The 92,388-nt window shown below is 72.1% G+C and carries 82 protein-coding genes, 3 tRNA genes and 2 pseudogenes; 15 read left to right on the top strand and 72 right to left on the bottom strand.

The genetic code is table 11. The features are described 5' to 3' along the window. Positions 1-518 precede the first annotated feature (518 nt). From AB0P06_RS19905 to AB0P06_RS19865, 9 genes are all read right to left on the bottom strand, one after another. Positions 519-2,042, bottom strand: a complete 1,524-nt coding sequence (locus tag AB0P06_RS19905; RefSeq protein WP_363608993.1) for a CoA-acylating methylmalonate-semialdehyde dehydrogenase — start codon at positions 2,040-2,042, stop codon at positions 519-521. Positions 2,043-2,267: 225 nt separating this feature from the next. Beyond that, positions 2,268-3,065: a hypothetical protein gene (locus tag AB0P06_RS19900; RefSeq protein WP_363608991.1), complete on the bottom strand. Its 798-nt coding sequence runs from the start codon at positions 3,063-3,065 to the stop codon at positions 2,268-2,270. Between the two features lie 109 nt (positions 3,066-3,174). After that, positions 3,175-3,606: a hypothetical protein gene (locus AB0P06_RS19895; RefSeq protein WP_363608989.1), complete on the bottom strand. Its 432-nt coding sequence runs from the start codon at positions 3,604-3,606 to the stop codon at positions 3,175-3,177. Between the two features lie 186 nt (positions 3,607-3,792). Beyond that, positions 3,793-5,187, bottom strand: a complete 1,395-nt coding sequence (locus tag AB0P06_RS19890) for an FAD-dependent oxidoreductase (RefSeq protein ID WP_363608987.1) — start codon at positions 5,185-5,187, stop codon at positions 3,793-3,795. Between the two features lie 58 nt (positions 5,188-5,245). Beyond that, entirely contained in the window at positions 5,246-6,049 is an 804-nt protein-coding gene (locus AB0P06_RS19885; RefSeq protein ID WP_363608985.1) for an ABC transporter permease, read from the bottom strand. Further along, positions 6,049-6,978: an ABC transporter permease gene (locus tag AB0P06_RS19880; protein WP_363608983.1), complete on the bottom strand. Its 930-nt coding sequence runs from the start codon at positions 6,976-6,978 to the stop codon at positions 6,049-6,051. The genes AB0P06_RS19885 and AB0P06_RS19880 overlap by 1 nt, the downstream gene beginning before the upstream one ends. Further along, positions 6,975-8,120, bottom strand: coding sequence for an ABC transporter ATP-binding protein (locus AB0P06_RS19875; RefSeq protein ID WP_363608981.1), 1,146 nt, complete (start codon positions 8,118-8,120; stop codon positions 6,975-6,977). The genes AB0P06_RS19880 and AB0P06_RS19875 overlap by 4 nt, the downstream gene beginning before the upstream one ends. Before the next feature lie 44 nt (positions 8,121-8,164). Continuing rightward, entirely contained in the window at positions 8,165-9,418 is a 1,254-nt protein-coding gene (locus tag AB0P06_RS19870) for a spermidine/putrescine ABC transporter substrate-binding protein (RefSeq protein WP_363608979.1), read from the bottom strand. A 59-nt stretch (positions 9,419-9,477) separates the two neighbouring features. Continuing rightward, positions 9,478-10,992: a gamma-aminobutyraldehyde dehydrogenase gene (locus AB0P06_RS19865; protein WP_363608977.1), complete on the bottom strand. Its 1,515-nt coding sequence runs from the start codon at positions 10,990-10,992 to the stop codon at positions 9,478-9,480. Positions 10,993-11,430: 438 nt separating this feature from the next. Here AB0P06_RS19865 and AB0P06_RS19860 point away from each other — a divergent pair, with 438 nt between their 5' ends. Beyond that, positions 11,431-13,083 carry a PucR family transcriptional regulator gene (locus tag AB0P06_RS19860; protein ID WP_363608975.1) on the top strand — a complete coding sequence of 551 codons (1,653 nt, stop codon included), beginning with the start codon at positions 11,431-11,433 and terminating at the stop codon, positions 13,081-13,083. A gap of 35 nt (positions 13,084-13,118) precedes the next feature. On the opposite strand, the gene AB0P06_RS19855 is transcribed toward AB0P06_RS19860, so the two are convergent. The 3 genes from AB0P06_RS19855 to AB0P06_RS19845 form a co-directional block, all read right to left on the bottom strand. Next, positions 13,119-14,333, bottom strand: a complete 1,215-nt coding sequence (locus tag AB0P06_RS19855; RefSeq protein ID WP_363608973.1) for a spermidine/putrescine ABC transporter substrate-binding protein — start codon at positions 14,331-14,333, stop codon at positions 13,119-13,121. 70 nt (positions 14,334-14,403) lie between these two features. Then, the gene (locus AB0P06_RS19850; protein ID WP_363608971.1) at positions 14,404-15,762 is read right to left on the bottom strand and encodes an aspartate aminotransferase family protein; all 1,359 of its coding nucleotides are present in this window, start codon (positions 15,760-15,762) and stop codon (positions 14,404-14,406) included. 137 nt (positions 15,763-15,899) lie between these two features. Then, positions 15,900-17,393 carry a gamma-aminobutyraldehyde dehydrogenase gene (locus AB0P06_RS19845; protein ID WP_363608969.1) on the bottom strand — a complete coding sequence of 498 codons (1,494 nt, stop codon included), beginning with the start codon at positions 17,391-17,393 and terminating at the stop codon, positions 15,900-15,902. 257 nt (positions 17,394-17,650) lie between these two features. On the opposite strand from AB0P06_RS19845, the gene AB0P06_RS19840 reads away from it, so the two are divergent. The 4 genes from AB0P06_RS19840 (at position 17,651) to AB0P06_RS19825 (ending at position 21,724) form a co-directional block, all read left to right on the top strand. Next, a complete protein-coding gene (locus AB0P06_RS19840) occupies positions 17,651-18,124 on the top strand; it encodes an Lrp/AsnC family transcriptional regulator (RefSeq protein WP_030243538.1) in 474 nt (157 codons plus the stop codon). Next, complete coding sequence (locus AB0P06_RS19835; RefSeq protein ID WP_363608967.1) at positions 18,121-19,515, top strand: aspartate aminotransferase family protein; 1,395 nt, start codon at positions 18,121-18,123, stop codon at positions 19,513-19,515. Before AB0P06_RS19840 ends, AB0P06_RS19835 begins: the two co-directional genes overlap by 4 nt. A gap of 244 nt (positions 19,516-19,759) precedes the next feature. Then, positions 19,760-20,545, top strand: coding sequence for an ABC transporter ATP-binding protein (locus AB0P06_RS19830; protein ID WP_363608965.1), 786 nt, complete (start codon positions 19,760-19,762; stop codon positions 20,543-20,545). A gap of 27 nt (positions 20,546-20,572) precedes the next feature. Continuing rightward, positions 20,573-21,724: a hypothetical protein gene (locus AB0P06_RS19825; RefSeq protein WP_363608964.1), complete on the top strand. Its 1,152-nt coding sequence runs from the start codon at positions 20,573-20,575 to the stop codon at positions 21,722-21,724. 48 nt (positions 21,725-21,772) lie between these two features. On the opposite strand, the gene rlmN is transcribed toward AB0P06_RS19825, so the two are convergent. From rlmN to rpsB, 6 genes are all read right to left on the bottom strand, one after another. Then, a complete protein-coding gene (rlmN, locus tag AB0P06_RS19820; protein WP_363608962.1) occupies positions 21,773-22,873 on the bottom strand; it encodes a 23S rRNA (adenine(2503)-C(2))-methyltransferase RlmN in 1,101 nt (366 codons plus the stop codon). Between the two features lie 94 nt (positions 22,874-22,967). Further along, positions 22,968-24,098 carry a phosphatidate cytidylyltransferase gene (locus tag AB0P06_RS19815; protein WP_363609006.1) on the bottom strand — a complete coding sequence of 377 codons (1,131 nt, stop codon included), beginning with the start codon at positions 24,096-24,098 and terminating at the stop codon, positions 22,968-22,970. Between the two features lie 275 nt (positions 24,099-24,373). Next, positions 24,374-24,931: a ribosome recycling factor gene (frr, locus tag AB0P06_RS19810; RefSeq protein WP_363608960.1), complete on the bottom strand. Its 558-nt coding sequence runs from the start codon at positions 24,929-24,931 to the stop codon at positions 24,374-24,376. A gap of 98 nt (positions 24,932-25,029) precedes the next feature. Then, the gene (gene pyrH, locus AB0P06_RS19805) at positions 25,030-25,794 is read right to left on the bottom strand and encodes a UMP kinase (protein WP_148642763.1); all 765 of its coding nucleotides are present in this window, start codon (positions 25,792-25,794) and stop codon (positions 25,030-25,032) included. Between the two features lie 262 nt (positions 25,795-26,056). Beyond that, positions 26,057-26,896, bottom strand: a complete 840-nt coding sequence (gene tsf / locus AB0P06_RS19800; RefSeq protein WP_363608958.1) for a translation elongation factor Ts — start codon at positions 26,894-26,896, stop codon at positions 26,057-26,059. A 129-nt stretch (positions 26,897-27,025) separates the two neighbouring features. Beyond that, positions 27,026-27,922 carry a 30S ribosomal protein S2 gene (gene rpsB, locus AB0P06_RS19795; RefSeq protein ID WP_363608956.1) on the bottom strand — a complete coding sequence of 299 codons (897 nt, stop codon included), beginning with the start codon at positions 27,920-27,922 and terminating at the stop codon, positions 27,026-27,028. A gap of 433 nt (positions 27,923-28,355) precedes the next feature. On the opposite strand from rpsB, the gene AB0P06_RS19790 reads away from it, so the two are divergent. Then, positions 28,356-29,219 (top strand): M23 family metallopeptidase, encoded by an 864-nt coding sequence (locus AB0P06_RS19790; RefSeq protein WP_363608954.1) that lies wholly within the window; start codon positions 28,356-28,358, stop codon positions 29,217-29,219. A 136-nt stretch (positions 29,220-29,355) separates the two neighbouring features. On the opposite strand, the gene AB0P06_RS19785 is transcribed toward AB0P06_RS19790, so the two are convergent. The 18 genes from AB0P06_RS19785 to proS all read right to left on the bottom strand — a co-directional run bounded on the left by AB0P06_RS19785 (position 29,356) and on the right by proS (position 45,889). Beyond that, positions 29,356-29,928: a helix-turn-helix domain-containing protein gene (locus tag AB0P06_RS19785; RefSeq protein ID WP_363609004.1), complete on the bottom strand. Its 573-nt coding sequence runs from the start codon at positions 29,926-29,928 to the stop codon at positions 29,356-29,358. A gap of 162 nt (positions 29,929-30,090) precedes the next feature. Next, a complete protein-coding gene (whiG, locus tag AB0P06_RS19780) occupies positions 30,091-31,095 on the bottom strand; it encodes an RNA polymerase sigma factor WhiG (protein ID WP_363608952.1) in 1,005 nt (334 codons plus the stop codon). A gap of 411 nt (positions 31,096-31,506) precedes the next feature. Next, positions 31,507-32,667: a DNA-processing protein DprA gene (dprA, locus tag AB0P06_RS19775; RefSeq protein WP_363609002.1), complete on the bottom strand. Its 1,161-nt coding sequence runs from the start codon at positions 32,665-32,667 to the stop codon at positions 31,507-31,509. Between the two features lie 41 nt (positions 32,668-32,708). Continuing rightward, positions 32,709-34,400, bottom strand: a complete 1,692-nt coding sequence (locus AB0P06_RS19770; protein WP_363608950.1) for a YifB family Mg chelatase-like AAA ATPase — start codon at positions 34,398-34,400, stop codon at positions 32,709-32,711. Between the two features lies 1 nt (position 34,401). Continuing rightward, positions 34,402-34,989, bottom strand: coding sequence for a YraN family protein (locus AB0P06_RS19765; protein ID WP_363608948.1), 588 nt, complete (start codon positions 34,987-34,989; stop codon positions 34,402-34,404). Positions 34,990-35,157: 168 nt separating this feature from the next. Continuing rightward, positions 35,158-35,484 (bottom strand): DUF2469 domain-containing protein, encoded by a 327-nt coding sequence (locus AB0P06_RS19760; protein ID WP_329929696.1) that lies wholly within the window; start codon positions 35,482-35,484, stop codon positions 35,158-35,160. Between the two features lie 55 nt (positions 35,485-35,539). Then, on the bottom strand, positions 35,540-36,013 hold the full coding sequence (locus AB0P06_RS19755) for an NUDIX domain-containing protein (RefSeq protein WP_363608946.1): 474 nt from the start codon (positions 36,011-36,013) through the stop codon (positions 35,540-35,542). Between the two features lie 118 nt (positions 36,014-36,131). Then, positions 36,132-36,887 carry a signal peptidase I gene (gene lepB / locus AB0P06_RS19750; RefSeq protein ID WP_363608944.1) on the bottom strand — a complete coding sequence of 252 codons (756 nt, stop codon included), beginning with the start codon at positions 36,885-36,887 and terminating at the stop codon, positions 36,132-36,134. A gap of 145 nt (positions 36,888-37,032) precedes the next feature. Next, the gene (gene lepB / locus AB0P06_RS19745; protein WP_363608942.1) at positions 37,033-38,040 is read right to left on the bottom strand and encodes a signal peptidase I; all 1,008 of its coding nucleotides are present in this window, start codon (positions 38,038-38,040) and stop codon (positions 37,033-37,035) included. Positions 38,041-38,285: 245 nt separating this feature from the next. After that, the gene (lepB, locus tag AB0P06_RS19740; RefSeq protein ID WP_363609000.1) at positions 38,286-39,227 is read right to left on the bottom strand and encodes a signal peptidase I; all 942 of its coding nucleotides are present in this window, start codon (positions 39,225-39,227) and stop codon (positions 38,286-38,288) included. Beyond that, positions 39,211-40,134 (bottom strand): signal peptidase I, encoded by a 924-nt coding sequence (gene lepB, locus AB0P06_RS19735; RefSeq protein ID WP_363608940.1) that lies wholly within the window; start codon positions 40,132-40,134, stop codon positions 39,211-39,213. Before lepB (AB0P06_RS19735) ends, lepB (AB0P06_RS19740) begins: the two co-directional genes overlap by 17 nt. Positions 40,135-40,211: 77 nt before the next feature. Then, entirely contained in the window at positions 40,212-40,562 is a 351-nt protein-coding gene (gene rplS / locus AB0P06_RS19730; protein WP_363608938.1) for a 50S ribosomal protein L19, read from the bottom strand. Positions 40,563-40,716: 154 nt separating this feature from the next. Further along, positions 40,717-41,535 (bottom strand): tRNA (guanosine(37)-N1)-methyltransferase TrmD, encoded by an 819-nt coding sequence (trmD, locus tag AB0P06_RS19725; protein ID WP_363608998.1) that lies wholly within the window; start codon positions 41,533-41,535, stop codon positions 40,717-40,719. A gap of 89 nt (positions 41,536-41,624) precedes the next feature. Further along, the gene (gene rimM / locus AB0P06_RS19720; RefSeq protein WP_363608936.1) at positions 41,625-42,245 is read right to left on the bottom strand and encodes a ribosome maturation factor RimM; all 621 of its coding nucleotides are present in this window, start codon (positions 42,243-42,245) and stop codon (positions 41,625-41,627) included. A gap of 161 nt (positions 42,246-42,406) precedes the next feature. Further along, positions 42,407-42,646, bottom strand: coding sequence for an RNA-binding protein (locus AB0P06_RS19715; RefSeq protein ID WP_030056773.1), 240 nt, complete (start codon positions 42,644-42,646; stop codon positions 42,407-42,409). A gap of 2 nt (positions 42,647-42,648) precedes the next feature. Beyond that, positions 42,649-43,077, bottom strand: coding sequence for a 30S ribosomal protein S16 (gene rpsP, locus AB0P06_RS19710; RefSeq protein WP_363608934.1), 429 nt, complete (start codon positions 43,075-43,077; stop codon positions 42,649-42,651). 394 nt (positions 43,078-43,471) lie between these two features. Next, on the bottom strand, positions 43,472-44,050 hold the full coding sequence (locus AB0P06_RS19705) for a hypothetical protein (RefSeq protein ID WP_363608933.1): 579 nt from the start codon (positions 44,048-44,050) through the stop codon (positions 43,472-43,474). 426 nt (positions 44,051-44,476) lie between these two features. After that, the gene (proS, locus tag AB0P06_RS19700) at positions 44,477-45,889 is read right to left on the bottom strand and encodes a proline--tRNA ligase (RefSeq protein WP_363608931.1); all 1,413 of its coding nucleotides are present in this window, start codon (positions 45,887-45,889) and stop codon (positions 44,477-44,479) included. Positions 45,890-46,109: 220 nt separating this feature from the next. On the opposite strand from proS, the gene AB0P06_RS19695 reads away from it, so the two are divergent. Continuing rightward, entirely contained in the window at positions 46,110-46,943 is an 834-nt protein-coding gene (locus tag AB0P06_RS19695) for a methyltransferase domain-containing protein (RefSeq protein WP_363608930.1), read from the top strand. 75 nt (positions 46,944-47,018) lie between these two features. Here the strand turns inward: AB0P06_RS19695 and ftsH are convergent, their stop codons facing one another. The 7 genes and pseudogenes from ftsH to AB0P06_RS19660 all read right to left on the bottom strand — a co-directional run bounded on the left by ftsH (position 47,019) and on the right by AB0P06_RS19660 (position 57,637). Then, positions 47,019-48,938: an ATP-dependent zinc metalloprotease FtsH gene (ftsH, locus tag AB0P06_RS19690; protein ID WP_363608928.1), complete on the bottom strand. Its 1,920-nt coding sequence runs from the start codon at positions 48,936-48,938 to the stop codon at positions 47,019-47,021. Positions 48,939-49,010: 72 nt separating this feature from the next. Then, positions 49,011-49,553, bottom strand: coding sequence for a GNAT family protein (locus AB0P06_RS19685; RefSeq protein ID WP_363608926.1), 543 nt, complete (start codon positions 49,551-49,553; stop codon positions 49,011-49,013). A 108-nt stretch (positions 49,554-49,661) separates the two neighbouring features. Continuing rightward, on the bottom strand, positions 49,662-51,230 hold the full coding sequence (gene ffh / locus AB0P06_RS19680) for a signal recognition particle protein (RefSeq protein WP_363608996.1): 1,569 nt from the start codon (positions 51,228-51,230) through the stop codon (positions 49,662-49,664). A gap of 178 nt (positions 51,231-51,408) precedes the next feature. Beyond that, a pseudogene (locus tag AB0P06_RS19675) lies at positions 51,409-53,892 on the bottom strand ([protein-PII] uridylyltransferase); the annotation flags it as partial. A 97-nt stretch (positions 53,893-53,989) separates the two neighbouring features. Next, positions 53,990-54,328 (bottom strand): P-II family nitrogen regulator, encoded by a 339-nt coding sequence (locus AB0P06_RS19670; protein ID WP_363608924.1) that lies wholly within the window; start codon positions 54,326-54,328, stop codon positions 53,990-53,992. A 212-nt stretch (positions 54,329-54,540) separates the two neighbouring features. Continuing rightward, positions 54,541-55,809 (bottom strand): annotated as a pseudogene (locus AB0P06_RS19665) (ammonium transporter); the annotation flags it as partial. Positions 55,810-56,182: 373 nt separating this feature from the next. Further along, positions 56,183-57,637 carry a hypothetical protein gene (locus AB0P06_RS19660; RefSeq protein ID WP_363608922.1) on the bottom strand — a complete coding sequence of 485 codons (1,455 nt, stop codon included), beginning with the start codon at positions 57,635-57,637 and terminating at the stop codon, positions 56,183-56,185. Positions 57,638-58,248: 611 nt separating this feature from the next. Between AB0P06_RS19660 and AB0P06_RS19655 the strand changes: the two genes are divergently transcribed. Beyond that, entirely contained in the window at positions 58,249-58,923 is a 675-nt protein-coding gene (locus tag AB0P06_RS19655; protein ID WP_363608920.1) for a bifunctional DNA primase/polymerase, read from the top strand. A gap of 132 nt (positions 58,924-59,055) precedes the next feature. Here AB0P06_RS19655 and ftsY read toward each other — a convergent pair whose 3' ends face one another. The 6 genes from ftsY to AB0P06_RS19625 form a co-directional block, all read right to left on the bottom strand. Beyond that, positions 59,056-60,255, bottom strand: coding sequence for a signal recognition particle-docking protein FtsY (gene ftsY / locus AB0P06_RS19650; RefSeq protein WP_363608918.1), 1,200 nt, complete (start codon positions 60,253-60,255; stop codon positions 59,056-59,058). 71 nt (positions 60,256-60,326) lie between these two features. Next, a complete protein-coding gene (gene smc, locus AB0P06_RS19645) occupies positions 60,327-63,968 on the bottom strand; it encodes a chromosome segregation protein SMC (protein WP_363608916.1) in 3,642 nt (1,213 codons plus the stop codon). A gap of 188 nt (positions 63,969-64,156) precedes the next feature. Next, on the bottom strand, positions 64,157-64,360 hold the full coding sequence (locus AB0P06_RS19640) for a hypothetical protein (protein ID WP_030243474.1): 204 nt from the start codon (positions 64,358-64,360) through the stop codon (positions 64,157-64,159). A 438-nt stretch (positions 64,361-64,798) separates the two neighbouring features. Continuing rightward, complete coding sequence (locus AB0P06_RS19635) at positions 64,799-65,098, bottom strand: acylphosphatase (protein ID WP_363608914.1); 300 nt, start codon at positions 65,096-65,098, stop codon at positions 64,799-64,801. A gap of 38 nt (positions 65,099-65,136) precedes the next feature. After that, entirely contained in the window at positions 65,137-65,625 is a 489-nt protein-coding gene (locus AB0P06_RS19630) for a helix-turn-helix domain-containing protein (protein WP_363608912.1), read from the bottom strand. Positions 65,626-65,750: 125 nt separating this feature from the next. Then, a complete protein-coding gene (locus AB0P06_RS19625) occupies positions 65,751-67,133 on the bottom strand; it encodes a transmembrane domain-containing protein (protein ID WP_363608910.1) in 1,383 nt (460 codons plus the stop codon). Between the two features lie 291 nt (positions 67,134-67,424). Here AB0P06_RS19625 and AB0P06_RS19620 point away from each other — a divergent pair, with 291 nt between their 5' ends. After that, positions 67,425-68,342: a hypothetical protein gene (locus tag AB0P06_RS19620; RefSeq protein WP_363608908.1), complete on the top strand. Its 918-nt coding sequence runs from the start codon at positions 67,425-67,427 to the stop codon at positions 68,340-68,342. A 16-nt stretch (positions 68,343-68,358) separates the two neighbouring features. Here AB0P06_RS19620 and mutM read toward each other — a convergent pair whose 3' ends face one another. From mutM to AB0P06_RS19570, 10 genes are all read right to left on the bottom strand, one after another. Beyond that, complete coding sequence (gene mutM / locus AB0P06_RS19615) at positions 68,359-69,237, bottom strand: bifunctional DNA-formamidopyrimidine glycosylase/DNA-(apurinic or apyrimidinic site) lyase (protein ID WP_363608906.1); 879 nt, start codon at positions 69,235-69,237, stop codon at positions 68,359-68,361. Positions 69,238-69,288: 51 nt separating this feature from the next. Next, complete coding sequence (gene rnc / locus AB0P06_RS19610; RefSeq protein WP_363608904.1) at positions 69,289-70,077, bottom strand: ribonuclease III; 789 nt, start codon at positions 70,075-70,077, stop codon at positions 69,289-69,291. Positions 70,078-70,097: 20 nt separating this feature from the next. After that, a complete protein-coding gene (rpmF, locus tag AB0P06_RS19605) occupies positions 70,098-70,271 on the bottom strand; it encodes a 50S ribosomal protein L32 (RefSeq protein ID WP_030056747.1) in 174 nt (57 codons plus the stop codon). 2 nt (positions 70,272-70,273) lie between these two features. Continuing rightward, complete coding sequence (locus AB0P06_RS19600) at positions 70,274-70,918, bottom strand: DUF177 domain-containing protein (RefSeq protein WP_363608902.1); 645 nt, start codon at positions 70,916-70,918, stop codon at positions 70,274-70,276. A gap of 199 nt (positions 70,919-71,117) precedes the next feature. Further along, the gene (locus AB0P06_RS19595) at positions 71,118-72,335 is read right to left on the bottom strand and encodes a cell division initiation protein (RefSeq protein WP_363608900.1); all 1,218 of its coding nucleotides are present in this window, start codon (positions 72,333-72,335) and stop codon (positions 71,118-71,120) included. Positions 72,336-72,561: 226 nt separating this feature from the next. Further along, a complete protein-coding gene (gene coaD, locus AB0P06_RS19590) occupies positions 72,562-73,053 on the bottom strand; it encodes a pantetheine-phosphate adenylyltransferase (protein WP_363608898.1) in 492 nt (163 codons plus the stop codon). Between the two features lie 49 nt (positions 73,054-73,102). Continuing rightward, positions 73,103-73,687, bottom strand: a complete 585-nt coding sequence (gene rsmD, locus AB0P06_RS19585) for a 16S rRNA (guanine(966)-N(2))-methyltransferase RsmD (RefSeq protein WP_363608896.1) — start codon at positions 73,685-73,687, stop codon at positions 73,103-73,105. A gap of 171 nt (positions 73,688-73,858) precedes the next feature. Continuing rightward, positions 73,859-74,392, bottom strand: coding sequence for a hypothetical protein (locus tag AB0P06_RS19580; protein WP_363608894.1), 534 nt, complete (start codon positions 74,390-74,392; stop codon positions 73,859-73,861). Positions 74,393-74,495: 103 nt separating this feature from the next. Beyond that, entirely contained in the window at positions 74,496-76,709 is a 2,214-nt protein-coding gene (gene recG, locus AB0P06_RS19575) for an ATP-dependent DNA helicase RecG (RefSeq protein ID WP_363608892.1), read from the bottom strand. 88 nt (positions 76,710-76,797) lie between these two features. Beyond that, positions 76,798-78,432, bottom strand: coding sequence for a DAK2 domain-containing protein (locus AB0P06_RS19570; protein WP_363608890.1), 1,635 nt, complete (start codon positions 78,430-78,432; stop codon positions 76,798-76,800). Positions 78,433-78,715: 283 nt separating this feature from the next. On the opposite strand from AB0P06_RS19570, the gene rpmB reads away from it, so the two are divergent. Next, the gene (gene rpmB, locus AB0P06_RS19565; protein ID WP_014138233.1) at positions 78,716-78,901 is read left to right on the top strand and encodes a 50S ribosomal protein L28; all 186 of its coding nucleotides are present in this window, start codon (positions 78,716-78,718) and stop codon (positions 78,899-78,901) included. Between the two features lie 111 nt (positions 78,902-79,012). Here the strand turns inward: rpmB and thiD are convergent, their stop codons facing one another. The 3 genes from thiD to AB0P06_RS19550 all read right to left on the bottom strand — a co-directional run bounded on the left by thiD (position 79,013) and on the right by AB0P06_RS19550 (position 82,044). Beyond that, positions 79,013-79,828 (bottom strand): bifunctional hydroxymethylpyrimidine kinase/phosphomethylpyrimidine kinase, encoded by an 816-nt coding sequence (thiD, locus tag AB0P06_RS19560; protein WP_363608888.1) that lies wholly within the window; start codon positions 79,826-79,828, stop codon positions 79,013-79,015. 23 nt (positions 79,829-79,851) lie between these two features. Next, entirely contained in the window at positions 79,852-80,877 is a 1,026-nt protein-coding gene (locus AB0P06_RS19555) for a 6-phosphofructokinase (protein WP_363608886.1), read from the bottom strand. A gap of 201 nt (positions 80,878-81,078) precedes the next feature. After that, the gene (locus AB0P06_RS19550; RefSeq protein ID WP_363608884.1) at positions 81,079-82,044 is read right to left on the bottom strand and encodes a thiamine-phosphate kinase; all 966 of its coding nucleotides are present in this window, start codon (positions 82,042-82,044) and stop codon (positions 81,079-81,081) included. Positions 82,045-82,259: 215 nt separating this feature from the next. On the opposite strand from AB0P06_RS19550, the gene AB0P06_RS19545 reads away from it, so the two are divergent. Together AB0P06_RS19545 and AB0P06_RS19540 are read left to right on the top strand one after the other, a co-directional pair. Next, positions 82,260-82,493 carry an Lrp/AsnC ligand binding domain-containing protein gene (locus AB0P06_RS19545; protein WP_363608882.1) on the top strand — a complete coding sequence of 78 codons (234 nt, stop codon included), beginning with the start codon at positions 82,260-82,262 and terminating at the stop codon, positions 82,491-82,493. 19 nt (positions 82,494-82,512) lie between these two features. Further along, positions 82,513-83,025, top strand: coding sequence for a DUF3515 family protein (locus AB0P06_RS19540; RefSeq protein ID WP_363608880.1), 513 nt, complete (start codon positions 82,513-82,515; stop codon positions 83,023-83,025). 70 nt (positions 83,026-83,095) lie between these two features. On the opposite strand, the gene AB0P06_RS19535 is transcribed toward AB0P06_RS19540, so the two are convergent. The 3 genes from AB0P06_RS19535 to AB0P06_RS19525 all read right to left on the bottom strand — a co-directional run bounded on the left by AB0P06_RS19535 (position 83,096) and on the right by AB0P06_RS19525 (position 86,190). After that, the gene (locus AB0P06_RS19535) at positions 83,096-84,238 is read right to left on the bottom strand and encodes a D-alanine--D-alanine ligase family protein (RefSeq protein ID WP_363608878.1); all 1,143 of its coding nucleotides are present in this window, start codon (positions 84,236-84,238) and stop codon (positions 83,096-83,098) included. A gap of 123 nt (positions 84,239-84,361) precedes the next feature. Continuing rightward, the gene (locus AB0P06_RS19530; RefSeq protein ID WP_363608876.1) at positions 84,362-85,363 is read right to left on the bottom strand and encodes an NAD(P)H-dependent glycerol-3-phosphate dehydrogenase; all 1,002 of its coding nucleotides are present in this window, start codon (positions 85,361-85,363) and stop codon (positions 84,362-84,364) included. Further along, positions 85,360-86,190 (bottom strand): lysophospholipid acyltransferase family protein, encoded by an 831-nt coding sequence (locus tag AB0P06_RS19525; protein WP_363608874.1) that lies wholly within the window; start codon positions 86,188-86,190, stop codon positions 85,360-85,362. Before AB0P06_RS19525 ends, AB0P06_RS19530 begins: the two co-directional genes overlap by 4 nt. A gap of 229 nt (positions 86,191-86,419) precedes the next feature. On the opposite strand from AB0P06_RS19525, the gene cofC reads away from it, so the two are divergent. Together cofC and AB0P06_RS19515 are read left to right on the top strand one after the other, a co-directional pair. Further along, complete coding sequence (cofC, locus tag AB0P06_RS19520) at positions 86,420-87,103, top strand: 2-phospho-L-lactate guanylyltransferase (RefSeq protein ID WP_363608872.1); 684 nt, start codon at positions 86,420-86,422, stop codon at positions 87,101-87,103. 42 nt (positions 87,104-87,145) lie between these two features. Continuing rightward, the gene (locus tag AB0P06_RS19515; protein ID WP_363608870.1) at positions 87,146-87,367 is read left to right on the top strand and encodes a hypothetical protein; all 222 of its coding nucleotides are present in this window, start codon (positions 87,146-87,148) and stop codon (positions 87,365-87,367) included. A gap of 169 nt (positions 87,368-87,536) precedes the next feature. On the opposite strand, the gene AB0P06_RS19510 is transcribed toward AB0P06_RS19515, so the two are convergent. The 4 genes from AB0P06_RS19510 to leuC form a co-directional block, all read right to left on the bottom strand. Further along, complete coding sequence (locus tag AB0P06_RS19510; protein WP_363608868.1) at positions 87,537-88,274, bottom strand: HU family DNA-binding protein; 738 nt, start codon at positions 88,272-88,274, stop codon at positions 87,537-87,539. Between the two features lie 133 nt (positions 88,275-88,407). Continuing rightward, the gene (locus AB0P06_RS19505) at positions 88,408-88,596 is read right to left on the bottom strand and encodes a hypothetical protein (protein ID WP_363608995.1); all 189 of its coding nucleotides are present in this window, start codon (positions 88,594-88,596) and stop codon (positions 88,408-88,410) included. A 341-nt stretch (positions 88,597-88,937) separates the two neighbouring features. Continuing rightward, positions 88,938-89,534 carry a 3-isopropylmalate dehydratase small subunit gene (leuD, locus tag AB0P06_RS19500; RefSeq protein ID WP_363608866.1) on the bottom strand — a complete coding sequence of 199 codons (597 nt, stop codon included), beginning with the start codon at positions 89,532-89,534 and terminating at the stop codon, positions 88,938-88,940. A 5-nt stretch (positions 89,535-89,539) separates the two neighbouring features. Continuing rightward, positions 89,540-90,961: a 3-isopropylmalate dehydratase large subunit gene (gene leuC / locus AB0P06_RS19495; RefSeq protein ID WP_363608864.1), complete on the bottom strand. Its 1,422-nt coding sequence runs from the start codon at positions 90,959-90,961 to the stop codon at positions 89,540-89,542. 231 nt (positions 90,962-91,192) lie between these two features. Here leuC and ndgR point away from each other — a divergent pair, with 231 nt between their 5' ends. Further along, positions 91,193-91,906, top strand: coding sequence for an IclR family transcriptional regulator NdgR (ndgR, locus tag AB0P06_RS19490; protein ID WP_148642806.1), 714 nt, complete (start codon positions 91,193-91,195; stop codon positions 91,904-91,906). A 165-nt stretch (positions 91,907-92,071) separates the two neighbouring features. On the opposite strand, the gene AB0P06_RS19485 is transcribed toward ndgR, so the two are convergent. From AB0P06_RS19485 to AB0P06_RS19475, 3 genes are all read right to left on the bottom strand, one after another. Then, positions 92,072-92,146: transfer RNA gene (locus tag AB0P06_RS19485), tRNA-Gln, on the bottom strand. A 44-nt stretch (positions 92,147-92,190) separates the two neighbouring features. Beyond that, positions 92,191-92,266 (bottom strand) — tRNA-Glu (locus tag AB0P06_RS19480). Positions 92,267-92,293: 27 nt separating this feature from the next. Then, a tRNA-Glu gene (locus AB0P06_RS19475) sits at positions 92,294-92,366 on the bottom strand. Positions 92,367-92,388 lie beyond the last annotated feature (22 nt).

Raw genomic sequence — 92,388 nt, 5'->3', positions numbered from 1 at the left:
CCGAGGCCGGGGATGTCAACATATCTGGCGTTGACTTTTGGCACGCTGTTGAGTTCTCAAGGAACGGACACTTCCTTCAGGCCGCCTTCCAGCGGACCCTCCGGGCGCTTCGTTCTTTCGTGTTCTCAGCTTATCAGATGTTTTCCGCTCCGTTTTCCGGAGTTTCACTCACCCAACTCGCTGCTGTCTTCCGCGACCTGACGGCCCGTCCGACGTTCCAAACTCTAGCCGATCCCCGCTCCGAAAAGCGAATCCAGCCACAATCCATATAAACGCGCACGCCAAATTCACCCCGAGCCGCGACCCGAAAAGCAGACGCGACCCGGCAGAACCGGGAAGTGGTGTTTCGTGGATTGGCCGCCCCGGGACCGTCCGCGCCGATGCGTGTCCGGTGCTCCCTGTCGAGCGACTAGAGAACACTACGCCCATCGGCGGAAGGAAGCAAACATCGCGCAAAGAAGCCGGCCGGACCCCCGGGGGGAAGGGTCCGGCCGGCTGCTCGGGGCGCCGGTCGAGGCTCAGCTGTTGGTCGGGAAGCCGAGGTTGATGCCGCCGTGCGAGGGGTCGAGCCAGCGCTGGGTGACGGCCTTGCCACGGGTGAAGAACTGCACGCCGTCCGGACCGTACGCGTGCGCGTCACCGAACAGGGAGGCCTTCCAGCCGCCGAAGGAGTAGTAGGCGACCGGCACCGGGATCGGCACGTTGATGCCGACCATGCCGACCTCCACCTCGAACTGGAAGCGCCGGGCCGCGCCACCGTCGTTGGTGAAGATGGCGGTGCCGTTGCCGTACGGGTTGGCGTTGATCAGGGCCACGCCCTCCTCGTAGGAGGCGACGCGGACCACCGACAGCACCGGGCCGAAGATCTCGTCGTTGTAGACGGACATGCCGGGCTTCACGTGGTCGAACAGCGTGGGGCCGAGCCAGAAACCGTCCGCCGTCGGCGCACCGTTCCTGTCCTCGGCGGTGATCGGGTGCTTCCGGCCGTCGACGGCCAGCTCGGCGCCGTCGGCGACACCGGACTCGACATAGGAGGTGACCTTGTCCCGGTGCTGGCCGGTGACCAGCGGGCCCATCTCCGATTCACCGTTGCAGCCGGGGCCGACCTTCAGGGTGGCCATCCGCTGCTTGATCTTCTCGACCAGCTCGTCACCGATCGGGTCGACCGCGACCAGCACCGAGACGGCCATGCAGCGCTCGCCGGCCGCGCCGAACCCGGCGTTGATGGCGGCGTCGGCGCTGAGGTCCAGGTCGGCGTCGGGCAGGACCAGCATGTGGTTCTTGGCGCCGCCGAGGGCCTGCACGCGCTTGCCGTAGCGGGTGCCGGTCTCGTACACGTAGCGAGCGATCGGGGTGGAGCCGACAAAACTGACCGACTTGATGTCGGGGTGCTCCAGCAGCCGGTCCACGGCGGCCTTGTCACCGTGGACGACGTTGAAGACACCGTCGGGGAGACCGGCCTCCTTCCACAGCCCGGCCAGGAAGTTGGCGGCGGACGGGTCCTTCTCCGAGGGCTTCAGGACGACCGTGTTGCCGGCCGCGATGGCGATCGGGAAGAACCACATCGGCACCATCGCCGGGAAGTTGAACGGTGAGATGATCGCGACCGGGCCGAGCGGCTGGCGGATCGAGTAGACGTCGACGCCGGTGGACGCCTGCTCGGTGAAGCCGCCCTTGATGAGCTGCGGGATGCCGCAGGCGTACTCGACGACCTCCAGACCGCGGGCGATCTCGCCCAGCGCGTCGGAGTGCACCTTGCCGTGCTCGGAGACGATGATCGCGGCCAGCTCGTCCCGGCGGGCGTTGAGCAGTTCGCGGAAGCTGAAGAGCACCGTGGCGCGCTTGGCGACCGAGGCGTTGCGCCACTCGGTGAAGGCCGAGGCGGCGGCCGCGACGGCCTGGTCGACCTCGGCGATCTCCGCGAAGTCGACGTGTCCCGAGACCTGGCCGGTGGCCGGGTCGAAGATGTCGCCGCGCCGGGGCGCGGCGCCGGCGGTGGCGACGGGCGCGCCGCCGATCCAGTGCGTGATGTGCTTGCTCAAGGTCGTCTGCCTCCGAAGTCCCGGGCGGCGTCCTGCCGCCGGTCCCTTGTCTGGCGCCGCCCGTGTGCGGGCCGGGCGACGGGATTCACGGGGCTACCGCGCTCATCTCCCAGTCTGCTGGCCTCCACGGCCCACCTCAACGAACAGGCTGACGGGGATCGGGGATTCAGCCTTACAGGTCGTCGGCCGGATCCGCCGAACGGGCGAAGCCCCGCCGGCCCTCCCTCAGACCGCCTCCGTACCGTCCGTCTCCTCGGCGCCGTCCGTATCCTCCAGGTACGGGTCGTGCAACCCGTCCGCCGCCTCCTGGGTCTCCAGCAGATCCAGTCGCAGATCCTGGGACCACGCCAACGCCCACCGCTTCAGCCCGCCGACCGCGCTGCCCGGGTACCCCCGGGCCCGGAACCGTCCGTCGGCGGCGTCGGCCAGCGTCTCCAGCCGGTCGGCGAGCACGGCGGGCTGGAAGTCCGCGTCCAACGAGACTGCCAGTGCGAGCAGTTCGCCCTCCCGGTACCAGGCGGTCAGGGCGTGTACGTCGATCAGGTCGCGCGGCAGGCCGCGGTCGGCGAGCAGCGCGGTGGCCAGGGCGGCCGCGTCCTCCAGGGCGACGGCCGTCAGCGTCAGCGCGGGCCCGCCGGGCACGGGCGCACCGAGGTCGAGCCGGACCGGTCGGTGGCCCAGCGGTTCCTTGCGCAGCTCCACCGCGTGGGTGCGGCCGCCGAGCGTGAGCCGGACGGAGAGCTGCTCCAACCGGGGCGTGCCCGGCCGCTCCGCGACGCCGCCGCCGACCGCCCGGTAGGCGGCGGCCAGCTCGGCCGCGGCCTCCGGCAGATCGGTGCCGCCGCTGGTGACCAGGGTCAGCCCGTCCTGGGGGCAGGCCGGTACGCCGTGGGCCCGTAGGGCATGGCCGCCGGCGAGGGCCAGTCCGAGCCGGTCGCAGACGGGCCGGGCCAGTTCGGCGAGCCGCAGCTGGGCCGGGCCCGGGCGAAGGGACGCGTCGACGGCGTCCGGGACGGTGGTCACGCCTCCAGTCTGACGCGACCGCCCGCCCCACGCCCCCACGCGCCCCTTCCACCCTTCAACCGACGCGATGCCGCCCTCGACCTCCGGTGCCCCGCCGGTGGCTCCCGTCTCACCAGTCCCGGAGCCGGGCCGCGGCCTCGTGCAGGGCGAGCTCCAGCAGGGCGGGGTCGTTGAGCCGTCCGGAGCCGTCGGGCGGGACGAGCCAGCGCGCTCCCCGGCTGCGTGGCCGGGGGTGCGGGACGACGATCCAGGTGCCGTCGCCCGCGCAGCGCACGCCGGTGCCGATCCACCGGGCCGCCGTGCCGACGGGGACGAGGAAGCCTACGCTCTCGCCCCCGAAGTCGGTGAGGACCGGCCCGCAGAGGCCGTCACCGAGGATCTCCAGGGCCGGCCGGCCGAGTCGGCCGGGCACCGAGAGGACGTCCCACCTCCGCCCGGCCGGCAACAGCATCAGTCCCAGTCCGGTGCGTTCCCACTGTTCCCTGAACGCCTCCGGGTCCGGTGCCGCCTGGGCGAGCCAGTGCAGTCCGGTGCTCTCCATGTGCCGTCCCCGTTCCTCAGCGCTGACGCTGCTCGCGGCGCGGCGGGAACCGAGACCCGCCGTCACCAACGAGAGGCGGACGGCGGGTCTCTCTTACACGGATCACCCGATCGGATGCGTCACCCGGCCGAAAGTCGCCGCAGCGGACGCATCACCGCGGCGGACGCGCGACCGGAGGCGCGGCGGTCAGCTGTCGAAGCCCAGCCCCAGCCGGTCGAGCGTGCGCAGCCAGAGGTTGCGGTGCCCGCCGTTGCGGTCCGCGCGCTGCAGGGACCGCGTGGTGATCTCGATGCCGGCCCAGCGCACCGGCTCCGGCGGGAACGGCAGCGGCTTGCTCCGCACCATCTCCAGCGTGGTGCGCTCGGTGCGCTCGCCCGCCAGCAGGTCGAGCATCACCTCGGCGCCGAACCGGGTGGCCCCGACGCCGAGCCCGGTGAACCCGGCCGCGTAGGCGACCCGGCCGCGGTAGGCGGTGTCGAAGAAGGCCGAGAAGCGACTGCAGGTGTCGATGGCGCCGCCCCAGGCATGGGTGAAGCGCACGCCCTCCAGCTGCGGGAAGCAGCGGAAGAAGTTGTGCGCCAGCGTGCGGAAGGTCTCCGGCCGCTGGTCGTACTCGTTCCGGACGTGGCCGCCGTAGTGGTAGACCGCGTCGTAGCCGCCCCAGAGGATCCGGTTGTCGGCGGAGAGCCGGAAGTAGTGGAACTTGTTGGCGCTGTCGCTGAGCCCCTGCCGGCCGCTCCATCCGATCGCGGCGAGCTGTTCCTCGCTGAGCGGCTCGGTCATCAGCGCGTAGTCGTACACCGGGACGACCAGCGGGCGGACCCGCTTGACCAGGGACGGGAACACATTGGTGCCGAGCGCGACCCGGCGGGCGAAGACCCGGCCGTAGGGAGTGCGGACGGCCATGCCGCTGCCGTACTCACGCAGGTCCAGTGCCCTGGTGTGCTCGAAGATCCGCACGCCCTGGCGCAGGCAGGCGTCCTTCAGACCCCAGGCGAGCTTGGCGGGGTGGACCATCGCCACGCCCTCCTTGTCCCAGAGCCCGCCGAGGAAGGTCGGCGAGTCGACCTGGGCGCGCAGCGCGTCGGCGTCGAGCACGGTGATGTCGAAGCCGTACTCGGCGACGGCCTCGGCGATCTCGTGCAGTTCGGCGAGCTGGTGGGGCTGGGTGGCGACGTCGATCTCGCCGGTGCGCTCCCACTCGGCGTCGATGCCGTAGCGCTTGAGGGTGGCCTCGATGCCGTCCAGGTTGGCGGCACCGAGGCGCTCGAGTTGGCCGAGTTCGGCGGGCCAGCGCTGCAGGCCGTTGCCGAAGCCGTGGGTCAGGCTGGCCGCGCAGAAGCCGCCGTTGCGCCCGGACGCGGCCCATCCCACCTCGTTGCCCTCGACCAGGACGACGTCCAGCGAGGGGTCGCGCTCCTTGGCGATGAGGGCGGTCCAGAGGCCGGAGTAGCCGCCGCCGACGACCAGCAGGTCACAGGTGGCGTCGCCGACCAGGGCGGGCAGCGCCTCCGGCCGGCCCGGGTCCTCCAGCCAGAAGGGGGTGGGCCTGGCGTCACTGAGCGCGCGGGCGGAGTCCATGCATTATCAGCCACTTTCTGCACATAGGTGATGGTTGGGCGGCCACCCCGACGGTAGGTCAGGCGGTGGCCTTGCGACGGTTGCCGAGCCACTGGCCGGCCACCGTCAGCGCGACGGCGGCGATGAACATCGCGGTACCGATGACGTTCACCTGCACCGGGATGCCGCGCTGCGAGGCGCCCCAGACGAACATCGGGAAGGTGACCGTGGTCGGGCCCGAGTTGAACTGGGTGATGATGAAGTCGTCGAAGGAGAGCGCGAAGCTGAGCAGCGCGCCGGCCGCGATGCCGGGGGCGGCGAGCGGCAGGGTGACCCGCAGGAAGGTCTGGGTCGGCGTCGCGTAGAGGTCCTGGGCGGCCTGTTCGAGCCGGGGGTCCATGCTCATCACGCGTGCCTTGACCGCCGTCACCACGAAGCTCAGGCAGAACATGATGTGCGCGATGAGGATCGTGGTGAAGCCGAACGGGATGCGCATGTTGAGGAAGAGCGTGCCGAGCGAGGCGGCCATCACCACCTCGGGCATGGCCATCGGCAGGAAGATCATCGCGGTGGTGGCCGAGCGGCCGCGGAAGCGGTAGCGGGCCAGCGCGAAGGCGACCATGGTGCCGAGCACGGTGGCGCCGATGGTGGCGAGCACCGCGACCTGCAGGCTGAGCGAGAGCGACTGGCACATGTCGGCCACACCGCAGGGATTGGTCCACGCGTCGGTGGAGAACTCGGACCACTCGTAGTTGAACTTGCCCACCGGCTTGTTGAACGAGAAGGCGAGGACGACCAGGTTGGGCAGCACCAGGTAGGCCAGGGCCAGCAGACCTGCCAGCACCACCAGATGGGCGCGGACCCATGTGAGCACTCGGGACATCAGACCAGTTCCTCCGTCCCGGCCTTGCGCATGTAGACCGTCACCATGCCCAGGATCAGGGCCATCAGGATGAAGCTCAGCGCGGCCGCCGTGGGGTAGTCGAGCACGTTCAGGAACTGCTTCTGGATGCCGTTGCCGACCATCTGCTCGCTCGGCGAGCCCAGCAGCTGGGCGTTGATGTAGTCGCCGGAGGCCGGGATGAAGGTGAGCAGCGTGCCCGCGACCACACCCGGCAGCGAGATCGGGAAAGTGACCTTGCGGAAGGTGGTGAACGGCCGGGCGTAGAGGTCGCCGGCGGCCTCGTGCAGCCGCGGGTCGATCCGCTCCAGCGAGGTGTACAGCGGCAGGATCATGAATGGCAGGAAGTTGTAGGTCAGACCGCAGACCACGGCGAGCGGCGTGGCCAGCACCCGGTCGCCGGAGGTGAGGCCGATCGCGCTGGTGACGTCCAGGATGTGCAGCGCGTTGAGGGCGCCGACCACCGGGCCGCCGTCCGAGAGGATGGTCTTCCAGGCCAGCGTGCGGATCAGGAAGCTGGTGAAGAACGGCGCGATCACCAGGATCAGGATGACGTTGCGCCACCGCTTGCTCGCCTTGAAGGCGATCGTGTACGCCAGCGGGTAGCCGATGGTCAGGCAGAGCACCGTCGCGGTGGCGGCGTAGCCGAACGAGCGGACGAAGTGCCAGCGGTACTCGACCAGGGCGCCCCAGTAGGTGGCGAAGTGCCAGGTGACCTTGAAGCCGTCCTCCAGCGAGCCGGTCTGCAGCGAGGTCGACCCCTGGTAGACCATCGGCACGGCGAAGAAGACGACCAGCCAGGCGATGCCCGGCAGCAGCAGCCAGTACGGGGTGAGCTTGCGCTTCGGCTTCCGGGCGGCCTCCGGGAGCGGTATGACTTGCGGCGGCGCCGCCGGGGTGGTGGTGGTCATGCCGCCTCCTCCCCGGTGCCCGCGTCGATCGCCTGCGCGGCGTCCAGGGCGAAGGAGTGCGCCGGGTTCCAGTGCAGGACGACCGGCGCGCCGGGGACGATCCGGGCGTCGCGCTCCATGTTCTGCTCGAAGACCGTCACCTCCTGGCCCCCGTCGGTGCGCACCAGGTACTGGGTGGAGACGCCGATGAAGCTGGAGTCGACCACGGTGCCGGCCAGCCGGTTGCGGCCGTCGGCGACCTCGGCGGAGGCGTGCTCGATGGTGATCTTCTCCGGCCGGACCCCGAGGTGGACCTTCCTGGCGTCGGTGGCGCAGCGGGCCCTGGGCACGGCGAGGCGGGTGCCGTCGGCGGTGAGCAGCAGGTCGCCGCCGTCGGCGCCGGTGACATCGGCGGGCAGCAGGTTGGACTGGCCGAGGAAGTTGGCCACGAAGGTGGTCGCGGGGTTCTCGTAGAGGTCGGCGGGCGCGCCGAGCTGTTCGACCCGGCCGCCGTTCATCACCGCGATGGTGTCGGCCATGGTCATGGCCTCCTCCTGGTCATGGGTGACGTGGACGAAGGTGATGCCGACCTCGGTCTGGATCCGCTTGAGCTCAAGCTGCATCTGGCGGCGGAGCTTGAGGTCGAGGGCGCCGAGCGGCTCGTCCAGGAGCAGCACCTGCGGGTGGTTGATCAGGGCGCGGGCGACGGCGACGCGCTGCTGCTGGCCGCCGGAGAGCTGGTGCGGCTTGCGCCGGGCGTACGGGCCGAGTTCGACCAGTTCCAGCATGTCGTCGACCTGCTTCTTGACGTCCTTGCGGCCGCGGCGGCGCAGGCCGAAGGCGACGTTCTCGAAGATGTCGAGGTGCGGGAAGAGCGCGTAGCTCTGGAAGACGGTGTTCACCGGCCGCTTGTACGGGGGCAGGGCGGTGACGTCCTGGCCGCCGATCAGGACGGCGCCGGAGGTGGGCTCCTCCAGACCGGCGATCATGCGCAGGGTGGTGGTCTTGCCGCAGCCGGAGGCGCCGAGCAGGGCGAAGAAGGAGCCCTGGGGGACGGTCAGGTCGAGCGGGTGGACGGCGGTGAAGGAGCCGTAGGTCTTGCCGATGCCGGTGAGGCGGACATCGCCGCCCGTGGCCGCCGCGTCGCGCAGCTGGTCTGTCATGGGTGTCTTCCTGGTTTCTGCTGTCTCTGCCGTCAGTGGGGAGGTCAGGCGCCGATGAGTTTGGAGAACTTCTGCTCGAAGTCGCTCTCCTCGGTCTCGGTGAGGGTGCGGAACACGTGCGCCTTGGCCGCCATCTCGGGGGTGGGGACGACGAGTGGGTTGGCCGCGGTGTCCGGGGCGAGGGCGGCGAGCTCCTCCTTCATCCCGGTGACGGCGGAGACGAAGCCGATGCCCGCGACCAGCTGCGCCGCGATCTTCGGCTGGTAGTAGAAGTCGATCAGCTTTTCCGCGTTCGTCTTGTGCTGGGCCTTGGCCGGGATCAGCATGTTGTCGGTCGAGGAGACGAAGCCCTTCTCCGGGATGACGAACTCGATGTCCGGGTTGTCGGCACGGAGCTGGATCAGGTCGCCGCCCCAGGCGACGCAGGCGGCGATGTCGCCGGAGGAGAGCTCCTGGCCGTAGTCGTTCCCAGTGAAGCGGCGGATCTGCTTGCTGTCGACGCCCTTCTGCAACCGGGCGACCGCGGCGTCGTAGTCGTCGGCGGTGAACTTCGCCGGGTCCTTGCCGAGGTCGAGCAGGGTGATGCCGATGCTGTCGCGCATCTCGGAGAGGAAGGTGACCCGGCCCTTGAGGTCGGGGTCGTCCAGCAACTGGGAGACCGAGGCGACTTCCTTCCCCTTGGTGGCCTTCTTGTTGTAGGCGATCACCACCTGGATGCCGGCCCACGGGTAGGAGTAGAGCCGGCCCGGGTCCCAGTCGGGGGCGCGGAAGCGGGAGTCGATGGTGGTGATCGCGGTGGTGACGTTGGCCTGGTTGAGCTTCTGCGCCCAGCCGAGGCGGATCATCCGGGCGGCCATCCAGTCGGTGAGCACCATCAGGTCGCGGCCGGTGTCCTGGCCCGCCGCGAGCTGCGGTTTGACCTTGCCGAAGAACTCGACGTTGTCGTTGACGTCCTCGTTGTACCTGACCTTGATACCGGTGGCCGCGGTGAAGGCGTCCAGGGTGCCGTGCCGCTCCTTGTCCTTCTCGTCGGAGTCGATGTAGAGCGGCCAGTTGGAGAAGTTCACCTCCTTCTGGCTGTCCGAGAGGTCCTTGGCGGCGTTCGCGGTCGAGTCGCCGGTCCCGGCGGTCCTGGCCGCCGGGATGCCGCAGGCGGCCAGGGTGCCCGCGCCGGCGGTGAGGGCGGCGGCGCGCAGCAGCGCCCGCCGGCCGAGGGAGGCCCGTCCGCTGGTCAGACTGCGTTCCCAGGCCTTGCGGACCGGTTCGGGCAGACCGTCGGTGAGCTCGTTGAACGCCATGGAACGGGCCTCCTGGGGGCGAGAGGTCGGGGCGGCTGGGGGGCGCCCCTGGGTGAGGGTTATCTGTCTCCGAAGACGGTGCGGTGCCAGTCCTTGCGGGCCACCGCCGTGGTGTCGAACATGACGTGCTTGACCTGGGTGTACTCGTCCAGCGAGTACTGCGACATGTCCTTGCCGTAGCCGGAGGACTTGTAGCCGCCGTGCGGCATCTCGCTGATGATCGGGATGTGGTCGTTGACCCAGACGCAGCCGGCCGCGATCTCCCTGGTGGCCCGCAGCGAGCGGTGCACATTGCCGGTCCAGGCCGAGGCGGCCAGGCCGTACGGGGTGTCGTTGGCCAGCCGCAGGCCCTCGTCGTCGCTGTCGAAGGGCAGCACGACCAGGACCGGGCCGAAGATCTCGCCCTGGACGACCTCGCGGTCCTGCGCGGCGTCGGTGATCAGGGTGGGCAGGTAGTAGGCGCCGCGGGTGAGGTCGGTGCCGTCGTGGCCCTTCTCCGGGGCGCGTCCGCCGGTGACGACGGTGGCGCCGTAGGAGCGGGCCCGCTCGACGAAGCCGGCCACCCGGTCCCGGTGGGTGTGGGAGACCAGCGGCCCGAGGTCGGTCCGCGGGTTCAGCGGGTCGCCGAGGCGGATCGCGCCGTACAGTTCGGCGACGCCGGCCACGAAGGCGTCGTAGAGCGGGCGCTGGACGTAGGCGCGGGTGGCGGCGGTGCAGTCCTGGCCGCCGTTGATCAGCGAGGCGGCGACCGCGCCGTGCACCGCGGCGTCCAGGTCGGCGTCGTCGAAGACCACGAACGGGGCCTTGCCGCCCAGTTCCAGGTGGGTGCGCTTGACGGTCGCGGTGGCGAGTTCGGCGACCCGCCTGCCGACCGGGGTGGAGCCGGTGAAGGAGACCATCGCGACGCCCGGGTGGGAGACCAGATGCTCCCCGGCGGTGCGTCCGGCGCCGGTGACCACGTTGACCACGCCGTCCGGGATGCCCGCCGCGGTGCAGGCCCGGGCGAACATCAGCGAGGTCAGCGGGGTCAGCTCGGCCGGCTTGAGGACGATGGTGTTGCCCGCCGCGATGGCCGGGAGGATCTTCCAGGCGGCCATCTGGAGCGGGTAGTTCCACGGGGAGATCGAGCCGACCACGCCGATCGCCTCGCGCCGCACGTAGGAGGTGTGGTCACCGGAGTACTCGCCGGCCGCCTTGCCCTCCAGATTGCGGGCCGCCCCGGCGAAGAACGCGGCGTTGTCGATGGTGCCGGGGACGTCGAACTCGGTGGAGAGCTTGACCGGCTTGCCGGTCTGCGCGGTCTCCACCCGGGCGAGGTCGGCGGCGGCCCCGGTGAGGACGGCGGCCAGCCGGGTGAGCGCCTCGGAGCGGGCGCCGGGGGTGGCGCCGGACCACTCGGGCAGTGCGGCCCGGGCGGCGGCGACGGCGGCGTCCACCTGGTCGGTGGAGGCGAGGGAGATCTGCTCGACCACGCTGCCGTCGGCCGGGTTGACGACCTGGAAAGGATCGCCGCTCCCCCGGCTCTGCCGGCCCGCGATGTACTGCGCGCCCGCTCCGAAGTCGGTCAGGTCCATCTGGTTCCTCCAAGTGCCGGTGGTTCGGCTGCCCGCATGGCGTCCGATCGTCCGATCGTCCGGTTCCCGTCATGCCGCAGATGCCGGTGGGCGGCGGTCCCGTACCGGCGTCGTCCGACTGATCGAGTCGCCGCGTCTGCGGTACGGGGGAATCCGGCCCGGTTGATCTTCCGGGATGGCGCGATCCTGGCAGCCCTGCGGCGTCCCGACAAGGGATTCCGCCGTCGCTGCCCGGTGACACGACGGATTCCGCCGGTGATGTTGGTGTCTCGCCACAGCCGACCCGCTGACCATGCCTGTTGCCGCCCCGGCGTGACAAGGGTCACTCCGACAACCTCGACGCGAAGGGCCTTACAGGGTGGAAGGGTTCACGGAGGGCAACAGATCGTCGCCAGGAGGGATGATTTACCTGACACTCTGATCCCTGGAGGCCCCGCGATGCTCCCCACCGTCGCCCGCGTGCTCGATCTCGAAGTGATGCGGCGGGGCCTGCCCCAGGTCGTCGCCGGCGCCGACCGCCTGGAGCGCCCGGTCCGCTGGGTCCACGTCAGTGAGCTGCCCGATGTCGCCGGGGTGCTCCAGGGCGGCGAACTGGTGCTGACCACCGGTATCGCGCTGCCCGAGGACCGCGACGGGCTGGCCCGGTACGTCCGCGAGCTGGACGAGGTCGGCGTGGCCGGGCTGGTCGTCGAGTTCGGCCGGCGCTACTTCGACTCGCTCCCCCGCGCCCTGGTGCACGCCGCCGAGCAGCGCGGGCTGCCGCTGATCGTGCTCCGCCGCGAGCTGCGCTTCGTGGCCGTCACCGAGGCCGTGCACGCCCTGGTGGTCAACGCCCAGCTGGAGCAGCTGCGGACCTCGGAGGCGGTCCACCAGGTCTTCAACGAACTGGTGGTGGAGGGCGCAGAACCCGGTGAGGTGGTCCGCCAGGTGGCCCGGATGGCGGGCGCGCCCGTCGTGCTGGAGAACCTGGCGCACCAGGTACTGGCCCATGACCCCGCCGGCCGGCCGGAGAGCGAACTGCTGGAGGACTGGGAGCGCCGCTCGCGCGGGGTGCGTCCGCCCGGGCGCACCGGCCACGACCCGCGCAGCGGCTGGCTGGTGACCACGGTCGGCGCCCGCGGCCAGGACTGGGGCCGGCTCGTCCTGGTCGAGGACCCGGCACCGCTGCCGGAGGGCGAGGCCCACCCGCACACGATGCTGCTGGAACGCGGGGCGTCCGCCCTGGCCCTCAACCGGCTGGTCGTCCGGGACCGGGAGAGCCTGGAGCGGCAGACCCACCGCACCCTGCTCTCCGGCATCCTCACCCACGCGCTGACCGTCTCCGAGGTGGCCCTGCGCGCCCAGGCGCTCGGCGTTCCGCTGGAGGGCCGCCGGCTGGTCGGGGTGGTGCTGCGGCAGCGGCGCGGGCCGATCCCGGCCGCCCTGGAGGCCCAGGCCAGGCTGCGCGACTTCACCGAGCTGGCGGCCGGCGCGATCCGCGGCTGCCGGCTCTCCGCCCTGGTCGGAGCGCTGGACGACGAGGGGGTGGGCGTCCTGATCGCGCTCGGCACCCAGCAGGACGAGCACACCGCGCTGGACACCTTCTCCGCCGCGCTGCGCCGGCTGACGGCGGACGCCAACCGGGACGCCGCCCCCGTACCGGCCCCCGTCGTCGCCGTCGGCTCCTCGGTGGGCTCGGTCCGCGACGCCCGGCGCACCCTGCTGGAGGCCACCCAGGTCGCCGACGCCGCCCTGCACGACTCCCCCGGCGGCCGCGCCGCCGCCTACTACCGGCTGCCCGACGTCCGGCTGCGCGGTCTGCTGCACCTGCTGCGCGACGACGCCCGGCTGCAGACCTACGTCGAGCGCGAACTCGGCCCGCTGCTCGCCTACGACGCCGAGCACAACGGCCAGTTGGTCCAGATGCTGCGTATCTACCTGGAGCACGGCCGGAACAAGTCCGCAGCGGCCGATGCCGCGCACCTGTCCCGGCCCTCCTTCTACGACCGGCTGCACAAGGTCGAGCGGATCCTCGGCGTCGATCTCGACCAGGTCGAGTCCTGCCTCTCCCTGCACGTGGCGCTGCTCGCGCTGGACGCCGTCCGCCGGTGAGTACCGGGGCCCGGTGACCGCCGGGCCCGGTCCCGCTACACCCCGGTGATGCGGCCCCAGACCTTGTGCAGTTCGGGCCGCTCGGCGGAGGTGACATCGCGCATGGTGCGCAGCCGGGCGCGCATCTCCTCGGTCGGGAAGACCAGCGGGTGCTCCGCCAGCTCGGCCTTCTCCTGGTCCCCGCTCGCGGCCAGCACCTCGCGGGCGGCGGGCACCGGGCAGATGTACTGCACGAAGGCGGCCAGTTCGGCGGCCACCTCGGGCTGGTAGTAGTGGTCGATCAGCAGCTCGGCGTTGCGCTTGTGCCCGGCCCGGTTGGGGATCAGCAGGCTCTCCGCCCAGAGCTCGCCGCCCTCCTCGGGCACCACGAACTCGATGTCCGGGTTCTCGGCGGTCAGCTGGACGGCGTCACCGGAGTAGGCCTGACAGGCCAGCGCCGCGCCGGAGGCCAGGTCGCTGGTGTAGTCGTTGCCCGTGAAGCGGCGGACGTGCCGGGCGTCGACCATCTTCTGCACCAGGTCCATCGCCCGGTGCGCGTCGTCGTCGGTGAAGGCGGCGATGTCGGCGCCCTGGGCGAGCATCAGCAGGCCGAGCGCCTCGTCCAGACCGGCGAACAGGGTGACCCGGCCCTTGAGGTCGGGTGCCCAGAGGTCGGCGGTGGACCTGATCTCCCGGCCGAGCGCCTTGCGGTTGTAGGCGATGCCGGTGATCCCGGACTGCCACGGCACGCTGCGCTTGCGCCCGGGGTCGAAGGCGGGATCGGCCAGCTGCGGGTCCAGCTGGGCGGTGACGTTGGGCAGGTTGGCCCGGTCCATGGCCTGTACCCAGCCGAGCGAGACGTACCGGCCGGCCATCCAGTCGCTGACCACCATCAGGTCCCGGCCGGGGTCGGTGCCCTGGGTCAGGACCGGGCCGATCTTGCCGAAGAACTCGTCGTTGTCGTTGATGTCCTCGGTGTAGGTGACCTTGATCCCGGTCTGCTCGGTGAAGGCGTCCAGGGTCGGGCGCCGGCCGCTGTCGTCGACGTCGATGTACTGGGTCCAGTTGGAGAACGCCAGCCGCTTCTCCTGCTCCGAGCGGTCCGGGGCCGAGCGGCGGTCCTCGTCGACATAGGCGGCCGGGATGCCGCAGCCGGTCAGGGTGCCGACGCCGAGCAGCCCGGCGGTGCCGAGCACTGAGCGGCGGGTGAGCCGGCCGCGTCCGCTGCGGCGGCCGTCGAGGGGGCGGCGGGTGAGGGTGGTGCTGGGCATGGATGGGCCTTCCGGGCATGCGGCGGCCCCGGGCGCACGAACAAGACCCGGGGCCGTCCTTGTCGGTTCCTCAGACAGTGTGCGCGTCGGTCAGCGACAGCACCTCGTCGAGCACCGCGAGGCCGGTCTTGGCCTCCTCCTCGGTGACGGTGCACGGCGGGACGACGTGGAAGCGGTTCATGTTGACGAACGGCCAGAGCCCGCGCTGCTTGCAGGCGGCGGCCAGCTCGGCCATCGGCGCGTTGGCGGCGCCCGCGGCGTTGTACGGCACCAGCGGCTCGCGGGTGGTGCGGTCCTTGACCAGGTCCAGCGCCCAGAACACGCCGAGGCCGCGGACCTCGCCGATCGAGGGGTGGCGCTCGGCCAGCTCGCGCAGGCCCGGGCCGAGCACCGTCTCGCCGATGTGCCTGGCGTTCTCGACGATGCCCTCCTCCGCCATCGTGTTGATGGTGGCGACGGCCGAGGCGCAGGCCAGCGGGTGGCCGGAGTAGGTGAGCCCGCCGGGGAACGGCCGCTCCGCGAAGGTGGCGGCGATCTCCGCGCTGATCGCCACGCCGCCCAGCGGCACATAGCCGGAGTTGACGCCCTTGGCGAAGGTCAGCAGGTCCGGGGTGACACCCCAGTGGTCGGCGGCGAACCACTCGCCGGTGCGGCCGAAGCCCGCCATCACCTCGTCGAGGATGAAGACGATGCCGTAGCGGTCGCAGATCTCCCGTACCCCGGCCAGGTAGCCCGGCGGCGGGATCAGGATGCCCGCGGTGCCGACCACGGTCTCCAGGATGATCGCCGCGATGGTGCCGGGGCCCTCGAACGCGATCACCTGCTCCAGGTGCTGCAGCGCGCGCTCGCACTCCTGCGTCTCGTTCTCGGCGTGGAAGTTGGAGCGGTAGGCGTACGGGCCCCAGAAGTGGACGACACCGGAGACACCGCTCTCGTTGGGCCAGCGGCGCGGGTCGCCGGTGAGGGCGATCGCGTTGGCGGTGGCACCGTGGTACGAGCGGTACGTCGACATGATCTTCTGGCGACCGGTGTGCAGCCGCGCCAGCCGGATGGCGTTCTCGTTGGCCTCGGCACCGCCGTTGGTGAAGAAGATCTTGTCGAGGTCGCCGGGGGTGCGCTCGGCGATCAGCCGGGCGGCCTCACTGCGTGACTCGACCGCGAAGCCGGGCGCGATGGTGCAGAGCTTCGCCGCCTGCTCCTGGATCGCGGCGACCACCTTCGGGTGCTGGTGGCCGATGTTGGTGTTCACCAGCTGCGAGGAGAAGTCGAGGTAGCGGTTGCCCTCGTAGTCCCAGAAGTACGAGCCCTCGGCGCCGGCCACCGCGAGGGGGTCGATCAGCGCCTGGGCGGACCACGAGTGGAAGACGTGCGCGCGGTCGGCGGCCTTGACGGCCTGGCCGGCGGCTGAGTCGGCGGTGGGGATGCTCATGCCGGTAAGGCTAGGGAGTTCCACCCGTGAAGTGCAGGTTCATCGTGTCAGGCGGTCATGCGAACGGCCGACAGGGTGACAGGGCAAGGGCCCGGGTCGAAACGACCCGGGCCCATTGTCAGATCACACGATCAGCGTCAGATCGCGGTCATGACGTGCTTGACCCGCGTGTAGTCCTCGAAGCCGTAGGAGGAGAGGTCCTTGCCGTAGCCGGACTTCTTGAAACCACCGTGCGGCATCTCGGCGACCAGCGGGATGTGGGTGTTGATCCAGACGCAGCCGAAGTCCAGCCGGCGCGACATCCGCATCGCGCGGGCGTGGTCCTTGGTCCACACCGAGGAGGCCAGCGCGTACTCGACGCCGTTGGCGTAGCCGACGGCCTGGTCCTCGTCGGAGAACTTCTGCACGGTGATGACCGGGCCGAAGACCTCGTTCTGGATGATCTCGTCGTCCTGGTTCAGGCCGGAGACCACGGTCGGGGCGTAGAAGTAGCCCACCTCGCCGACCCGGTGGCCACCGGCCTCGACCTTGGCGTGCGCCGGCAGGCGGTCGATGAAGCCGGAGACCTGCTTCAGCTGGTTGGCGTTGTTCAGCGGGCCGTAGAGCACGTCCTCGTCGTCCACGCCACCGGTCTTGGTCTCGGCCGCGGCCTTGGCCAGCGCCTCGACGAAGGCGTCGTGGATCGACTCGTGCACCAGCACGCGGGTGGCGGCGGTGCAGTCCTGGCCGGCGTTGAAGAAGCCGGCCACCGAGATGCCCTCGACCGCCTCGGCGATGTCGGCGTCCTCGAAGACCACGACCGGGGCCTTGCCGCCCAGCTCCAGGTGAACCCGCTTGACGTCCTTGGCCGCCGACTCCGCGACCGAGATGCCGGCCCGGACCGAGCCGGTGATGGAGGCCATCGCCGGGGTGGGGTGCTCGACCATGGCCTGGCCGGTCTCGCGGTCGCCGCAGATGACGTTGAACACGCCGGCCGGCAGGTCCAGCTCCTTGAGGACGCCGCCGATGATCTCGGCCAGCAGCACGGTGGAGGCCGGGGTGGTGTCCGAGGGCTTGAGCACGACGGTGTTGCCCGCGGCGATCGCCGGGGCGAACTTCCAGACGGCCATCATCATCGGATAGTTCCACGGGGCGACCTGCGCGCAGACGCCGACCGGCTCACGGCGGACGATCGAGGTCATCCCGTCCATGTACTCACCGGCGGCCTTGCCCTCCAGCAGGCGGGCGGCGCCGGCGAAGAAGCGGATCTGGTCCACCATCGGGCCGATCTCCTCGGAGAGGGTCAGCGCGCGGGGCTTGCCGGTGTTGCGGACCTCGGCGTCGACGATCTCGTCGGCGCGCGCCTCGACCGCGTCCGCGATCTTCAGCAGCAGCTTCTGGCGGGTGCTCGGGGTGGCGTCGCGCCAGACCGGGAAGGCGGCGGCGGCGGAGGCCATGGCCGCGTCCACATCGGAGGCGCCGGACAGCGGGGACGTCGCGTAGACCTCGCCGGTGGTGGGATCCACGATGTCGAGCGTGCGGCCGTCGGCCGCATCGACGAACTCACCGTTGATGTAGTTGCGCAGCGCGCGAAGGTCGCTCACGGGTCTCTCCTCGGTCTGGTCCTGCGGCGTTGCAGAGTCCGGCGCCATGGTACGTCGACACACCTGCCGGTCGGCCGTCCTCCGATGCCGAGTGGCCGAGCCCGAAGCGGCACGGTCCACTGGTGGGGGAACGCGCGCTCCACTGCGAAGCTGCGCGCGTACCGGGCCAGGTTAGCCGTACAACTGCTGGAATCGACAGACCAAGCACGCCCAGGCGATGAAATCCGCATGCGATTTCCAAGATCGCGACGAAATCAGCAGCTGCCACGCTTGCGAACAGAGGTCCGATCGGGCACAGTGGCGGCGTGGCCAACCGCGACCGGAACGCCAGCGTTCCCCTCGACGCCGCCTCCAAGGCGATCATCGAGCAGCTCCAGGAGGACGGGCGCCGCCCGTACGCCGCCATCGGCAAGGCCGTCGGCCTGTCCGAGGCAGCCGTACGGCAGCGCGTCCAGAAGCTGCTCGACCAGGGTGTGATGCAGATCGTCGCCGTCACGGACCCGCTCACCGTCGGCTTCACCCGCCAGGCGATGGTCGGGATCCGGGTCGAAGGAGACATCGAACCCGTCGCCGACGCGCTGGCCGCCCTCGACGAGGTCGACTACGTCGTCTGCACCGCAGGCTCGTTCGACCTCCTGGCCGAACTGGTCTGCGAGGACGACGAGCACCTGCTCGAACTGATCAACAAGCGCATCCGCGCGCTTCCCGGCGTGCGGAGCACCGAGAGCTTCGTTTACCTGAAGCTCCGGAAACAGACCTACACCTGGGGCACCCGATGACAGCCGACCCGGCGCAGAAGGACCTTTCCAAGACCGCCTACGACCACCTGTGGATGCACTTCACCCGCATGTCGTCGTACGAGAACTCCCCCGTGCCGACGATCGTCAAGGGCGAAGGCACCTACGTCTGGGACGACAAGGGACGCAAGTACCTCGACGGCCTCGCCGGCCTGTTCGTCGTCCAGGCCGGCCACGGCCGCGAGGAGCTCGCCGAGGCCGCTGCCAAGCAGGCCAAGGAGCTCGCCTTCTTCCCGGTGTGGAGCTACGCCCACCCGAAGGCCGTCGAGCTGGCCGAGCGCCTGGCCAACTACGCCCCGGGCGACCTGAACAAGGTCTTCTTCTCCACCGGTGGCGGCGAGGCCGTCGAGACCGCCTGGAAGCTTGCCAAGCAGTACTTCAAGCTGACCGGCAAGCCCACCAAGTACAAGGTCATCTCGCGTGCGGTCGCCTACCACGGCACCCCGCAGGGCGCCCTGTCCATCACCGGCCTGCCGGGCCTGAAGGCCCCGTTCGAGCCGCTGGTGCCGGGCACTCACAAGGCCCCGAACACCAACATCTACCGCGCCCCGGCCTTCCTGGCCGGCCCCGACGGCACGGTCGACCCCGAGGCGTACGGCCGCTGGTGCGCCGACGAGATCGAGGTCGCGATCCTCAACGAGGGCGCCGAGACCGTCGCCGCCGTCTTCGTCGAGCCGGTGCAGAACGCCGGCGGCTGCTTCCCGCCGCCGCCCGGGTACTTCCAGCGCCTGCGCGAGATCTGCGACCGCCACGACGTGCTGCTGGTCTCGGACGAGGTCATCTGCGCCTTCGGCCGCCTCGGCACCATGTTCGGCGCCGACAAGTTCGGCTACCAGCCCGACATGATCACCTGCGCCAAGGGCATGACCTCGGGCTACTCCCCGATCGGCGCCACGATCATCTCGGACCGCCTCGCCGAGCCGTTCTACAAGGGTGACAACACCTTCCTGCACGGCTACACCTTCGGTGGCCACCCGGTCTCCTCCGCGGTGGCGCTGGCCAACCTCGACATCTTCGAGCGCGAGGGCCTGAACCAGCACGTCCTCGACAACGAGTCGGCGTTCCTGGGCACCCTGAACAAGCTGCGCGACCTGCCGATCGTCGGCGACGTCCGCGGCAACGGGTACTTCTACGGCATCGAGCTCGTGAAGGACAAGGTCACCAAGGAGTCGTTCAACGACGACGAGGTCGAGCGCGTGCTCTACGGCTTCCTGTCGAAGGCGCTCTTCGACAACGGCCTGTACTGCCGCGCCGACGACCGTGGCGACCCGGTGATCCAGCTGGCCCCGCCGCTGATCTCCGACCAGTCGACCTTCGACGAGATCGAGCAGATCCTGCGGACCAGCCTCACCGACGCGTGGGCGAAGATCTGACCACCTGATCTTTCTTCCTCACCCTCCGCCGAAGGGCGGTCCCGCTCCCCGCGGGACCGCCCTTCGGCGTTCGCGGCCCCTCCCGGCCGCCTCCCTCCGGTTTTTTCGGACGATCTCCCCGACCAAACACGCCTGATTGCGGGCGATTTGCCCGTTATGGACCAGTGCGCCGCACCCGCGCCCGGCTCCAGTCGTTCTAATCTGACGAGTGTCATATCCCTGCGGCCACCCAGGATGGAACCTCATGTCAGCGGCCCCGCCTGACAACGACGTGCTGTGGGCCCGGGGGATCGTCAAGTCCCATCACGGCACCCCGGCCCTGCGCGGCATCTCGCTCGGCGTCCGGGAGGGCGAGGTACTGGCCGTGACCGGCCCGCGCGGCTCCGGCAAGAGCACCCTGCTCGGCTGTCTCTCCGCCCTCCTCCCGGTCGACGAGGGCGAGGTCTGGTTCAACAGCGCCCCCGTGCACACCCTGGCCCGGGCCGGCCGCGAGCGGCTGCGCCGCGACCGCTTCGGCTTCGTCGGCTCCGAACCGCACCTGGTCCCCGAACTGACCGCCCGCGAGAACGTCGCGCTGCCCCTGCTGCTGGCCGGGGCCGGCAACAAGGCCGCGTACACCGCCGCCGACGAGTGGCTGGAGCGACTCGACGTGGGCGAGGCCGCCAGGCAGCGGCCCGACCGGCTGCTCCAGAGCCAGCGCCAGCGGATCGCCGTCGCCCGCGCGCTCGCCCCGCTGCCGCCCGTCGTCTTCGCCGACGACCCCACCGCGCCGCTGCACCGCGAGGCCGCCGACCAGGTCCTGCGGATACTGACCAGCGCGGCCCGTTCCCACCAGCTCACCCTCGTCCTGGCCACCCACGATCCCGAGCTCGTCCGGTTCGCGGACCGCTCCGTCGCCCTCGTCGACGGCCGGCTGACCGCCCCCGCCGCCCCCGTCCCGCGCGGTCTCCCCGGAGCCCCTGGAGCCCCCGGAACAGTCGGCACACCGGGAGCGGCCGGAGCCGCCGCCGTATCGGCCACCCGCCGCTGACGCCGCCCCGCGGCTGAAAGAGTCGACGTGTTCTATCTCCGTCTGGCCCGGGGCTACCGGGTGCTCGACCTCGGCCGCTGGCTGCTCACCGCCCTGGCCGGCGCGATCGTCGCCGCCTTTCTGCTGCGCGCCCTCGGCCGGGCGCTGAGCGACCCGCTCGGCGGCACCGACGCCGTCGTCCGGCTGCTCTGGTGCCTGCCGCCACTGGCCGCCGTCGCCTGGTTCGCTTCCGTCGCCGCCCGCGCGGTACCGGCCCAGCGCCCCGAGCGGATCACCGGCCTGACCACCGCCGGCGCGGGTGTCGCCCGCATCCGGGCCCTGATCGCCGGCGAGGTCGCGCTCGCCTGCACCGTCGGAAGCGCACTGACCCTGCTGGTCTTCCTGGTCCTGCGCAATGACATCGCCGGTCCCTCGCTCGCCCCCGAGCTCGGCATGGGCGTGCCGCTGCCCGCCGCCGCACCGGTCACCCTGCTCGCCCTGGTCCCGCTCACCTCAGGGATCGCCGCGGCCGGCGCGGTGCCACTCGCCGAGACCCTGCCCGGCGTGCCCCGGCCCGCACGGTCCGGCTTCGGCCCGCTGCGGATCGCCCTGCCGATCGGCCTGGCCGTACTCGGCCTCGCCCTGGAGCTCATCGCCCTGCGGCCCGGCGCCGCCGCCGACGGCCGTCCGATCCACCTCCCGGCCGGGCTCGGCAGCACCAGTACCGCCGCGCTCGGCGGCTGGGCCGCCGTCGCCCTCGGCCTCGCGCTGCTCACCGGCCCGCTGCTCTCCTGGACCGGGCGGCTGCTGGCGGTCGGCCGGCCCACGCCCCTGCGGCTGCTGGCCGGCCGGGGCCTGACCGCGCAGGCCCGCCGGCTCGGGCCGCCGCTGGCCGTGCTCACCCTCGCGGTCGCGATGGTGCTCACCACCGTCCGCTACTGGATCGGCACCCCCGACAGCGCCGACGCGCTGCCCGCGATCGAGGCCTGCCTGGTGCTGGGCTGCGCGGCGGCGGCCGTGGCGGCCCGGCTGGCCGAGGTCCGCACAGCCCGCCGGGACGTCACCGCCGCACTGCTGCGGATCGGCACCTCGCCCCGGCTGCTGTTCGGCGCCGTCGCGCTGCGTACCCTCGCGGTCGGTACGGTCCTGCTGGTCACCGGCGGGCTGACCGCCGCGCTCGCGGCCGCCGGGCTGCGCTGACGCCTCGCCCGGCGGCGTTCGGCCCGCCGTGATTCAGGATCCGGTGGTTCAGCCCGCCGCGGCGAGCTGGCCGCAGGCCCCGTCGATCTCCTGGCCACGGGTGTCCCGGACGGTGGTCGGCACACCGTGCGACTGCAGCCGGCGGACGAACTCGCGCTCGTCCTCGGGCCGGGAGGCCGTCCACTTCGAGCCGGGGGTCGGGTTCAGCGGGATCAGGTTGACGTGCACCCGGTGGTTCTTGATCAGCCGGCCGAGCAGGTCCGCCCGCCACGCCTGGTCGTTGATGTCCTTGATCAGCGCGTACTCGATGGAGATCCGGCGGCCGGACTTCTCCGCGTAGTTCCACGCCGCGTCCAGCACCTCGGCGACCTTCCACCGGGTGTTGACCGGGACCAGCTCGTCGCGCAGCTCGTCGTCCGGGGCGTGCAACGACAGCGCGAGGCGGCAGCTGAGGCCCTCGTCCGCGAGCCGGTTCATCGCCGGGACCAGGCCGACGGTGGAGACGGTGATGCCGCGCTGGGAGAGGCCGAAGCCGTCCGGCGCGGGGTCGGTGAGCCGGCGGATCGCGGACAGCACCCGCTTGTAGTTGGCCAGCGGCTCGCCCATCCCCATGAAGACCACGTTGGAGAGCCGGGCCTCGCCGCCCGGGATCTCGCCGTCCTTCAGCGCGCGCATCCCGGCGGCGATCTGCTCGACGATCTCGCCGGTGGAGAGGTTCCGGGTCAGACCGGCCTGACCGGTCGCGCAGAACGGGCAGTTCATGCCGCAGCCGGCCTGCGAGCTGATGCACATGGTCACCCGGTCCGGGTAGCGCATCAGCACCGACTCGACGAGCGTGCCGTCGAAGAGCTTCCAGAGCGTCTTGCGGGTGGTGTCGTCGTCGCACGAGACGTGCCGGACCACCGACATCAGCTCGGGCAGCAGGCTCTCGGTGAGCTTCTCCCGGCTGGCGGCGGGAATGTCCGTCCAGCTCGCCGGGTCGTTCGACATCCGGCCGAAGTAGTGGTTGGAGAGCTGCTTCGCACGGAAGGCCTGCTCGCCCAGCTCGGCGACGGCCTCCTTGCGCTCGGCGGGGCTCAGGTCGGCGAGGTGTCGCGGGGGCTTGGCGCCACGCGGCGCGACAAAGGTGAGTTCTCCGGGCTTAGGCATGGTTGTTCCAGTGTCGCAGACGTTCCGGATGCCCCGAACGGCGCGAGCCCCGGACGCTTCGGCGTCCGGGGCCCGTCGGTCGGTTGTGCGGTGCTCAGCTGCCGACGAAGGCCGCGAGCAGCAGCCAGACCACCGGAGCGGTCGGCAGGAGCGAGTCCAGCCGGTCCATGATGCCGCCGTGGCCGGGCAGCAGGGTTCCCATGTCCTTGATGCCGAGGTCGCGCTTGATCATCGACTCGCCCAGGTCGCCCAGGGTCGCCGTGACCGCCGCGCAGCCGCCCAGGATCAGGCCCTGCCACCAGCTGCCGCCGTCGATGATCAGTTGCATCAGCAGGGCGCCCGCCAGCATCGACAGGCCGATGCCGCCGGCCAGGCCCTCGCGGGTCTTGCCCGGGCTGATGGTCGGGGCCAGCTTGGTCTTGCCGAACTTGTAGCCTACGGCGTAGGCGCCGGTGTCGCTGCAGACCGTGACGATCAGGAAGAGCACGATCCGCTGGGGACCGTCGTCGGCTGCCAGCATCATCGCCACGAAGGTGGCCAGGAACGGGACGTAGAAGGCGGTGAAGATCCCCGCCGTCACGTCCCGCAGGTAGTTCTCCGGCGGCGCGGCCATCCGCCAGACCATCACCGCCAGCCCGGTCAGCGCGAGCGAGGCCGCGGCCCACTGCACCCCGGCCCAGTAGCCGGTCGCGACCATCGCGACGCCACCCGCGGCCAGCGGGATCAGCGGCGCCTTGATCTCCTTGCGCTCGGCCAGCCGGCTGGTCAGCTCCCAGACGCCGACCACCACGGCCGCCATCACCACGACCAGGAACAGCGCCTTCACGACGAACAGCGAGGCGACGATCACCGCGCCGAGCCCGACGCCGACGCCTATCGCGGCCTGCAGGTTGCGACCGCCGCGCTGCTTGGGCGGCTGCGGCCGCGGATCGGGCTGGGCCAAAGGTGTCTCCTGCCCTGAATGGGACGTCGGCACGAGGTGGGGCTGCCCGGCCGCCGGGTGGCTCGGTGGCGGCGCGGGATGCACCGGGGCTCCCGGGTACGGCCGACCGCCGCGGCCGGGGGCGACGTCGTCGGTTATCGCGCGCAGCACGACCGTCTCCGCCGCGCCCGGCACCGGCGCCTCCGGCTGCTCGTCCCGGAACAGCGGGCCGCTCAGCCTCCCGGCCTCCCGGGCCGGCCCCTCCGCGGGGCCGGGCCCCGGGTCGGCCGGTACGGGAGCCATGACCTGAGTCTCCTCCGCGTCACCGCCCCAGTACACCGGAGGCTGCTGCGAGTGACCCGTTCGGTGTGCGGGGTCACCCGCAGCAGCAGCCGGCGCGACCGGGAAGGCGGCCTGGCCGCCCGGGTGGCCGGGGTACTCCTGAGCCCGCTGCGGCCCCGGCTGCTGCGGCCGCCGGTGCTGGTTCTGCGGCGGCTGCGCCTGCTGCGGCGGGCGGTACGGCTGGTACTGCTGGTCGGATGGGCCCCAGTAGCCAGGGGCGTCAGGGGCGTCGTTCATCAGACTTCGAGCAGCTCGGCTTCCTTGTGCTTCAGCAGCTCGTCGACGCTGGCCACGTACTTGGCCGTGGTGTCGTCGAGCTCCTTCTCGGCACGGCGGCCGTCGTCCTCGCCGACCTCGCCGTCCTTGACCAGCTTGTCGATGGCGTCCTTGGCCTTGCGGCGCACGGAACGGATCGAGACCTTGGCGTCCTCACCCTTGCCGCGGGCGACCTTGATGTACTCGCGGCGGCGCTCCTCGGTGAGCTCCGGCAGCACCACCCGGATGATGGAACCGTCGTTGGACGGGTTGACACCCAGGTCGGAGTCGCGGATCGCCTGCTCGATGGCCTTCAGCGCGGTCTTGTCGAACGGCGCGACGACCGCCATCCGCGGCTCCGGCACCGAGAACGAGGCCAGCTGGTTGATCGGCGTCACGGCGCCGTAGTACTCCGCGACGATCTTGGAGAACATCGCCGGGTGCGCACGGCCGGTACGGATCGCCGCGAAGTCGTCCTTGGCGACGGTGACGGCCTTCTCCATCTTCTCCTCGGCCTCGAGGAGGGTCTCTTCGATCACTGTGTACTCCCTGTCCGGTTCATCTGCTGTTGTCCCGACCGGTATCGGCGTCGAGGCCGGTCGTGGTGTCGACGTCGTCCGGTACGGCTGATTGCTGCTCAGGCCCGGACAGAATCCTGGCTGATGAGTGTGCCGATCTTCTCACTCTTCACCGCGCGCGCGATATTGCCCTCCGCCAGCAGCTCGAAGACCAGCATCGGGAGGTTGTTGTCCTTGCACAGCGTGATCGCCGTGAGGTCGGCGACCTTGAGGTCGCGCGCGATGACCTCGGAGTACTCCAGCGCGTCGAACTTGACCGCGTCCGGGTTGGTCCGGGGGTCGGAGTCGTAGACGCCGTCCACACCGTTCTTGCCCATCAGCAGCACGTCGGCGTGGATCTCCAGCGCCCGCTGGACGGCCGTGGTGTCGGTGGAGAAGTACGGCATGCCCATACCGGCACCGAAGATCACCACACGGCCCTTCTCCAGGTGCCGGACGGCGCGCAGCGGCAGGTACGGCTCGGCCACCTGGCCCATGGTGATGGCGGTCTGGACCCGGGTCTCGATGCCTTCCTTCACCAGGAAGTCCTGGAGGGCCAGGCAGTTCATGACGGTGCCGAGCATGCCCATGTAGTCGGAACGGGCCCGGTCCATGCCGCGGACCTGGAGCTCCGCACCACGGAAGAAGTTGCCGCCGCCGATGACCACTGCGACCTCGGTACCGGCGCGGACGACCGTGGCGATCTCACGTGCGATCGCGTGCACGACGTCCGGGTCGACGCCGAGCCCGCCGCCACCGGCGAAGGCCTCACCGGACAGCTTCAGCAGCACCCGGCGGCGGCTGCCGGCCTGGGGGTCCTGCGCGGTCTCCTGCGTCTCCTGCATGGACTTCTCCTTCTGCACCTACTGGTTCACAGGCGCGGGTGTGCGGATGCCCGGCCTGCGCGTACACGCGAGGAGGCCACTGCCGCGGGAACCGGTACGGTGTCCTGCACGGCAATGGCCTCCTCGTCGTTCATGGTGCCGACGCGGCCCGCCCATAGACGGATGACGCTGGGTGAGCCCGTTCGGCGCGTTCCTCCCGCCCTGGTCAGCGGGCGGGGGCGGTTCCCAGCCTAAGCGTGCTGGGAGCCCGGTGGAACGTGGCTCAGGCGCCGACGCGGAAGCGGGCGAAGCGCTTGAGGGCGACGCCGTTCTCCGCGAGGACCTTGGCGACGGTCTTCTTGCTGTCCTTCGCGAAGGCCTGCTCCAGGACGGAGTTCTCCTTCACGAAGCCGGTGACGCGACCCTCGACGATCTTCGGGAGGGCGGCCTCCGGCTTGCCCTCCTCGCGAGCGGTGGCCTCGGCGACGCGGCGCTCGTTCTCGAGCTCCTCGGCCGGGATGTCCTCGCGGGACAGGTACTTCGGCGCGAAGGCGGCGATGTGCTGCGCGACGTCCTTGGCGACCTCGGCGTTCTCCTTGTCCAGCTCGACCAGGACGCCGACGGCCGGCGGCAGGTCGGGGCTGGTCTTGTGCAGGTAGACCGCGACGAAGCTGTCGCCCTCGAACTGGGCGAAGCGACGGAAGACGATCTTCTCGCCCAGGGTCGCGTTGGCCTCGTCGACGAACTGCTGAACGGTCTTGCCGGCCTCGATCTCGGAGGCCAGGGCGGCCTCCAGGTCGGCCGGGGAGGTGGCGGCGACGTGGGCGGCGAGCGCCTCGGCGACCTCGACGAACTTGTCACCCTTGGCGACGAAGTCGGTCTCGCAGTTCAGCTCGACCAGAACGCCGGCCTTCTTGTCCTCGGCGATCAGCGCGGCAACGGCGCCGTTGGAGGCGTCGCGGCCCTCGCGCTTGGCAACGCCCTTCTGGCCCTTGATGCGCAGGAGCTCGACGGCCTTCTGGACGTCGCCCTCGGCCTCCTCCAGAGCCTTCTTGCAGTCCATCATGCCGGCGCCGGTGAGCTCACGGAGCTTCTTGACGTCCGCGGCGGTGAAGTTCGCCATGGTGTGAATCTCTTCTCGCGTCTCGCGTGTCTGCGTGGGGTTGCGCCGGGACCGCTGGTTCGGTCCCGGCACGGGAGAGAGGGGCACCTACCGGTGTCGTACCGGCGGGTGCCCCTCACCCTTGGTACGTCAGGCCTGCTCGGCCGGAGCGTCGGCGGCGGGAGCCTCGACGGCAGCGGCCTCAGCGGCCTCAGCGACGGGAGCCTCGGCGGCGGCGGGGGCCTCGGCGGCCGGAGCCTCCTCAGCCTTCTTCTCGCCCTCGATGAGGTCCTTCTCCCAGTCGGCCAGCGGCTGGTCGGCACCCGGCTCGGCCTTGACGTCGCCCTTGGCGACACCCGCGCGGGCCTTGAGGCCCTCGGCGACGGCGTCGGCGATCACGCGGGTCAGCAGGGTGACGGAGCGGATCGCGTCGTCGTTGCCCGGGATCTTGTAGTCGACCTCGTCGGGGTCACAGTTGGTGTCGAGGATGGCGACGACCGGGATGTTGAGCTTCCGGGCCTCGCCGACCGCGATGTGCTCCTTCTTGGTGTCCACGATCCAGACAGCGCTGGGAACGCGCTGCATGTCGCGGATACCACCGAGGGTCTTCTCCAGCTTGTCGTGCTCGCGCTGGAGGACCAGGAGCTCCTTCTTGGTGAGGCCGGAGCCGGCCACATCCGCGAAGTCCAGCTCGCCGAGCTCCTTGAGGCGCTGCAGACGCTTGTAGACGGTCGAGAAGTTGGTCAGCATGCCGCCGAGCCAGCGCTGGTTCACGTAGGGCATGCCCACGCGGGTGGCCTGCTCGGCGATGGCCTCCTGGGCCTGCTTCTTCGTGCCGACGAAGAGGACGCTGCCGCCGTGGGCAACGGTCTCCTTGATGAACTCGAAGGCGCGGTCGATGTAGTTCAGCGACTGCAGGAGGTCGATGATGTAGATGCCGTTGCGCTCCGTGATGATGAAGCGCTTCATCTTCGGGTTCCAGCGGCGGGTCTGGTGACCGAAGTGGACGCCGCTCTCCAGCAGCTCCCGCATCGTGACGACGGCCATAGCCGTACTCCTAAGGTGTTGCGCCCGGCTCTCACGCAGTCGACGTCGTGGTTCGCGCGGTGGCGCTCCCCGCTCGGTCGTCTGCGTACGGCCGGGTCAGGCTCGGTTTGTCCGTGGCAGCCAGGTGACAGCCACGCCTGACGCCCCGAACGTGCCGAGCTGCTTCTGCCCTTGCGGTCCGGGGACCGGGCGGGCTCGGCAGACCGAGCGGCACTCGCACCTGGCGAGGGCGGCGGCTGAGCCGCATCCGTCCACCGGTGGCGGGGCGTGCGAAGTCGACCCGGCGGACCGGGTCGCGTGTGAAGTGTACGGGAAGCGCCGAGCGGCGGGCGACTCCGCGGCGGGCGGGGGTGCGGGTGGGGCGGGTGCAGACGGGTGTTTGGAGGGGTGGAGCGGGGTGGCGGGTGGCTTCGTACGCCCGTTTGAGGGACGAATGTTTTCCACAGGGCCGGTTTGTCCACAGGAATCGGGACGCGAGTGGTCCGGTCACGGTCCGGCGGGGAGCCTCGTCCCCATGACAGCTCATCCCGGCTCTGGCGGCTCCTTCGCCGCGGCCAGCGCCGGCTCCCCCTCGGCCGGTTCCCTTCCCGTCGGCTCCGCGTCGGGGCGGCGGACCGGCCCCGTGCTGCCGCTTCCGCCGCCAGGGCCTGGTCCCACCCGCCGGGTGCTGCTGCTCACGCTGCTGGTGCTGACCGTACTTGCGCTGGTCGCCCTGCCCGGACGGGTGGGCCGCGCGGCTCCCCGGTCGGACCGGGCGTCGGAGACGGCACCCGGGGTGGGGACTGCGGCTGGATCGGGAGCGGATCCCGGCCTTGAGACCGGTCCTGGCCGCGGTCGCGCTCGCGGCCTCGGTTCCGACGCCGGGGCGCGGCGGGCATGGCCGACGGGCGGGCCGGGCTCGCTTGTCAGACGGTTCGAGGCACCGGAGAAGCCGTGGGCCGCCGGACACCGGGGCGTGGATCTCGCGGCCGGGCCCGGAACGGACGTGCGGGCGGCGGCCCCGGGGGTGGTCGCCTTCTCCGGCCTCGTGGCGGGCCGACCAGTGGTCACGATCACGCACCCGGCTTCCGGCACTCCCCCGTTGCGTACCACCTATCTGCCCGTCACCGGCACCGTCGCCGTGGGTACTCCGGTCGAGGCCGGCCAGGTGATCGGGCAGCTCGGCCCCGACCCCGGCCACTGCGCCGACGGTGGCTGTCTGCACTGGGGACTGCTGCGTGGCGAGCGGTATCTCGACCCGCTGGCCCTGTTCGGTGCGGGCGCGGCACGACTGCTGCCCCTGGTAGGCGGGCGGTGAAGCAGGTGGTGTGGCGGGCCTTGAGCCTGCCGTGGACCTGGTCCATCGGTCCGGACGCGGTGGACCGCGGTCCACCGCTCGGTCGCTGGGCACCGATCCGTGACCCGCGATCCCCGCCCGTACCGGCCGCAGTGGGTCAGCTCCGGCCCAAGCCGTGGAGGGCGAGGGCGACGGCGGCGTCCGCGACGACTTCCGGGCTCTCGGCGGGGCCTCTGGCGGCGCTCTGCTCGGCCCGCCGGACGGCGGCCTCCACGATTCCCTGGAGCAGCACGGCCGCCAGGCGGGGCTGCTCGTGACCGAGGTCCTCCAACGCCTGAACCACCAGGCCGACCAGCTTGCCGTGCGCGGCCCGGATGCGCTCGCGCGCCGCTTCGTCGAGCTCCAGCGCCGAGATGGCCGCCACCGCCCGGTGGCGCGGGTCCCCGGCCAGCGCCAGCTGGCCCCGGACGTACGCCTCGATCCGGCCGGCCGCGGTGTCGCAGCTTCCCATGCCTGCTTCGATCTCGGCCGCCCAGAGCGGGAAGTCCACCTCGCAGAGCACCTCCACCACTGCGGCACGCGACCTGAAGTACTCGTAGACCGAGGAACGCGCCAGGCCGGTGCGCGCCGCGAGCGCGGGGAAGGTCAGGGCCTCCATGCCTCCCTCGGTGAGGAGGCTGCGGGCAGCGTCGAGGAGGGCTGCCCGCTGCAGCTGGCGATGCTCGGCCAAAGTGGCCGCTCGGATCTTCGGCACGATCCCACTCTACGGAGCCCTACACACCGCCGATACGGCGCCGCGCATCCGGGGGGAGCCGCAGGAGCACGGCGCGGCGTATGCGGCACGCCCGGCGCCGCTCGCCACCCACCAGTCGCCACCCACCTACGGCGCGTTCTAGCGGATGTCGGACAGCTTGGCGCGCAGTTGCAGAACCGACTTCGTGTGGATCTGGCTGACCCGGCTCTCCGTCACCCCGAGGACCTGCCCGATCTCGGCAAGGGTCAGCCCCTCGTAGTAGTAGAGCGTCACCACGGTCTTCTCCCGCTCGGGCAGGGTGTTGACCGCCTGCGCCAGCAACCGGCGCAGCTCCCGGTCCTCGGCCACCTCCACGGGGTTGTCCGCGCCGTGGTCCTCCAGGGTGTCCACCAGGCTCAGCCGGTCGCCGCCCTCACCGACCGGGTGGAGCAGTTCGTCGAGCGCCACCACGTTGGCGAGGGACAGCTGGCTGAAGATGGCGTGCAGATCCTCGATCGCGATGCCCATCTCGGCCGCGACCTCGGGCTCGTGCGGGGTCCGGCGCAGCCGGGCCTCCAGCGTCGCGTACGTCCGCTCGACCGCCTTCGCCTTCTGCCTCACCGAGCGCGGGATCCAGTCCAGCGCCCGCAGTTCGTCGATGATCGCGCCACGGATGCGGCTGATCGCGTAGGTCTCGAACTTGATGGCCCGGTCGATGTCGAACTTCTCGATGGCGTCGATCAGCCCGAAGACGCCCGAGGAGACGAAGTCGGCCTGCTCGACATTGGACGGCAGTCCGACCCCGACCCGGCCCGCCACGTACTTCACGAGGGGTGAGTAGTGCAGGATCAGCTGTTCTCTCAGCCGCTGGTCACCCGTCCCCTTGTAGGAGCGCCAGAGGGCTTCGAGCGCCGTGCGTTCCTGACCGTCCGCCTCCCGGCGCTGCCCGGGCGCGCCCGAGGAAGAACGCGCCGGACCCGCCCCGGTCACGCCGGGCGCGCCGGGCTGGTCGGGGCGCGCGCCGGCTTGTGCCGCGACGTGCGCTCCGCCGCTCTGGTCCTCCCGCCCCGCCGAGGGGGGACAGACCGTCGACGAAGCGCCGGGCGGGGGGTCCGCCTCGGTGCCCGCTGCGGTGGCGGCCGCGTCGGCAGACTGGCCGGGCACCGACGCCGACCGACCGGCCTGCCGTGCGAGGCCCCCCATCGCGCCCGTCGCCTTGGGCGGGAACTCGGTCACGGGGCGCCGCTCGGTCCGCGGCCCGCCCGAGGACCGGGCGCCACCGGTCACTCTGTGTCCGGGAATGTGTGTGGGCATGCGTTGGTCTGCGCCGTTCTGCCGAGTCATGTGCTGATAGGGAAGACAGGGCGAGCGTAGCGTGACCGACTCACTGCAATGCGCTACCGCCACTCGGTCGTCCCCCGATCCGGTGGCGTTCCCCCTCCCCGGATCCCGGTGCCTGCGGCCGATCGGCCCGGCCACCGGGTCACCCCTCGTTGCCCCGTCTCCTGGCTCCCCGCGATGCCTCGCCCCGTTCCCTCACCGTGCGTCTGGTCCAATGCCCTCTCGTCCGTCTGGTCACCTCCTCCGCACCAGCCGCCAATGGGCGCCGTGCCGCTCCACGTAGCCGAGCGATCCCAACTCGTACAGCCGCTGGAGCACTTCGTCCGGCGAGAGCCCCGACTGCCGGGCCAACCGCTCCACGGGCGCCCCCTCTGCCGTCGCCGGCACGGCCTCCAGCACCTGTGCCACAGCCGGCTCCAGCAAGTCCCGGGGCAGAACCGGGCCGCTCCGCTGAGGCGCCAGATCGTCGCCGATCGCACCGATCAACTCGGCCACCTCCGCGGCGTCGGTGACCAGGGTGGCGCCACCGCTACGGATCAGGGCGTGCACTCCGGCGGAGAGTTCCGACGTCACCGGCCCGGCGACACCCATGGTGTACCGGTTGAGGTCGCGGGCGCGCCTGGCTGTACTCAGCGCCCCGCTGCGCATCGCCGCCTCGACCACCACCGTCCCCCGGGTGAGGGCGGCGATGACACGGTTGCGCAGCACGAACCGGAAGCGGTTCGGGTGCTCCCCCGGCGGGAGTTCGCTCAGCAGCAGCCCCTGGGCGGCGATCCGCCTGATCAGCTCGGCGTTTCCCCTCGGATAGGCCACGTCCACGCCACAGGCGAGGACCCCCATCGTCATTCCGCCGGCGGCCAGCGCTCCTCGATGGGCGGACGCGTCGATCCCGTACGCCGCACCGGAGACCACCACCCACCCGCGTTCGGCCAGTTGAGCCGACAGCTCCCCCGCGACATACGCCCCGTAGGCCGTACAGGCCCGCGAGCCGACCACGGCGACCGAGCGAAGAGCCAGCAGTCGCAGCGAGCCCGTCCCGGCCACCCAGAGCCCGATCGGCCGCCCGTCCCCCAGATCGTCCAGTTGGCTCGGCCATTCCATGTCGCCCGGAATGATGAAGCGCCCACCGGCCACTCGTACCCGTTCCAGGTCGTCTGCGGGGTCGACGTCCGCGAGTCTGGCCCGGTAGCCGGCGAGTCGGCCGGCGTCCAGCCCGGGGTGGTCGGGCACAGGACCGCCCCGGATCGCCTGAACCACGTCGGCGGCGTCGAGTTGGGACAGCCATCGGCCGAGGACGGCGTCTCCGGGTTCGCTGAGCCTGCTGAGCACGGCCCTGGCGCAGCGCTCGGGCTCGGTCCGCGAGGCGCTCTGGGAGGGAGGTTGAGGGTGGTTCATCGTCCGGTTCACTTGCGGTGTCCTCGTTCTCTGCACACTGGTCAGATGCCACGCTCGGCCGGGCCGGGCCGGGTGGGCTTCTCCTCGCCCCGCCCGCCTCCCTGCTCCGGGACGCGACTGAGCTGACGGAAGGAGCGCTCCGCCGGCAGCCCTTGCTCGACGCCGGTGCGCAGGACGAGGGCGGTCCGCACGTCCCGTTGGTCCGGGCGGTCTCGACCCGCGAGGTCGGCGACCGTCCAGGCCACCCGGAGCACCCGGTCCAGGCCGCGGGCGGTCAGCAACCCGCGCTCCAGTTGGCGCGCGGCGTCGTTGAGTGCGCCGGGCGCGAGCTGCCAGCGGGTACGCAGTTCATGACCGGGCACCTCGGCATTGGTCTGCCACGGGGTGTTCGCCAGCCGCGTCGCCGCACGCTCGCGCGCCGCCAGCACCCGGGCCGCCACGGTCTCGGTGGTCTCCGCCGTGCTGTCCCGCTCCATGAGTTCGATCCTGGTCACCGGGGCGACCTGAACCTGGAGATCGACCCGGTCCAGTAGCGGCCCGGACAACCTCCCCTGGTACCGGCTGACCATCACCGGGGTGCACTCGCACCCCTCGCCGCGCCGCGAGTGCCGGCCGCAGGGGCACGGATTCGCCGCCAGGCAGAGCAGGAACCTGGCCGGGAGTCTGAGCGAACCCGCCGAACGTGCGATCACCACCTCGCCCGACTCCAGCGGTTGACGCAGCGCGTCGAGCACCCGGACCGGGAACTCCGGTGCCTCGTCCAGGAACAGGACGCCTCGATGGGCCAGTGAGACCGCACCCGGTCGCGGCAGGCCGCTGCCACCGCCGACAATCGCCGGCATGGTGGTGGAGTGGTGCGGGGCGCAGTAGGGCGCGCTGTCGATCAGCGGCCGGCCGGCTGGGAGCAGTCCCGCCACGGAGTGGACGGCGGTGACCTCCAGTGACTCCTTCTGGGTGAGCGGCGGGAGCAGCGCGGGCAGCCGTTCGGCCAGCATCGTTTTGCCTGCGCCCGGCGGGCCTTTCAAATAAAGGTGGTGGCCTCCGGCGGCGGCGATCTCCAGCGCTCTCCGGGCCTCGTACTGGCCCGCCACATCGGCCAGGTCCATATAGGCCGACTTGTCATCGGGCAGGCCTCGCACACCCGCGCTGGGGAGCATGAGCCCGGCCATCAGGGGGTCGGGGCGGCCGCCGATGGGGTCGGGCGGTTCCTCCGGCTCGGGTGCCCCGGTGAGGACGGCGATCAGCTGGCGCAGGCTGCGCACGCCGATGACGGTCACGCCCGGGACCAGTGAGGCCTCGGCGGTCGTCTGCTCGGCCACCACGACCCGCTGGTACCCGGCGTCGGCGGCGGCCAGCACCGAGGGGAGCACACCGCGTACCGGCCGCACCCGGCCGTCCAGCCCCAGCTCGCCGATGATCAGCAGGTCGGCGATGGAGGACGGATCCAGCCGCTCGGCAGCGGCGAGGACGGCACACGCCACCGCGAGATCGAAGCCGCTGCCGCTCTTGGGCACCGAGGCGGGGCTGAGTCCGACGGTCAGCTTGCGCTGGGGCCAGGCCTCGCCACTGTTCACCAGGGCCGCACGCACCCGGTCGCGGGCTTCGGAGAGGGCCTTGTCGGGCAGGCCGACAAGGGTGAACGCGGCGACTCCTGGCTCCAGATCGGCCTGGACCTCGACGATCACTCCGTCGACACCGACCAGTGCCACGGAACAGGTACGAGCGAATGCCATCTCAGACCACCCCTCGCAGGTGGTCCACCAGGGCCGCGCCGCGGAACCGGTTGATGACGGCCACGAGGTCGATGCGGACGCCACCGGGTGGCACAGGTGGCCATGGCGGATCCGCAGGCCCGTTACCGGGCTCGGGCTGGTACTCGGAGCCGGCCAGCCTGGCGAAGTGGCCGGGCCAGCGCTCCGCCATCCAGCGCTCCGCGAGGCGCTGCAGCCGAGCGGCCTTGGCCTGGTCGATGGCCTCGCTGGGCTGTTGGAACCCCCGCTCGGAGCGGGTCTTCACCTCACAGACCGCCAGGGTGTCGCCGTCGAGGGCGACGATGTCCAACTCCCCCTCGACACACCGCCAGTTGCGGTCCAGGATGCGGAGCCCGTCCTCGGCGAGGCGGCGCGCGGCGACCCTTTCGCCATAGCGGCCGAGGCCGTTGTTGGTACTGCGCCCCGGGCTGTTCTTCTCCGGGCGCGGCGGAGCAGGCCCGACGGCGGTCGGCGACCCTCCGTCCGCCGGCCGCACTGTCTTCCGTCTGGGCTGCCCGTCCAGCCGGGCTTTCGCTGTCTGCTTGCGCGGGGAGCGCTTCGTGTCCTGCACGATGACCACCTCCGCTGTGGAGGTTGCCGCGCAGCCCGGGACCAGACCAGAGAGTTGTTATTTCCTGTGGATAACCAGGGCCTGTGGATAACTTCTGTCACCTGGAGGGGTGAGAATCCCGGAATACTCGGAATTCCTCTGGACACCACCGGCCCAGACGGTCCAACGTCAGTTCCCGAAGCCGGCGTCGTCCGAGGGCAGCTCCAGATCACTCTTCGCGAGCTCCTCGATGTTCACGTCCTTGAAGGTCAGCACCCTGACCTTACGGACGAACCGAGCCGGCCGGTACATGTCCCAGACCCACGCATCCGCCATCGACACCTCGAAGAAGACCTCGCCCTGGACCGAGTGCACCTGCAACTCGTAGTCGTTGGTGAGGTAGAAACGCCGCTCGGTTTCGATCACGTACTTGAACAGGCCGACGACGTCCCGGTACTCCCGGTAGAGCTTGAGCTCCATCTCGGTCTCGTACTTTTCGAGATCTTCGGCACTCATCCAGGCGTCCCCTCAACTTGTCACGTCCACCCATTGTGGACCACCGCACCCACCCTCAGAGCCGTACTGGAGTGACTGGCGGCCCCTCGGCCAACAGTTGCTCCACAAAGTCCGCCAGTCCGACCGGGTAGACCGTCTCGGCGGTTTCCCTGAGCTCCTCGATCGTCCACCAGCGCGCCGCGAGCAGTTGGGCGTGTTCGTCGTCGCCCATGCCCGAGTGGTCGAGCACCGTGTCCGTGGTCCGGGCCAGGTGGAACCACTGCTCCTGCTCGTAGTGCTGCCCCCGAAAGGAGAACGAAGCCGTGCCGTACGCCACCAAGGGCCCCAGCTCCACGCCCCGCAGTCCGGTCTCCTCCGCGAGCTCCCGTACGGCTGCCTCGCGCACGCCCTCGCCGGGCTCCAAGCCACCCCCCGGGGTGAACCACCAGGTGACACCCGGTACCGCCGGGTCGGACCCCCGGAAGAGAAGAAGGCGCTCCTGCCCGTCCAGCAACAGGATCCTCGCCGCTCTGCGACGCCGTGCCGTCATGGCAGATCTCCACACTCCTTCCGTTCGCCCCGGTGGCTCTCCCGATCCTGCCACCCGGCACGACCGTCCGGGGCGATGTTCGGCAGAGCGGGCAGGTCCAGGGCCGCGGCACCCGGGTTCAGGACGCGCGGCGGTTCCGGAGCCGACGGGTCAGGCCCGCCACGCCGCCCACCGCCGAGGTCACGACGATCAGCGCCGCGCCTACAACGGTGGCGTAGGCGGCCGGCTCCAGCGGGCCCGGTTCACCGGCCTTCGGGCCACCAATCACATCGAAGGCCGAGGTCCTGGCGAACATGCCCGCCCGACCGAACGGCAGGACGGTGGACTCGACCCGGGCCTGCACCTCGCCGGCCGGGATCGTTCCCCCGTCCACCTCGAGGTGGGCACGGGAGTCCAGCGATCCCTGCCGGTTGTCGCCGAGCAGGAACAGCCGCCCGGGCGGCACCTCCACGCTGAACGTGCCGCTCTCCGCGCTCTGCGCAGCCAGGTAGGGCTCGTCCACCGGCTTGCCGTTGACGGTCAGCCGGTGGTCGCCTCCGGTGATGGCCACCGTGTCGCCGCCCACCGCGACGACCCTCTTGACCATCAGCTCGCCGCCCCAGACCTGGTCACGGAAGACCACGACGTCACCGCGGCCGACGGCGCCGTCATCGATCTTCCGGGCCAGAACGGTGTCCCCGACCTTGAGCGTGGGGGTCATGGACGCGGTCGGGATGTTGTAGGGCCGGTAGTCCAGGGCCATGACCGCGAAGCCGCCGACCAGCAGGACCAGTCCCAGCGCGATCACCGCGCCCTGCAGCACGGCGGCGGGCCGGCGCCGAGGCCGGGCGGCGGCCGGCGGGCGGTCGGCCACCTGTTCCACGACACTGCTCATCGACACCGTCCACCCCTGCCCGACCTGGAAGCGCTCGCGACGCACCGGGGCCACAGGCGGGAAACCCGGCGGGCCGTGGCACGTCCGAGCAGATTACTCGTCGGTACCACGGCCCGCGCAAGACCCGGGGGCTACCCGGTAACGGTCAGGACTGCTTCTTTCGGTCCGCCCGGTCCCTCAGCCGGCGTACCACCGGGAGCAGACCGACCGCGCCGACGGCGCCGGCCACGGGGGGCACGAGCGGCGCGGCCCCCGACAGCCCCTTCTGGTCGAAGGTGTCTGGTACCGGCAGCGTCGACCAGTGGTTGACCGGCCAGGCCACCACGAAGGCACGCCCGATCACCTCGTCCACCGGAACCGTGCCGCCGCCCGGCTGGTCCATGTGGAAGCGGGAGTCCAGGGAGTCCGCGCGGTGGTCGCCCATCACCCAGATCCGACCGGGCGGCACCTTCACCGGGCCGAAGGGCTTCGTACCGCAGGGGGTGTTGCCCGCGAAGACGTACGGCTCGTCGAGCACGGCCCCGTTGACCTTGACCGGGCCCTCGCCCTCGCACTCGACGGTGTCCCCGCCGACCGCGATGACGCGCTTGATCAGGTCCTTCTCGTTCGTGGAGGGCATCAGGCCGACGAAGCTGAGCACGTCCTGGATGCCTCGGACGAAGGAGTTGCTGCTCTGCTGGACGGGCTCGTCGTTCAGCCAGCCGCCCGGGTCGTGGAACACCACGACCTCTCCGCGCTCGGGCTCGGCCCCGAACCACGGAGTCAGCTTGTCCACCAGGACACGGTCGCCTACCTGAAGCGTGTTCTGCATCGATTCCGACGGAATGGAGAACGCCTGGACGAAGAACGTCTTGATCACAAGAGCCAGGACCAGTGCGATACCGACCAGGATCGGCAGTTCCTTCCAGAAGGAACGCTGCTTGCGCTCCTCGCCGACGGACTTCTCGTCCGACGGCTCGTCCTCCGAACCCGGCTCGACCCGGAAGGCACCCAAGGAGTCACCCGTATCGTCGGCCGGTTCGTCTGCGGACGGGGCCGCCGTGTCCTCGGCGGGAGCCGAGGGCACCGCGGACTCGGCGGACCGGGCCGCCCGGCTGCCGGAGCCCTCGGGCTCTCCGGCGCCTGAGCGGGCGCCGATCACCAAATCCCCCACAACGTCTCCTCCCTGCTGTGCGGACGCCCGCGCGCCCGCGCTCACAGTGCCGCACAGCGGGCACCACACTCCACCATCGGCCGTGAACGTCTCAGAGCCGCCCGCGTCGGGCACACCTGACACCAACACAGCCGCAGAACACAACCGGCCTGGTGCACCGGTCACTCCAGCACTTCTCTATCACTCCCAGGCATCCGGCTCGCGATCCCACACGCGTGATCTTGCTGGTAGCCGACCGGCACGGCCTACTCCCGTGGTCGTGCCGATCGACGGACGACAAACGGAAGAATGCCCAACACACCCATAACGAGCGGAGGTTCCATCGGAATCGGCCCAGCGCCCGGCAATCGCGAAGCTTCTCCGCGAGCCGCCGGAGCCCGCGCCACTGAGGAGAGTGAACCCGGTGCATCAAGTTGATGGAACCGGTCCAACGGCCACGCGATCACAAAAGCCCGGCCCACCACACCGCTCAGCGGGATAGTCCCCTGCCCCGGATTCGCCATGTGGAAGCGGGAGTCGGCGGACACGTCCCGGTGGTCGCCCATGACCCAGAGCCGCCCCTGCGGAACCTTCACCTTGAAGGGCTGGCGGGACGGCGGGTTCCCCGGTGCCAGGTACGGCTCGTCCACCACGGCGCCGTTGACGCTCACCCGCCCCTGCGCGTCACAGCACTCCACGGTGTCCCCGCCGACACCGATCACGCGCTTGATCAGATCCTGCTCGCTGTCGGACGGCAGCAGCCCGACGAAAGTGAGGACCTGCTTGGCCCCGCGCAGTACCGGCCCGTCCGTGGACGGCTTGTGGTCAGCCTCCAGCCAGCCACCCGGGTCCTTGAACACCACCACGTCACCGCGCTCCGGCTCATTGCCGAACCAGGGGGTGAACTTGTCCACCAGTACCCGGTCCCCGATCTGGATGGTCTGTTCCATCGAACCCGAGGGGATCACGAAGACCTGCACCATGAAGGTCTTCATCACCAGTGCCACCAGCAGTGCCACCACGACGATCAGTGGAAGCTCGCGCAGGAGAGAACGTCTGCGACGGCGGGCCGCCCGGCGGGCGGTGCGGCGGCGCTCGGCCCGGCCGCGTACCGGTGGCGCCGCTTCCTGGGCGGGTGTCTCCTCCGGGCTGCCCGAGGGCTCGGGGGCGGGACGGTCGGCCAGCCGGCCTCTACCTCTGGTCCCCATGTCCACCCGTCCCCCCTGTCGCGGCAAACGCCGCCGGCCGGTCCAGGCTGGTCCAGTGGCCGATCGGGTAGACGACCCAGTCCGCCCGTCCGATCACCCTGCGCTCCGGGACAAAGCCTCCGCCGGGCTCGCCCAGGTGGTCACGCGAGTCGCGCGAGTCGCTCCGGTGGTCGCCCATCACCCACAGCTTGCCGGCCGGCACCACCACGTCGAAGGCCACGCTCGACGGCTCGTCCCCCGGGGCGAGGTAGGACGTCTCGTCGACCGGCACCCCGTTGACGGTGATCCGCCCACCCGGACCGGTACTGGTCACCCGGTCCCCGCCGACACCGATGACGCGCTTGACGTAGACCGAGTTCCCGGCCGGTGCCAGTCCGAGGTCCTGGCCGAGCGAACGAAGACCGTCCCAGAACCCGGCCGACCTCTCCGGCTCATGCAGAAAGGAGCCCGTCCCGTCGAAAACCACCACATCGCCGCGCTGGGGGTGGCCGCCGAAGGCGTAGGCCAGCTTGTTCGCGATCAGGCGATCGCCCGGGCGCAGGGTGTTCTCCATCGATCCGGACGGCACCGCGAACGGCCGCGCCACGAAAGCGTTCACCAGCAGCAGGGTGAGCAGGCAGATACCCACCAGCAGAAGCAGGTCACGCCCACGCGAACGCACCGGCGCCTCCGGCTCCGGCTCCGCGGTGGGTTCGTCCCCCGGCCCGGCGGTCTCCGGCCCGGCGCCCGTCTCCACGTCCCGCGCCTCGGCCGGCCCGGCGTCCGATACCTCGGCCGTCCCGGCCTCCACACCCGCTCCGGCCGGTTCCGCCCCGCCCCCGGAAACGGCCGCGGACCGCGACAGCGAGTCCGCACCGGTGGGTGCGGGACTGCCGTCGCGGTCCGCGAGTGGTTCGTGCGTGCTCATCGGGGGCTGAGCTTACCTTGCGGCAGCGGCGCCCCCTAGAGCGCTCCGATCCCCCGGCAGCGCCGGGGGCCGGTGGATCAGCGGTCGCGCTTCTCCTTGATCTTCGCGGCCTTGCCGCGGAGGTCACGCAGGTAGTACAGCTTGGCGCGGCGAACCGCACCGCGGGTCACGACCTCGATCTTCTCGACGACCGGGGTGTGCACCGGGAAGGTGCGCTCCACGCCGACGTTGAAGCTGACCTTGCGGACGGTGAAGGTCTCACCGACACCGGCGCCGTGGCGGCGGATGACGACGCCCTGGAAGACCTGGACACGGGAGCGGCTGCCCTCGATGACCCGGACGTGCACCTTCAGGGTGTCACCGGCGCGGAAGGCCGGAATGTCGCTACGCAGCGAAGCCGCGTCGACAGCAGCGAGCTTGTTGCTCATGTTGCTCTCCATCGCAGGCGCCACGGGCCGCCCACGGAAGTTCGTCGCAATGGGGTCTGCTGCGGGCCGCATCGGACCGAGGTGATCCCCCCGTGGCGAGGGCACCGGACCACGTGACCCCTACGAAAGGAGTCCAGCGACAGACAGCAGCGGCCTATTCTTCCACATCACCGGCCACGGACCGAAATCGGCCGAGCTGCTCGTCCCAGGCCAGTCCGAGGATGCTGAGGGCCTCACGGTCCTTCTTGTCGAAGGCGCCGTACTGCCAGCGCTCCACCAGGTCCGGCCGGTTGGCCAGGGTGCGGGCGAAGGCCTGCTCGCGTCGCCAGCGGGCAATGCGCCCGTGGTTGCCGCTGAGCAGCACGTCCGGCACGGTCCGGCCACGCCACTCGGCGGGCTTGGTGTAGACCGGGCCCTCCAGCAGGTCGGCCATCGCACCGGGCGCGAAGGAGTCGTCCCGGTGGGACTCGGCGTTGCCCAGCACTCCGGGCAGCAGCCGGGCGATCGCCTCGACCATCACCAGCACCGCGACCTCGCCGCCGGCCAGGACGTAGTCACCGATCGACACCTCGACCACCGGCATCCGGGTGGCCGCCTCCTCGATCACCCGCCGGTCGATGCCCTCGTACCGAGCGGGGGTGAAGGCCAGCCAGGGGCGCCCGGCGAGTTCCTGCGCGAGTTCCTGGGTGAACGGACGCCCGCTGGGAGTCGGCACCACCAGAGTGGGCACCTCGCCCTCGGGCCCCTGGGCGGTCACCGCGTCCAGGGCCTCGCCCCACGGCTCGGGCTTCATCACCATGCCGGGGCCGCCGCCGTACGGGCTGTCGTCCACGGTCCGGTGCACGTCGTACGTCCAGCCGCGCAGGTCGTGGATGTGCACATCGAGCTGGCCACGAGCGCGGGCCTTGCCGACCAACGAGATGTTCAGCGGCTCCAGGTACTCGGGGAAGATCGTGACGACGTCTATCCGCATCCCGCTCTGCACCGCGGCCACCGGCCCGGACTCCGGCCTCGGCTCCTGCGCCGCGCCCTGCCCCTGCCCCTGCTCACGTTCGTCGGAGCTCACTCCGCGGCCTCCGAACCGTCTCGCACACCGTCGCCCTGAGCACCGTCGCCCTCAGCAGCGTCGCCCCCAACACCGTCAGCACCGTCGCCCCGGGCGACCTCGGCCTGCTCGGAGTCGATCAGCCCGCCCGGCGGGTCGATCACGGCGCGCTGGTTCTCCAGGTCGATGATCGGCACGATGCGGGTGACGAACGGCACCAGCACCTCGGTCCCGTCGGGCTTCTTCACCGTGAGCAGGTCCTGATAGGGCAGGTGGACGACCTCGGTCAGCTCACCGACCAGGGTGCCGTCGAGCAGCACCACGTCCAGACCGATCAGCTGGTGGTCGTAGAACTCCTCCGGATCCTCCGGGCGCTCCTCCGGGTCGACCTCGGCGATCAGGATGGTGCCGCGCAGCGCCTCGGCGGCATTGCGGTCCTTGACGCCGGCGAAGCGCAGCAGCAGCCGGCCGCTGTGCACCTTGCCGGACTCGACGGTCAGCGGCCCGGCCGACGCGGGGTCGGTGAGCAGGACGGCACCCGGTCCGAGCCGGAGTTCCGGCTCGTCGGTGCGGACCTCGACGCTGACGTCCCCCCTGATGCCGTGGGCGCGGCCGATCTTGCCGACGACGAGCTGCACGGTGATCGTTCTCCTGGATGAGTGCTAGGGAAGGCAGAGAAAGAAGGCTGAAGAGAAGGAAGGCTGACAAGAAGAGGCTGGAACCGGAGAGAAAGAAAGGCCGGCCGGGACGACATACGTCCCGGCCGGCCTCAAGCCTGACGGCTGAACGAGCAGCCGCGTCAGCGGATGTTGTCCACGTCGACCAGGTCGACCCGGACGTTGCGACCGCCGAGGGCGCCGACCACGGTGCGCAGTGCGCGCGCCGTGCGGCCGCCCCGGCCGATCACCTTGCCGAGGTCATCGGGGTGCACGCGCACCTCGATGGTGTTGCCCCGCCGCAGGTTGCGCGAGCGCACCTGCACTTCATCGGGGTGCTCGACGATGCCCTTCACCAAGTGGTCGAGGGCGTCCTCGATCACGATCAGGCCTCGGCGGCGGCGTCGGCCTCAGCCTCGGCCTTGTCCGACTTCTTGGCCTTCGGGGTGATGGCGACACCGGTGGTGGCGTCCTCGAAGCCGGCGACGGCCTTGGCGAACAGGTGCGAGAAGTCCTCGACCTTCGGCGCGGCGACCTTCAGCGGCTCCGGAGCCGGCAGGCCCTTGAACTTCTGCCAGTCGCCGGTCAGCTTGAGGATGGCGAGCACCGGCTCGGTCGGCTGGGCGCCGACGGACAGCCAGTACTGGGCGCGGTCGCTGTCGACCTCGATCTTCGAGGGGTCGTAGGTCGGCTGGTAGATGCCGATCTCCTCGATCGCGCGACCGTCACGCTTGGTGCGCGCGTCGGCGACGACGATGCGGTAGTGCGGGGAGCGAATCTTGCCGAGACGCTTGAGCTTGATCTTGACTGCCACGGGAGTGGATTCTCCTGGTGTTGACGTGGGTGAGCAGCCCTGCCGTCGCGTGGGGTTGCGGGGCGGGCCGTTCAAGGGACACGCCAGCCGTAGGAGAGAGGGGTCCTGTCTCGGCTGCCGAGTACTCAGCTGTCCATTCTGCCATACCGGCGCGAACCGCCTTCACCCGGCCGCCACCACCAGGCCGTCTTCACCGCCGCCAGCCACCCGACGGCCGCCCGACGGCCCCGGCAACAGGCCCGACCGGGAGCCCTCGCCCCCGGTCAGCCCGACACACATCGGCCGCCCGCTCGGTAGAGCCGATCGGTAGAGCCACTCGACAACTCAATGGGCCGATCGGCCGATTGCTCCGGCCGGACGTGCTGCCCGCACAGCCGCCGGCCGGTTCTCCAAGCTATGCGATCTTGAACGGCTGCTGGCACGCGCCGCAGACGATGGACGCCTGCGCGAGCACCGACGGCACGACCCGGACGTTCCGCCCGCAGCCGCAGACCGCCTTGACCCGGACGCCGCCCCCGGAGGAGCCGTGCCGGGCGGCCGGACCGCGGAAGGCGCGCGTCACGCCATCACCGGCCACCGCCTCCTGGTGGGCGCCGAGGGCCCGGTCCAGGCGTTCGATGGTGTCGGCGTACCGCTCCTGCGTCTCCTTGAGCATGGTCACCTGGGAGAAGCCGCTGCTCGCGTGCGGTTCGACCGGGTGCGCCAGGCCGAGCTCGGAGGCGAGCAGCAGGAAGCGCCGGTTGTGGTAGCGGCCGGCGCGCGAGGTGTCCCGGATGTCCCGGGCCGCGGCCAGACCGTGGGCGGCCTCGTGGAGGAGCCGCTCGAAACCGAGCCGGGCGCCACAGGCCGAGGAGGATTCACCGATCAGCGCCTCGGGCGAGGCGAGGTCGGGGAGGTCCTGATGGAAGGCCTGGATGTCACTCCAGGCGGCGGCCAGTTCGGCCGCGAGAACGAGGGGCTGTGTCGTGCTCACGCTAGACCAACGATGCAGTGGGAGCCAATGTTCCGCGTGTTCTCGCTCTCCGGGAATTCCCAGGGAACTCTCAGGAATGCACGACCGCGCGCGAATTGCGCGTTCCGGATCTGACGCAAGACCAACCCCCTGCAGGTTTCGGCCCGTCGCAACTCGCCGAGCCTCGTATTTTCCGTCCGGGCGCGGGCTGTCGCCCCCAGGACGTACGGCCCGTGGTCCTGCCGAGTTGACAGGGCCACGGGCCGTACACCGTACCGCTATTCCGTTAATACTGGCAGTTGACTGGCCAGTAGCGATGTCAACAGGTGAGACGGTCTCTGGATACTTACAGCCCGTATTCTCAGCAGGCGTTGTCAGCAACCATCAGCACGCATCGGCGGCTGTCGACATCCGTCGGCTTCTGCCGGTTTCCGTCGGTTTCCGCTGTCAGTAGGCGCGCGCGACGATCGCGATATTGCCGTCCTGGTCGTCCGTCTGCGGCACCGATCCGTCGGCGGCGACAATGCAGCGCACCGAGACGCCCTGCTCGGCCAGCTTGGCCTCGCCCTCCGGGCCCAGCTCGGCCCAGGAGATCCGGCCCCAGCCGGTGGCGGCGGCCTCGACGGCCTCGTCGAGGTTGGTCACGTCCACCGTGCGGGCCTCGCGGCGCTCGCGGGACTGGCGCAGCAGCAGCGCCTGGTCCTCCTCCAGGACGCCGGGCACCAGCTCCGCCAGGCCGTCGATGGAGACCGGCTCCTTGCCACCGGGGATACGGCGGGCCAGCATCGCGGTGCCGTTCTCCAGGTCGCGCGGGCCGACCTCGATGCGCAGCGGCACGCCCTTGAGCTCCCAGTCGACGGCGCGGCGGCCGAACGGGGTGTCGGTGCGGTCGTCGACGACCACGCGGATGCCGGCGGCCTCCAGCCGGGCGCCGATCTCGCGGACCTTGGCGATCACCGCGTCGTCGCCCTTGATGGCGAGGACGACGGCCTGGACGGCGGCCAGGCGCGGGGGAACCCGCAGGCCGTTGTCGTCGCCGTGGGACATGATCAGGCCGCCGACCATACGGGTCGAGACGCCCCAGGAGGTCTGCCAGACGTACTCGCGCTCGGCGCCCTGGAGCTGGTAGGTGGTGTTGAACGCCTTGGCGAAGTTCTGGCCCAGCTCGTGGCTGGTGCCCATCTGCAGCGCCTTGCCGTCGCCCATCATGCCCTCGAGGGTGAGGGTGTTGATGGCGCCGGCGAAGCGCTCCTTGGCGGTCTTGCGGCCGAGCACGACATCGATGCCGAGCACATTGGTCATGAAGTCGCCGTAGACGTCCGTGTGGATCATCGAGGCGTAGTCACGGGCGTCCTCGTAGCCGGCGTGGGCGGTGTGGCCCTCCTGCCAGAGGAACTCGGTGGTGCGCAGGAAGATGCGCGGGCGCAGCTCCCAGCGGACCACGTTGGCCCACTGGTTGATCAGCAGGGGCAGGTCGCGGTGGCTCTGGACCCACTTGGAGAAGTACTCGTTGATGATCGTTTCGGAGGTCGGCCGGACCACGATCGGCTCGTCCAGCTGCTTGCCGCCGCCGTGGGTGACCACCGCGAGCTCGGGGGCGAAGCCCTCGACGTGCTCGGCTTCCTTGGTCAGGTAGGACTGCGGGATGAACATCGGGAAGTAGGCGTTCTGTGCGCCGGCCTTCTTGATGCGGGCGTCCATCTCCTGCTGCATCCGCTCCCACAGGCCGTAGCCGTACGGTCGGATGACCATGGTGCCGCGCACCGGACCGTTGTCGGCCAGCTCGGCCTTGCTGATGAGGTCCTGGTACCAGCGCGGGAAGTCGTCCGCCTGGGGGGTGAGAACGGGTGCCTTTGCCATGGGGCGAATGGTACGGGGAGCGAGGCCCTGACTTCGAATCCGTTCTGCGGGACCGGTCGGCCTCCGGAGCGCCCGGGCCCGCCAGGGGGCGCACGACCGCGACACGCGCGCACCACCCCGCACCCCTCTGGACGCCACGCCCGAGCCGCTGTTCGCTGGAGTGGGGCGGGACTTTGGGGGAGCCGTAGCAGCACACCGAAGGACCGGATGGGAGGCCGCGATGGCTTCAGCTCGGACGACCGGCACGACCGTACGACCCACGGGCGCACGCCCGCACGACCCGCACGACCCACCGCGCGCGATCGCGTGGCCCGCGCGGGCGCGCGACTGGGCGGAGATCCAGGAACGCATGCTGGTACCGCTCTACGAAGCCGTCTACAGCCGGTTGGAGGTCGGCCCGGCGACCAGCGTCCTGGGCCTCGGCTGCCGGTCCGGCCTGGCGCTGCTGCTGGCCGCCGGGCGGGGCGCGCAGGTCTCCGGTCTGGAGCCGCAGGACGAGCTGCGCGAGCTGGCCCGGGGCCGCCGGCTGCGGGTCGGAGCCGGTGCCCGGCCAACGACGGCCCTCCCCCACTCGGCCTATTCGCTGGTGACCGTTTTCGAGCAGTTGCCCGGATCCGCCGACCCGGCCCGGGTGGTGGCCGAGGCGGCCCGGCTGACGCTCCCCGGCGGGCACGTGGTGCTGGCCGCCTGGGGCCCGCCGGAGCGCTGCGAGAGCGCGTCCGTCCTGGACGTGGCCCGCCGGATGGCCGGCCGTACCACCGCGCGTGACCCGTTCGAGCTGAGTCCGCCCGGCGCGCTGGAGGATCTGCTCGCCGGCGCCGGTCTGCACCCGGCCGGCAGCGGCCGGGTGAGCTGCCCGTTCGCCTACCCGGACCTGGACAGCGCGGTGCGCGGGCTGCTCTCCACCGGCCTGTACGAGGCGGCGGCGGAGTTCTCCGGGCTGCCGCTGGTGGCCAAGGAACTGGAGGAGGCGCTGGCCCCGTACCTGCGCCCGGACGGCTCGGTCCGCATGGAGAACCTCTTCCGCTACCTGGTCGCCGAGCAACCCCGGTAGCCCGCCGAGCGATAGAACCCGCCGCGCGAACGAAGAGGGCGCCCGCCACCCGGCGAGCGCCCTCACTCGAACGGCTCACGCCTGGTCGAGCGACTTCCGCGGCACCCCGGCGGCCCGGTAGGCCGCCTCCTCGTCCAGCGTCTCGGCCTCCAGCAGCGCCGCCGCCAGCGCGTCCAGCCGGGCCCGCTGCTCGGTCAGCAGCCGCACCGCCTCCTCGTAGCACTCGGCGACGATCCGCCGGGCCTCCTCGTCCACCGCGTCCAGCGTGGTCGGTGCGGCGGACAGCCCGTACGCGCCCTGTGGGTCGGCGGGGACGGCGGTGAGCCGGCCGACCCGCTCGCTCATGCCCCAGCGGCCTGCCATGCCCCGGGCGATGTTGGTGACCTGCTCCAGATCGCTCTCCGCGCCGGTGGTGATCACGCCGTAGACGACCTGCTCGGCGGCCATCCCACCGAGCGCGCCGATGATCCGGCCACGCAGATAGGCCTCGGTGTAGGAGTAGCGGTCGGTCTCGGGGGTGGAGAGGGTGACGCCGAGCGCCCGCCCGCGCGGCACGATGGTGATCTTGCGGACCGGATCCGCGCCCGGCTGGAGCATCCCGAGCAGCGCGTGGCCGCTCTCGTGGTACGCGGTGCGCTCACGCTCGGACTGCGGCATCACCAGTGGGCGGACGGCGCCGAGCTGGACCTTCTCCAGCGCGTCCGAGAGGTCGCGCTCCCCCACCGCGTCCTGCTTCCGCTTGACGGCCAGCAGGGCGGCCTCGTTGACCAGGTTGGCCAGTTCGGCGCCGGTCATGCCGGGGGTGACCTTGGCCAGCTGGTTGAGGTCGGTGTCCCCGGCGAGCGGGACGGTCCGGGTGTGGATGCGCAGGATGGCGGCCCGTCCGTTCCGGTCCGGCGGGCTGACGGTGATCCGCCGGTCGAACCGGCCGGGGCGCAGCAGGGCCGGGTCGAGCACCTCCGCCCGGTTGGTGGCGGCGATGACGATGACGCCCTCGGAGCCGGTGAAACCGTCCATCTCGGTGAGGATCTGGTTGAGCGTCTGCTCGCGCTCGTCGTGGCCGCCCATGCCGCCGCTGCCGCCGCGCTGGCGGCCGATGGTGTCGATCTCGTCGATGAAGATGATCGCCGGGGCGACCTTGCGGGCCTCGGCGAAGAGCTCGCGGACCCGGCTGGCGCCGACGCCGACGATCATCTCGATGAACTCGGAGGCGGAGGCGGAGAAGAACGGCACGTTCGCCTCACCGGCGACGGCCCGGGCGAGCAGGGTCTTCCCGGTGCCGGGCGGGCCGGAGAGCAGCACGCCGCGCGGCATCTTGGCGCCGAGCCGACGGTACTGCTCGGGGTGTTTGAGGAAGTCGACCACCTCGGTGAGTTCGGCCTCGACCTCGTCGATACCGGCCACGTCGGCGAAGGTGGTGCGGGTGCCGGCGTCACTGGTGACCGGTTTGGGCGGGGCCTTGCGGCCGAGCGCGCCGGCGCCCATGCCACCGGCCATCCGGCGGGCGAGCAGCACCCAGATCAGGATCAGCAGCAGCATCGGGGCGAGCGAGATCAGCAGGTTGGCGAGGAAGCTGCGCTGCTGGACCACCGGCGAGGCGGTGACCTCGACGCCGTGCTGCTGGAGGGCGGTCCAGAGGTTGTCCCCGGCGAAGACCGGCCGCTGGGTGTCGAACTCGGTGTAGGTGCCCTTGGCGCCGTCCGGCTTGGGCTCGGCGCTCTTCAGGGTGCCCTCGATGGAGTCGCCCTTGGAGTAGATCTTGGTGACGTTGCCCTTGTTCAACTGGTTGTCGAACTCGGTGTAGGAGATCGTGGTGGCCCCGGCGTTGCCGAAGAAGGACAGCAGCAGGTCGGAGATCAGGAACACCACGAGCGCGGTGAGGACGAGGCCCGGCCAGCCGCCGGGCATCCTGCGGCGCGGAGGCGGCGGAGGCGGGGCGCCCTCGGACCGCCAGGGCTGGTCGGGGGTCTGGCGCGGCGGTACGGGATCGGTCACCCGTCGGACAATACGGACATCCGCTCGGGTGATCCAACCGCAACGCCGCGCCCGGACGCCGCTGAGCAGGCCCTACTCCCCCAGGCCGGGCCACTCCTCGGCGGTCATCGCGAACCGCTCGTGGTCCCGCCAGGCCCCCTGCAGGTACAGCATCCGCGGGGTGGAGCCCTCGTGCCGGAAGCCCAGCCGCCGGGCCAGCGCGATCGAGCGCTCGTTGTCCGGCTGCACGTTGATCTCCAGCCGGTGCAGGCCGAGCCCGCCGGAGGCCTGCGGGGCGAAGCAGCGGTCCAGCACCAGCCGCATGCCCTCGGTCATCCGGCCGGTGCCGGCGAACGGCAGGTACGAGTCGTAGCCGAGCGCGCCGTTGCAGAACCGGCCCATCACGATGTTGGCGACGTTCACCTTGCCGACCAGCCCACCGCTGGCCCGGTCCACGATCAGGAAGGTCCGCAGGCCGGCGCCCTGGCGCTCCAGGAGTTCCGGCAGCCCGTCCGGCTCGACCGGGTTCCACCGCCCGATGTGGTCGGCGGACCGTCGGACCGCCTCGGCGTACGCAGCTTCGTCCCCTGCCCGCGGGGCCCTGATCGTCACTCTCACGGCACCATCATCGGACATACGAACGGCCCACCGCCCCGGCGGTACCGGGAGGCGGGCCGTTCGCGGCGCCCTGGTTCGGGGAGGCGGGCCGTTCGCGGCGCCTCGGTTCCGCACCGGCCGCAGGGTCTACAGCAGGTCCTTGAACTCCTTGGGCAGCTCGAAGTCGGCCGGGCCCTTGCCCGCGCCGAGGCCGAACGCGCCGCCGCCGTCGGCCGGGGCCTGGCCGGCCCCCGGGCCCAGGGCGCGGCGCTGGGCGGCCGCGGCCTCCTCCTGCGCGCGCTTCAGCGGGTTGCCGCTCTTGCGCTTGCCCTTGGCCTGCGGGGCCTTCTTGGCGGACTTCTTCGAGCCGCCGCCCATGCCCGGGATCCCCGGCATGCCGGGCATGCCCTTGCCGGAGGCCATCGCGGACATCATCTTGCGGGCCTCGAAGAACCGCTCGACCAGGTTGTTGACCTCGCCGACGCCGACGCCCGAACCCTTGGCGATGCGCAGTCGGCGCGAGCCGTTGATGATCTTCGGGTCGGTCCGCTCGGCCGGGGTCATCGACTTGATGATGGCGCCGACCCGGTCGACGTCCTTGTCGTCGATGTTGTTGATCTGCTCGCGGATCTGGCCCATGCCGGGCAGCATGCCCAGCAGCTTGGAGATCGAGCCCATCTTCCGGACCTGCTCCAGCTGGTCCAGGAAGTCGTCGAGCGTGAAGTCCTTGCCGCCGCCCTGCAGCTTGGAGGCGATCTTCTCGGCCTCGGCCTGCGAGAAGGTCTGCTCGGCCTTCTCGATCAGCGAGAGCACGTCGCCCATGCCGAGGATGCGCGAGGCCATCCGGTCGGGGTGGAAGGCGTCGAAGTCGTCGACCTTCTCGCCGTTGGAGGCGAACATGATCTGTCGGCCGGTGACGTGCGCGACCGACAGGGCGGCACCACCGCGGGCGTCGCCGTCGAGCTTGGAGAGCACCACACCGGTGAAGTCGACGCCGTCGAGGAAGGCCTGCGCGGTGGTGACCGCGTCCTGGCCGATCATCGCGTCGACGACGAACAGGACCTCGTCCGGGTTGACCGCGGCCCGGATGTCGGCGGCCTGCTGCATCAGCTCGGCGTCGATGCCCAGGCGGCCGGCGGTGTCGACGATGACGACGTCGTACTGCTTCTGCTTGGCGTACTCGATCGAGTCCCGGGCGACCTGCACCGGGTCGCCCACGCCGTTGCCCGGCTGCGGGCCGTAGAAGGCCACGCCCGCGCGGTCGGCGACGACCTGGAGCTGGTTGACGGCGTTGGGGCGCTGGAGGTCGCAGGCGACCAGCAGCGGGGTGTGCTTCTGCGTCTTCAGCCAGTGGCCGAGCTTGCCCGCGAGGGTGGTCTTACCGGCACCCTGGAGACCTGCGAGCATGATCACCGTCGGGCCGTTCTTGGCGAACTTCACCCGGCGCGTCTCGCCACCGAGGATGGCGATGAGCTCCTCGTTGACGATCTTGATGATCTGCTGCGCGGGGTTCAGCGCGCCGGAGACCTCGACACCGAGTGCCCGCTCCTTGACCTGCTTGATGAAGGCCCGCACGACCGGCAGCGCAACGTCCGCCTCCAGCAGCGCGATGCGGATCTCGCGGGCGGTGGCGTCGATGTCCGCCTCGCTGAGGCGGCCCTTGCCCCGGAGGTTCTTGAACGTCGCTGCGAGGCGATCGGAAAGGGTGTCGAACACGTCGTCGCGGGTCCTCTGCGGCATCGGTATCGGTACGGTCGTCGCCCCCCAGGGTATCCGGCCGCCCCGGGTACGGTCTCCACCCGGGTTCACCCGGTGTTCAGTACGCCGTTCGGCCGGTGCTCGGCCCGGAGTCCCGGCCGGTGCTCGGCCCGGCGTCCGGTCCTCGGACCAGCGCGGCCCGCACGGCCGCCGCCACCTCCCCGGCCCGCCGGGCCGAGAGCGGCCGGCCCGCCACGTCGGTCAGGTAGAAGGAGTCGACGGCGTCCGCGCCGAGCGTGCTGACGTACGCGGTCCTGACCCGGACACCGGCCCCGTCCAGCGCCCGGCCGATCCGGTGCAGCAGGCCGGGGGCGTCATGGGCGCGGACCTCCAGCACCGTCGCGGTGGCCGAGGCCGCCGCGGGCGCGACCGCGACCAGCGGCGGCGGGGTGGGGATGCCGGGTCGGCGCGGGGTGGCCGCGTCGCGCTCGGCGAGCCGGCGCGAGACGTCCAGTGAACCGTCCAGCGCCCGGCGCAGATCGGCCCGCAGCCGGGCTGCCTCCGGCAGCTCGCCGAACTCGGCGGCCACCGTCCAGGAGAGCAGCAGCACCGCGCCCGCGCCGATCGGGTCCAGCTCGCGCAGGCCTGCCGAGCGGACGGTCAGCCGGTGCAGCGCGAGCACCCCGGCGACCGTGCCGAGCAGACCCGGCCGGTCCGGTACGGCCAGGGTCAGCCGGACGCCCATCGGTTCGGTGCCCGCCGGCCCGGCACCCTCCCGGCCCGGCCCCGGGACCTCCGGCCCGGCCTGGGCCAGCAGCGTGAGCGCCGGCCCGCCGGTCCGGGCGGCCTCCACCGCGAGCCGCTCCTGCTCCGCGGTCGGCTCGGCCTCCGCCCGGCCCGGCTGCCCGCCGGCCAGCTGGGCCGCGGCCCGGGCGGCCAGGCCGTCCACCAGCGAGGCCCGCCAGCTGCTCCAGGCGGCGGGGCCGGTGGCGGTGGCATCGGCCTCGGTCAGCGCGTGCAGCAGCTCCAGCCGCGCCGGGGTGCCGACCGCCTTGGTGATCGCCTCCACGGTGGCCGGGTCGTCCAGGTCCCGCCGGGTCGCGGTCTCCACCAGGGCCAGATGATGGCGGACCAGCACCGCCAGGGTCTCCGTGTCGTCCTCGTCGAAACCCATCCGGACGGCCACATCGCGGACGATCACCTCACCCGCCTCGCTGTGGTCGCCGGGCAGGCCCTTGCCGAGGTCGTGCAGCAGCGCGGCGACCAGCAGCAGGTCGGGTCTGGCCACCCGGCGGGTCATCGCGGCGGCCCGGACCGCCGTCTCCACCAGGTGCCGGTCCACCGTCCAGCGGTGCACCGCGTTGCGCTGCGGCCGGCAGCGCACCCGCTCCCAGTCCGGCAGCAGCCGGGTGATCAGCCCCTCCGCCTCCAGCGCCTCCCAGACCGGGATGCACGCCTCGCCCGCGCCCAGCAGGGTGACCAGTTGCTCGCGCGCCTCGTCCGGCCAGGGCACCGGCAGCGGACGGCACTCGGCGGCCAGCCGGCGCACCGTCGCGTACGAGACGGTCAGCCCGTTCTGGGCGGCGGCGGCCGCGGCGCGCAGCGGCAGCACCGGATCGGCGGCCGGGCGGGCACCCTGGGCGAGCACCGCCTCGCCGTCCTGCTCGACCACGCCCTCGGCGAGCGGGCGGCGCCGGACCGCGCCCCGGGCCACCGCGCCGGCGCCGCGCCCGGCGCCGGTGAAGGGGAAGGAGAGCCGCGACGACCGCAGGCCCCGGGCGGAGCGGGCGGCGAGCACCCGGTCCACCGCCCGCCAGGTGACATCGCTCGCGTAGGCGACGGTGCGGGCGGCCTCGTACACCTGGCGCAGCAGGGTGTCGGCGTCCAGCACCCCGAGCCGCTCGGCCACCTGGTCCTGGTCCTGGAGGCTGAGCCGCTCGGTGGCCCGGCCGGTGGCCAGGTGCAGGGCGTCGCGTACGTCGGCCAGCCGCAGCGCGGCGGCGTCCAGACCGTCCCGGGGGGCGTCGGCCAGCCAGCTGGCGGCGATCGCGTCGAGTGTGACCACGTCGCGCAGGCCGCCCCTGGCCTCCTTGAGGTCGGGCTCCAGCAGGAAGGACAGCTCGCCGTGCCGCTCGGCCCGCTCCCGGGCGAGTTCGCGCAGCTCGGGCAGGCGCCGGGGGGCGCTCGCGCGCCAGTCGCCGAGGACGGCGGAGCGCAGGGCCTCGGTGAGCGCCGGGTCCCCGGCGATGTGCCGGGCGTCCAGCAGGCCGAGCTGGGCCTTGAGGTCGGCGGCGGCGACGGTCCGGGCCTGGGCGAGGGTGCGCACCGAGTGGTCGAGGGCGGCGCCACTGTCCCAGACGGGGTACCAGATGCGCTCGGGCAGCTCCGGGTCGAGCGGGCCGTCGTGCAGCAGCAGCACGTCGAGGTCGCTGCGGGGCGAGAGTTCGCCGCGTCCGTAGCCGCCGACGGCGACCAGGGCGACGCCGGCCGGGGCGCCGGCCGCCGTGAGCAGGCCGCCCAGCCAGTCGTCGGTGAGCGCGGCCAGCGCGGTGCGGCGGGCGTCACCGGTGGGACCGGGGGCGGCCAGCAGCCCGGCCCGGGCGGCGGCGTAGTCGGCGGGCGGGCCGGTCCCCTGGTGCCCGTCGCCGGGTGAGGGGGGAGGAGAGGTCTCGGCGGTCATACGGGTCCCCGTCCGTCGTCCTGGACTGATGCGCCGTCAGCGGACCGGCGACCACCGGGTGGTCGCGGGCCCGCCCGCGGGTTGATCGAGCTGAATGCTAGAGGGCGTCGGGGCCGCGCTCGCCGGTGCGGACCCGGACGGCCGTGTCGACCGGGACGCTCCAGACCTTGCCGTCGCCGATCTTTCCGGTCCGGGCGGCCTTCACCAGGACGTCGATCAGCTGATCGGCGTCCTCGTCCTCGACCAGCACCTCGATCCTGGCCTTGGGCACCAGGTCCACCTGGTACTCCGCGCCCCGGTAGACCTCGGTGTGGCCGCGCTGGCGGCCGTAGCCGCTGGCCTCGATGACGGTCAGGCCGTGCACTCCGAAGGCCTGCAGGGCGGCCTTCACGTCGTCCAGGCGGTGCGGCTTGATGACTGCGGTGATCAGTTTCACTGGGCATCGGCCCCGTTCTTCTCGGCGGCCTCGGCGACGGACTCGACCGCGGCGACCACGGCCGCGGCGGGGGCGGGAGCGGGAGCGGTCCTGGCCAGACCGGCGACCACGGCCGCGGCGGGCGCCGGGGCGGGGGAGGTCCGGAGCGGGTCGGCCACCACGACCGCGGCGGGAGCGGAGACAGCGACGGAGACCGGTACGGAGACGAAGGCGGTCCTGGCCAGGCCGGCGCCCATCGCGCTGAAGTCGTAGGCGGATTCGGCGTGCTCGGCCTGGTCGATGCCGGCGAGCTCGACCTCGTCGGCGACCCGGAACCCGACCGTGCGGTCGATCGCCTTGGCGAGCAGCCAGGAGAGCACGAAGGAGTACCCGCCGACCACCGCCACGCCCATCGCCTGCTTGCCGAGCTGTCCCGGGCCGCCGCCGTAGAACAGGCCCTTGGCGGTCTGGCCGACCGTGCCGGTGGCGAAGAGGCCGACCAGCAGCGAGCCGATCGCGCCGCCGACCGCGTGCACACCGACCACGTCGAGCGAGTCGTCGAAGCCGAAGCGGTACTTGAGGCTGATCGCGGCGGCGCAGACCGCGCCCGCGACCAGACCGATCGCCACCGCGCCGAGCGGGCTGACCGAGCCGCAGGCGGGGGTGACGGCGACCAGGCCGGACACCGCGCCGGAGGCGGCGCCCAGCGTGGTGAACGCGCCGTGCCGCAGCTTCTCGTAGACCAGCCAGCCGAGCAGCGCGGCCGCCGTGGCGACCTGGGTGTTGACCAGCGCCATCGCGGCGACGCCGTTGGCGGCCAGCGCCGAACCGGCGTTGAAGCCGAACCAGCCGAACCAGAGCAGCCCGGAGCCGAGCATCACCAGCGGCAGGCTGTGCGGGCGCATCGGGTCCTTCCGGAAGCCGATCCGCCTGCCCAGCACCAGACAGAGGGCCAGACCCGCGACGCCCGCGTTGATGTGCACGGCGGTGCCGCCGGCGAAGTCGATCACGCCGTTGCGGTCGCCGAGCCAGCCGCCCTTGCCGCCGTCGAAGAAGAACACCCAGTGCGCGACCGGGAAGTAGACCACGGTCACCCAGAGCGCGATGAACAGGCCCCAGGCGGCGAATCTGGCGCGGTCCGCGACGGCGCCGCTGATCAGGGCCGGGGTGATGATCGCGAACATCAGCTGGAAGGCGGAGAACGCGGTGACGGGGATCGTCCCGGTGAGGTCGTTCAGGCCGATGCCGTGCAGGCCGAGGAAGTCCAGGTTGCCGATCAGGCCGGCACCCGCGTCGGGGCCGAAGCTGAGCGAGTACCCGTAGAGGACCCAGAGCACGCTGACGATGCCGAGCGAGAGAAAGCTCATCGCCAGCATGTTGAGCGTGCTCTTGGCCCTGACCATGCCTCCGTAGAAGAAGGCCAGGCCCGGGGTCATCAACATGACCAGGGCCGCACTGATGAGCACGAAGGCGGTGTCGCCCGCGCTGAAGCCGTCCGGCATCGGCGTCTCCTCATGGTGGAAGCCGCTCCACACCCGGGTTACCCGTGTACCCGGGGTGTCGGCGATGAGATGGAGCGTGCCGAAGGCCGGTTTCAGCCGGTGCGGCCCGTTGTTTCGCGGCCGTGACGACGGCGACGCGGGGGTTACGCCTGCGTGAACCGCGGCCGCGCCGGGCCTCCGGACCGGCTATCGTGCCGCGCGCGGCGGGCCCGGGCGGTGCGGCGCGCCGGGCGCCGTGTGCCCGTGCGCCATGTGCCGGACATACCGCCGGAGCCGCCGGACATGCCGCCGACCGTGACGGCGGCGGCCGTCACGGTCGGCGGGGCGGGCGGGGCCTCGACGGAGGCCCGTGGGGGGGGTGGCCCGGCGCGGGTCAGACCACCGAGACGTACTCCGGAATGTCCTGGACCACCCGCTCCTTGAGCCGGCTGACCGCGTCCACGCCCCTGAACCGGGAGGCGGCGGCCTCGGTGGTCTTGCGCACCCGGGAGTTGAGCCGCTCCGAGCGCACCTTGGTGGCGATGTCCACCGCCTGCTCGGCCATCGCCGCGGCCTGCTCCGGCTCCTTCTGCAGCAGGTGCACGCTGGCCATGCCGATCAGGTTGAAGGCGTACGAGCGGACGTGGTCACCGTCCTGGCGGAAGAGGTCCACCGCGCGCTCCATCACCGGGGCGGACATCGAGGCGTACAGCTCGGCCTGGTCGGAGTGGTAGGCGAGGTCGCGGAAGGAGTGCGCGTTCTCGGCGTTCAGCTCGGCGGGCGAGAAGAACTTCAGCCAGTCCGGGTCGCCGTCGCCCTCGCGGATGTCGGTGAAGGTGTCCTCGGCCAGCCGGACGGCCCGGGCGCAGCGGTTCACCTCGCCGATGGTGGCGTAGGCGCGCGCCTCCATCGCGTACAGCAGCGACTGCTGGCGCGGGGTGGCGGTGTCGCGGCTGCCGTACTGGGCGAGGTGGATCAGCTCCAGGGCGTCCTCGCCGCGGTTGAGGTGGATCATCTGGCGGCTCATGTCGGTGAGGATGAGCGCGCCGAACGGGCGGTCGCCGGCCTCCTTGGCGGCGTGCAGCGCCAGCACGTAGTACTTCTGCGCGCTGGGGTGCATCCCGACGTCGTACGACATCCAGCCGGCCAGGTGGGCCAGTTCGGCGGTGAGCCGGAACAGCCGCTTGGTGGTCTGCTCGGGGTACGTCTCCTGGAGCAGGTCGGTGACCTCGTGGAGCTGGCCGACGACGGCCTTGCGGCGCAGCCCGCCGCCGTTCTGGGCGTCCCACTGGCGGAACATGACGGTGGTCTGCTCCAGCAGTTCCAGCTCGGGCTCGGAGAGCCGGCCGGTGAACGGCTCGCCGCCGTTGGCCGCGGTGAGGATCGGGGTGGGCACGCCGCTCGGGCCCGGGGCGAGCCAGCGCTGCATGGGCTCGATCAGCGCGGCACCGGCGGTCAGGGCGAGCGAGGTGCCCAGGAAACCCCGCCGGTTGAGCATCAGGTCGCTGCGGGAGTAGTCGCTGATCAGCTGAACGGTCTGGGGCGCGCTCCACGGCAGGTCGACGCCGCCGCCCACGGTGGAGACCGGGATGGCGGCGCGCAGGCCGAGGTCCTCGATGGAGACCACCGAGCCGAAACGCTCGGAGAACAGTTCCGACATGATCTTTGGGATAGGTTCTCGGGGCTGCTCACCGTCGAGCCAGCGGCGCACCCGCGAGGTGTCCGTGGACACATGGTGGGCACCGATCTGGCGGGCCCTGCGGTTGACCTGGCGGGCCAACTCGCCCTTGGACCAGCCGCTGCGGCCGAACCACGTGGTCAGCTTCTCATTGGGTTGCTTCTCTGCCATGGGAATGTCCCCATCCCGCCCGGCCCCTGCTGAGGGGCCCCCGATCGTGTCCGCCCGACGGTTGCGGGCTCTTGCCAGACGTGCCGTATCCGAGGTTGCTGCCGTATCAGTTGTCGTACTGGTGCGCCATCGCCACGGACGGTTCGTCAGTTCTCCCAACTCCCGTCCGTAGATGGCCCGGAGCGGACTCCCCGACGATGTCCGTGTGCTGAACGTAATGCCCCGCCGGCTGCCCGAGGGAGCGGCCCTGGCGAAACGCCACCTTTCGCCACCCCCAGGAGTGAACCGAAGCCAGGCCCCGCACGCTTCACTGGAGAGGTCCGACCGTCCGGCATATGCAGGCCGCCAAGTCCGCCCCGGCATACCCCGAAATCATCGCAACCCACAACAACCACAGGCGAGTTTGACACCCGACTCCTCGCCGGCCGCCCCACCCTCCCGACGATCGGGCATCGACACCGCCGGCCACAAGGCGGCGCCCGAGGCACACCGTCGCAACAGGCGCACGCCACGCGCTGCGCGCCGCTACCGCACCACGCACGACGCAACCATCACGCAACACACAGTCACCATCCCGTAACCATCGGCTACCTGAATCTGTTGGGGGAGGCATGGACAACCTGTTCGGCGAACTTCGGCTGGGACACCTGCGGCTGACACAGCTGGGCGCGCGCCGCCGCACCCGCGTCACCGCGTCCCGGGCCGCCGCGGAGTACACCGGCCGCTGGGGCTGGGCGGTCGCCGTCGGCGGCCCGGCCGGCTCCGGCAGCGCCCCGGCCCGCTGCCAGTGCGGCACCCCCCGCTGCGGCGCGCCCGGTCTGCACCCCGGGTCCGGCCGTCGGCCCGCCGGGCGGCCCGACGCGGACGACTCGGTCCTGTTCCCCACCGGCCGGGCCTTCGACGTCCTGGACGTCCCCGAGCAGGCCGGCCTCCAGGCCCTGGTCCGGCTGGAGCGGATGGGCACCCAGATCGGCCCGGTGCTCGCCGCCCCCACCGGCCGGCTCCAGTTCCTGGTCGCGGCCGGCACCGCCCGCCGGCTGCCCGACCTGCTGTACCGGATGGGATGGGACGACGCCGCCCTGGACCTCACCTGCCACGGCGAGGGCGGCTATGTCGCCGCGCCGCCCACCGTGCTCCGCGGCCTCGGCCCGGTGCGCTGGCTGCGCCGGCCCACCCGCGACAACGCCGGCTGCCCGCCCGAGGCCCGGCTGCTGCTCGGCACGCTCGCCTACGCCTGTCACCGCAGCCGCGAGCGCACCGCCGAACCCGCCTGGCTCGCCTCCTGACCGGGCGCCGGGCGCTCCGCTCCCCCGGGCGCCCGGACCGCGCCGAGGACGTCCGGACGGGCTCGCCCTGGTCCGGACAACGCCGAAGGGCCCGCCCCTCGCGGAGCGGACCCTTCTTCACCGAGACGGGGGTCAGTCCCCGATCAGCGCGTCGACGAACGCGCCCGGCTCGAACGGCGCCAGGTCGTCGGCGCCCTCGCCGAGACCGATCAGCTTGACCGGGACGCCCAGCTCCCGCTGCACGGCGACCACGATGCCGCCCTTGGCCGTGCCGTCCAGCTTGGTCAGCACGATGCCGGTGATGTCGACCACCTCGGCGAAGACCCGGGCCTGGATCAGGCCGTTCTGACCGGTGGTGGCGTCCAGCACCAGCAGCACCTCGTCCACCGGGCCGTGCTTCTCGACCACCCGCTTGACCTTGCCCAGCTCGTCCATCAGGCCGGTCTTGGTGTGCAGTCGGCCGGCGGTGTCCACCAGCACGGTGTCGGCGCCCTCGGCGATGCCCTCCTTGACCGCGTCGAACGCGATCGAGGCCGGGTCACCGCCCTCCGGGCCGCGTACGGTCCGCGCGCCGACCCGCTCGCCCCAGGTCTGCAGCTGGTCGGCGGCGGCGGCCCGGAAGGTGTCGGCGGCGCCGAGCACCACCTTGCGGCCGTCGGCGACCAGGACCCGGGCCAGCTTGCCGGTGGTGGTGGTCTTGCCGACGCCGTTGACGCCGACCACCAGGACCACGGCCGGGCCCTCCGCGTGCCTGGTGGAGTGCACGGTGCGGTCGGCTTCGGTGCCGATCAGCTCGACCAGTTCCTCGCGCAGCAGGCCGCGCAGGTCTTCCGGGGTACGGGTGCCGAGCACCTTCACCCGGGTGCGGAGCCGATCGACCAGCTCCTGGGTGGGGGCGACGCCGACGTCGGCGGTCAGCAGGGTCTCCTCGATCTCCTCCCAGGTGTCCTCGTCCAGGCGCTCACGCGAGAGCAGCGTGAGCAGGCCCTTGCCGAGCGAGTTCTGCGAGCGGGAGAGCCGGGAGCGCAGCCGGACGAGTCGGCCTGCGGTGGGCTCGGGGACTTCGAGGGCCGGAGCCTCCTCGGCCTCGGCCGGCGCGGGGACGGCCTCGGCCTCGGGGAGCTCCACCTCCTCGACGGTGCGTCTGGGCTCCTCGGTCGGCGGCGCGGACTCGTCGCCGACCTGGGGCTCCTGCGGGGTCGGGGGCGCCGTGATGACCGGCGCCGGCGACTTCGGGGGCAGCTGCTGGCGTCGTCTGCCGGAAACGACGAGGCCGGCGATCGCGCCGATGGCGACCACGGCGATGACTACGGCAAGGATCACGTATTCCATAACCCCCCCAGTATCCGTGACCGGGACCCGGGCGGACCGCAGGCGGCGTAGGGCCAGTCGTCGAACTGGCCCTAGACCGATGCGGGTCGGACCGTCTTCGGCCGCTCCCGGTGCTCTCCCCCGGTCCGGCGGCCGGGAGGCGCCCCCTCGCGCAGGCGCTGGCTGATCACCTGGGAGATGCCGTCGCCCTTCATGGTCACGCCGTAGAGGGCGTCGGCGGACTCCATGGTCAGCTTCTGGTGGGTGATCACGATCAGCTGGGAGCTCTCCCTCAGCTCCTCCATGATCCCGATCAGCCGGCGCAGGTTGGTCTCGTCGAGCGCCGCCTCCACCTCGTCCATCACGTAGAACGGGCTGGGCCTGGCCTTGAAGATCGACACCAGCAGCGCCACCGCGGTGAGCGAGCGCTCGCCGCCGGAGAGCAGCGAGAGCCGCTTGACCTTCTTGCCCGGCGGACGGGCCTCCACCTCGACGCCCGTGGTCAGCATGGAGTCCGGGTCGGTCAGTACCAGCCGCCCCTCCCCACCCGGGAAGAGCCGGGAGAACACGCCCTCGAACTGGGCGGCGGTGTCGTGGTAGGCCGAGGTGAACAGCTGCTCGACCCGCTCGTCCACGTCCTTGACGATGTCCAGCAGGTCGCGCCGGCCGCGCTTGAGGTCGTCCAGCTGTTCGCCGAGGAAGCGGTGCCGCTCCTCCAGCGCCGCGTACTCCTCCAGCGCGAGCGGGTTCACCTTGCCGAGCTGCTGGTACGCCTTCTCGGCCGCCTTCAGCCGCTTCTCCTGCTCGGCCCGGACGAACGGGCGCGGCTCGCCCTGCTCCTGGCCCTCCGCCGCGCTGCCGTCGGCGTCCGGCGCCGCGGGCGTCGGCGGGACGAGCTGCTCAGGGCCGTAGGAGGCGAGCAGTTCGTCGCCCCCGATGCCGAACTCCTCCAGCGCCCGGGTCTCCACCTGTTCGATCCGCAGCCGCTTCTCCGCTCGCAGCACCTCGTCCCGGTGCCCGGCGTCGACCAGCTTGTCCAGCTCGGCCTTGAGCCCGCGCCCGTGCTCGCGGTGGTCCCGCAGCTCCGTCTCCCGTTCGGCGCGCGCCTGCTCGGCGGCCGCCCGCTCGGTGTCCGCGCGGGCCAGCGACACCTCCACGCAGGCCAGCAGCTGCCGGGCGCCCGCCGCGACGGCGTTCGCCACCCCGGCGTCGTGCTCGGCGCGCCGGCGGCGCTCGGCGGCCCGGGCGCGCGCCTCGCGCTCGGCCCGGGCGGCCCGGTCCAGCTGGTCCGCACGGCCGGTGAGGGCGCGGACCCGCTCCTCGTGGGTGCGTACCGCGAGTCGGGCCTCCAGTTCGGTCTGCCGGGCCCGGGCGGCGGCGTCGGCCAGCCGCTGCTGCTCGGTGGTGTCCGGCTCGTCCTCCCCCGCGTCCGCCGACTCCTCGGCCGCCGCGAGCCGTTCGGCCAGTTCCTCGGCGCCGGCCAGCAGCTGCGCCAGGCCGTCCTCGGCCCGGGCGGCGGCGGCCGCCAGCCGTTCGGCCTCGCCGGCGGCGGCGCGGGCCTGCCCGCCGAGCCGGCCGAGCGCGCCCGCCACCTCGGCCCGGTCCTTCCCGGCCTGCCGCCGCCGGGCCGCCAGCCGCTCCAGTTCGGCGGCCGACTCCCTTCGCAGCTCCGTGAGTTGATCCAGCCGCTCGGCGGACTCCGCGCACTGGACGGCCAGTTCGGCGATCGCCCGGGCGGTCTCGTCCACCGCGGCCTGGGTCTCCAGCAGACTGGGCGCACCACCGGATCCGCCGTGCGCGAACCCCGCGCCGAGCCGGTCGCCGTCGACCGTGACGGCGGTCAACCCGGGCCGCTCGTGGATCAGTTGCAGCGCCTCGTCGAGCGAGCCGACCAGCACGGTCCGGTCCAGCAGGGCGCGCGCGGCCGACCGCAACCCCGGCGGGCCGTCGACCAGTTCGGCGGCCCAGCGGGCACCTGCGGGCAACTCCCCCACGACGTGGTCGGGTTCGGCGGCTCCGGCGATCAGCAGGGCGGCCCGCCCGGAGTCCTCCTCGCGCAGCAGGCGCAGCGCCTCGGCGGCCGTAGCGGGCGAGTCGGCGGCCACCGCGTCCGCGGCCACTCCGAGCGCGGCCGCGACGGCCGCCTCGGCGCCGGGTTCGATCCGCAGCAGCGCGGCCGCCGGGCCCAGCAGACCGGTCAGCCGGTCACCGGCCGCGAGCAGGGCTCCGCTGCCGTCCTTGCGGCGCAGCCCCAGGGCGAGCGTCTCGTGCCGCGCGGTGAGCCCGGCCCGCTCGCGTTCGGCCGCGCCGACCGCCTCGCGGGCGGCGGTGAGGTCGCCCTCGACCCGGGCGAGCCGTTCCCGGGCGGCCTCGTGCGCGGCGTCGGCCTGGTCGTCGTCCACCGCCAGCGCGTCGACCTGCTCGCGCAGTTCCTCGTACTCGCGCTGGGCGGCCCCGGCCCGCAGCAGCGCGTCGTCCCGGGCCTCGGTGAGCCGGCCGATCTCGGCCTCGGCCGCCGCCGCCTTGGACCGCGCGGCCGCCGACTGCCCCTGCAGCCGGGCCAGGCCCTCCCGGCGGTCCGCGATGGCCCGGGCGACGCCCTTCAGCCGGCGTTCCTCCTCGGCCAGCGCGCGTTCCAGCGCTCCCCTGGTCTCGACCGCCTCGGCCAGCGCGTACTGGGCCTCCTCCAGCGCCTCGGCCAGTTCGGCCTCCTCCTCCCGGACGCGCCCCGCCTCCCGCTCCAGTTCCTCCGGGTCGCGCCCGCGCCGCTCCTCGGCCTGCCCGCCGGCGGCCGCGTGCCGGGCCCTGGCCTCGGCCAGCCCGAGGGTGCCGCGGGTGCGTTCGGCGAGGGCGGAGAGCCGGTACCAGGTCTGCCGGGCCGTCTCCAGGCTCGGGCCGAGCTGCTGGATCTGGGCCTCCAGTACGGCTTCGCGCCGCACCGCGTGGGCGAGTTCCCGCTCGACGGTGGAGCGGCGCAGGGTGAGCGCCTGTTCGTCGGCGGTCTCCGCCTCGACGGCCCGGCGCAGGGTGAGCAGGTCGTCGGCGAGCAGCCGCAGCCGGGCGTCGCGCAGATCGGCCTGGATGCCCGCGGCCCGGCGGGCGATCCTGGCCTGTCGGCCGAGCGGGCCGAGCTGGCGGCGCAGTTCGGCCACCAGGTCCTGGACCCGGTTGAGGTTGACCTGCATCGCGTCCAGTTTCCGCAGCGCCTTCTCCTTGCGCTTGCGGTGCTTGAGGACGCCGGCGGCCTCCTCGATGAAGGCCCGGCGCCCCATCGGGTCGGCGTGCAGTACGGAGTCCAGCTGGCCCTGGCCGACGATGACGTGCATCTCGCGGCCGATACCGGAGTCGGAGAGCAGTTCCTGGATGTCGAGCAGCCGGCAGGTGGTGCCGTTGAGCGCGTACTCGCTGCCACCGTTGCGGAACATCGTCCGGGTGATGGTCACCTCGGCGTAGTCGATCGGCAGCGCGCCGTCGGAGTTGTCGATGGTGAGACTGACCTCGGCGCGGCCGAGCGGGGCGCGCCCGCTGGTCCCGGCGAAGATGACGTCCTCCATCTTGCCGCCGCGCAGCGACTTGGCGCCCTGCTCCCCCATCACCCAGGACAGGGCGTCGACCACGTTCGACTTGCCGGAGCCGTTGGGGCCGACCACGCAGGTGATCCCGGGCTCGAAGCGCAGGGTGGTGGCGGAGGCGAAGGATTTGAACCCGCGCAGCGTCAGACTCTTCAGGTGCACGCGCCGGTCTCCTCATCGCTCGCCCGGGCCCCCAGCGGCGACTGTATCCGGCCGGACCCGCCGGTTCCGTGCGCGGACACGACGCGGACACGACGAAGGGACGCCACTCAGGGCGTCCCTTGCAAGCTGCGTCCCTTTCGGGGCGGCTCGGTGCACAGCGGCGTCGATCTGTGAGGACCGGGCGGGACTCAGGTGAGAGCCGGCTCCCGCTGATCCAGATCGATGCTGTTGAGCAGCGAGTGCTCGTCAGCGACAGCGGTGAGAGCGTCGTTCTCGGCCTGCATCCGAAGAAGCTCGGATTCAAGGTCCTGGACGCGCTGCTGAAGCCGTCGCATCTCGGAAAGCATTCGCGGGTCGGGGCCGCCGACGTACCCGAGAAGCGCCTTTGCCATGATGAATGGTCCTCCACGCTGAGTGACCGAACCGGAACGGTACTGGTCTAGGGGGAAGGGTGACGCACGCGCGGCGCTCCACCGGCAGTGCTGGCTGGGCACTGCGGCACACGCACCGTGAGCTGGGCTCACCGGGGCGTGCACCTACCGGGAAAACGCGGTCGTGTGCGCGGGTTTCCAGCGTCTCACCAAAGACTGTACGGGTCAACACGATCACCGCACGCTACCGCGCCCCTGTCACCTGCATGGCGGTGCTGTCACGCCAGACGGTCTCGGGCCGGTCCACCGCGTACTCGTGGATCATCGTTCGCTGCGGAGTCAACCACGAGTCTGCCCGGATGGCAACCGCATGACACCGAAGGTGGTCGGTTGTTTCGGGCGGCCCGGTGGGGAGGCCCGGCCCAACCGCCCTGCCCGGCGGCCGGTTCGGCGGTCCGCTCAGCGGATCTCGAAGCCCTCGTAGCCGCTGCCGACGGCGGTCCAGATCTCGGTGACCCCGGTGACGGCGCCGGGGGTGTCGGGGCCGCGGAGCAGGGCGAGCAGTTCCTCGCAGTCGACGGCCGCCCCTTCGGCCACCACCTGGACCCGGCCGTCGCCGAGGTTGCTCGCATAGCCGGTCAGGCCGATCTCCAGCGCCCGCGCCCTGGTCCACCAGCGGAAGCCGACCTGCTGGACCTTGCCCCGCACCCAGGCGGTCGCCCGGACCGGTTCATCGCTGTGCGCGTCACGACCGTGCATGCCCCAGACCCTATCCGGCGCCCTCGCGGCCTGCCCGGTCAGGGCTCCACGGGCCCTTCCACCGTCCAGCCCGGGCTGTGGATCTCCATCTCCAGCTCGCCCCGCCGCCCCTCCTCGCCGCAGGTGCGGCAGACCCAGGCCGGGTCGTAGGGGTGCGGCTCGTGCCCTTCGGGGGCGTGCTCGAAGATCACGGGCGGCTCGGGGGCGAGCCAGCGGTCGCCCCAGCCGAGCAGCGCCTGGGTGAGCGGCGCGAGGTCCCGGCCCGCCTCGGTGAGGTGGTACTCGTAGCGCGGCGGCCGCTCGCTGTAGGCGCGGCGCTCCACCACGCCCGCCTCCTCCAGGGCGCGCAGCCGCGCGGTCAGCCGGTCGCGCGGGGCGCCGGTGTTACGGGCGATCCGGTCGAAGCGGTGGTTGCCGTAGAACAGTTCGCGGACGGCGAGCAGCGCCCACTTCTCACCGACGACCTGGAGGGCGGCGGCGATCGAGCAGGGCCGGCCGGGGAGGGCCGAAGGAGTGCGGGAGGTCACCCGGCCAGCCTGCCACACCGGGTTGTGTTCTCAAACTCAATCGGCCGGCGCTCCCGGCCGGCCTCCGGCAGCACGACGGCCCCGCCGTCACCGGCGGGGCCGTCCGTGGTCGACCGGGTGGCGGCTCAGAATCCTCCGCCGAAGTCCCCGCCCCCGCCGAAGTCCCCGCCGCCCCCGAAGTCCCCGCCGTCGAAACCGCCGCCGTCGAAGCCGCCGCCGAAGTCCTCGGAGCTGAAGTCCGCACCGGAGTAGTCGCCGCCCTCGAAGGACGAGCCGGCGTCCATCATCGGCGCGGCCGCGTAGGCCGGGCCGCTCATCATCGAGCCGAGCATGGTGCCGACCAGCAGCCCGGGCAGCAGCCCGCCGCCGAAGCCGCCGAAGTAGCCGCCCGCCCACGGCGCGTACGCCGGGCCGGCGTTCCAGTACGGCTGCGGGCCGTGCTCGGTCGGGACGGTCCGGATGTCCGGGTCCTGTCCGGCGGCGAGCCGGGCCGCGTCCGCCTGGCAGACCGGGACGGTGCGCGCCGCGCCGCCGGCCGGGGCCCAGTCGGCGTCCCGCACGGACGGGCCGTGCCGGGGGTCGAAGAAGCACGGCGGACGGCGCTCCGGCAGCGGCCGCTTCTCCCGCCGGGCCGCCAGCGTGGCCAGCGAGAACCGGCCGTCCTCCAGCGCCTCGGTGACCGGCTTGACGTCCTCCGGCCCCTTCGCCTCGTCCATGCTCCGCTTGGCCCGCTCGTACGAGTCGAGGGCGTGCGCGTAGTCGGCGCGCTGGGTGTCGTCGGCGTCCGCCGCACCCGGGCTGAAGTCGAGCCGGTCCAGCTCCTCGCCGAAGGCGGTGATGTCCTCGTCCACCACCTGGCGCAGCTGGGCCAGGTCGGCCAGGCGCTGCTCCTCCTTGCGCCGCTTGGCCCGGCGGAAGAGCAGGAACACCCCGGTGCCGGCCAGCGCCAGCAGGGCCAGCGGGACGACGATCGCGGCGGTCGAAACGCCGCCGCTGTCGCTGTCGCCGTTCACGCCGTGGCCCTTGACCTGCGGGGCGGCGGTGTCGACGAAGTCGTTGAGGACGGCCTCGGTGTCGCCCGGGTGGGAACGGAAGGACGCGCCCGCGATCCGCTCCGCGTTCACGCTCGGCAGCGCGGACTTGTCGGAGCGGGCCTTGAACTGGTCGCCGCTCCAGATGCCGTAGGTGCCGGTGATGCCGGTCTTGGTCCGCAGGTCGGTGAAGACCGTCGTGGCGCCGTACGGATCGGCGGCCGGAACCACCGCGATGAAGATCGGCTTGTCGGCCTTGCGGATCTTCGCGGTCAGGGCGTCGGCCTGGCTCTGGCCGAACCGGCTTTCCATCGCCGGGTCGACGTACACCCGGCCCTGCTTGAGAGCGGCGGCGGCATCGTCCAGCCCGCCGGCCGCCGAGGCGGTCGGCGCCAGCAGGAGCAACAGCCCGAGCACCGCCGCCACGAGGGCCAGCGGCCCGGCGCCCCGGGAACGTCGTCGAGCAAGGGTTCTCATGCCTTGACGCTACCCCGGCCGGCCTCCCGGCACGGCATACCCTTCGCGTACGGGGACCGCCGCGCACCCCCATCGTCCGCCGGGGGCGGCGCCCTCCTCCGGGATGATGTTCCCCCCGGCCGCCCCTGAGCCTGCCCGGGGGCGGGAACCCGGGCCCCGGCCCGGTCGTACGTCCCGGCGGGCCCACCGTGGTCACACCCGTCCTGACGCTACCCCGGCACCAGGCATAGTGGTGCCGGACCACCTGTCCCATGACCTTCTCTTGACCACTTCTCTCGATCGGAGCACTCGGTGTTCATCGGCCTCGTCACCGCCGTGGCGGCCTCCGCCTGTTACGGCACCGGCTCGGTCCTGCAGGCCGTCGGATCACGTCGCTCCGCCCGGGAGGAGGCCGCCCGGGGCTCCGCGGCCGGGGTCACCGAGCACGGCGGGCCCAGCCTCTCCTCGACCGCGAAGGCCGCGGTCACCTGGGAGTTCATCGTCGGCACCGTGCTCGACCTGATCGGTTTCGGGCTCGGGGCGCTGGCCGCCCGGCTGCTGCCGCTGTTCCTCTCGCAGACCATCATCAGCGCCAACCTGGTGATCACCGCGGTGCTGAGCATCAAGCTGCTCGGGATACGGCTGAAGCAGCTGGAGTGGGCGTCGATCGGCGTGCTCTGCTCGGCGCTGGTGCTGCTGGCCGTCTCGGCCGGCCCGGAGGGCGGCCACCACGCGTCGATGGCCTTCCACTGGGGGCTGCTGGCGATCACCACCGTGCTGCTGGCCGGCGGCGGACTGCTGGTGCGGCGGATGGGCGCCAACGGCGCGATCGTCGCCGGTCTGCTCTCCGGCCTCGGCTTCGGCGCCCTCGGCGTCGGCGTGCGCATCCTCAACGGCGTCGACCCGTTCGAGCTCGGCAGGCTGCTCTCCGACCCGGCCCTGTACGCGATCCTGGTCGGCGGCCTCGGCGGGATGTACGTGCACACCGTCGCGCTGCAGATCGGCTCGGTGAACGGCGCGACCGCCGCCCTGGTGGTCGGCGAGACCGTCCTGCCCGGCGCGGTCGGCGTCCTGTGGCTCGGCGACTCCTCCAAGGCCGGCCTCGGCTGGCTCGGCGTCCTCGGCTTCCTGCTCGCCGTGGTCTCCGCCGTCGGCGTCGCCTACTTCGGCCAGGACACCCACGGCGCCCTCGGCGACACCGCCGCCGAGCCCGAACTCACCAAGCACTGACGGCTCGGAGCGCCCTTCAGCCCCCGCTGCGGGCCCGTGGCACGCGCTGGCAGCGGGGGCAGAAGTAGCTGGACCGGTTCATCCAGGCCGCGCGGCGGATCGGGGTGCCGCAGCGGCGGCAGGGCTCGTGCTCACGGCCGTAGGCGTCGAGGTCGCGGGAGAAGTAGCCGCTCTCGCCGTTCACGTTGACGTAGAGGCTGTCGAAGCTGGTGCCGCCGACGGCGAGGGCGGCGGTCATCACGTCCCGGGCGTGCGCCAGCAGTACGGCGGCCTGGGGGCGGGTGAGCGAGCCGGTCGGGCGGTCGTAGTGCAGCCGGGAGCGCCAGAGCGCCTCGTCGGCGTAGATGTTGCCGACGCCGCTGATCAGGGTCTGGTCCAGCAGGGCCCGCTTGACCGTGGTGCGCCTGGCGCGCAGCGCGGCCACGAAGGCGGCGTCGTCGAAGCGCGGGTCGAGCGGGTCGCGGGCGATGTGCGCGAGGGAGACCGGGGTCCCCTCCGGGTCGCCGTCCTCGGCCTCCTCCACCGCGAGACCGCCGAAGGTCCGCTGGTCGACGAAGCGCAGTTCGCGCCCGCCGTCGGTGAACCGCAGCCGGACCCGCAGATGCGTCTCGTCGGGCACCGCCGGGTCCTGGACGAGCAGTTGGCCGCTCATCCCGAGGTGGCCGAGCAGTGAGAATCCGGTTCCGGCACCGGAGAGCGGCACCCAGAGGTACTTGCCGCGCCGCTGCGCGCTGCCGAGCGTGGTGCCGGTCAGCCGGGCGGCGAAGTCGGCCGGCCCGGCGGGCTGGCGGCGCACCGCGCGCGGGTGCAACACCTGGACGCCGGCGACGGTCCGGCCGGCGACCCAGTTCGCCAGCCCTCGGCGGACGACCTCTACCTCGGGGAGTTCGGGCACGTGAACTGGCCTCCTGCGACGGGGATCTGCAGGAGGAAGGCTACTGCGAACTCAGGCGCCACCGGGCAGGCGGTTGGCGTACTTCTCCTTGATCGCCCGCCAGGCGCTCTCCGCGGCCTTCTGCTCGGCTTCCTTCTTCGAGCGGCCGACACCGGTGCCGAAGTCCTCGCCGGCCACCCGGGCAGCGGCGGTGAAGGTCTTCTCGTGGTCCGGACCGGACTCCGCGACCACGTACTCCGGGACTCCGATACCCGCCGAGGCGGTGAGTTCCTGAAGGCTGGTCTTCCAGTCCAGGCCGGCCCCCAGCTGAGAGGACTCCTCGATCAGCGGGTCGAACAGCCGGTGGACGAACTCGGTGGCCGCGTCCAGGCCCTGGTCCAGGTAGACGGCGCCGATCACGGCCTCGACGGTGTCGGCGAGGATCGACGACTTGTCGCGACCGCCGGTGCCCTCCTCGCCCTTGCCGAGCCGGATGAAGACGCCGAGGTCCAGACCCCGGCCGACGTCCGCGAGCGCGCGGGAGTTCACCACCGCGGCGCGCAGCTTGGCGAGCGTGCCCTCGGGGACGTCCGGGTGGACGCGGTAGAGGGTGTCGGTCACCACCAGGCCCAGCACCGAGTCGCCGAGGAACTCCAGGCGCTCGTTGGTGGGCAGCCCACCGTTCTCGTACGCGTACGAGCGGTGGGTCAGGGCACGTACCAGAAGGGCGCGCTCAAGTGTGTACCCGAGGCGCCCTTCCAGGACGTCGTATTCGGTCGAAGCCGGCCCGCCGGCCTTTCCGCCGCCCGAAGGACCCTTCGGGGCGATGGCCGCCTTGCGGGAGGGATTACCGTCCGACATCGATCCGTGCACCCCGCCGATCAGACCGAGAGGACCTGGCGGCGGTTGTACGTGCCGCAGCTCGGGCACGCGATGTGGCCGAGCTTCGGCTCGTGGCAGCGGTCGCACGCCACGAGGGCCGGAACGACGGCCTTCCAGTTGGAACGGCGGTGGCGCGTGTTGCTGCGCGACATCTTCCGCTTCGGAACAGCCACGGCTACTTCTCCTGGTTCTCGGCGGCACCCTCACGGGTGTCGCTGTTCTTGATCCCGTCACCCTCGTCGCCGGGGGCGGCGGAGAGTCCCTGCAGAGCCGCCCACCGGGGGTCGGCGGCCTCGTGGTGGTGCGCCGGGTCGTCGCTCAGGCGCGCTCCGCATTCGGAGCACAGGCCCAGGCAGTCGTCCTGGCACACCGGCTGCAGCGGCAGTGCGAGCACCACCGCGTCACGCAGCACCGGCTGGAGGTCGAAGAAGTCGCCCTCCAGACGGTAAGTCTCTTCGTCCGAGTCCTCGTCGAGGTCCTCGGCCCCGGCGGTCCGGGCGCGGTGGCGCTCGTCGGACTCCGGGTAGTAGTACAGCTCCTGGAAGTCCACCTCGAGGTCGTCCTCGACCGGCTCCAGGCACCGTGCGCACTCGCCCTCGACCCGGGCCTCGGCGGTGCCGGTCACCAGCACACCCTCGACCACGGACTCCAGGCGGAGCTCCAGCCGGATCTCGCTCTTCTCCGGGACGCCGATCACATCGATGATCCCGAGGCCCTCGGGGGCCTCCAGGGTGCGGGACACCTTGCGCAGCGAGCCCGGGCGACGTCCCAGCTCGTGCGTGTCGAACACGAGGGGGTCGCGGTGGTCGAGGCGGTTCAAGGTGTCCTGACTTCCTGAGGAGACTGAGGTGCGGCGCTGCTCATCGGATGATGCGCGGGCAGACCGACGGCCCGACACGGAGAGGCCGGAGTGGTCAGACTACCGGAGTCTCCCGTCAGGCCCAACTTCGGTCCCGGCCGGGCTCCCCGCCGGGGCCCTCGCCGGGCACCCCGTGAGGCACCCGGCCGGGCGGCCGGGATCAGCGGCCGCCGAGCTCCCTGAGCCTGGTCATGTCGATCATGCTGGTGTCGAAGAAGCTGGTCTCGTCCAGCCCTTGCTGCTGCTGCGGGAGCTGCGGTGGGGCGGCCGGCGGCGGCGGGTAGCCGCCCCCGGCGGTCTGCTGGGGCTGCCCCCACGCGTCGTACTGCTGGGCGGCGAAGCCCTGCTGCTGCTGGGGGTAGCCGTCCGTGCCGTCCGGCTGCGGGTTCCCCCAGGCGTCCTGCCGCCCGGCCGGGTAGCCCGGCTGCTGGGGCGGCTGCTGCGGGTAGCCGTACTGGGCGCCGTAGGGGTCGCCCTGCACGGCCGGATCGAAGCCGCCGCCGTAGACCTCGGCGTACTGCCCGCCCTGCTGCTGGGCGGCCGCGTACTGGTCCGCGCCGGGGGTCTGCCAGCCGGCCGCGGCCGGGGTCTGCTCGGGCCAGGTCTGCTGCTGCGGCACCTCTTCGCGGTACCAGGGGATCTCCTCGCCGTCGGCGTCGGCGGCGAAGCCCGCCGCGACCGCCTCGGCGCGGTTCTTGGCCTGCTGGGCCTGGTCGGCGGCGGCCAGGTAGGCGCCCAGCTCGTCGATCGGGGCCTTGCCGAGCAGCTTGTCGCGGCCCTTGCCGACGGCCGCCAGCGTCTTGCCGAGGACGGCCTCCAGGGTGGCGAGCTTCACATCGACGTACTCGTCGACCTCGGGGCTCGGGCTGATCCGCTGCTGCGGCCGGAACTCCTCGCCGTCGCTCTCGCCCTCGTACTCGGTCTCGAAGACACTGGCGTCGCCGCGCAGCTTGGTCCGGCCGCGGCCGACCGCGCCCAGCGTCTTGGTGAGCACGACCTCGAAGTTGGCGAGCTTGCTGTCCACGTAGTCGTCGGCCTCACTGAGCTTGGCCTCGGCCTCGGCCCGCGCCTCCGCGAGGATGCGGTCCGCCTCGGCCTGGGCCCGGCGGACCACCTCGGTGTCGGAGATCAGCGAACCGCGCTCGGCGTGCGCGCCCTGGATGATCCGCTCCGCCTCGGCCTGCGCCTCGGCCACCACCTGCTCGTGGTCCGCCATCACGGACTGCGCCTGGGCCAGTTCGGCGGGCAGGGCCGCCCGCAGGCCCTGGAGCAGACCGACCAGCTCGGCTCGGTTCACCACGCAGGAGGCCGACATCGGCATCGCGCGGGCGTTCTCGACGGCCGCGACGATCTCGTCGACTTTGTTCTGCACGTCCACGGGGCTTCGTCTTTCCGTGTGCCGCCGACGGTCCGGCGGAGGCAGGCCCAGCGCGGTGGACCTCACCGCAGGGCAGGAATACAGACTTTACGGCCACCGCCGCGCGAGGTCACAACGCCCGGACCGGACCGCCCGCCCGGACCGGGGACAACTCATGACGAACCGGCAGAAACAGACTCCGAGCGGACGGGCGGGCGAACGGACGGACGAGCGGAAAGCCCGCGCGTTACTGCGCGGCCCTGCGCTCCGCGATCCGGTCGACCAGCCGGCGGTGCACCGTCTCCGGCAGCAGGTGCGAGACGTCGCCCCCGTACGAGGCGACCTCCTTGACCAGGGTGGACGACAGGAAGCTGTACGTCGGCGAGGTCGGCACGAACAGCGTCTCGACGCCGCTGAGGCCGTGGTTCATCTGCGCCATCTGCAGCTCGTAGTCGAAGTCGCTGACGGCACGCAGGCCCTTGATGATCGCCGGGATGTCGCGCTCCCGGCAGAAGTCCACCAGCAGGCCGCTGTGCGACTCCACCACGATGTTCCCGTACTGGGCGGTGGTCTCCTCGATCAGGCCGATCCGCTCCTCGATGGTGAACATGCCCTGCTTGTTCCGGTTGATCAGGACCGCGACATGCACCACGTCGTACAGCTTCGAGGCCCGCTCGATGATGTCGAGATGACCGTTGGTGATCGGGTCGAACGATCCGGGACAGACGGCGCGACGCATGGCGTGGGTGCTCCCTCATCGGGTGACGGCTGCTGCGGGCCTCGGCCCGTTACGAGTGTTGGCGAGCCTCGGCGGCGGCGCGACCGTACCAGAGCGTGCCCTCGCCGTAACGGCGCGAGCGCACCCCCTCGAAGCCCTCCGGCCAGCCGAACCCGCCACCGCGGGTGCTGCGCTCCACGGTGACGAGTGCGCCGTCCGCGAGCCAGTCCCCGGCCAGGAGTGTGATCAGCATCTCGCGCACCTCGTCGTCGGTGACGACGTACGGCGGGTCGAGAAAGACCAGGTCATACGGGACCTCCGGGGCCGGCCCCACGATCACCTTCTCGGCCCGGGCGGCCCGCACCTCGGCCCCCGGGAGGTTGACGATCCGGACGTTCTCCCGGATCACCCGGGCCGCCTGGCCGTCCGCCTCGACCAGCAGCACGTGCTCGGCGCCGCGCGACAGCGCCTCCAGACCGACCGCGCCCGATCCGCCGAACAGGTCGAGCATCCGGACCCCGTGCAGGGTCCCGCGCAGCGACTCCAGGGTGGAGAACATCGCCTCGCGGGCCTTGTCGGAGGTCGGGCGGGTGCCCCGGCCGGGCGGTACGGCCAGCCGACGGCCGCCGGCCGCCCCGGCGATGACGCGGGTCATGGTGGTGGGAGGTCCTTTCGTCGCTGCCCACCACGCTATCCCCTGCTCCGCGCTCGGCTCGCCTCCGGGGCGCTGGTGCCCGGTACCGCCGCCCTCCCTCCCGCGCCCCTTCGGCTCGCTCGCGTCGTCGGCCCCTCGGCTCAGCCCGGTCCGGCGGGAGGGGCCGGGTGCTCAGCTTGCGTCGGGGACCGCGGTCTGGGCCGGAACGGCCGCGCCGAGCAGTGTCGGCGAGGCGTAGCGGGACCAGGAGAGGCAGCCGTCGGGCGGGCAGAACTCGGGGCGGCGCGGGTCGTGGCCGAGCTCGCGCAGCTTGGTGCGGACGGAGTCGGGCGTGCGGCCGAAGCGGGCGGCGATCCGGGCGATGGTCTCGCTGTCGTGGAACCGCCGGACCAGCTCCTCCTCGTGCTGCGGCACCCAGGGGGCGCCATGGCCGGGGTAGAGCTCGCGCAGCACGTCACGGTCGGGGATGGGCTCGGAGACATCGGCGACGATCGCCAGCGCCCGCAGCGCGCGGTTGAGCGCGATCCGCAGCGAGGCGACGTCCTCGACCGGCAGGCGGAGCCGGCCCGAGGCGAGCGGCGAGGCCGCCGCCCCCTCCCGCCAGCCGGTCAGGGTGAGGGTGACCTCGCGGTCGTCGTCGCTGGCGAGTTCGATCCGGAAGACCTTGTCGCCCAGCGGGAGCTCGTTGAGATGACGGAATGCCATGGCATGACCCCCAAATGTCGCGCCAGGTACGCACGTTGGGAGTGCGCCCTGAACAACTCCATTCTCTCCCGGGGGTCTGACAATCGACCCTGGACGAACGCGCTCAGCCCTTCTCCATGTAGGCCGCGCGGTCCTCGTCGATCAGGCTCTCCAGCGCGGTGCGCAGATCCGGATGGGCGGCCAGCCCGGGATCCTCGGCGACCAGCCGGGTGGCCTCGGTGCGGGCCGTCACGATGACGTCCTCGTCCTCCAGCACGGACAGCACCTTGAGCGAGGACTTCACCCCGGACTGCGCCTGGCCCAGCACATCGCCCTCGCGGCGCTGTTCGAGGTCGATCCGGGACAGCTCGAAGCCGTCCAGCGTGCCGGCGACCGCGTCCAGCCGGGCCCGGGCGGGGCTGCCCGCCGGCATGTCGCTGACCAGCAGACAGAGGCCCGCCGCGCTGCCGCGCCCGACCCGGCCGCGCAGCTGGTGCAGCTGGGAGACGCCGAACCGGTCCGCGTCCATGATCACCATCGCGGTGGAGTTGGGGACGTTGACGCCGACCTCGATCACGGTGGTGGCCACCAGGACGTCCACCGCGCCGGCCGTGAACCGGCGCATCACCTCGTCCTTCGCCTCGGGCGCCAGCCGGCCGTGCAGGATCTCCACCCGCAGCCCGGCCAGCGGCCCCTTCTCCAGCATCTCGGCGGTCTCGACCACGGACAGCGGGGGCCGGCGCTCGTCGCTGTCGGCGCCCAGGTCCTCCGGGTCGTCCGGCGCCGGCTTGCGCTTCTTCTTCGCGTTCTTCGGGTCGGTGGGTTCCTCGTCCCCGATCCGGGGGCAGACCACGTACGCCTGGTGGCCCTTGGCCACCTCCTCGCGGACCCGCTCCCAGGCACGGGCCAGGAAGTTGGGCTTCTCGACGGCCGGGACGACATGGGTGGAGATCGGCGAGCGCCCGGCCGGCAGCTGGTCCAGCACGGACGTCTCCAGGTCCCCGAAGACCGTCATCGCGACGGTGCGCGGGATCGGGGTGGCCGTCATCACCAGCAGGTGCGGCGGCTGTTCGCCCTTGGCCCGCAGGGCGTCCCGCTGCTCGACGCCGAAGCGGTGCTGCTCGTCCACCACGACCAGGCCGAGGTCCTGGAACTGCACCTTGTCCTCGATCAGCGCGTGGGTGCCGATGGCGACGCCCGCGTCACCGCAGGCCATGTCCAGCAGCGCCTGCCGCCGGGCCGGAACGCCCATCGAGCCGGTCAGCAGCACCACCTTGGTGCCGAGGTCCGAGCCGCCGAGCATGCCGCCCTCGGCCAGGTCGCCCATCATCTCGACGATCGAGCGGTGGTGCTGCTGCGCCAGCACCTCGGTGGGCGCGAGCAGGACGGCCTGGCCGCCGGCGTCCACCACGGCGAGCATGGCGCGCAGCGCGACCAGCGTCTTCCCCGAGCCGACCTCGCCCTGGAGCAGCCGGTGCATCGGGTGGGAGGTGGCCAGGTCGGCGGCGATCTCGGCGGAGACGGTCCGCTGGCCGTCGGTGAGGGTGAACGGCAGCCGCGCGTCGAAGGCGTCCAGCAGGCCGCCCGCCCGGGGCAGGCGCGGGACGGCGGGCAGCGCGGAGTCGGCGGCCCGGCGCTGGGCGAGCGCGACCTGGAGGACGAACGCCTCGTCCCAGCGCAGCCGGCTCTGGGCGCGCTCGCGGTCGGCCTGGCTGCGCGGGCGGTGGACCAGCTCCAGCGCCTCGGGCAGCGGGATCAGGTCGTGCCGCTCGCGCAGTTCGGCGGGCAGCGGTTCGCCGACGTCGGCCAGGTGCTTGGTGAGCGCCGTCTCGACGCAGATCGACAGCTTCCAGCTGGGCATCTGGGCGCTGGCGCCGTACACCGGGATGAGCCGGCCGGCGAACTGCCGGGCCGCGTCGGACCCGGCGTCCTCGTCGAGCAGCTGGTAGTCGGGCGAGACCAGCTGGCGGGTGCGGTTGAAGACGCCGACCTTGCCCGCGAACAGGCCCTGGGCGCCGGTCCGCAGCTCCTTCTGCCGCCAGCCCTGGTTGAAGAAGACCAGGGAGAGCCGGCTGCGGCCGTCGGTGACGACGACCTCCAGGCGGTCGCCCTTGCGGCCGCGGAACGGGATCAGGGTGACCTTCTCGATCCGGGCCAGCACGGTCACGTGCTCGTCGATCTCCAGCTCGTCCAGGCTGGTGAGCTGGCCGCGTTCGACGTAGCGGCGCGGATAGTGGTGCAGCAGGTCCCCGACCGTGCGCAGCTTGAGGCTGTCGGCGAGCACCTTGGCGGTACGGTCGCCGACCAGTTTGGTCAGTGGTTCATCGAGAGCGCCCATCACGCCCTGTTTACACCACCGGGCCGACAGAACCACCGGAGCGGCGGTGCGTCAGCCCGGCGGACCGGCGGGCCGGCGGGCCGGCGGCTCACTCCACCCCGATCAGCAGCGGCGCGGACTCCTGGCCGCCGTGGAAGACCACCGCGTCGACCTCGGGGCGCCGGTGCCGGGCGTGCGCGACCAGCCGCTCGGCCAGGCCGGCGGGCGCGCCCTCGCCGAGGACCAGGGTGACGAGTTCGCCGCCCGCGCCGAGCATCCGGTCGAGCACGCTCTCGCCGACCTCGGCCAGCCCGGTGCCGATCACCGCGACGTCGCCGTCGATCAGGCCGAGCACGTCCCCGGCCTGGCAGACCCCGGCCATCGTCCAGGACTCCCCCTCGGCGAGGGCGAGTTCGGCGTGCCGGGTGGCACCGGCGGCGGACGTCATGGCCACCACGTCCTCGTCGAACCGGCGGCCCGCCTCGTGCACGGCCAGCGCGGCCAGGCCCTGGACCGGCGAGCGGGTGGGCAGCACCGCGATCCGTATGCCCTCCTCGCGCAGCTGGTCGGCGGCGGCCCCGGCGGCGGCCCGCAGTTCGGGGTCGTTGAGCAGCAGGACGACCTCGCGGGCGGCGGCCCGCCGGACCGCCTCGGCGAGTTCGGCGCTGGCGGGCGGGCGGTCCGGGTCGGCGCGCAGCACGGCGGCACCGGCCTGTTCGCAGAGTTCGGCCAGGCCCGCGCCGGAGACCACGGAGAGCACCGCCCGGGCGCGCTCCGCTCGCTCGCCCCGCTCGGCCGCGGTGCCGGAGCGTGCGGCGGCCTCGGCGAAGTGCGTGATCCGGATCTGGTGCGGGCGCCCGGCCTCGACCCCGGCCTCGACGGCGGCGCCCGCGTCGTCCACGTGGACATGGACGTTCCACAGGCCGTCGCCGCCGCCGACCACCAGCGAGTCGCCGAGCGCGCCGAGCCGCGTCCGGAGCGCGGGCAGCGCCTCGTCCGGCGCGTCCAGCAGGTAGATCACCTCGAAGGCGGGGTGGCCGGGGCCGGGCGGCCGAAGGTGCGCGCCCGCGCAGCTCCCGGCGGTCCGGACGTCCCCGCGCAGCGCGACCGGGCCCATCGGCTGGTGCCCGGCCACCGCGTCGGCGAGGGCCCCGAGCACGGCGACCAGGCCGCGCCCGCCGGCGTCCACCACCCCGGCCTCGGCCAGGACGGAGAGCTGCTCGGGGGTGTGCCGCAGCGCGTCGCGGGCGGCGCGGTGGGCGGTGTCGGCGACCTGGGCGAGCCCGCCGCCGACCCGGGCCGCCTCCCGGGCGGCCACCCGGGCGACGGTCAGCAGGGTGCCCTCGACGGGTTCCGCGACGGCCTGGTAGGCGGACTCGGCGGCGCGCTGGAGCGCGGCGCGCAGCTGCTCGGCGCCGCCGCCCCCGGCCAGGGTCTCGGCGGTGCCGCGCAGCCACTGGGCCAGGATCACGCCGGAGTTGCCGCGGGCGCCGATCAGCGCCCCCCGGGCCATCGCCCGGGCGGCCTCGGCGAGCCCGGGTTCCGGGTCCCCGGCCGGGTCGGTGAACCGGCTCTCCACCGCGGCCGCGGCCGACTCCACGGTCAGATAGAGGTTGGTGCCGGTGTCTCCGTCCGGGACGGGGTAGACGTTGAGTGCGTCGATCTCCTCGCGGGCCTGGCCGAGCGCGCGCAGAGCCAGCTGGCACCAGGTGCGCACGGCCGGGGCGTCGAGCGTGTGCAGCACCAGGTCTCCTCCGGATGGGACGCCGTGATGGCCTGAGAGTGAACGGCGAGGGGTGATACCGGCAGGTTATCGGGGGCCGGGGGGCGGCGCCGGGGGGCCGTGAGCGAAGCGATCACCCGCGTGGTCGTGGTAGTTTCGTCGAACGGAAGCAAGCGTTGTATGCTCTTCCGGTTGCCTGGAACAATCCGGGCTCACCCTTCGGTCCGGTCCGGTTCACGAGAGTGCTCCGCTGGTCCAGCGGGGTTTTCGAACGTAAATGATCTGAAGTCTTGGAGTGACTCCTGTGGCTGCCAACTGCGACGTCTGCGGCAAGGGGCCGGGCTTCGGCAACAGCATCTCCCACTCTCACCGCCGTACCCCCCGTCGTTGGAACCCCAACATCCAGACGGTGCGCGCTGTGATTGGGCGGACGCCGAAGCGGCTCAACGTCTGCACCTCGTGCATCAAGGCCGGTAAGGTCTCGCGCTGACGCGCAGACCGGTAAGCCGGTCCTCCAGTCAGCCGGTTCATCCTCGGATGAACCGGCTTTCTGTTTTTCCGCACCGTCATGGGCGGGCCCTCGGGCCCGCCCATGACGGTGTCAGCGCCAGCGCCAGGCGTGGTCGACCGGTCCGATCCCGGCGCCGAGCGCGAACCCTCCGGCGATCGCCCCGGTGATGTACTCCTTGGCGGAGGCCACCGCCTCGGGCAGCGACTCGCCCTTGGCGAGGCCTGCGGCGATCGAGCTGGCCAGGGTGCAGCCGGTGCCGTGGGTGTGCCGGTTGTCGAAGCGCGGGGCTCGGTACCAGTACTCCTCCCCCGCCCCGCCGTAGAGCAGGTCGGCGGCCTCGCCCTCCAGGTGGCCGCCCTTCACCAGCACCCAGCGCGGACCGAGGTCGAGCAGCGCCTTGGCCGCGTCGAGCATCTGCGCCTCGCGCTCGACGGTCCGGCCGGTGAGCTGCGTCACCTCGTGCAGGTTGGGCGTGGCGAGGGTGGCGACCGGCAGCAGTCTCTCCCGGACGGTGGCGACGGCCTCGGCGGCCAGCAGCGCGTCCCCGTGCTTGGAGACGCCGACCGGGTCGACCACCACCGGGGCGTCCACCCCGGCCAGCAGCTCGGAGACGGTCTCGACCAGCTCGGTCGAGGCGAGCATGCCGGTCTTCACGGCCTGCACCCCGATGTCGTCCACCACACTGCGGAACTGGGCCCGGACGGCCTCGGCCGGCAGCTCCCAGTAGCCCTGGACCCCGAGCGAGTTCTGTGCGGTGACGGCGGTGATCACACTCATGCCGTGGACGCCGAGGGCGAGCATCGCCTTGAGGTCGGCCTGGATGCCGGCGCCGCCGCCGGAGTCGGAGCCGGCGACGGTGAGCACACGCGGAGGAGCGGTGGCGGGGGTGGGGGACGCAAGAGCCATGCGCCCAACCTACCCGGGCCGGTTCAGAGCACGGCTTCGGATTCCAGCCAGCGGTCCTGCGGCACGGTCTTGAGACGGGTGACGGCCTGCGCGACCGGCACCAGCTCGATGGAGTTGCCGCGCAGCGCGGTGAAGTACCCGAACTCGCCCCGGTGGACGGCCTCCACCGCGTGCCAGCCGAACCGGGTGGCGAGCACCCGGTCGCGGGCGGTGGGGGTGCCGCCGCGCTGGGTGTGGCCGAGGATGACCGGCCGGGCCTCCTTGCCGAGCAGGTTCTCCAGCTCGTTGGCGAGCCGGTTGCCGATCCCGCCGAAGGTCTGGTGGCCGTACTGGTCGACGGTGCCGTGGTCGAAGCGCATGGTGCCGGGCAGCGGGGCGGCGCCCTCGGCGACGGCGATGATGGCGAACTTCTTGCCCCGGGAGAAGCGGTCCTCGACCATCCGGGCCACCGCCTCGATGTCGAACGGCTTCTCCGGGATGAGGATGCCGTGCGCACCGCCCGCCATGCCGGCGGTGAGGGTGATCCAGCCGGTGTGACGGCCCATCAACTCCACCACCATCACACGCTGGTGGGATTCCGCGGTGGTCTTCAGCCGGTCGATCGCGTCGGTCGCGACGTGCACCGCGGTGTCGAAGCCGAAGGTGACGTCGGTGGCGTCGATGTCGTTGTCGATGGTCTTCGGGACGCCGACCACCGGCAGCCCGGCGTCGCTGAACATCTTGGCGGCGGTCAGCGTGCCCTCGCCGCCGATCGCGATCAGCGCGTCGATGCCGATGTCCCGGGCCAGGGTCTGCGCGTTCTCCACCGCCCAGGCGATCCGGTCGCGCTGCACCCGGGCCGAGCCCAGGATGGTGCCGCCGAGGGTCAGCAGGCCGGTGACGTCGTCGTGCGAGATCGGCCGGGTGCGGCCCTCGATCAGGCCGAGGAAGCCGTCCTCGATGCCGACGATCTCGTCGCCGTGCACATCCGTGCCGCGGTGCACCACGGAACGGATCACCGCGTTGAGGCCGGGGCAGTCGCCGCCGCTGGTCAGGACACCGATGCGCATGGTGGCTGTGCTCTCCCGCTCCGCAAGTGGTTCAGACCACCCGCGCCGAAGGGCGGGCGGGCCCGGTCGTCCGCAAGCCTACGCGGTCAGTCCCCCCGTGCCCGTCCACCGCACTCGGGGAGCGTCCCGGACGTCGCCCCCGCCCGTCCCCGCGCCGTCCGCACCACCCGCGCCGGGGAGTCGTCCACCCGGCCGGACAGGTCACTCGGCGAAGTGGTCCCAGCCGCCGACCCGGTCCCAGGCCTCGCCGTCCACCGTCACCCGGCCGCCGCGGGCGGGCCTCGCCCGGCCGGCCACCACGCCCACCACCCGCCAGCGGGCGGGCAGTTGGGCCCCGCGCGGGAAGGTCGCCACGATCGCGTGGTCCTCGCCGCCGGAGAGCACCCAGACCAAGGGGTCCACCCCGACCGCCTGGCCGATGTCGGCCATCTGCGCCGGGACGTCGAAGTCGGCGGCCCTGAGGTCGATGTCCACCCCGCTGGCCCGGGCGACATGGCCGAGGTCGGCGACCAGCCCGTCACTCACGTCGATCATCGCGGTGGCGCCCAACTCGGCCGCGGCCGGGCCCGCGTGGTACGGCGGCTCGGGGCGGCGGTGCGCCTCGACGAAGGCCCGCGGGGAGCGGAACCCGCGCTGCAGCACGGTCAGTCCGGCGGCCGACCAGCCGAGCCAGCCGGTGACCGCGACCACGTCGCCCACCTGTGCCCCGGCGCGCGTCACGGGCGCACGCCCCTGAAGGTCCCCGAGCGCCGTGATGGCCAGCATGATGGTGTCACCGCGCACCACATCGCCGCCGACCACCGTCGCACCGGCCACCTGGCACTCGTCGCGCAGCCCGTCCATCAGCTCGGTGGCCCAGGTGGTGGGCAGATCGGCGGGGGCGACCAGCCCGAGCAGGATCGCGGTCGGCACGGCACCCATCGCGGCCACGTCGGCGAGGTTCTGCGCGGCGGCCTTGCGGCCCACGTCGTAGGCGGTGGACCAGTCCCGGCGGAAGTGCCGGTTCTCGATCAGCACGTCCGTGGTGGCCACCACCCGGCCGTCCGGCGCCTTCACCACCGCGGCGTCGTCACCGGGACCGAGGTCGACGGCGTCGGTGAGCGGTACCCGGGCGGTCAGCTCCCTGATGAGGCCGAACTCGCCAAGCTCGCCCACGGTCCCCTGCATCTGCGTCCTCTCGCGTTCCAGCCGGAAGCTTGTCGCCGTACGGCACAAGCGGCCCCCGCGCGCAGCGTACGCCCTTCCAGAGCGCCGAGGTCTCCCCTCCTCGGCCCGCTGCGGGGTAGCGTGGTGATCAGACTGCCGGTGAGCCCGTTCCCACCCTCGCGCCTGACCGGGCGATCACGGCGGCGATCCCCGTAACCAGCCGCCGGGAGGTCCCCGTGGTACAGGCATACATCCTGATCCAGACCGAGGTCGGCAAGGCCACTCCCGTGGCCGCGGCCATCTCCGAAATCCCAGGTGTCATCCAGGCCGAGGACGTGACCGGTCCCTACGACGTGATCGTGCGGGCCGAGGCCGAGACCGTCGACGACCTCGGCCGGCTCGTCGTCGCCAAGATCCAGAAGGTCGAGGGCATCACCCGGACCCTCACCTGTCCGGTGGTGCATCTGTAAGCCCGGCTACCATCGGCGGGTGGCCAGAGAACTCCGTGTCCCCCGCGTCCTGGCGGCACTGCCGGCCCCCGTCCGGTGGCTGGCGGTGCCCGTCGCGCTGACCTGCACCGTGGTGGTGCTGCTCGGCAGTTGGAGCGCGCCCGAGAAGATCGAGGCGCCGACGCCGACCAGCCGCCAGGCCGAGTACTGCCGCGCGCTGGCCGCCGCGCTGCCGTCGACCCTGCTCGGCCACCAGCGCCGGGACCCGTCCCCCGCCTCACCGTTCGTCGCGGCCTGGGACACCAGCCCGCGCACCGTGCTGCGCTGCGGCGTGCCGCACCCCGAGGGGCTCACCGGCGACCGCCAGGCCGAGATGTCCCCCACGGTCAACGACGTCACCTGGTGGCCGGAGCAGCTGAACGACGGCGGCTACCGGTTCACCGCCACCCAGCGCGCCGCCTTCGTCGAGGTGACCGTCCCCGGCGGGGTCACCGCCAACCCGCTGGACGCGGCCGCCGCCCTCTCCGACGTGGTGAAGGCCAACATCCCGTAGCGACACGGTAGGTGCGAGGGCGGGCCGGGAGCTTCCCGGCCCGCCGTCGTCCGTCGCCGGTCCGGACCCGCTACCGCAGGCCGGTCGAACGGCGCAGCGCCGCCTGGAGCAGCCGGTCGACCAGCTCCGGGTACGTCAGCCCGCTGGCCTCCCACATCTTCGGGTAGGCCGAGATCGGGGTGAAGCCAGGCATGGTGTTGATCTCGTTGATCATCCAGCTGCCGTCGTCCAGCAGGAAGAAGTCCACCCGGGCCAGGCCCTCGCAGCCGAGCGCCTCGAAGGCCTCGACCGCCTGGCGCCGGATCTCGGCGGTCTCCGGCTCCGGGAGCCCGGCCGGGATCCGCACCTCGGAGGAGTCGATGTACTTGGCGTCGAAGTCGTAGAACTCGTAGCCGCCGCCGACCAGGATCTCGGCCGGCACGCTCGCCCGCGGCCCGTCCTCGAACTCCAGCACCGCGCACTCGATCTCGCGGCCGGAGACACCCGCCTCGATGATCAGCTTGGGGTCGTGCCGACGGGCCTCCTCGATCGCCGCGTCGAGGTCGGCGAGGTCCTTGACCTTGGTGATGCCCATGCTGGAACCGGCCCGGCAGGGCTTCACGAACAGCGGCAGGCCCAGCTCGGCGGCCCGCTCGCGGACGGCGGCGCGGCCCGCCTCGCTCTCCCACTCGCGCGGACGGACGACGGTGTACCGGCCGACGCCCAGGCCGTGCGAGGCCAGGACGCGCTTGGTGAACTCCTTGTCCATGCCGACCGCGCTGGCGAGCACGCCGTTGCCGACGTAGGGCACGCCGGAGAGCTCCAGCAGGCCCTGCAGGGTGCCGTCCTCCCCCCAGGGGCCGTGCAGCAGCGGGAAGACCACGTCGACCTCGCCGAGCACCTTGGGAGCGGAACCCGGCTCGCTCCAGACCACCTCGCGGCTGCCCGGGTCGAGCGGCAGCGCGACCCGGCCGTCGAGGGCCTCGGCCACGTGGGCGACGTCCGGCAGACGGCCGTCGGTGATCGCCATCCGGGCCGGTTCGTCGCTGACCAGCGCCCAGCGGCCCTCGTGGGTGATGCCGATCGGCAGCACGTCGTACTTCTCGCGGTCGATCGCCCTGAGCACGCTGCCCGCGGTGGAGACCGAGATGGCGTGCTCGGAGCTGCGGCCGCCGAAGACGATCGCTACGCGCGGCTTCGCGGACGGATTCGGGGAGGTCTGTTCGATGCTCATATCGGGTTTGAGACTACCGTGCGAAAGGTTTCCGGAAAGTGCGCCGCCCCGGAATCCCCGGCGCCCGGGCGCCGGGGACGGGGGTGGGGACAGACGGCGGGAACAGGCCGCGGGGACGGGCCGTCAGTGCCGTTCCGGCTTGGCCGACCGCGCCATCAGCGCGGCCAGCGCCTCCTGGGTGGGCCGCCCGTTGTGCACCACGTCCACCACGGCCTCGACGATCGGCATGTCGACGCCGTTGCGCCGGGCCAGGTCGAGCACCGACTCGCAGGACTTCACGCCCTCCGCGGTCTGCCGGGTGGCGGCGATGGTCTCCGCCAGCGACATGCCCCGGCCGAGGTTGGTGCCGAAGGTGTGGTTGCGCGACAGCGGCGAGGAGCAGGTCGCCACCAGGTCGCCCATCCCGGCGAGCCCGGCGAAGGTGTACGGGTCGGCGCCGAGCGCCAGCCCCAGCCGGGTGGTCTCGGCCAGCCCGCGGGTGATCAGCGTCGCCTTGGTGTTGTCGCCGAGCCCCATGCCGTCGGCCATGCCGACCGCCAGGCCGATCACGTTCTTCACCGCGCCGCCCAGCTCGCAGCCGATCACGTCGCTGTTGGTGTACGGGCGGAAGTACGGGGTGTGGCAGGCCGCCTGGAGGCGCTTGGCGACCGACTCGTCGGTGCAGGCCACCACGCTCGCGGCGGGCTGCCGGTTGGCGATCTCCCGCGCCAGGTTGGGGCCGCTGACGACCGCGACCCGCTCCGGGCCGACCCCGGCGACCTCGGCGATCACCTCGCTCATCCGCTTCGCCGTGCCCAGCTCGATGCCCTTCATCAGGCTGACCAGCACGGTCCGCGGGCCGAGCAGCGGCGCCCAGGCGGCCAGGTTCTCGCGCAGGGTCTGCGAGGGCACCGCGAGCACCGCGAACTCCGCGCCGGCCAGCGCCTCGGCGGCGTCAGTGGTGGCCCGGATCGACGCCGGCAGCTCGACCTGCGGCAGGTAGTCCGGGTTCACCCGGGTGGTGTTGATGGCGTCCACCAGCTCCTGGCGGCGCCCCCAGAGCACCACCTCGCTGCCGGCGTCGGCCAGCACCATCGCGAACGCGGTCCCCCAGGAACCCGTCCCGAACACGGCACATCGGGTCACTTGCCGGCCTCCTCGGTTCCGTTCGTGCGCGTGCCCGCGGCCCGTTGCCGCTCGGCCGCCGCGGCGGTGGCCCGGCTCCGGGCGGCCGCGCGCATGTCGTACCGCTCGGCCGGCGGCTCCTCGCCGCGGATGTCGGCCAGCACGGCGGTGATCGCCGCCATGATGTCCTCGGTGGCGTCCCTGAGCACCTGGGCGGTCAGCTCCTGGCCCTGGTACTTGCTCAGGTCCACCGCGGGCCCGGCCGCCACCGTCACCCTGTGGCGCGGGAACAGGTTGAACCTGCCCCGCCCGGAACCGCCCCTGCCGTACGGCGGGATGATCTCGTGCGCGCCCCAGTGCGCCACCGGGATGACCGGCGCGCCGGTCATCAGCGCGACGCGGGCCACCCCGCTCTTGCCGGTCATCGGCCACAGGTCCGGATCCCGGGTGAGCGTGCCCTCCGGGTAGAACTGCACACACTGGCCGTTGTTGACCGCGTCGATCGCCGCCCGGAACGCGGCCGCGGCGTCGGTGGACTCGCGGAACACCGGGATCTGGCCGGTCTTGCGCAGCATGAACCCGATGAACGGCACCGAGAACAACGAGGACTTCCCCAGGATGCGCGGCGGGCGCCCGCTGTTGTACTGCCAGTGCGCGTACACCACCGGGTCGATGATCGAGTTGTGGTTGACCGCGGCGATGAAGCCGCCCTTCTCCGGAAGGTGCTCCCAGCCCCGCCAGTCGGGCTTCACCAGGGCGGTCGTCACCGGCTTCACCAGCACGGCCGCGAAGCGGTACCAGATGCCGTAATCGGCGTTGCCGAAGCCGGCGTACGAGCGGCGGGCCACCCCAGGTCCTCCTCATCCGGTGCGGCACCCGGGGTGCCGCAGTCATAACCTTCCGGTGCCGCGCACCGGCGACCCGCTGCCCGGAACCCGGGCGCGGAACAGTCTCGCCCGACCGCTCACCGCCTGTCGAGCAACCCCGCCAGCACATCCGGCAGGCGTGATCAAACGCACGTCCGCACAGCTGGGACGGCCTGGCGAGAGCTCCTGGACCGGCGTCACAATGACGCCGATGACCCAGGACACCGTACGCCCCAGCGGGCCCGTCGCGCCCCCCGCACCCACCGGCGGCTGGTCGCTGGTGCTGCCGCTCAAGCCGCTCGCGCTGGCCAAGACCCGGCTGGCCCCGTTCGCCGGGCCGCACCGGGCGGACCTGGCACTCTCCTTCGCCCTCGACACCGTCGCCGCCGCCCTGGCGACCTCCGGGGTGTCCCGTGTACTGGTGGTCACCCGGGACCGGGACGCCGGCGCCCGGCTGGCCGCGCTGGGCGCCGTCGTCGTCGACGACGAGCCCGGCGGCGGCCTCAACCAGGCGTTGACGCACGGTGCGTCGGCCGCGCTGGCCCTCGCCCCGCACGCGCCGCTGGCGGCGCTCTCCGCCGACCTGCCGGCCCTGCGCCCGGCCGAACTGGCCCGGGTCCTGCGCGCCGTCCCGCCGACCGGGCGCGCCTTCCTGGCCGACAGCCCCGGGCTGGGCACCACGCTGCTCGCCTGCGCCCCCGGCAGCCCGCTCTCCCCCGCCTTCGGCGACGGCTCCCGGGCCCGGCACGCGGCCGGCGGCGCCCGCGAACTGCGGCTCGCGGGCGTGGAGTCGGTCCGTCGGGACGTCGACACCGGCGCCGACCTCACCGAGGCCCTCGCCCTCGGTGTCGGCCCGCACACCGGCGCCCTCGCGGTGCGGCTCGGACGCCCCTGAGCGGCGCCCCGGCCTGTCGGTACCGCTCGCTATGCTGCTTCCATGCAGGCCACCGCGTTCACCTTCGACCCCGCCACCCGGGCCGGCTCCGTGCTGCTCGACGACGGGACCCCGGTGCCGTTCGACGCGGCCGCCTTCGACGCCGGCGGCCTCCGGCTGCTGCGCCCCGGCCAGCGGGTGCGCATCCGCACCGAGGGCTCCGGCGAGGCCCGCCGGGTGGTCTTCCTCACCCTGCAGACCTTTCCGGACCCGGCCGCCGGCTGACGCCTCCCTCTTTTTTTCCGCTGGTTCCCGTCCGTTCCCGCCCGCGCGCCGGTCACTGCGCGCCATCGGATGCTGACTGAGGGCCCGGAAAAACGGAAGAGCCGTGGCGGCCCGTCCACCCGGAATTCCGGGAGGGGGTACGCCACGGCTCTCGAAGGCCGTCCTGCGACTACTTCGCGCTGGTCTTGCGCGCGGTGGTCTTGCGGGTGGTGGTCTTCTTCGCCGGAGCCGTCTTCTTGGCCGTGGCGGTCGCCTTCTTGGCGGTGGCCGTGGTCTTCTTCGCGGCGGCGGTGGTGACCGTCTTCTTGGCAGCGGCCGTCTTCTTGGTCGCGGCGGCGGAGGTCTTCTTGGCGGCGGCCGTGGTGGCCGTCTTCTTGGCGGGAGTCGCCTTGGTGGCGGTCGCCTTCGTGGCGGTCGCCTTCTTGGCGGCGGCCGTGGTCTTCTTGGCGGCGGCCGTGGTGGCCGTCTTCTTGGCGGCGGCCTTCTTGGTCGCGGCCGGAGCGGCGGCAGCGGCAGCGGCCCGCTTGGTGGCGGCGCGCTTGGCGGCCGGCGTCGCGGCGACACCGCTCTTGCCCGGGGTGAGGGAGCCCTTGGGCGCCTTCTTCACCGAGGGGCCTTCCTTCGGCAGCTTCTTGGCGCCGCTGACCAGGTCCTTGAAGCCCTGGCCCGGACGGAAGCGGGGCACCGAGGTCTTCTTGACCTTGACCTTCTCACCGGTCTGCGGGTTGCGGGCGAAGCGCGCGGAGCGCTCCACCTTCTCAAAGGTGCCGAAACCGGTGACCGACACCCGGTCACCCGCCACAACGGCACGCACCATGGTGTCGAGCACTGCGTCGACGGCCTCTGCGGCAGCCTTGCGACCGCCCAGCTGCTCGGCCACCGCTTCGACAAGCTGAGCCTTGTTCACGTCTTCCCCTTCGGAAACGGGCGCCGGATGATTCCATCCGTTCATTTCGCACGTTAGGTATGTATCTGCGGACTTTCAATTACCAAACGCGCGAATCACCCTAGTGTCGCAATGGATTTGCGCGTCGGCGACCTCAGTCGACGGGCGGGCGCCCCTCGTCGAGGTCCTGCACAAAGCGACTCAACCGCCTTGCCGCCCCCGGAAGATCGCGCTTGGCGGTCTCGGTGACGATGAGGAGTTGACGGGTGAGAGCGGTCTTTGCATCGGCAGACACGTTCAGCGCATGCACGCGGGCGTGAGCTTGCTTCAACCGCTCGGCCACAAGCGCGTAGAGCGCTGCGACTTCCGGGTCGTCCGGCCCCTCAGCAGGTGAGGCGGCGGCGTCCGGCCGATCGTCAATTCGGCGTTCGGATCCCCGGCCCGTGGACTCCGGTGACGCGGGTTCGCCGCCCGCGTACGGAGGTTCATGGTGCCGGTGCATGTACTGATTGTGCCATCTACCCGCAGTTGTACTTGCGCGGGGCCCTCTGCGGCAATCCCAAATCGGCAATCGGGGGGCTGCTGCGGACCCGAACTCCTCGTTCGGAACGGCGGATGGCCCGCCCCCCCGAGGGGGGACGGGCCATCCGGCGGATCGTCAGAATGCTTGTTCTCAGCGGACTCTCAGGCAACCGGCAGAGTACGCGGCTTGAACGACGGCCGGGTCGCCTCGAAGGCCGCGATGTCGGCCTCGTTCTGCAGTGTGATGCTGATGTCATCCAGGCCGTTCAGCAGCCGCCAACGGACATTGTCGTCCAGCTCGAACGAGGCCGTGACGCCTTCGGCGCGCACCTCGCGGGCCTCCAGGTCGACGGTGATCTCGGCGGTCGGGTCGGCCTCGGTGAGCGCCCACAGCCGCTCCACCGTCTCCTGCGGCAGGACGACCGTGAGCAGGCCGTTCTTCAGCGAGTTACCGCGGAAGATATCGGCGAAGCGGGACGAGATCACGGCGTGGAAACCGTAGTTCTGCAGTGCCCAGACGGCGTGTTCACGGGACGATCCGGTGCCGAACTCGGGGCCGGCCACCAGCACCGTGGCGCCCTGGCGCTCGGGCCGGTTGAGGATGAACGACTCGTCCTTGCGCCAGGCCTCGAACAGCCCGTCCTCAAAACCGGAACGGGTGACCTTCTTCAGCCAGTGCGCCGGGATGATCTGGTCGGTGTCGACATTGCTGCGGCGCAGCGGCACGGCCGAACCGGTGTGGGTGGTGAACTTCTCCATGCTGCTCAGGCCTCCACAGCGACGTCGGCGGTCAGATCGGCGGGTGCGGCCAGTCGGCCGAGCACCGCGGTCGCGGCGGCGACCTGCGGCGAGACCAGGTGGGTCCGGCCGCCCTTGCCCTGCCGGCCCTCGAAGTTGCGGTTCGAGGTGGAGGCGCAGCGCTCGCCGGGGGCCAGTTGGTCGGGGTTCATGCCCAGGCACATCGAGCAGCCCGCGTGGCGCCATTCGGCACCGGCCGCGGTGAACACCTTGTCCAGGCCCTCCTCGACGGCCTGCAGGGCGACCCGCACCGAGCCGGGGACGACCAGCATCCGCACGCCGTCGGCGATCCGGCGGCCCTCCACGATGGCCGCGGCGGCCCGCAGGTCCTCGATCCGGCCGTTGGTGCAGGAGCCGACGAAGACGGCGTCGACCTTGACCTCGCGCAGCGGGGTGCCGGCCTCCAGGCCCATGTACGCCAGGGCGTTCTCGGCGGCGGTCCGCTCCTGCGGGTCGGCGAAGGACGCCGGGTCGGGCACGGCGGAGCCGAGCGGCGCGCCCTGGCCCGGGTTGGTGCCCCAGGTGACGAACGGGGTCAGCTCGGTGGCGTCGATGAAGATCTCGTGGTCGAAGACCGCGTCCTCGTCGGTGGCCAGGGTCTTCCAGTACGCGACCGCGGCGTCCCAGTCCTCGCCCTTGGGCGCGTGCGGACGGCCTTCCAGGTAGTCGAAGGTGGTCTGGTCGGGGGCGATCATGCCGGCCCGGGCGCCCGCCTCGATGGACATGTTGCAGATGGTCATGCGGGCCTCCATGGAGAGGCCGCGGATGGCCGAGCCGCGGTATTCCAGGACGTAGCCCTGACCGCCGCCGGTGCCGATCCTGGTGATGATCGCCAGGATCAGGTCCTTGGCGGTGACGCCCTCGGGCAGTTCGCCCTCGACCGTGATCGCCATGGTCCTGAACGGCGCCAGCGGGAGGGTCTGGGTGGCCAGCACGTGCTCGACCTGGCTGGTGCCGATGCCGAACGCCAGGGCGCCGAACGCACCGTGGGTGGAGGTGTGAGAGTCCCCACAGACGACGGTGGTGCCGGGCTGGGTCAGGCCGAGCTGCGGGCCGACCACGTGGACGACGCCCTGCTCGATGTCGCCCAGCGAGTGGATCCGCACCCCGAACTCGGCGGCGTTGCGGCGCAGCGTCTCCAGCTGTACCCGGGAGACCGGGTCGGCGATCGGCTTGTCGATGTCCAGGGTCGGGGTGTTGTGGTCCTCGGTGGCGATCGTGAGATCGGTGCGGCGGACCGTGCGTCCGGCCAGCCGGAGGCCGTCGAAGGCCTGCGGGCTGGTCACCTCGTGCAGCAGGTGCAGGTCGATGTAGAGCAGGTCGGGCTCGCCCTCCGCGCGCCGCACGACGTGGTCGTCCCAGACCTTCTCTGCGAGTGTCCGTCCCATCGGGTTCCCTCCAGCCGGCCGCGTTGCCGGCCTTCTCGTGTCGTCGAGGTCAGTGCTTTCGCCGCCCTGTGAGGCTTGCGCCGCGCGACCTGCACGCCGGATCGGTGTCCACCATGCGGACGCTCTGTCGAGGCCGCATCCTGGACGTCTCCCGGGCTGCTCTCTCCAGAGTGGCGCTTTTCCCGGAAGATTGAACTTGCGTCTCGCGGAATGAGACTGCAGTCTTAGGGCATGGACAACTCTAGCGGCGTCGGCGTTCTCGACAAGGCCGCTCTGGTGCTGAGCGCACTGGAGTCGGGCCCCGCCACGTTGGCGGGGCTGGTCGCCGCCACCGGTCTGGCGCGGCCCACAGCCCACAGACTCGCCGTCGCACTCGAACACCACCGTCTGGTCACCAGGGACATGCAGGGGCGGTTCATCCTCGGCCCCCGTCTCTCCGAACTCTCCGCCGCGGCGGGCGAGGACCGGCTGCTCGCCACCGCGGGCCCGGTCCTGACCCACCTGCGCGACGTCACCGGCGAGAGCGCACAGCTCTACCGCCGGCAGGGCGAGATGCGGATCTGCGTAGCCGCCGCCGAGCGGCTCTCCGGTCTGCGGGACACCGTCCCGGTCGGCAGCACCCTGCCGATGAAGGCCGGCTCGGCCGCCCAGGTCCTGCTGGCCTGGGAGGAGCCCGAGCGGCTCCACCGCGGCCTCCAGGGCGCCCGCTTCACCGCCACCGCGCTGAGCGGCGTCCGGCGCCGCGGCTGGGCCCAGTCCATCGGCGAGCGCGAGCCGGGCGTGGCGTCCGTCTCCGCGCCCGTCCGCGGCCCCTCCAACCGCGTGGTGGCCGCCGTCTCCGTCTCCGGCCCGATCGAGCGCCTGACCCGCCACCCGGGCCGGCTGCACGCCCAGGCCATCATCGAGGCCGCCAACCGCCTCACCGAGGCACTCCGCCGCGGCTGAGCGGCACCGGCGGACAACGGAAAGGGCCCGCACCGGAAACTCCGGTACGGGCCCTTTTCCGCTGCGCCCGGGAAAGTCACCCGGGGTCGGGGCGCCCCGGGAAAGCCACCGGGGAAGGCCGCTCCGGAAAACGCAAAAGCCCCGGATCTCCGGGGCTTTTATTTCTGGCTGGGGTACCAGGACTCGAACCTAGACTAAATGAACCAGAATCACTCGTGCTGCCAATTACACCATACCCCAACAAAGCATTCAGCCGATGGGCGAGCCCACCGGCCTTCCTGCTCTGGTACCCCCGACCGGATTCGAACCGGCGCTACTGCCGTGAGAGGGCAGCGTGCTAGGCCGCTACACAACGGGGGCTTTCTTGGCGACCCCTTGCGGGATCAGTACCCCCGACCGGATTCGAACCGGCGCTACTGCCGTGAGAGGGCAGCGTGCTAGGCCGCTACACAACGGGGGCTTTCTTGGCGACCCCTTGCGGG

Origin of the sequence: Kitasatospora sp. NPDC088351, assembly GCF_040685575.1 — a bacterium.
Taxonomy (GTDB): Bacteria; Actinomycetota; Actinomycetes; order Streptomycetales; family Streptomycetaceae; genus Kitasatospora.
Note: the sequence above shows the minus strand (reverse complement) of the source record. Positions and strands in the feature narration are given on the sequence as shown.

Excerpts from the sequence above, each read along its gene's own strand:
- AB0P06_RS19895 (WP_363608989.1), bottom strand. The coding sequence starts at position 3,606 with ATGGAGAGCACCGGACTGCACTGGCTCGCCCAGGCGGCACCGGACCCG.
- AB0P06_RS19890 (WP_363608987.1), bottom strand. The coding sequence starts at position 5,187 with ATGGACTCCGCCCGCGCGCTCAGTGACGCCAGGCCCACCCCCTTCTGG.
- AB0P06_RS19885 (WP_363608985.1), bottom strand. The coding sequence starts at position 6,049 with ATGTCCCGAGTGCTCACATGGGTCCGCGCCCATCTGGTGGTGCTGGCA.
- AB0P06_RS19880 (WP_363608983.1), bottom strand. The coding sequence starts at position 6,978 with ATGACCACCACCACCCCGGCGGCGCCGCCGCAAGTCATACCGCTCCCG.
- AB0P06_RS19875 (WP_363608981.1), bottom strand. The coding sequence starts at position 8,120 with ATGACAGACCAGCTGCGCGACGCGGCGGCCACGGGCGGCGATGTCCGC.
- AB0P06_RS19870 (WP_363608979.1), bottom strand. The coding sequence starts at position 9,418 with ATGGCGTTCAACGAGCTCACCGACGGTCTGCCCGAACCGGTCCGCAAG.
- AB0P06_RS19865 (WP_363608977.1), bottom strand. The coding sequence starts at position 10,992 with ATGGACCTGACCGACTTCGGAGCGGGCGCGCAGTACATCGCGGGCCGG.
- AB0P06_RS19860 (WP_363608975.1), top strand. The coding sequence starts at position 11,431 with ATGCTCCCCACCGTCGCCCGCGTGCTCGATCTCGAAGTGATGCGGCGG.
- AB0P06_RS19855 (WP_363608973.1), bottom strand. The coding sequence starts at position 14,333 with ATGCCCAGCACCACCCTCACCCGCCGCCCCCTCGACGGCCGCCGCAGC.
- AB0P06_RS19850 (WP_363608971.1), bottom strand. The coding sequence starts at position 15,762 with ATGAGCATCCCCACCGCCGACTCAGCCGCCGGCCAGGCCGTCAAGGCC.
- AB0P06_RS19845 (WP_363608969.1), bottom strand. The coding sequence starts at position 17,393 with ATGGCGCCGGACTCTGCAACGCCGCAGGACCAGACCGAGGAGAGACCC.
- AB0P06_RS19835 (WP_363608967.1), top strand. The coding sequence starts at position 18,121 with ATGACAGCCGACCCGGCGCAGAAGGACCTTTCCAAGACCGCCTACGAC.
- AB0P06_RS19830 (WP_363608965.1), top strand. The coding sequence starts at position 19,760 with ATGTCAGCGGCCCCGCCTGACAACGACGTGCTGTGGGCCCGGGGGATC.
- rlmN (WP_363608962.1), bottom strand. The coding sequence starts at position 22,873 with ATGCCTAAGCCCGGAGAACTCACCTTTGTCGCGCCGCGTGGCGCCAAG.
- AB0P06_RS19815 (WP_363609006.1), bottom strand. The coding sequence starts at position 24,098 with ATGGCTCCCGTACCGGCCGACCCGGGGCCCGGCCCCGCGGAGGGGCCG.
- pyrH (WP_148642763.1), bottom strand. The coding sequence starts at position 25,794 with ATGCAGGAGACGCAGGAGACCGCGCAGGACCCCCAGGCCGGCAGCCGC.
- tsf (WP_363608958.1), bottom strand. The coding sequence starts at position 26,896 with ATGGCGAACTTCACCGCCGCGGACGTCAAGAAGCTCCGTGAGCTCACC.
- rpsB (WP_363608956.1), bottom strand. The coding sequence starts at position 27,922 with ATGGCCGTCGTCACGATGCGGGAGCTGCTGGAGAGCGGCGTCCACTTC.
- AB0P06_RS19790 (WP_363608954.1), top strand. The coding sequence starts at position 28,356 with ATGTTTTCCACAGGGCCGGTTTGTCCACAGGAATCGGGACGCGAGTGG.
- dprA (WP_363609002.1), bottom strand. The coding sequence starts at position 32,667 with ATGAACCACCCTCAACCTCCCTCCCAGAGCGCCTCGCGGACCGAGCCC.
- AB0P06_RS19770 (WP_363608950.1), bottom strand. The coding sequence starts at position 34,400 with ATGGCATTCGCTCGTACCTGTTCCGTGGCACTGGTCGGTGTCGACGGA.
- AB0P06_RS19760 (WP_329929696.1), bottom strand. The coding sequence starts at position 35,484 with ATGAGTGCCGAAGATCTCGAAAAGTACGAGACCGAGATGGAGCTCAAG.
- AB0P06_RS19755 (WP_363608946.1), bottom strand. The coding sequence starts at position 36,013 with ATGACGGCACGGCGTCGCAGAGCGGCGAGGATCCTGTTGCTGGACGGG.
- lepB (WP_363608944.1), bottom strand. The coding sequence starts at position 36,887 with ATGAGCAGTGTCGTGGAACAGGTGGCCGACCGCCCGCCGGCCGCCGCC.
- lepB (WP_363609000.1), bottom strand. The coding sequence starts at position 39,227 with ATGGGGACCAGAGGTAGAGGCCGGCTGGCCGACCGTCCCGCCCCCGAG.
- lepB (WP_363608940.1), bottom strand. The coding sequence starts at position 40,134 with ATGAGCACGCACGAACCACTCGCGGACCGCGACGGCAGTCCCGCACCC.
- rplS (WP_363608938.1), bottom strand. The coding sequence starts at position 40,562 with ATGAGCAACAAGCTCGCTGCTGTCGACGCGGCTTCGCTGCGTAGCGAC.
- trmD (WP_363608998.1), bottom strand. The coding sequence starts at position 41,535 with ATGCGGATAGACGTCGTCACGATCTTCCCCGAGTACCTGGAGCCGCTG.
- proS (WP_363608931.1), bottom strand. The coding sequence starts at position 45,889 with ATGGCAAAGGCACCCGTTCTCACCCCCCAGGCGGACGACTTCCCGCGC.
- AB0P06_RS19695 (WP_363608930.1), top strand. The coding sequence starts at position 46,110 with ATGGCTTCAGCTCGGACGACCGGCACGACCGTACGACCCACGGGCGCA.
- AB0P06_RS19685 (WP_363608926.1), bottom strand. The coding sequence starts at position 49,553 with ATGTCCGATGATGGTGCCGTGAGAGTGACGATCAGGGCCCCGCGGGCA.
- AB0P06_RS19660 (WP_363608922.1), bottom strand. The coding sequence starts at position 57,637 with ATGGCAGAGAAGCAACCCAATGAGAAGCTGACCACGTGGTTCGGCCGC.
- AB0P06_RS19655 (WP_363608920.1), top strand. The coding sequence starts at position 58,249 with ATGGACAACCTGTTCGGCGAACTTCGGCTGGGACACCTGCGGCTGACA.
- ftsY (WP_363608918.1), bottom strand. The coding sequence starts at position 60,255 with ATGGAATACGTGATCCTTGCCGTAGTCATCGCCGTGGTCGCCATCGGC.
- AB0P06_RS19640 (WP_030243474.1), bottom strand. The coding sequence starts at position 64,360 with ATGGCAAAGGCGCTTCTCGGGTACGTCGGCGGCCCCGACCCGCGAATG.
- AB0P06_RS19635 (WP_363608914.1), bottom strand. The coding sequence starts at position 65,098 with ATGCACGGTCGTGACGCGCACAGCGATGAACCGGTCCGGGCGACCGCC.
- AB0P06_RS19625 (WP_363608910.1), bottom strand. The coding sequence starts at position 67,133 with ATGAGAACCCTTGCTCGACGACGTTCCCGGGGCGCCGGGCCGCTGGCC.
- rnc (WP_363608904.1), bottom strand. The coding sequence starts at position 70,077 with ATGTCGGACGGTAATCCCTCCCGCAAGGCGGCCATCGCCCCGAAGGGT.
- coaD (WP_363608898.1), bottom strand. The coding sequence starts at position 73,053 with ATGCGTCGCGCCGTCTGTCCCGGATCGTTCGACCCGATCACCAACGGT.
- rsmD (WP_363608896.1), bottom strand. The coding sequence starts at position 73,687 with ATGACCCGCGTCATCGCCGGGGCGGCCGGCGGCCGTCGGCTGGCCGTA.
- AB0P06_RS19580 (WP_363608894.1), bottom strand. The coding sequence starts at position 74,392 with ATGGCATTCCGTCATCTCAACGAGCTCCCGCTGGGCGACAAGGTCTTC.
- recG (WP_363608892.1), bottom strand. The coding sequence starts at position 76,709 with ATGGGCGCTCTCGATGAACCACTGACCAAACTGGTCGGCGACCGTACC.
- thiD (WP_363608888.1), bottom strand. The coding sequence starts at position 79,828 with ATGGCTCTTGCGTCCCCCACCCCCGCCACCGCTCCTCCGCGTGTGCTC.
- AB0P06_RS19555 (WP_363608886.1), bottom strand. The coding sequence starts at position 80,877 with ATGCGCATCGGTGTCCTGACCAGCGGCGGCGACTGCCCCGGCCTCAAC.
- AB0P06_RS19550 (WP_363608884.1), bottom strand. The coding sequence starts at position 82,044 with ATGCAGGGGACCGTGGGCGAGCTTGGCGAGTTCGGCCTCATCAGGGAG.
- AB0P06_RS19535 (WP_363608878.1), bottom strand. The coding sequence starts at position 84,238 with ATGAGCATCGAACAGACCTCCCCGAATCCGTCCGCGAAGCCGCGCGTA.
- cofC (WP_363608872.1), top strand. The coding sequence starts at position 86,420 with ATGACCCAGGACACCGTACGCCCCAGCGGGCCCGTCGCGCCCCCCGCA.
- AB0P06_RS19515 (WP_363608870.1), top strand. The coding sequence starts at position 87,146 with ATGCAGGCCACCGCGTTCACCTTCGACCCCGCCACCCGGGCCGGCTCC.
- leuD (WP_363608866.1), bottom strand. The coding sequence starts at position 89,534 with ATGGAGAAGTTCACCACCCACACCGGTTCGGCCGTGCCGCTGCGCCGC.
- leuC (WP_363608864.1), bottom strand. The coding sequence starts at position 90,961 with ATGGGACGGACACTCGCAGAGAAGGTCTGGGACGACCACGTCGTGCGG.
- ndgR (WP_148642806.1), top strand. The coding sequence starts at position 91,193 with ATGGACAACTCTAGCGGCGTCGGCGTTCTCGACAAGGCCGCTCTGGTG.